The organism is Flavobacterium sp. IMCC34518 (genome assembly GCF_027111095.2).
Lineage (GTDB): Bacteria > Bacteroidota > Bacteroidia > Flavobacteriales > Flavobacteriaceae > Flavobacterium > Flavobacterium praedii.
The window spans coordinates 522,501-637,843 of the sequence record NZ_CP114284.2 but is presented as its reverse complement, the minus strand read 5'-3'; the positions used below and the strand labels follow the sequence as shown (position 1 = coordinate 637,843).

Genomic DNA, 115,343 nt, shown 5'->3' with positions numbered 1-115,343 from the left:
CTTTACTGGCTGCATATCCAAAAAGCCTGCAAATTAATCCTCTGTATTTGTAGTTAGAGCATCGACCATTTATACGGTCTATTGTTGAAAGGGATTGATATAAATGACAAAAAGAATTCGTTTTGGAATTAAGTTCTTCTAAAGTGACTTCGGCTTTACCATTTAAAAATAAATAAAAAGCCCATGGTAAGAATTCCAACGGTGAAGCGTCAATGTTTGGTTTTGAGCAGCATTGGCCACATCCATTATTGCATTGTAAATTAGTTTTAGATTTAAAAGTTGTTATTTCATTTTCAAGGCGTTCAAATAATTCTTCAACCAATTGAACTTTGTGTTCTATAGACATTATTTTTTATCGAATGTACGCTATTAAATGCCATTAAACTTCTAATATCGTTTTACTTGCTGTTTTTTTTTATTTTAAAGTTTGATAAAGGTAAATTAATTTAAGAAATAGATTCTTCGATTTTGGTATCAAAAGAAATAAGGATTATTAAACTGTAGGTTTTAAATTGAATTTAATTATAACTAATTGGTATACAGTTTAATTAATTGAATTATTTTAATAGACTTGTTTGTTTTTTAATTAAATTTACTCTCCCTTTATAGAAATAGCTTAATCTAAATTTTAAAATACTCTAAAAAATAAGCTATGAAAAAAATCGTATTTATTATAATTTGTGCTATTCTGCTTTTAAATTGTAAAAAAGAAGATGCTAAAGAAACGAGTAAAGTAGTTTCTATAACAGATTCTATTAAAAAACCTGCTGAATTTGCGGATCCTAAATATGCTGAAATCGGTAAAAAATCGCTAGTCGATATGGAGAAAGGTGACATGGATAGTTGGATGGATATTTATGCGGATAATGCTGTTTATGTATGGAACAGCGGAGATAGTTTGGTAGGGAAAGCTGCAATTGCTTCCTATTGGAAACAAAGAAGAGCCAATGTTATTGAGTCTATCTCTTTTAAAAACACCATTTGGTTGCCTATATTAGTCAATCAACCACAAAGTACTGAATACAAAGGAGTTTGGTTGTTGTCATGGTACAAAACAACGGCTAAATACAGAAATGGAAATGAAATGACGCAGTGGATTCATACGGATTATCATTTTGATTCTATTGATAAAGTAGATAGAGTGATACAATACATTGATAAAGCTTTGATAAATAAAGCTATGTCAAAGTAGGTTTTAATTGTTAATTGGTTGAAGAAAATAAAAAATGATGCTTATTTGTCGTTTTTTATTTTTTTTTTGGATGATATTTATACTGATTTTTTTAAGTGGATTTTGTTTGATAATTAACAAATGAATAGCTTTAACTATATTTCTATACCTTAAAACTAAAAACAATTCTTTACTTTTGTGCCAACCAATATTTCAATTATGTACAAGATTTTTATACGCCCTATTCTTTTTTGTTTTGATCCTGAAAAAGTGCATTATTTTACTTTTTCGTTAATTAGAATAGTATCAAAAATTCCTGGAATTCCTTCCCTTTTTAGATTTTTATATCAAGTTAACGACAAAAGATTAGAGACCGAAGTATTTGGTTTAAAGTTTAAAAATCCAGTGGGGTTAGCAGCTGGTTTTGATAAAGATGCTGTATTGTATAAAGAACTTTCTAATTTTGGTTTTGGTTTTATAGAAATTGGGACACTTACCCCAAAACCGCAACCAGGAAATGATAAAAAACGAATTTTCCGATTAGTGGAAGATTCGGCTATAATCAATAGAATGGGATTTAATAATGGTGGTGTTCTTGCAGCTGTAGAACAATTGAAAAAAAATAATGGTGTATTAATAGGTGGAAATATTGGAAAAAATAAAGTGACCTTAAACGAAGATGCTACTTCTGATTACGAGATTTGTTTTGATGCTTTATTTGATTATGTCGACTATTTTGTAGTCAATGTAAGTTCGCCTAATACGCCAAATCTTCGCGCATTACAAGAAAAAGAGCCGCTGACACAGTTATTGCAAACGCTGCAAAATAAAAACTTGTCTAGGCCAATACAAAAGCCAATATTACTAAAAATTGCTCCAGATTTAACAGATGAACAATTGCTTGATATTATCGATATTGTACAAGAAACCAAGATTGCGGGAGTAATAGCTACAAATACTACAATTTCGCGCAATGGTTTGAACTCTTTGAATCAAACTGAAACTGGAGGGTTGTCCGGTAAACCTTTAACATCTCGTTCAACAGAAGTGATTCGTTTTCTTTCCCAAAAAAGTAACAAGGCATTTCCAATTATAGGAGTAGGAGGAATACATTCTGCAGAAGATGCTTTAGAAAAATTGGAGGCAGGTGCCAGTCTTGTTCAATTGTATACAGGTTTTATTTATGAAGGCCCAGCATTGGTAAAAAAAATAAATAAAGCAATTTTATCAAATAAATAATAGAATAACGATTTTTCTTTCTTTGTAACTCAAAACCTTTTTTATACATTTGAAAGTTATGAAGACAATAAAAATTATCGAATGTCCACGTGATGCGATGCAAGGTATAAAAGCCTTCATTCCTACCGAAAAAAAGGTAACCTATATTCAGTCGTTATTGCGTGTAGGTTTTGATACCATCGATTTTGGTAGTTTTGTTTCGGCAAAAGCCATACCGCAAATGCAAGATACTGCAGCGGTTTTGGAACAACTTGATTTGTCTAAAACTCAGAGCAAGTTATTAGCTATTATTGCAAATCTACAAGGAGCAACTTTAGCTTCTCAGCATAAAGCTATTCAATATTTAGGTTTTCCTTTTTCGATTTCCGAAAATTTTCAAATGCGTAATACTCATAAAACGATTGCTGAATCCTTAGTAACTTTGGATGAAATTCTAAATCTTGCCGATAAAACGAATAAAGAAGTTGTAGCCTATCTTTCTATGGGTTTTGGGAATCCATATGGAGATCCTTGGAATGTTGAAATAGTAGCACAATGGACTGAAAAGTTGGCAGCAATGGGGGTGAAAATTTTATCACTTTCTGATACCGTAGGGAGTTCATCGCCGGAAGTAATTGAATATTTGTTCTCTAATTTAATTCCTCAATATTCACAAATAGAATTTGGAGCTCATCTTCATACAACACCAGACAAATGGTTGGAAAAAATTGATGCAGCTTATAAGGGAGGCTGTCGTCGATTTGATGGAGCAATTCAAGGTTTTGGAGGATGTCCTATGGCTACGGATAATTTAACAGGTAATATGCCTACGGAGAAATTATTGTCCTATTTTACGGTTCATAAAGAAAATACCAATTGCAGTCCCATGAGCTTTGAAAGTGCTTATAATGAAGCGTCGAAAATATTTGGGGAGTTTCATTGAAATTGGTAGAAATAAAAAGTACTAAAAATTAAATAATTCCAGAATTTTATCGTTTCTTTAAATAGAGATATTAAATGGTAAAAAACAGGGATTTTATAAAACTAGTATAATGATATGAAACACAGACTCAACATTAGGATTATTTTAATAATCATGCTGGCTTTTAGTGCTTTTTCATGCAGCAGTGATTTAAATTTTGATCAAGCAAATGATTTAACGGTACAACCAGTTTTTACTACAAATCTGGCCTATTTAGAAGCAAAAGCTTCCAATTTTGTTGTAAATGGTTCCGAACAACCTTTGTTTTCATATATTTCCAGTGTTGATTTTTTTAATTCTTCATTTGTTGAAAATGATTTGGTAAAAACAGATTTGTATTTTAGAATTAAAAACACAATATCCAGAGCTTATGCGCTGGATATTACTTTTTTGGATAAAAATAATGCTCCTATTTATACTATACCAACAATGAATATAGCAGCATCTACTGGTGCCGAAGAGTTGTTTGAAACAACCGAAACATTTACTCCTGCTAATGTTTCTGTTTTGAAAAATACTACAAAAATGATTTTTTCTATAAAAATGCTTCCCGGTCCACCATTATCAGCTACAAGTTCGGGTAGAATTGAATTTAGTTCAAGTATAACTGCTTATTTTGATGTAAAATGAGAAAAATAATAATCCTTTTATTTCTGTCAGTTTCTGTTTATTGTTCCTCTCAAAATAAAGAAATATTATATAATTTCACCCCTCAGCCTCAAAGTTTATTGACCAATCCTGGAGCGGATGTAAAATACAAATGGTTTTTTGGCGTGCCATTATTATCTGGAATTTCAGCAAATGTTGGTTCGACAGGGATTGATGCTTATAGTCTATTCGCAAATGACGGGGTTGATTTTTCTGAAAAAGTGAGGAATTTGGTGGCCTCAACAAGTAGAAAGGATTATATCACTACCAATCAACAATTAGAACTTTTTATGGCTGGCTTTAAAGTAGGTGGAGAAGATAGTAAAAGTTATGTTTCTTTTGGAATGTACCAAGAATTAGATTCATTTATTTATGTCCCTACAGATTTGGCTATTTTGTCTTTATATGGGAACAATGATTACATAGGAAAGTCTTTTAATTTAGGAGATTTAAGTGTGAAAGCCGATTTGTCAACTGTTTTTCATATTGGTTATAATAAACAGATAAACGACAAACTTATTCTTGGAATTCGAGGGAAAATTTATTCTAGTATTTTTAATGCTACATCAACTCATAATTCGGGTTATTTTGTTACTAAACAAGGTGCTAATTTAATTTATGATCAAACGATAAGATCCAATTTAGAACTTAATACCTCTGGAGCAGCCAAATATTTAGATGAAAATTATGATGGCGATTTAGGAAGCGATATAGCAGATGATGTAACTAAGAAAGCTTTTTTGGGAGGGAATTTAGGATTAGGTGTGGATTTAGGACTTACGTATTATCCTGAAAAAAATATTCAAATAACTGCAAGTCTAGTAGATATTGGTTATGTTAGCCATTCAAAAGAAGTAGTGGATTATACTTTTAAAGGGTATTATAATTTTAAAGGAGTACTTACTGAATTTAATTCAGATGGTACTATTGATAATGCTTACCAAGATTTTAAAGATGCGATCCCTTTGGATACAGTATATCATAAATACACCACTCAACGTCCTTTGAAATTTTACTCTTCCTTTCAATATTCTTTTGAGGAAGAAAGGCAAACGGAGTGTAATTGTGCAACCGATGAAGATTCGTGGTATAGGAGTGCAATTGGAGCGCAACTTTTTGCAATGACAACTCCTAGGGATCCAATGTTGGCTTTGACAGCTTACTATAGAAGAAGAATTTTGGAAGGATTGCAAATGAAAGCAACTTATACTATAGACTCATATTCTTACAGCAATATTGGCTTGGGGCTAACGACAAAAATTGGAGTTTTTAATTTTTATGTTTTGGCTGATAATCTATTGGCTTATAAGGATCTATCGAAGTCAAATGCTCTTGCTTTTCAAATTGGGTTTAATGTTATTTCTGGAGGTAGTAGGAAATAGTAATTAAGAATCGATTGTCGTATTAAACTCGAATACAGTTAGAACAATTTATTCAATTGGTTTCTAGTTGTGTTTAAAATCTAAAGAATAGGAGCAATCAATAATGCAAATTGTATTAAAAACGGTTATGCAGGCAAATAATTTTTCTTTTTTTTATACTAGGAGGCTTAGTTAATTATTGATAAACAGCGTTTTATTTAAGTAACTAAAACGCTGTTTATCAAAGTTATTTATTCGATTCCTTTATTTCTTTTGTAAAGTTTATAAATTTCTATCCAAAATACACTTATAAATGCTACAGAAATACACAATCCCGTTTGTAGTAGTTTGATAGTATCAAACATGAAAAAAGCCCTGAAAACAGGAATGAATAGTATTGATAATGTGATCAATAGGGTTAATCCGATAATCATTACAACCAAATTGTTTTTATATTTCATTGTGGTTAATACAGAATAGTAAAAAGAACGATTGGCTAATGTTAGAAAAATATTAGAAGCAATCAATGTTAGAAAAATATAGGTTCTGGTGGCATTTTCAGTATACTCCCATTTTACACAATATTGATACATAAATAATAGGCCAAGGGTGATGATTAGCCCTTGAATAATGCTGATTGTTATTTCTTTTAAATTGAAAAATGTTTTTGTAAAAGGGCGTGGTTTTTGTAACATTAAATTGTTCTCCATAGGTTCATTTTCATAAATAATGGAGCAAGTTGGTCCCATTATGATTTCAAGAAAAATAATATGTACTGGTGAAAAAATATTAGGATATATCCATCCCAAAACTAATGGGATAAAGACAATTAATATAATTGGAATATGGATAGAAATGATATAACGAATGGCTTTTTTTAGATTGATGTAAATTTTTCGACCCATGGCAATTGCGTCGGTCATTTTTCCGAAATCATCATCTATTAAGATTAAGTTTGCAGCTTGTTTGGCTATTTCGGTTCCTTTTTTACCCATTGCAATACCGATATGGGCTGATTTTAAAGCGGGGCCATCATTAACACCATCACCGGTCATCGCTACAATTTGACTATTTTCTTTTAATGCTTTTATAATTTTTAGTTTGGCTTCGGGAAACATTCTGGTAAAAATGTTAGTTTCCATTACTTTTTCTCTCAAAGTGGCATCATCCATCGTCATGAGTTCATCACCGTTTAAGGTTTTTTCTGGGTTTTTAAATCCAATCTGGTTGGCAATAGTTGCTGTAGTTAAAGCATTATCACCAGTTACAATTTTTACCTGAATTCCAGCTTTGTAAAAAGTTTCGAAAACCTCTTTTATATTGGCTTTTGGAGGATCATAAAAAGCAACTAGACCTTTAAAATCAAATGAAAATTCTTGCTGAGTTTTTGGATAATTGGATCCTGAATAATTGACAACACCTACCCCTAAAACACGATACCCTTTTTCGGCCATTGATTGCACTGCAGCTGAAATTTGATTGATCTGTTTTTCGGATAAAGCGGAACAAGCGATTAAAGCTTCTGGAGCTCCTTTGGCGGCAATGATTTTTTCTCCTGTTTTGTTTTCAAAAATATGGGTCATCATAGGAGGTGTTCCACTCAACGGATATTCATGTACCATTTGAAAATTTGGGCGTTCATCTATTATTTCCATATTGGTATATGCTTTGTGCAACGCTATTTCCATTGCATCAAAAGGAATAGGCTCACTGGACCACATAGATAGGCTTAATAATTCTTGTTCTTTTGAAGTTAATTGGGATTTTTTTCTGTTTACATTGGTGTTAAAATCGGCATTATAATTATCACTTAATAAATCTCCTTCTAATAAATACCATTGCGCAAGACTCATTTTGTTTTCGGTAATAGTCCCGGTTTTGTCTGTGCATATTACAGTAGCACTTCCCAAAGTTTCTACAGTTTTAGTTTGTTTGACAATAATCCCCATTTTCATTAATCGCCAAGCACCAAGCGCCATGAAAGTAGTAAATGCAACTGGAATTTCTTCGGGGATTATACTCATGGCTAAGGTTAGCGCTTTTAGAAGGCTGTCTAGAAGGAGTTTGGAATTGTAAAAATTAATGCCCCAAACAATTATAAATACGATTAATCCCAAAAGAGACATTTTGGTAACAAAATTTGAAATTTGTAATTGTAATGGTGTTTTTTCTTCAACGATATCTTCTAAACTTTTACCAATCTTACCTAACTGTGTTTGGCTTGCTATTGCGGTAACTTTGCAGATTGCTAATCCTGTATTGACAATTGTTCCTTGAAAAACTTGACAGTTTTCACTTTTTTCACTTTTGAAAACAGCTAAAGATTCTCCTGTAATTATTGATTCATTAACCGAAAAATCATTTGATTGGATTATAACTCCATCAGCTGGAATAAAAGTTCCTTCTTCACACTGAATATAATCTCCCAAAACAATCTCTTCGGAAGGGATTTCTATGAGTTCATTTTCCCTTATTACTTTGCTTTTTGGTTGTGTTAATTTGTGTAAAGCTTCGATGGCGTTTCTACTCTTAGATTCTTGGTAGAGTGAAATGGTAGAAACTAGTATGATTGCTACTGCCATAAATATTCCGTTGCTAAATTCGGAGGTGAAAAAATAAATGCTAGTAGCGGTTATTAGTAAAAGAAACATTGGTTCTTTGACCATATCTATAATGGAAGAAAGTATGTTGTTTTTCTTTTGGTGTTCAATAGAATTAGAACCATTTTTAATTCTGGATTTTTCAACTTCAATTTTGTTTAATCCTGAAATTGAGTGATTTGCTATTGTCATAAGTGTTAGGTGTAGTTATAAATAAAAATAGGTGTTGATGTTATTTTTAACTTGCAATTTAAAAATAAATTAGGGGAGTGAAGTGTTTTTTAGCTTAAGATTGTCTATATTTGCACGCAATTCAACTACAAATTGCAACATGAAAGCACATATCTCCAAGATTGTCGGTGAAGGTTTAACCTACGATGATGTATTATTAGTTCCCAATTACTCAAATGTTCTTCCGCGCGAAGTGAGTATTCAATCCAAATTTTCAAGAAATATCACATTAAATGTTCCTATTGTATCTGCTGCTATGGATACCGTTACCGAAAGTTCGATGGCAATTGCCATGGCACAAGAAGGAGGGATTGGTGTTTTGCATAAAAACATGACCATCGAACAACAAGCGGCCAAAGTTCGTAAAGTTAAACGTGCCGAGTCTGGTATGATTATCGATCCCGTGACTTTGCCAATGTCTTCAACAGTTACAGATGCTAAAGCTGTTATGAAAGAATACGGTATTGGTGGTATTCCAATTGTGGATGAGAATAAAATTCTAAAAGGAATTGTTACCAATAGAGATTTGCGTTTTGAAAAAAATGGGTCAAGACCTATTGTTGAAGTTATGACAAGTCAAAATCTGGTAACCGTTGCCGAAGGAACTTCATTAGAACAAGCTGAGGTAGTTTTACAAGGACATAAAATTGAAAAATTACCTGTTGTAAATGATAGAAACGAGTTGGTTGGTCTAATTACTTTTAGAGATATTACCAAATTAACTCAAAAGCCAAATGCGAATAAAGATAAGTTTGGTCGTTTGCGAGTAGCCGCTGCCCTAGGTGTTACTGCTGATGCTGTTGAAAGAGCTACTGCTTTGGTCAATGCAGGAGTTGATGCGGTAATTATTGATACTGCTCATGGACATACAAAAGGAGTGGTAGATGTTTTAAAATCAGTAAAAGCGAAATTTCCTAATTTAGATGTAATTGTTGGAAATATTGCAACTCCAGAAGCTGCTTTGTATTTAGTAGAAAATGGTGCAGATGGTGTAAAAGTTGGAATAGGACCTGGTTCTATTTGTACTACAAGAATTGTTGCAGGTGTTGGTTTTCCTCAGTTTTCTGCAGTTCTTGAAGTAGCCGCTGCTATAAAAGGTAGTGGAGTTCCTGTAATTGCAGATGGTGGTATTAGATATACTGGAGATATTCCTAAAGCGATTGCTGCTGGAGCTGATTGTGTAATGTTAGGTTCGTTGTTAGCCGGTACCATGGAATCTCCAGGAGAAACTATTATATTCGAAGGAAGAAAATTCAAATCATACAGAGGAATGGGTTCTGTTGAAGCGATGCAAGAGGGTTCAAAAGACCGTTATTTCCAAGATGTAGAAGATGATGTTAAAAAATTAGTTCCAGAAGGAATCGTAGGACGTGTACCATATAAAGGAGAGTTGAACGAAAGTATGCAACAATTTATTGGTGGTCTTCGTGCAGGAATGGGATATTGCGGTTCCAAAGATATTGCAACATTGCAGGATACGGGTCGTTTTGTTCGTATTACGGCAAGCGGAATCAACGAAAGTCATCCGCATAACGTGACTATTACAAAAGAAGCTCCGAATTATTCGAGATAAATTGGGCGAAAGCCTAAAAAAAAAGGTGTAAGATTCAGTTCTTGCACCTTTTTTGTTTTTAATTGGTATAAAGAAGTCTATGGGTTTAATCCAGATTCCGCAATAGGAAAAATTTCAAGAAGATGCGCAAAGGATTCGCAAAGTCGCACAAAGGGAAATCGAATTCTTTGAATGGAGCTTAAAAAACTTTGTGATTCTTCGCGAATTCTTCGTGTGACTCTGCGTAATAATATCTAATGCGGATTCTGGGTTTAATCATGAACCAAATCCGCCAGTAGTTTTTTATTGCCTACAATCCATAGAATATCGTCTTTTTCTAAAATCACATTTGATTCGGGATTTAGGGTACGGTTTCCTCTTTTTTCAATTCCAACAATCAAACCTTGTGTTTTTTCGCGTAGTTTAGATTCTTTAATGCTCTTGCCGTGGAATTCATGGTTTTTTAATTCGATCTGTCTTAAAACAATATCAGGTTCTGTAATTCCAGGAGAAACATCGATTTCATGTTGATCTAAATATTTTTTAAATTCTTGCACTTGAGCATCTGTTCCGATAACGCAAACTTCATCGCCAGGAAAAATACGTTCATTTGCATCAGGAATATGTATCATAACTTCTCCTCTTTTTATAGAAACCACATTAATGCCTAAGGACTCTCTAATTTGTAATTTTTTTAAAGTTTCGCCGGCAATATTCGATTCTGCCGCAATATCAAAAACTGCCATGTGTCCATCCCAAGGCGTCAAATCACTTCGGCTTCTTTTGGCTTTGCTTAACTCTCTATCGTTTAAGTTAGCAAGAAAATGGTTCTCAATTTTATGGTATTGAATATGGAGTTTCTTTTGAAAAATCAAATAAATCACTATTGAAATGACTAAAGTGATTAGTCCTATTATCGGTGAGAAAAAGATATTCAATAACAATCCAATGAAAAATATAGACAATAGAATTCGAATGAAAAAAAGCATTGTTAATGGGCCTCTTGATTTTCGATCTAGCATTAAGTGTTCTACTTCGTCAATTGCGACTCTTCTAAATGCAAGTGCCCATAAAAATGGAGAAACAATACCTAGTGTTATTAGTGCGCCTATAGCATTGCCAAAATGATAGTCGTGAACGATTGGCAATAGATATCGGGTAGAAAGTAAAATAACTGCCAATATAATTACTACAAGTATTGTCACCTGAATAATATAAGCATTAATTACGGATTGCCATAAACTTACTGTTTTTATTGCTTGAGTGCTCGCTGAATAGCGTTCGATACGTTTCGTCCATTTTCGAGGTAAGTGATGTGCTAAATATTCGGAGAAAGGGAGTGAATATTTTATCATAAAGGGAGTCGTAAAAACCGTAATGGCAGAAACGGCAACCACAATTGGGTATAAAAATGAGCCTGTTGCTTTCAAAGTCATTCCTAATGTAGCTATGATAAAAGAGAATTCACCTATTTGCGACAAACTCATTCCCGTTCGGATCGAATCTTTCAAAGGTTGTCCTGATAATATTGCACCAAAAGTTGAACTGATAGATTGTCCAAAAATAGTAACGAATGAAAGTATTAAAACGGGTAAAGCATGTTGAAATAAAGCATCTGGATCGATTAACATGCCGACCGATACAAAAAATACTGCCCCAAATAAATCTTTTACAGGTTTTACCAGATGTTCAATATGTTCGGCTTGTGTCGTTTCGGCAATAATTGAGCCCATAATAAATGCGCCAAGAGCAGGAGAAAAACCAACATTAGAGGCCAAAATCACCATCATTAAGCACAATGCCAATGATATGATTAGTAGCATTTCATCGGATAATAGATGTTTTGTTTTTTTTAGTAATGTAGGTACAATAAAAATTCCTCCCAAAAACCAAATTACCAAAAAGAACAAAAGTTTGAATACGGATTGAATGAGATCACTTCCGGAGAATTGGTTACTTACAGCAACAGTTGACAATAAAACCATCAATAGAATGGCGAGGATGTCTTGGACGATTAATGCTCCAATAACATTTCCGGCAAATTTTTGAGTTTTTACCCCAAGTTCTTCAAATGATTTTAAAATAATTGTGGTCGAAGAGATGGATAGAATAACTCCCAGAAAAATACTATCCATTTTAGGCCAATCCATCCATTGCCCAACGGCATAGCCCAAAACACACATGCTTATAATTTGAGTGCCGGCAGTTATAGTGGCGGTACCACCTACTTTCATTAATTTTTTAAAACTAAATTCTAATCCTAAACTAAACAATAAAAAGATGACACCAATTTCGGCCCATACTTCTACACTTTTAATCTCTTTGACCGAAGGGAAAAAATCAAAATGGTTGCCTGCTAGAAATCCCGCTATCAAATAACCTAAAACCAAGGGTTGCTTGAGTTTTTTAAATATTAAAACGGCAACAGCGGCAGTCATAAGGATTAATCCCAAATCACTGATTAAGGGTTCCAAGTGGCTTGCAGTTGTAGGTGCTTCAGTTAATATACTCATAAAGTGGAATTAAAATTTGTGAAAATAATTTTGACTAAAAATCATTTAGGGCTAATTTACGAAAAGTAAATTTTTTAGGGTTTGCTTTTTTTGTATAATCTGGGTTAATTGTATCCAAAAAAATAGCCATCTCAAGAGACGGCTATTAATTAAAATATTATTTAGGGTTTAAATTCCTAAGAAATTACTTGGAGTGATTTGCATCAATTCGGCTTTTATTGCATCCGAAACTTCAAGTGTAGCTATAAATCCGTGAATTGCTTTTTTGTCAATAGCTTCGTTTGTTCTTGTTAAACCTTTCAACGCTTCATAAGGATTCGGGTAGGCTTCGCGTCGTAAGATTGTTTGAATGGCTTCGGCTACAACGGCCCAGTTTTTTTCTAAATCTTCGTGAAACTTGGATTCGTTGAGTAATAATTTATTCAAACCTTTCAAAGTTGCTTCAAAAGCAATCAAAGTATGCCCCATAGGTACACCAATGTTTCTCAAAACGGTACTGTCTGTCAAATCACGTTGAAGTCTAGATAATGGTAATTTAGCCGATAGATGTTCAAAAACAGCATTGGCTATTCCTAAGTTTCCTTCAGAATTTTCAAAATCAATTGGATTTACTTTGTGAGGCATTGCAGATGAACCAATCTCTCCCGCTTTTATTTTTTGTTTAAAATATTCCATAGAAACATACGTCCAAATGTCTCGGTCCAAATCAATTATGATAGTATTAATTCTCTTTAATGCATCAAAAAAAGCAGCAAAATGGTCGTAATGTTCAATTTGTGTTGTTGGGAACGAATGGTGTAATCCTAAGTTGTCTTCAACGAATTGACGTCCAAATTGTTTCCAGTCAATTTGTGGATAAGCCACATGATGTGCATTGTAATTTCCGGTTGCTCCACCAAATTTAGCTGCAAATGGAATATTGAATAACAAGCGCATTTGCTCTTCTAGTCGTTCTACAAAAACGGCAATTTCTTTACCTAAACGAGTAGGCGAAGCCGGCTGCCCGTGTGTGCGTGCTAGCATTGGGATGTCTGCCCATTCTTGGCTTAATTCTTTTAATTTTGAAGTTAAAGAAATCAGCGATGGCATATATACTTTTTCGAAAGCGTCCTTTGTAGAAAGCGGAATCGCAGTATTGTTGATGTCTTGAGAAGTCAAACCAAAATGAATGAATTCTTTGTATTCAGATAAACCTAGTTTCTCAAAAGCGTCTTTGATGAAATACTCAACCGCTTTTACGTCGTGATTGGTTACTTTTTCAGTTTCTTTTATCCAAAGAGCATCTTCGGTAGAAAAGTTTTTATAGATAGCCCGTAAACTTTCAAATAAGTTAGGGTTGACATTTTTTAGTTGTGGCAAAGGCACTTCGCATAATGCAATGAAATATTCGATTTCAACTAATACACGGTATTTGATTAAGGCTTCTTCAGAGAAAAAAGGAGCAAGAGACATTGTCTTATTTCTATAGCGACCATCGATAGGTGATATAGCATTCAATTCGTTTAAAGTAGTCATTTTTTGTTGTTTTTTCGAAAGGCACAAATATAAAGAGAATTTAGGTATTAGAGTTCAGAATTTTAAGGTTTGACAAATAAAATAGTTATAAAAATGATGAAACTCAATATATTTTTTCAAATTGAGAAACAAAATTTTTCATTTTGGAAAAGATCTAAAAATAATAAAGTAGTGTTTTGTTTATTTAAGTTTAAATTATCTGTACCTTTGTTTAATAAAAATTGAATATTGATGAACAATGTAAAAAATATTTTCAGCATTAAAGATCTAGAAAATCTTTCTGGGGTGAAAGCGCATACCATTCGGATTTGGGAAAAAAGATACAATGTATTGCAGCCAATGCGAACAGATACCAATATACGTTTGTATTCTTTGCCTAGCTTGCAAAAACTTTTGAATATAACGTTGTTGCATGATTATGGATATAAAATATCCAAAATATCTACCTTTCCTGAAGATAAAATACCGGAATTGGTTCGCGGTATAATTTCTAATAAAAACTCTAAAAGTCATGCAATTACTGCCTTTAAAATGGCAATGATGAATTTTGATCAAGAACTTTTTTCAAATACTTACAATTGGTTGATGGAAGAAAAATCTTTTAAAGAGGTATTCAATCAAGTCTTTATTCCTTTGATGGAAGAGGTTGGATTATTGTGGCAAACAGGTACAATTACTCCAGCTCACGAACATTTTCTTAGCTGTTTGATCATAAAAAAAACACTTTTAAATACTGAAAAAATTGAAGGTTTAATTCCTGTTAATCAAGCCAAAGTATTTGTTTTGTCATTGCCGCTCAATGAGATTCATGAATTGGGTTTGATGTATTTGCATTATGAAATTGTACTCAAAGGCTATAAGGTTATCTATTTAGGTGAGAATATGCCAATTGATAATTTGAAAGAATTGAAAAAGCATTTTAATTCCATAATTTTTGTATCTTATCTGACGATTCAGCCTGAAAGAGTGGCTGTTGATGAGTTTGTTGCCACAATGACTGAAGAGCTGTTGGATGATTCAACGCAAATTTGGTTGATTGGTAGGATGACGGAATATATCAACCGCAGTGCCATATCAAATGATGTGAAAATTTTCAATTCGATTCCTGATTTAGTCGAAAAGATTTAATTTTTCTTGTTTAATCTTTTTATATATTTGACAAACAAATGAAAAAAACAATTTCTATAATAGGTTCCGGATTTTCGGCAATGGCTGCCGCTTGCTATTTGGCAAAAAGTGGACATAAAGTAACGGTGTTTGAAAAAAATGCTTCAATAGGAGGTAGAGCTAGGCAATTGAAAGCCGATGGTTTTACTTTTGATATGGGGCCTAGTTGGTATTGGATGCCCGATGTTTTTGAGCGTTTTTTTGCTGATTTTGGCAAAAAAACAACAGATTATTATGAGCTTATAAAACTTTCACCAGCATACAGGGTGTATTATGGAGTTGATGATTTTATTGCAATTGCAGATAATTTGCCTCAAATCGTTGCTGACTTTGAAGCTATCGAAGAAGGAAGTGGTCAAATCTTAAAAGATTTTATGGCAGAAGCCAAAAGCAATTATGATATTGCAATTAAAGAATTAGTGTATCGTCCTGGCGTTTCTCCATTAGAATTAGTAACGGTTGAAACAGCCAAAAAGATAGGTCAGTTTTTTAGTAACATTAGTAAAGATGTTCGAAGCAAATTCAAAAACGAACGGCTCATTCATATACTTGAGTTTCCTGTATTGTTTTTGGGTGCAAAACCTTCTGATACACCTTCGTTTTATAGTTTTATGAACTATGCCGATTTTGGTCTTGGTACATGGCATCCAAAAACAGGGATGTTTGATCTTGTTCGAGCTATGGAAAGTTTGGCCTTAGAACTAGGAGTGATTTTTGAAACCAATGCCAATATTGAAAAAATTAATGTAGAAAATAAAATGGCGCGTTCAATAGTGGTTAATGGAAAAAAAATACCATCTGATATTATTTTAAGTGGAGCCGATTACCATCATACCGAAACGTTATTGGATCAAGAGCATAGAATGTATTCTGAAGACTATTGGGATAGCAGAGTTTTTGCTCCATCTTCCTTGCTGTTTTATGTAGGTTTCAACAAAAAAATAAAAAACATTTCGCACCATGCTTTGTTTTTTGATGTCGATTTTGAACAGCATGCAAAAGATATTTATGATGAACCTCAATGGCCAAAAGAACCTTTGTTTTATGCCAATTTCCCATCAATTACAGATACAACAGCAGCTCCTGAAGGAATGGAATCTGGGTTTTTCTTAGTTCCATTGGCACCTGGAATTGTTGATAATGAGGACTTAAGAAATCAGTATTTTGATAAAATAATGGAGCGTTTCGAACTGTTAACACAACAAGAAATTAAAAATAGTATTATATTTAAACAATCATTTTGCAAAAATGATTTTGTTTCAGAATATAATTCTTACAAAGGAAATGCGTATGGAATGGCAAATACGCTGCTGCAAACCGCTTTTTTGAGGCCAAAATTGAAAAGTAAAAAAGTGAAAAATTTATATTTTACAGGACAATTAACTGTTCCAGGACCAGGTGTTCCTCCAGCATTAATTTCGGGAAAATTAGTGTCTGAATTAATTGATAAACAACTTTTAAAGCAATAGTATGAAGCAATTATTTGATGATGTATCCTTCAAGTGCAGTAAATTGGTAACCAAAAATTACAGCACTTCTTTTTCTATGGCGGTTTATATGTTGGCGCCCAGCATTCGGGATGCCATTTACAGCATCTATGGTTTTGTGCGTTTTGCCGATGAAATAGTAGATTCTTTTCATGGGTATGACAAAGAAAATCTAATCATTGATTTTGAAACCGAATATTACAAGGCGATGAAATATGGAATCAGTTTGAATCCAATTTTGAATTCCTTTCAACAGACTGTTAAAGAATACAATATTACTGATGACATGGTGCAATCATTTCTCAAAAGCATGAAACTCGATTTATTCAAATCCGATTATCAAAGTAAAGAGGAATATAATGAATACATTTATGGTTCTGCCGATGTTGTTGGTTTAATGTGTCTCAAAGTATTTGTCAAAGGAGATGAAACTAAATACAATCAGCTAAAAGACCAAGCCATGCGATTGGGTTCTGCTTTTCAAAAAGTAAATTTTCTTCGGGATTTGAAGGATGATAATTTGTTATTGAACCGAAATTATTTCCCGGGAGTCGATTTGAAATCCTTTGATGAAAATTCCAAAAAAGCAATCATTAAGGAAATTGAAGAAGATTTTGAAGAAGCTTTTCAAGGCATCATAAAATTACCTTTGGAAGCCAAGTTTGGAGTGTACACTGCCTATGTGTATTACAAAAAACTGCTCAAAAAATTAGCACACACTCCTTGTCACGAAATAGGGAATACTAGAATTCGGGTTTCTAATTATTCAAAAGCAGGATTATTGGCACAATCGTTCGTGTCCTACAAGTTGAAATTGGTATAAAAAGAAACATTAATTTTTAATTTAAAATAACACAATGATATCTTTTTTAATTTTTTTAAGCGTTTTTTTATTCATGGAATGTGTTACTTGGCTCACGCATAAGTACATTATGCATGGGCTCATGTGGTATTTTCACGAAGACCATCACCAACCCAAATATGCTCATACATTCGAACGGAATGACATATTTTTTGTGATTTTTGCCCTTCCAAGTATCATTCTTTTCTATTTTGGAGTGCAAGGCGGCATGAATTATCTTTTTTTTATCGCCCTCGGTATCACCACGTATGGATTTTGCTATTTTATGATTCACGATGTATTGATTCACCAACGATTCAAATGGTTCAAAAACACCAATAACAAGTATTTAATAGGCCTACGTAAAGCCCACAAAATACACCACAAACACCTCGGAAAAGAGCATGGCGAATGTTTCGGAATGTTATTTGTACCCTTCAAATACTATAAAATGTAAAAAATAATTGGGGCATGACCGCTAGAAAAAAGCGGTCGGGCTATCCGTTCCCGCTTTTTGGTATCGGGCAAGAAAAATGCCCAATACCAAAAGAGCTCCACTTCTATCCCTCATGCAAAAAACAGACTGCATATCAAGGAGTTTTTTTTATAAATTTCATTAGCCATTTGAAAAAATAGTAATTAGGAATGTCTAAAAAAACACCTATCAGGTTAAAAGAGACCTGTTAGGACACGTTAAATCCTAACCGTTTTTTTTAACCTGTTAGGTATCATTTTTATCAATTTATAAAGAAATGTAAAATTCATTACATAATAATCCAACACCAAAATGAAAGTATATAAAAAAGAAACCGTTCAACACGTCAATGCTACTCTTGAGGAATGTTGGTCATTTTTCTCCAGTCCCAGCAATTTGCAAAAAATTACTCCAGAAACCATGGGATTTCAAATCACTGATTTTGACAATCAATCCATGTATGCCGGACAAATTATCCAATACAAAGTGACCCCTCTTTTGGGTATAAAAATAAGTTGGACCACCGAAATCACACAAGTCAAAGACAAAGCGTATTTTATAGACGAACAACGTTTTGGTCCTTATAGTTTTTGGCACCACAAACACTTTTTTGAAGCAACACCAACCGGAGTAAAAATGACCGATGTGGTGCATTATGCATTGCCTTTAGGATTTCTGGGACGCATCATGAATACCTTACTAGTCAAAAACAAACTGAAAGAAATCTTTGATTACCGTTGTGTAAAAGTGGATCAGCTTTTTAATTCAAAATAATGTCAAAACAACAAGTATCCATTTTTTGGTTCCGACGCGATTTGCGTCTCGAGGATAATGTGGCATTGTATCATGCATTGCAATCTAAATATCCTGTAATTCCGTTATTTATTTTCGACACTGATATTTTGAGTAGCTTGCCCAAAAAGGATGCTCGAGTTGGTTTTATATTTGATTCGCTTCAAAAAATAAACACTCAACTTAATGCTTTTGGGAGTTCACTTTTGATCAAAAACGGAACTACAAAAGCGGTTTGGGAATCTCTTTTTGATGAATTTGACATTTTGGAAGTTTTCTACAATAAAGATTATGAACCCTATGCAATAAAGAGAGATTTATCAATTGATGCATTGGCTAAAGCAAATAAAACGCTTAGTTTTTCGTTCAAAGACCAAGTTATTTTTGAAGAACTCGAGATCACCAAAGCAGATGGTTTGCCGTATACCATTTATACACCCTACAAAAATAAATGGTTGGAAAAATACAAAACCATTGCACCGCTTGTGGAATACGATACTCAAAGTTATTACTCTAATTTCCTGAAAAGCAATTTTGATTTCCCCACTTTAGAACACATTGGTTTTGAGGAAAGTGAAATAAAAGTAGTTCCCTATAATCTCAAACAAATAAGTAATTACCACGAAACCAGAGATTTTCCTGCCATTGATAGCACTTCGTATTTGTCACCACATTTGCGTTTTGGTACGGTAAGTGTCCGAAAATTAGTGAATTGGGCAGTTCGGAAAAATGATGTTTTTTTGAGTGAATTGATTTGGCGGGAATTTTTTATGCAAATTCTGTTCAGCTTTCCCAAAGTCGTCAGCCATAATTTCAAATCGGCTTATGATGGGATCCAGTGGCGCAACAACGAAGAAGATTTCAAACGCTGGTGTACGGGAACCACGGGTTATCCGATGGTCGATGCAGGAATGCGTCAGCTCAACGCAACGGGCTATATGCACAATAGAGTGCGCATGGTGGTGGCGAGTTTTCTATGCAAACATTTATTGATCAATTGGCAGTGGGGCGAAGCCTATTTTGCCGAAAAGTTATTGGATTATGATTTGTCTGCCAATGTGGGCAACTGGCAATGGGCAGCAGGAACGGGTTGTGATGCAGCGCCTTATTTCAGGGTTTTTAATCCCGATATCCAACTCAAGAAATTTGACGAAAAAGGAATTTACATCCGCAAATGGATTCCCGAATTTGATTTGGGTTACAGACAGCCAATGGTAGAACATGCCTTTGGTAGAGACCGAGCTATTGCTACTTATAAAGCGGGAATTTTGAAGTGAATTAAAGCTAGAGGCAATTCAAAGCTGGAGCAATTGCAACTCATTTTTTTGGGTTATACTAAAATTTTAATGGCAATCTAAAAAAAAACTGGAAATAAAGTTTGTTGACTCCTAACCTTTGTCAAAGTTTAAAACTTTGACAAAGGTGCTAGACGAAATTATATGAATCTAAAATTTTCGATTTACCATTAATACCATTAGCACATATAAAATAGTCCAATCTACTTGTTCTTTTTCTCCAATACGTCCTCAAAAAATAATTCCGTAGCGAAGGCTATGCAATGATTTTTATCGTTGTCTTGAAAAAAAATAACTTCGCATCTTTGGACTATTTTATATCCACTAATGGTATAAAATTTCACCAAACCTTTTTTTGAAAATAAAATCATGTCATTTTCCTTGAAGGTGTTGTGTTCTGCGTGAGTGATGGGAGCTAGTTACCGAAGTAACGCGGACAGCACGACGCCGTTGAGCAAAGGGGCAAATAAGCGGTACTCTAGGTAAGCCCCTTTACTCAATGGGGTCACGCCCAAATGATTTTGAAAAGGCTTATTTTCAGCAAAAAAAAGAAGTTATCGGATCAATTTATTCAGCATTCCTTTGAAAATAAAACCGTGAAAAGGCAAAACAGAATACCAATACAATTTTCCCCAAATGCCTTCGGGTCTAAAAGTTGCCGATTGATACAAAGTGTTGTTGATGATTTTGAATTCGAGCCAAGCTTCGCCGGGTAGTTTCATTTCGGCATAGAGAATGAGTTTACCTTCGTCTTTGTTGGCGTATAAAACCCGCCAAAAGTCTAGTGCATCGCCAGCATGAATATCGTGTTTGTTGGTACGCCCTCTACGTGAACCAACACCTCCAAAAAGCTTATCGATAAATCCGCGTAAATCCCACAACCAATCACCGTAATACCAGCCCGTTTCACCACCAATGGACCAAATTTGGTTGATGGTAAAAGCTCGGTTCTGAATAACCATTTTTCTTCGGTCGATAAAACAGTTTTTCTTGGGCACTTTGAGATAATCACCAACATTCCCGATGAATTGACCGCTTATCATAGAATCTTTCCAACTCGAAATTATCGTGTCATTGTCTATTTTTACCAAGGCTTTGGAAAGTGCCATTTCATAAGGCATGGGAGTGCTATTCAAAATAGTGTTGATGCTGTTGTCTCGGCAAATCACTTCGACTTTCATACTGCTCACCAATGCAGATGCTAATTTATAGGAGGTTGAGGTTACAAAATACAACCAGTAAGAGGATAACTTGGGGGTCATCACGGGTATGGTGTAAATATATCTTTTGAGATGGATGGCTTTGGCAAAACCCAATAGCATTTCTTTGTAAGTAAGAATGTCGGGCCCACCGATGTCAAAGCTTTGGTTGTATGTCAATGGGTTTAAAAGTGATTTTGTCAAAAAATCCAAAACATCGGCAATGGCTATGGGTTGGCATTTGGTGTTCAGCCATTTTGGGGTAACCATTACCGGTAGTTTTTGAACCAAATCCCGAATAATTTCAAAGGAGGCACTTCCAGAACCTACAATAATTCCAGCTCTTAATGTAGTTGTTGCAAAAGTTCCAGTATTCAAAACCTGTTCTACTGCTTTTCGGGACGATAAATGTTTGGATAGCGATTTGTCGTTGACAATTCCGCTTAAATAAATAACTTGTTTGGCTTTTGTCTGATTGATTCTGTCAACAAAATTTTCAGCCGAAAGATGTTCTAATTCATCATAATTACTGGCCGATCCCGACATCGAATGAATTAAATAATAAGTGGCATCGATGTCATTGGGGATATTTTCTAAAGTTTCTTTTTTTAAGAAATCCACTTCAATGACTTTTACCTTTTTTTCAAATTCTTTTGGACAAAAAAAACGTTGCTTGTCTCGCACACAGCAAATAACGTCATGACCTTGTTCGACCAAAATCGGTAAAAGTCGCTTGCCTACATATCCAGTTGCACCTGTTAAAAGAATTTGCATGTTCTTACAATTTAAAACTTACGATTCCATAATCCATTTCAAAAACTTGTCCTGAAATGGATTTGGCATTTTCGGAGATTAAGTAATTCGCCATTTCGGCCACTTCAATGGGCTTTAAGTAACTTTTCATAGGGTGGCGTTCCATCATGTTTTCTTTCATGCGGTCGTTTCTAAGGATATTGGCCGAAAGCGAAGTTTCGGTAATAGTAGGAGCAATGGCATTAACTCGAACCACCGAGGCTAATTCGGCACCAAGGGATTTTACCAATCCTTCGATTCCTGCTTTTGCAGTAGCGATACTGGCGTGAAAAGGCATTCCTAATTTGGCCGCAACGGTACTAAATAATACGATCGAAGGATTGTTTCCTTTTTTTAGGGCGGGTAAATATTTCTGAATCGCTTTTACAGCACCAATTACGTTAATTTCAAAATCATTTCTAAAATCGTCCAGATTCAAACTCAAAATGGGTTTTAGTGTAATGGATCCCGGGCAATAAATAACAACATCAACGGATTCAATTTCGGGTAAATCATCTTCAAGAATCGAAATGGGGTAATGAATTAAGTTGGGGTGTGTGATGTCAGGAGCCGTTCGACTGATGTTATACACAATATTGTTTTGCAATTGTTGCAATAGGATAGCACTTCCAATTCCTTTGCTTCCGCCAATGATTACTATGTTTCGCATATTTTTATTAATTTATCTTTTTGCTATTTTATTGCCATTAATTTGTCTTTGTCTCGAACATTTGAAGCGACCTTCTTGAAAGTTTCTTAATTTCTCGTGTTTTGTTTTTCGGCCTTGCACGCGTTCGCGCCACATTTTGAAACTGGAGGGCTTCATTTCGGTACGCATGAGGTTGATGACTTCTTGTTCTTTTAAACCAAATTGGATCAAAATTGCATCAAAAGTGGTTCGGTCCTCCCAAGCCATTTCTATTATTCGGTCTATTTCTGTTGTGGTTAAGTTATTTTTAGAATTCATATCAATCGTTTGTATAGTATTTTTTATAATTTTAATCACTATCACCTACATCGGTCATGGTATGTAGTTTTAAAATCCTATTGTTTTCTTCTTTCACAAGAGGATTTTTTTTCATGTCCCACAAAAAATCACTAGCGTGTTTTCGAGTTCTGTCAATATTAACGATGGGTTTTGGATAATCTACACCTAAATCAAAATTGCAAAACTTTTGGTCCAAAAAAGTCATTTTTGATGGATTGTGTGCAAAAGGAATAGGAAGTTCTCTTAATTCCGGAACCCATTTTTTTATAAATTCTGCATTAGGATCGTGTTCTAAACTATTTTTTAAGGGATTGTAGATGCGCAACATATTGATTCCAGTTTCTCCTGCTTGCATTTGCAATTGCGGAAAATGAATCCCAGGTTCAAAATCCAAAAACATTTGGGATAAATGTTGGGTGGCTTCTTGCCATGGTTGCCAAAGATTATGGGTAAAAAAGGAAACGACCATAGCACGCATTCTAAAATTCAAATACCCCGTTTCGTTCAAGCATCGCATACAAGCATCTATTATTGGGAAACCTGTTTGCCCCATTTTCCAAGCATCAATAAAGGTATCATTTATTTTCTTTTTTAAAGTATGATAGCCTTTGTTAACGCTCTCAAATTCCATTATTTCTTCCATTTCAAATTTTTGTATAAAATGGGCTTGCCAGGTTAATCTGGAGACAAAGGAATCAATTTGTTTTTTGTCTGTACAAATGAATCTAAAATTGGCGGCTTGCTGCAATACTTGCCTTGAAGATAAATTGCCCCAAGCAATATAAGGAGATAAACGGCTGCAACTTTTTCTGGCTAACAATGGTTTTGAGATATTGCGACCGTAATCCAAATACCGATTGGCAAAAAAACTTTCTAAATATTTATTGGCCATTGAAGCCCCTCCTTTTTGAAAAATAGTATTTGGTATGGTTTCCAATGAAACGGTTTCAAAACTATTTTCTAAAATTTGAATGTTCTCAAGAGACAAGAAATTTTGGGAAGTCGCTTCAAAAGAAAATTGTTTGGAATTCATATAATCTTCCCAAAGTTTTACCCAGTTTTTTCTATTTTCTAAAGCTCTAAAAATGCCATTGTTGGTATTTTCTTTCCATTGGATGAAATTATTTTTGCAAAAGCGTTTAAACGATTTGTCTCTTTCATAAGTAATTTTGATACCTGTTTCCTGATGAGAAAATACAGTGTCAATTTTATAAATTTCTTGTATTGAATTGATAATTGAAATTACTTCTCCTGAAACGCTTAGGATTTTTGTGTTAAATGGCAGCAATTGTTGGTTGATGTCTTGAATGGATTGTTTGATAAAGTTCCAATGTCTCTCGCTATAATGGCCATCCTTTTGTAATGAATTTTCAAAAACATACAATAATAAGGACGGTGTTTTGGACTGAAGGGCATTAAATACAGCTTCGTTGTCTTGCAAACGAAGATCTCTTTTGAACCAAACGATATTGATATGACTTTTAGTAGTGCTCATTTTATTTGCTAATGATTTTGTTTCTCCTGCATTTTTCGCTACAATATTTTACGTCATCCCATTCTTTTTTCCATTTTTTGCGCCAGCTAAAAGGAAGTTTACATACCAAACAAATTTTTGACGGCAACTCAGATTTTTTCAAACCGTTATTCGTATTTTTTATATTGATTCACCACGATGTTGGCTTTTAAATCAAATAACAAATTGTACAGTCCAAAAAACGTACGATTCATGTAAATAAAATGTTTGGAACCTCTATTGCCATTCATTTTTCTTAAGTTGGTATCTTTTGAAAATCGTTCTCCGAGTTGGGCAATATTTCCAAAAAATTCCGGATCCGAAAAATCAAAGGTTTCTCCCTGAAAAGGCTGGGTGAAAAGAGACAATAGATCATAAAACATTTGGGTGAAATAGACAATTTCTTCTGCAGAATCATCAACTCTTAAAATTTCTAATTCAAAAAGTTTCTCATTGAACAATTTTGGATTGTCAAGTATTTTTGGATCTACCAATTCGAAATACGGTATATAAAAATCATTTGGAATCTTCTTCATACAACCAAAATCCAAAGCTACCAATTGATGATTATCGTTAACCAAAAAATTACCGGGATGCGGGTCAGCATGTACTTTTTTCAAAATATGAATTTGATACATGTAAAAATCCCATAACGCTTGTCCTAGCTGGTTTCCCAATTCTTGATTTTCGTTTTTGGCTGTAAATTCAGAAAGATGAATTCCAATCATCCAGTCCATTGTAATGATTTTTTCGGAGGAGAATTCAGGGTAATACTCCGGGAAAACTAAATGCTCAATTTTTTTGCAAGCAGCAACCACTTCACGACTTTGTTCGAGTTCGAGTATGTAATTGGTTTCTTCAATCAACTTGTCTTCCACTTCTTTAAAATACTTATCAGAGTCTTTTCCTTGCAGATTAAACATTCGAATAGCGATGGGTTTTACCAAAGCCAAATCCGAAGAAATACTATTGGCAACACCAGGATATTGAATTTTAACCGCCAGTTTTTTGCCGTTTTTCATGGCAATATGCACTTGACCAATACTGGCTGCATTTACTGAATTGGCATTGAATTCGTCAAAAATTTCATAAGGTGTTTTTCCTAAATTGGATTTGAAAGTTTTTAAAACCAATGGAGCTGAAAGAGGTGGAACTGAAAACTGTGACAACGAAAATTTCTCTACATACGCCTGAGGTAAGAAACTTTTATCCATACTAAGCATTTGAGCTACTTTGAGAGCACTTCCTTTTAAACTCTTTAGGCCATCATAAATGTCTTCGGCATTGTCTTCGTTGAGTTTGTCCCGAGTTAAATCAGAATTGACCATTTTTTCTCCATAATATTTCAAATAGTTCACACCTACTTTGGCACCCGTTTGCACTAGTTTTGAAGCTCTTTCAATTTTTGATGTTGGGATATAGTCTATTGTTTTCATTATTTGTTGTTTATTTTTTCTTTGAATATGAATTTTCCAAAATCAATTAAGCTATCAATTGGTGTAACATCTATTAATTCGAAGGAAACTTTTACCGATTTTTCGATATAGATATCCGTTTTTTCAAATGAAGGGGAAGAATCTTCCATCCAAAATTTTAAGGTTAATAAAAATTGAACCCAAAACGATTCGGTTAATACTTTTTCTTGGTATTGCTGCAATTTTTCAATTTTTATACGAAAATCATCTGTAATTATTTCCGAGATGTAGTCTTTGAATTTAGTTCTAAATTCTGTTAGCAACATTAAGTTTTTTAGTTGATTTTGATGTTGTTTCAAAGCCATAACCACATAACTTCTATTGGCAGTAATTAATTCAAAGAAAGTAAAGTAAAAACTCAAGAGTTTGGTTTTCATGTCGTAACTTTCGTAATTATCGTCTTTCTGCAACAACTCGATTGTTTTATCAAAAAATACATTAAATATTTCTTTTTCAATACTTTCCAGCGTACCAAAAAAAGTATAGAATTCAGCTTCTGTAAAACCATTCACTTTAGAAAAATGAAATACAGATTTTGGTTTTTCATTATGTTCTAAAGTATAGTTCATGTACATGGACACAATTAGGTCTTTGGATAAAGGGGATTTTTTAGTTGCCATTTTAGTTTTTTTTATTTGAGTATAAAGATATGTATGTTTAACGTATTATTAATAATGTTAAACAAAATATTAACTTATATTTGCATAGTCATAATTGATTACCCAAATTTATATCGTAATGAAAAAGAATGTATTAATAACGGGAGGTACTGGTTTTATTGGAAAAAAATTAACAAAATTGTTATTGGATAGCGATTATTCTGTTTCAATACTTACCAGAAACAGTAAACTAAATACTGAAGGAATTTCCTATTATGTTTGGGATGTTGCCTCTCAAAAAATTGATGAAGCTGCTGTACTCAATGCAGATTTTATAATTCATTTGGCGGGAGAGAATATAGCAGCCAAAAGATGGACAGATAAACGCAAGCAAGAAATAGTAGAGAGTAGAACTCAATCTGCTCAATTAATTGGTTCCGTTTTAAAAAAGCATAATAAAAAGGTAGAGGCATTTGTTTCGGCATCTGGAATTGGATATTATGGAGCCATTAATGGGCAAGGTATTTGTACCGAAAACACATTACCTGCCAATGATTTTATAGGTTCAGTTTGTCAAGAATGGGAGAAATCAGCTGATTTGATAAGTAATTTGGGAATTCGAACTGTAAAAATTCGAACTGGTTTAGTTTTGGGTAAAGAGGATGGAATTTTAAATAAATTGAACCCTCTTTTTAAACGTGGTTTAGGAAGTGCATTGGGTAGTGGCAAACAATACATGCCTTGGATTCATGTGTATGATTTGTGTATGATCTATCTTGAAGCTATAAAAAACAACAAAATGGTAGGCGCTTATAATGCCACCATAAATGATAGTACAACTAATTCTAAATTTTCCAAAACATTGTCAAATGCTTTTGGGTTTAAAATGTGGTTGCCAAAAGTCCCTGCTTTTTTGATACGATTGGGAATGGGAGAGATGGCCTGTATTGTTTTGACAGGAAGAAGGGTTTCTTCGGATAAAGTAAAAAGTTTAGGATTTCGATTTAAATTCAAAAATCTTACAGCAGCAATAAAAGATTGTTTAAAATAATAGGTGAATTTAGTTTACGATACAATCAATTCGGGTATTCACTTTTTTAGAAATTTTAGCAATTACAATACTCGGTATTTCGATGTTAAAGTCGTCTGTATTCAATGTAAATAGACTGGTTATTTGTATTCCAGTATTTGCTTTTCTTATTTTAGCATTTACAGCAATCAGTCTCGTTTGACCGTGGATAGTTAGTTTTCCTTTTATCAAAAAATCTTTTTCTTGTTCGGTTATAATATTCAAATCAAATTTTTCAATTATTCCCTTAAAGGTGGCCTTTGGATAGCGGTCACTTTCCATATAATTGCTATTAAAATGTTCTTTCATTAAATCCCTTTTAAATTCAAATTCTTTTATGTTTACAGTGAAGTTAATTTGAGATTTTTTAGGATATAATTCACATCCAACTGTTTCATTTTTGGCTTCGACAGCTTCAAATAAAGGTACCGATGCTTCAAAAGAGATGGTACATTTAGAAGTCGTTAATTTTTCTTGAGCAGTTGCAGTTGCAAAAATAAAAGTCAATACTAATAGAGTAATTTTTTTCATAATCGTTCTATTAAAGGTTCACTTCTAAAGTTACGATTTATAAATAACATTAGTCTTAAAATAACGCTAAAAAAAAATAGCCACATCATAAGTACTGGACTTTTGATGTTGGCTATTTTTTTAGAATCTAAGTTTCTAAGATTTTGTTGTGTGGACTCTTAATTAACTTACTAACCTAGTTCTGATTTAGAAACTTAGTATCTCAATAACTTAGAATCTTTTAAAAAAAAAGAGCTAATCTAAATTAATCTGTACATTGTATTTTTTAAGTGTTTCCATGGTTTCTTTGGATGTGTAATTAAACACCTCTTCATGCAAGTCTTTTTCTTTTTTCAACGCAATTTGTTTTAAAGCATTGCAAAATCGTTTTATGTCTTCAAAGTTTGATAATATTAAGCCAGGAACAGGTACACTATTACCTTCGTTATCTTTGGAAACCATCGTAAAATAAGAGGAGTTACAGTGTTTCTTTATTCCTGTTTGAATGTTTTCTGCTTCAACTCGAATACCAACAACCATAGAACTTTTTCCAACATAATTAACGGAGGCTTTCATGGTTACCAATTCGCCTACTTCAATTGGTTTTAGAAAATTAACAGTATCTACCGAAGCCGTTACGCAGTAGTTACCAGAAAATTTGGATCCGCAAGCAAAGGCTATTTGATCCAGTAATGATAAAATATATCCACCATGAATTTTACCGCTAAAATTGGTGTGCGAAGGCAGCATTAATACCGAAATACTGACATGGGATGAGGCAACAGTTTTGTATCTTTTTTCCATAGATTATTTTTGGTCAAAGGGTGATTTTTCTTTTTGTATCGTTTTAATAAAATATCGAGTCTCTCCCCACCAAGAAAAAGTTCGGTATTTTTCTACATAAGTGAGTTTGACATATTGTCCTTGAAGGTTTTTCATGGTTTCTATAACTTCTTTATCACTGTCTAAAATAGAAAATTTAAAAATTTGAGCACCAGAAATTCCTTGACTTAATTCTCCTTCCCAGGTTTTGATGATGACTCCTTTGTGACTTAATCGGATTAATTCTCCCGATCGAATGCCTTCACTAACGGGAACATAATAGATAAAGGCAAAATAACTTAGAAAACCAATGGTCAATAATGCTATTATGATAGCTAGAATTTTTTTCATATTTGAATTAATTTAAGAGTGAATTTTCGTCGATGTCGGCTCTTTTTAAAATACTTTCGGGTAGTGCTTTTTTGGCTTTGGCTCCCATTTTTTTAAGTTTTTCGACACTGGTGATAAGATTTCCTTTTCCTTCCACGAGTTTATTCATAGCAGCGCCATATTCAACTTTGCTTTCGTCAATTTTTTTGCCAATCTTGATTAAATCGGCCACAAAACCTTCAAATTTATCGTATAATGCACCCGCTTGACGCGCAATTTCAAAAGCATTTTCCTGTTGTTTTTGGTTGGCCCACATGCTATCAATTGTACGCAAAGTGGCCAATAGGGTAGAAGGAGTGACGATTACTATGTTTTTTTCGAATGCTTTATTGTACAAAGAGGTATCTTCATTGAGAGCTATCGCAAATGCAGGTTCCATCGGAATAAAAAGCAAAACAAAATCAGGACTTTCTATTTGGTACAAATCTTGGTAATTTTTGTTTCCCAACTGTTCTACATGAAGTTTTATCGAATTGACATGCTCTTTTAAATAACGTGTTTTTGCCGTTTCATCATCATCTTCATTAATGTATTTTTCATAAGCAGTTAATGAAACTTTAGAATCGACAACCATTTTTTTGCCATCGGGTAAATTGATCACAACGTCTGGAAATACACGATTTCCATCTTCGGTAATATGACTTTGTTGTACTTCGTATTCGCGTCCTTTTTCCAATCCCGATTTTTCGAGAACACGCTCCAGAACCAGTTCGCCCCAGTTTCCTTGCATTTTGCTATCGCCTTTTAGTGCTTTGGTCAAATTGATGGTCTCCTTACTCATTTGAATGTTCATTTCGCGTAGACCCAGTATTTGTTGGCGTAATGCAGCATGATAGTCAATGCTTTCTTTATGAGTATCTTCAACTTTCTTTTCGAATAACTGAATTTTATCTTGGAGTGGCGACAAGATATTTTTCATGTTTTCTTTGTTTTGCTCCGTAAACTTATTCGATTTTTCTTCTAATATTTTATTGGCAAGGTTCTCAAATTCTTTGGTGAATTTTTCTTGTAGTTTTTCAACTTCTTCTTTTTGTTCTTTGTTGCGTTCCCAAAGATTTTCAAAATCGACTTCTTTTTTTGAAAGTTGGATAGCAAGACTATCTTTCTCAATTCTAATCGTTTCTTTTTCGGTTTTTGAAAGTTCCAGTTGCTTTTCGGTTGCGTTTTTGTCTAATAAAAACTGTTCTTTTTGTTGAATAATCTGAGAATGTAGAGCAATTAATTTTTCTTCTAAGCTTACTTTTTCTGACTGAAAACGTGCCGAAAAAATAAGTTTACCCATAAATACACCAATTAAAAGTGCAATAACAAAAACCAATAATAAAGAGAGGATAGTAGACATAAAAATACATTTTAAAAAAAGTAAAAGTACGCATTAATACGTAGTACTTAATTTTTTAAATTGATATTTCACAATTATTTTAATTTCTTTTAAATAAAGTAAAACCTTTTTTTTTAAAACAACGCAACCTTTTTTCTATTTGCTAATCTTATCGTTATACTTAAACTTAATGAATTATGAATAAATATTTTTTACTACTGTTTGTTACTGTTGTTTTTTTTTCTTGTACAGATATGACAAATGATGCTGTCCAAAATTGTGGGGCAGTTTCCAATACTCCTTTCGAAAGTTTTTCGTATTGTGGCCTTTTGAAAGAAAATCCAAAACAATCATCCTTCGTGATTATAAACTCGAACGAAGATCTTTTGAAAATATTCAATACTTGCCCAACGGTTAATGTTGCTCTTCCAGATTTTACTCAAAAAAGAATTCTGGGCCTTTTTGCAGGACCAAAACCTACAGGAGGATTCGGAATAAAAATCCAATCCATTCAAGAAGATGACTGCCAAATTGTAGTGCAGTATTTTGAAACGGAGCCTAAAAAAGATGAAGTGGTAACAACCTTGTTGACTTACCCGTCCGATTATGTAGTGCTTCCAAAATCGAATAAACCAATTGCTTTTCAAAAGGTGTATAAAAATAATGATTATATAGTTATTGGGACTTATTATGGTCAATGCGTTGGAAATGAGTGTTTAACTTTTTTCAGGATGGATAGTCAAAAGGTACTTCGTTATCTGAATGTAACCTATGGTTTGTATGATTTTAATGAATTACGTTATAAATCATTGGCGTATAAAGATGATTTGGCCAGTTTTTATTCTAAAATTCCTGTAGAGATTAAAAATTTGAAAGGTCAGACTAAAACATTTGGATCACCAGACTCAGCTGACCAAGGTGGAGTATATTTTGAATTGCATCAAGGAGATGTTGTAACAAAGGTATTTTTGGATAATAATAATTCTGTAGATCAAAATGAAAACATTTTAGCTTTTAAGAAAATTATTCAGGACAAGATTGTTGAGTTGAAAGGTAAAATTTAAAAATCTGTTTTAATACGGTTTTCTTAGGATTGTAAAAATAAATGGTGATAATCAAAATCATAGTCGCTGTATAATCTTTAAACTATTTTGAAAATATGAAAAATTCAATTATAATTCTGTTCGTGATTTTTACTTTTTGCAGCTGTACTTCTGATTATAATGGAAAGGTCAAATGGAATAAAAAAGAGATTATGAACAGTTGGGCTTGGAAAATTTTTATTTTTACAGATTTAGGTGAAACGAAACCTCTTAAGAAAACCGTAAACAATTTTGACAAAACTAAAGAAGTTATGCCTATTTTTATTGAGGATGACTTTGCAAATTTTAATGCAGAAAATATTTTTCAAAACAATCAAAAAATTGCATTTAGAGATTCAATTGATAAAGAGAATCGAATAGCATTCAAAAGAAAAAAATAACTTTTTCAATCTTATTTCTTGAAAGAAAATTTAGAAACATATATTCGAAAGTGTGTCGAAAACGACCGGGAAGCACAGCTGAAAATTTATCAGCTGTTTTCTCCTGTTTTATATGGACTGTGTCTGAAGTATATGCGAAATGAAGACGATGCCAAAGATGTTTTTCAAGAAGCTTTTGTTATTGCTTTTCAAAAAATGGAGCAATTCAAATTTGAAGGAAGTTTTGAAGGTTGGATCAAGAGAATTTTTATCAATAAACTTTTGGAAACGCTCAAAAAAAGAAAAAAAGATGTTTTGTTTCTAGATGTTTTTGATACGGATATTATAGAAGAAGAGGAATTAGAATTAGTTCCCATCGAACAAAACAAGTTGTTAGAATACATACAAGAATTGCCAGATCAATACCGAATGGTTTTCAATTTATTTGTGTTTGAGAAAATGAAACATAAAGAAATTGCTAAGCTACTTGAAATTACCGAAGGCACATCAAAATCAAATTTGAATAGAGCCAAAGGTATTTTGAAAAAAAGAATTTTGATGGTCTTAAATTTTAAAATTGCATGAAAAATAAAAAAGCAAAATCTATTTTTTCTTCATTGGAAAACTACTCCAGTATTCCACCGCCTGAATTATGGGATAAAATAGAAACACAATTAGATAAGCCAAAAAAGAAAAAACGTGCTATCATCTGGTGGTCGATTGCGGCCAGTTTATTGGTTGGACTTGCCGTTTCTACTGCTTTGTATTTTAATTCCAATCAGCAAAATGATCTTGAATTAAATTTGGAAAATAATACTAATGAAGTTGTTTTACAAGACAATTCAAAGGAAAAATTGGATAAGAATAATAATAAGAGTTTACAAAATAGTAGTAATTCTAATAACAAAAGCGCTAAAAAAGAAAACAAAGAGAGTAGTGCTAAAGAAAAGGCTAAAGTCAGTTTAAATAAAAACCAAATACATTCCAATAATCAAATTGCCATAGTTTCCAATAATTCTTCTAAAACGGAAAAAGATTTAGGACTTAATAATTTGAATCAAAATGGTAAAGAAGATTCAAAATCTAATGCATTAGTTGTGAATCAAAATTTAACAGCAGCTGCCTTTAAATCAAAGCTATTAATTGAAAAATCTGTTCTAGTTATTAATTCAAAAAATAATACAAAAGTTGCTTTAAGAGATCAAAATAATACCATTTTAGTTTCGAATAGCAATAAAGAAATGGTAACAAATGAAGATGCAATTTCAAAATCAGAATTAGCAATTGATAAGTCTATCCATGTTAGTAATTCAAATAGGAATGCGAAAATAGTTGAAAACATCAGAAACACTACCGTTTCAAAATCAAATTTCAATAATTCAAAAGCAATAACAACAAATTCTAAAGATTCGCTAAATAAAATCAATTCAGAAGTGGCTCAATTAGAAAATGCTTTAGTACAATTGGATAAAGAAAAGACCAAAAAAACAAAAGAAAAGGTTTCTGAAACAATAGATAAATGGTCTCTTCAAGTGTTTGCTGGAGTGATGAGTTCTCAGAATTATAACAATCAAAAAGCATTGGGGAATACTGTGGCATCTCAACAAACTTCGGGTTACGGTGTAAAAACTAAGTATAAATTAAACAAAAAATGGGGGGTTAGTTCTGGTTTTGAAATAAATGAACTAGGTCAAAAAATCGATGGAGTTTCGTATTACAATCAACAAAGTTATTCAGGCTTGGTAATGGGTTCATTACCAATTGCAAGTGATGTCAATTTAACAAATTTATCCAAAAGTAATTATGAATTAGTTTCTATATCAAACAATGAAGGGTATTTGTTTGCTTCCAATTCGAATGCAGATACTGGTTTTGAGAAAGGAAATGTTAAGCAAAATTTAAAGTATTTCGAAATGCCTTTAGAAATTTCTTATGCTCTTTTGAACAGAAAGAAAGCAAATATCACTATGAATACGGGAGGTTTTGTTGGAAAGTTAATCTCCAATGATATTACATTGAATGGAAATTCTATAGGTGAAAATAATAATGTAAATGAATATGTGTATGGAACTTTGTTGAGCAGTACATTGCAATATGAAATCTATAAAAAAACCAAGTTTTTCATTGAACCGGGGATGAATTATTACATCAATCCATTAGAAAATCAATCTTTTAATCAATTTCAATGGATGCTTAATGTAGGTTTGAATGTTTCGTTTTAGTTGTGGTAATCGATTTTTCAAAAGTGTTTTATTGCCTGCAGATATAGTTTGAAATTAGAGGCTTTATTGTATTTCGTTTTGCGTTAAAGTAACCTTGTTGTAAATGCTTAAATAGACTAAATCGATTGTTGTGGTTGTTGCATTTTATAAAAACGAAATAATCTTTCGCTATAAATAAAAAATCCCATCTCGTTGTAAAAATAAACTGCCCTCAAGAGTAAGATACTTTTGAGGGCAGTTTTTTTGTAATCTATATGTCAGTATTATTGATTCATAAAGTGGCATTCTTTATCTAAATGTCTTTTTTTCTTTGGATCGTTAGGTATTTTCCCAGAACAGTCCGGAATACTTTCAAATGGATAATACTTTCCATTTATGTCTTTGATCTCTCCTCTTGTGGCATAACCATCTCCATCATCATCAAAATCTATGAAATTAGGAATTCCGTCTTCATCTGTATCATCTGGATTAGGAACACCTGTTGCAAAACTGTTCATGTATCTATCCCCATTTAAATCTTCCTGAAAAGAAGGAATGCCATCTAAATCGTGATCGTATCTCTTTAATGCATATAATTTTATGCTAAATACCAAAGGAGAATAAGCAGGGATTTTTGTTTGGCTACTGTTATAATATCCTAGACCAGAAGGAAGAATCATTACACCTACACCAAAATCATTGTAAGACACAGTCCCGTTTGTGTTAGAAGTAAGCCAACCTGTTTTAAATTGAGGAAAACCTTCTGACCAACCACGAATAACACCGGAACCTCCATCATGACTTGTACCGTCCAGGTTGAACAATGTTTGACCATTATTAGAGGAGTCAAAGACCGTTCCGTCCAATAATGTTCCTTTGTAACCTGCAAAAACACCATCAACATTACAAGGATATTCACCTCCAGAAACTGGCGTTCCTCCTTTTACACCTTCCCTAATGACAAGAGTGTATACTTTATACGTAATGGAATGTAGACTTACATTTCTACTTGTTAATCTTGGTAGGGTAGGGCTATTCAAATAAGAATATAAAGAGGGTTGAATAGCAGCATCTGTAATTTTCTTAATAGTAACATCTTGATCATCTGGAAAACCAGGATGATTTACTACTTCGCTAATATAATTTGTTTTTAAATAATCTTCTATGGCTACAATGTCTAAATTATATTGTTCAGCATAGGGTTTAGGTGGAGTTGCAACCGTATTATTATCATCTTTGTTACATGAACTTATTGAAATGACAGTAGCGATCAAAAAAATAAAATAAAACTTAATTTTGCTCATTATTTGGTGTAGTTTAAGTCGCAAATATACATTAATGATTTACTTTTGTAAAGTATTTAACTTCGTTTTTAGAAAATTCATGAGAATAGACAAATATTTATGGTGTGTTCGGTATTACAAGACCAGAAACATGGTAACCGAAGCGTGTAAAAAAAATCATATTACCGTAAATGGCCTCGTTGCCAAACCATCGAAAGAAGTTTTTCCTACCGATAGAATTACTTTTAGAAAAGACCAAATCACACAAATTATTACCGTACTTGATATTCCTGATAATCGAGTAGGGGCTAAACTTGTTGATATTTACAGGAAAAATGAAACGCCACTGGAAGCTTATGCACACTTAGAATTATTAAAATTATCTAAAGAGCATTATAGAAAAAACGGAACAGGAAGGCCTACCAAAAAAGACAGAAGAGATATTGATGAATTTGGAAATGAAATAATAGAAGAAGATGAAACAGACTAGTTTATTAGGCCTCCAATTTTAGAATTGGATTTAATAACTTAATTTCTTCTAACTTTTTTATCTTTGAAAAAAACAAAAATTATAATGCCATGAGTAAAAATATCATCCTAACGAATCAACAAATAGAGCATACTATCAAAAGAATTGCATATCAAATCTATGAAACTTTTGTAGATGATGATGAAATTGTAATTGCGGGTATTACTAGAAATGGTTTTGTTTTTGCTGAAAAAATCGCGCAATCATTAGCTTCTATTTCGCCTGCCAAGATTTCATTATGTGAGGTACACGTAGATAAACAGAATCCTCAATTGCCTATTACTACATCTTTGACAAAAGAACAGTACAGTAACAAAGGATTGATTCTTGTAGATGATGTGTTGAGTTCTGGAACTACATTAATATATGCTGTCAGACATTTTTTAGATGTTCCTTTAAAAAAGTTTAAAACAGCGGTACTTGTCGATAGAAATCACAAAAAATACCCTATTAAAGCCGATTTTAAAGGAATATCACTTTCTACTTCTCTTTTAGAACATGTAGATGTTGTTTTTGAAAAAAACGGTGAAAGCTACGCTACGTTAAGTTAGTAGATTTAATATGTCATTTACCGTTTCTTCAATGGTTTTATCATCCACGTTCACTTTATATTGAGCGTGGTTGTAATAAAAGCTTCTGTCAAACAGATGTTTTGCAATAAACTCTCGCATCTCTTCCTCATTTTTATCAGCAATAAGAGGTCTTTTGGCTTTATTTGATGCTAATCTTTTATATAAAGTATCAATAGAAGCTTTTAAGTAAATTGATGTCACAGGATCTCCTTTTAATAATTCATGATTATTGGCATAACAAGGAGTTCCTCCTCCTAAACCAATAATTAACTCCTCTGGAAGATTCAATAATTCGACAAAATAAGTGTGCTCTAATTTTCTAAAATAGATCTCTCCATGGTTCTCGAAAATTTGATTTATGGTCAAATTTGTTTTTTTTTCTATAAATTCATCCAAATCAACATACGGAATTTGAATCTTTCCTGATAGCTTATTGGCAATTGTCGACTTCCCGCAACCCATATACCCTAATAATATGATTTTTTTCATTTGAATAAGCCTCTACAAATTAAGGCGTTAAGATTATTTGATTAAAAAAGACAAATTTATAATAAAAATGCTTGGAAACTTCGAAAAAAAGTCCTTATATTTGCACCCGCATTCAAGGAAAGAATATGACTCGATAGCTCAGTTGGTAGAGCACATCACTTTTAATGATGGGGTCCTGGGTTCGAGCCCCAGTCGGGTCACAATTTTAGTGATCAACACATAATTTTCTTGAAGCATTGACTCGATAGCTCAGTTGGTAGAGCACATCACTTTTAATGATGGGGTCCTGGGTTCGAGCCCCAGTCGGGTCACAAAAGGTCGAGTAATTTATTACTTGACCTTTTTTTTTTAAAGGCCACGTGGAGAAACGGTAGACTTGCCAGCTTGAGGGGCTGGTGCTCGCAAGGGCGTGTGGGTTCAAATCCCACCGTGGTCACTAGATGGGACAAAGAAGAAATATTCTTCTTTGTCCCATTTTTATTTGGGTCTAAACTGTTATTAATTATAGGGTTAACATTTTTTTTCAGAATCTAGATACTTTTAATAATAATTTGAAGAGTACAATATTACTGGAATAAAAACGTTAATAGTCAAAAATACAGTGTGTTGTAAATTTGGTTCTGTCGAAAAAGTAGCCCATGAAAAATTTTGTAAAAACTTCATCTATTAAACTGATTTTATTTTTTTGTTTTGGCTTTTTGTTTTTAGGAATCACAAATGCCAATTCTCAGACTGTGCGTTATGATAGTGTAAGCAAACAAAAATACATACTTGTTGATGTTGACAAAACATACGAACGCATAGTCGATAAAGGATACGAATCCCTTGAATTGTTCGAATCGCTTGGCAATTATTATTATGAAAATAAAAATTTTAAAAAATCAAAGCTGTATTTCGACAAACTTTTCGTTAAATACAAACTTTCCCAAATTTCGAAAAAAAGTATTGAGCGATATCATAGTATAAGTAAATAACATTTTAAACAAGACTTTCAATAAGACTCAATTAACAGTAACCAAATTTCAGTTACTGTTTTTTTTTTTTTTTGTAAAAAAAAGCAATACCCAAAATCCTAATTTAAAACCTAGTGTAAAGTTTAAAAATAATAGTAACTTTCAGCTTCTTAATTGCAAAAATCACATTCAAATGATTACACTTATTATCAATAAAAAGAAATACAGTCTCGATGTAGATCCCGAAATGCCATTGCTTTGGGCTATTCGTGATAGTATTGGACTTACAGGAACTAAATTTGGATGCGGAATTGGTGCCTGTGGTGCTTGCAAAGTATTGATTGATAATGTGGCAACTTATTCATGTCTGACTCCTGTTTCAACCGTTATTGGGAAAAGCATAACTACTATTGAAGGGACCTCTGAAAATTTACAATTATTGCAAAAAGCGTGGGAAGAATTTAATGTTCCTCAATGCGGCTATTGCCAACCAGGGCAATTGATAACCGCTACTTCTTTACTTAATTCCAATACAAATCCATCGGATGCTGATATTGATGATTCGATGAGTGGAAATATTTGCCGTTGTGGAACGTACCAACGCATCAAAAATGCCATTAAGCATACTGTTTCACTTAAAAAACAACGATAGTCATGGGTGAAATTCAAAACATAAGTAGAAGAACTTTTATAAAAAATGTTGGATTAGCTTCAGGAGGGTTAATCTTAGCTTGTAATTATACTTTATTTTCTAATGAAACCGAAGATGGAAACATAGCCGAATTCAATCCCAATCTATTCGTTCAATTAAATTCGGATGGAAGTCTTTTTATAGTTTGCTCGCGATCCGAGATGGGGAATGGAGTACGAACTTCCATGACATCTATCGTTGCTGATGAAATGGAAGTTGATTGGAAAAGAGTCAAAGTAAAACAAGCTGTTGGAGATGCCAAATATGGGGATCAAAATACAGATGGTTCCAGAAGTGTAACTGATTTTTACGAAACCATGCGTACAATGGGGGCAATGACCCGAATGATGTTGATTACTGCTGCTGCAAAAACATGGCAAGTTCCTGAAAGTGAATGTACCGCCCAAAATCACTTTATTATTCATACTAGTGGAAAAAAAATAGGATTTGGAGAATTAGTAGATTTAGTAAAAACATTACCCGTTCCAACAAATATCACTTACAAAAAACCAAAAGATTTCAAATACATTGGCAAAACCCTAAAAAGTATCGACGTTAAAGAATTTTCAAACGGAAGTGCCATTTACGGTCTTGATAAACGCTTACCCAACATGAAAGTTGTGGCTATTGCCAGATGTCCCGTTACCTTTGGGACCGTCAAATCTTTTAACAAAACTGCTGCCATGAAAATTAGCGGTGTTGAGGATGTTATCGAAATTCCAAGAATCGAAAGACCTTTTGGACCTCTGGGAGGTGTTGCTGTAATCGCTTCGAATACTTGGGCTGCTTTTAAAGGAAAAGAAGCGCTCGAAATACAATGGAATTACAGCAAAAATGAAAGTTATGATTCGGATGCCTATAGAACCGAATTGACAGAAAGGGTACATAAATCGGGAAAGGTTGAAAAAGAAACGGGGGATATAAGTAAAGCTTTTAAGGAAGCAGCAAAAGTGGTTGAAAGTACTTTTCAATTACCACATCTAGCACATGCACCTATGGAGGTTCCTAATTCTGTGGCGTGGGTGCAAGGAGATACGTGCGAAGTTTGGGCTCCAACCCAATCTCCACAAACAGCAAGAGAAGAAGTATTTACATATTTAGGAACTACAATTGATAAAGTCACTATAAATGTAACGTTTCTTGGAGGTGGCTTTGGTCGTAAATCAAAACCAGATTATATTGTAGAAGCTGTCATGGTTTCTAAAGCAATTAATGCTCCAGTTCAAGTTGTTTGGACACGGGAAGATGACATAAAACATGGTTACTATCACACAGTGAGTTCTCAATATATGAAAGCATCGCTAGACAATCAAGGTAATGTTACCGGTTGGTTACACCGTTCTGCTTTTCCTTCGATTGCATCAACCTTTCAGCCTGGAACTGAATATCCTGCAGGTTGGGAAATTGCCACAGCTGCAGATGTTCCTTTTGATATAAAAAACATGAAAATTGAATCGGCAAAAGCTCCTGCAATGGTTCGAATTGGCTGGATGAGATCGGTAATCAATATTCTACACGGATTTTCTATCAATGTTTTTGCCGATGAATTGGCACATGCAGCCAAACAAGATCCTTTGGAATTCCGATTGAAATTAATTGGAGCGGATCGTATCGAAGACACTAAAGATCCTATTAAATACAATACGGCTCGCCTCAAAAATGTTTTAAAGAAGGCAGCCAAAAATGCCAACTGGGGAAGACCATTACCCAAAGGACATGCATACGGACTTGCGGTTCAATATAGTTTTTATTCCTACGTTGCCTCGGTAGTCGAAGTTTCTATGATTGATGATAAAGTAAAAGTTCATAACATTTATACGGTTATTGATTGCGGAACGGCTGTCAATAGAGATACCATAAAAGCCCAATTAGAAGGAGCTGCTATCTTTGGGATGTCATTAGCATACTACGGGAAAATTACGGCTAAGGATGGCGCTATCGAACAAAATAGCTATAGTGATTATCGAATGATTCGAATGAACGAAGCCCCCAAAGTGCATGTCGAAATTGTTGATAGCATCGAAAAACCAACTGGAGTAGGGGAGCCAGGTGTTCCTGTTATTGCACCTGCTATAATCAATGCGATATTTAAACTAACAGGAAAACGATATTACAATTTACCGTTAAGCGATTACGATCTAGTTTAATAGGCCTAACCAAAGCAATACTAAATCAATAAAATTAGCCACAGATTAAATCGATTTTCACAGATTCCTTTCTGACACTACAAAAATCTGTGAAATCTGTGAAATCTTTGGCAAAAAATACGGGATAAGTTTTGCGGACAATTCTATTGTTTAATTTAGTTATAAATAAAAAATCCTCAACGAATACCTATTCTTAATGAACAATTGGATTGAACTATTACACGATTTTAAAAGTAAAAAGAAACCCATTGCACTCGTTACTGTAACCAAAATTCTTGGTTCGGCTCCTTGCAGAGTAGCTTCTAAAATGATTGTTACCCTTCAAAAAGAAATCTATGGAACCATTGGCGGAGGAAAATTAGAATTTCAAGTAATTGATGAAGCGGTTCGTGCTATAAAAGAAAATAAAATTATCGAGTCCACTTATACTTTAGGCCCCGAATTTGAACAATGTTGCGGCGGAAAAGTAGAATTAATTATTGAACCCATGAATCAATCCCCAGAATTATACTTATTTGGCGCAGGTCATATAGGTGTTGCTATATGCAATGTTCTAAAAGACACTCCATTTTCTATTACACTTCTGGATACTCGAGAAAATTGGAAAGACACTATCGAAATTGATCAAACCGTTTCTTACAGTTCCGTTCCTTTCGACTTTTATAAACAAACTATAAATTGGGGATCCAATTGTTATGTGGTTATTTTGACGCACGATCATAAACTCGATTTTGAAATTACGGCTTTGGCTTTGCATCAACCAACCAAATACATTGGATTGATTGGCAGCAAAACCAAGAAAAACAAATTCAATAACTTACTGATAAATGAATTGAATTACAAAGCAGGTATTTCCTCGGTTCATTGCCCAATTGGGTTGGATTTGGGAGGTAATTCCCCTAAAGAAATCGCCATTAGTGTCGCCTCCGAATTATTGAAAGTCTATTATGGAAAATAATACCGTATTTGTATTGTTGGCTGGTGGAAAATCTGAACGAATGGGTATGGCAAAAGGCTTGCTACTATACAAGGAAAATTTTTGGATTTTGGAACAATTAAACCGTATTTCGGCTTCAACAATTACAGATGTTTTTATTGGACTTGGGCATAATTACGAAGAATATTTAAACAAAATCCCTTCGTTTTCAGAAGCGAAATCGCATTTTGTTCTTTATAAAAATTTAAAAATAAGAGTTGTAATAAATAAGAAACCAGAACAAGGTTCTTTCTCCACTCTTCAGACTGTTTTACAGCAAATACCCAAAAACAAATCAGTTCTGATTAGTCCTATTGATGTTCCAATATTAAATTCTAACGAACTACAAAATATTATCGAAGCTCAAAACCAAATTGTACTTCCCAATTTTGAACACAAAAATGGCCATCCTATAAAATTACATTCTGATTTTTGGAACCCTCTTCTTTTGCTAAATCCAACTGACCAAAACAGCCGATTGGATTTGGAAATCAAAAAAATAAACCCTTTCAAAATAACAAGAATAGCAGTAATCGATTCCTGTATTCTAAAAAATTTAAACACTCCAAACGATTGGATAGAGTTTACAAATTCTAATCAAAAATTACCATAAAAAAAGCGTCTCGAAATTAATCGAAACGCTTTTTTAAAATTAAATTCAAACCCAAATATAAATTAACCCAAATACTTTTCTGGTTTGAAGTTTTTCTCCCAAGGGTAAATAGGGTTAAGCTTTTTTCTCGCTAATGCGCTAAGGTCGGACGAATCACTTTGCGCCTTTGCGCCTTTGCGAGAGTTTTAATTTAAAATATATGCGAGAATTTCTGACGCTTATTAATGTATAAGCTTATTGGACTAAAATAGATGTAACTGTTATTACATCATGATTTTGCAAATTCAATCAAAGGTTCAATTTTATTTGCATCTGCCAATTTAATAGCCATTATATAATTTAATCTTGAATCCGTTTGATTTACTAAATTATTTCCTCCCCAAGAAAAGAAAGAACCAACAAATAATTTCTCCATTATTAAGTCTGCTATAAGTCTAGAATGCCTCCCATTACCATTTGCAAAACAATGGATACTTACCAATCTGTGTTTAAAACGAACTGCTATTTCTTCTTGTTGGTAAACATTATTATCAATCCAAAACAAGCAGTCATCTAATAGTATTCTTAATTCAGTAGCAATTAAATAACTTTTTACTCCAATATTTTTTTCTGATTTTCTAAATTCCCCTGCCCATTTCCAAACATCGCCATACATTTTCTTATGAAGTTCTTTTATGAATTTCTCTGAAAGCAATTGTTCTTTTTTCAATTTCCGACCAAATGTCCATTGAATTGCTTTCTCTATATTTTGTTGCTCAAACTCATTCAACTCTTCACGTATTGTAATGGATTTAATTAAAAGCCCATCTTTTTCGTCCTCATTGAGTTCTGTTTGACCTTGAATGTAGTTAATCTTTAATCCCATAAATACTTTGGCATTTCATTTTTAATCTCAACCGTTTTTTGGGCAATAGCTTTTTTGATGCGTTCCTCAGAATTTTGCTGGTCCTCCAACGTCATGGAATTATTTGTTCGCATTACAATTTCACGAGCAATTTCATTAGCTCTTTTCTCAATCATTTGTTCCAAACTTTCGTGTTTTGACACAAAACCGTAAACCAATTTCATATCCAAAGCACGAGCCACTTGCTGCAAAGAATTAATAGAAATAGTCCCATTTACCTCACGCTCTTCCATTTGTTTAATGTTTTGAGCGGTAAAATTCATTCTATTTCCCAATTGCCGCAATGACATTTTCAAGGCAGTCCGAAAAGTATTAATCCAACCTTTTGGTGGTATAATAACCGATTGAAGCGAACGAAAAGTAATTAATTTTCTATCCGTTTGATCTAATATTAATTGTTGCTTTGTATTTTTCATCAACCTATAGGTTTAAAGTATTACAACAAATTTAAACTTATAAATTTAAATATACAACATTTTTTTAAACCTTAAGATTGAAAAAAAATGAAGTGAGTATTGATATGCCATAAAAAAAGCGCTCCGAAATCAATCGAAACGCTTTTTTAAAATTAAATTCAAACCTATTTTTTTATCAATTCCTGCAAGGGTTTCAATTGTTCCAAATCTATTTTGGATTCTTGCAAAACCGAAATCATATTCATAATATTCGTTGGGTTCATATCTTTTCCTAAAACTCTCACGACAGCAAAACCAGCATCTTTTTTATTAGCAAAAAAGACAAATTCATTGATGTGATCGTCTGATCCTACATAACTTACAGAAGCTCCTTCTTTTCCAGAACCAAATTTCATTAATTGTTGATAAACGGTGTCTTTCAGAATCAAATTAACCTTGGCACGTTCTGTTTCAAATTGAGTTTTGTTATTAGCATTCAATTTAAAGGCTAAAACATTTATTTTGTCAAAAGAATGCAAGGCTTCCTTTTGGGCCACCGTTAATTTTGCTTTGTCAAGATTCAAAATGTTTGAGGAAATATCCAAGGCAATAAAGTCCTTGTTCTCTGTATTTTCTACAAAATATTTTTGCAAAGTAGGCTCCGAGTTGCAACTTCCCAAAATCAAACTGAGTAACAGTGTGATTAAAAATAATAGGATTCTCATTTTACTTTTTACCTTTTGTTGCTTTTTTCAAATCATCACCTCCAGGAATTCTCATTTTGTCTGTCAATACAGAGATTTCATTCAAATCAAAGTCTCCTGTCAATGACATCAAAACCGTATCTTCCTCTTTGCCACCTTCAATAAACATTAACAATTCTTTTATTTGGGTGTCTTTGGCTCCAGATTTTACCATGATTTTGATGTTTCTGCCTTTGTCATTCACACGCATCAATTCTTCCAAACCTGCAGTTTTAATGTATTTATCCGCTGTAGCTTTCATTTCGCCTTCAACACGGACACTTTGAGTAGTAAACACTTTCAAATTATCCAATTTCTTGATCAAGTTCATGTATTGTTGCGCCTCTTTATCCGAAGTGTCTACTTTTACTTTACTCATCAATTCGAACATTTTTTTATTTACAACTATTGACGTTACATCATCTTGTCCGTCAAATTTATCAAATGCTCCTTGTGCAAAAAACGGACTTGATACCAATACTACTACTAATGTGATTATTAACTTCTTCATTTTATTTTGATTTAATGATTATTTTTAAAATTTCAATTCAACTTACTCGGCTTGAATGCTCTAGAATCACTCTCGCTTTATTTTTTAATATTTTTATTTTCTTCAACTACTTTTTAAAATCTTTTGGGCGTGTCCCTGCGTAAAAACTTCGGGTCGGGCTGTACGTTCCCGCTTTTTTTGATCCCGTAAAAAAAAACGGTATCAAAAAAGAGCTCCACTGCCATCCCTCACGCAAGAACTTAATTGGTTAATCATGACATTTGTTCCTTTTATTCAACAAATACTTTTTCTTTGGTTACTTCATAAACTTTGATATATTGAATACTTTCTACACCTACATTTACATGAGTCGATAACATTGCCAATGCTTTTTGGGTAGCCTGTAAAGCCTCTTCTGGATTATCATAAGTTCCTAATTCCTTACTTTCTTTAGCAATATGCATATTGTTATAGGTGTACGTTCCAATTCCCAGTAACACAACAATAGATGCTGCTATTGCTAGCCAATTTATTTTTCGTTTTCTTGAAACAAAAAGCGGTTTTTTAGTAAGCTTTTGTGCTTTTGAAACTTCAAAATACCCAAATATGGCTTTGTATTGTTCTAAATGAGTCGCTACATTGGCTGATGAAAAATAGTTTTTCAACTCTGTTTCTTCTGCAATACTGGTTTCTCCTTCAAAGTATTTTTCTAAAAGTACTTCTATTTTATTGAACTCCATAACGATGTGTTTTTAACATGTATTCTCTAATTGTTTTTCTTGCTCTTGAAAGTGCTACGCGTACAGCAGTTTCATTCATTTCTAGTATTTTAGCGATTTCTTCAAATTCGCATTGCTCTACATCACGCAATTGTATTATTAACCGCTGTTGTTCAGGCAATTGGTTGATGTATTTTTCTACCCAATCCAAACTATCTGTATCTTCTACTTTTTTTTCTAAACTAGGTTCCCTGTCTGTAAAATTAGTATGCACAATTTTAAGATTACTGGCCCGTTTTGATTTTAATTGATCCAAACAATAATTTTTTGTCATTGTCATTGCCATTGCTTCAACACTGTTATATGAATCTAAGTTCTCATTTTTACTCCATAATTTCACCAAAATTTCTTGAGTAGCATCTTCTGCTTCCTCTGTGCTCACGAGTAATCGCTTTGCCAATCGAAAGAGCTTATCTTTGAATGGATTGATTAAATGCACAAATTCGTTTTGGTTCATAAAAATGGTTTCATTAACTCGGTTATACAATCAAGACGAGGCACAATTATATTTGTTACAAAAAAAATAAAATTAAACTAAAGTTAGTATTTTTGCGTTGTATACTTACAACCAAAACCAATATGAAGACAACTTTCAAAATTACGCTTTTAGCATTCATAGCTCTCATTACTTTTCAGAGTTGTGAAGACATGGATGATGTAGCACCACCAGCTTCATTAGAAGTGAATGATTTCATTTGGAAAGGTCTTAATTTATATTATTTGTGGCAAGCTGAGGTGCCAAATTTGGCCGACAAAAGATTTGCTAATCAATCGGAATTAAATACTTTTTTGAGTGGATATCCAAAACCGGAAACATTATTCCAAAGTTTGTTAAACAAGCCAGTAAGTTTATATCCTAAAAAAGGAGAAGCTGTTGACCGTTTCAGTTGGATTGTAAGTGATTATTTAGAACTGGAAGGGATGCTTCAAGGAACTACAAAAAATGATGGTATGGATTTTGGTCTCTACCTTAAATCTTCAAGTTCCGATGATATTTTTGGATACGTACGTTACATCATCCCCAATTCAGATGCGTCCAAAAAAGACATCAAACGTGGCGATATTTTTTATGGCGTTAATGGAGTACAATTGAACAGATCTAATTATATTTCTTTATTGTTAAATTCAGAAAGTTATACTTTAAATCTAGCGGATTATGATAGTGGAAAAATTACACCAAACGGAAAATCAGTTCAATTAACAAAAACGGAGCTTGCCGAGAATCCAATATTAGTAAATAATGTAATAGAAACAGGAGGTCACAAAATAGGATATTTAATGTACAATGGCTTTTATCCCAATTATGACATTCCACTTAATGATGCTTTTGGCACACTAAAATCGCAAGGTATAACGGACTTTGTTTTAGACCTCAGATACAATTCCGGTGGTTCTGTTCAATCTGCTACACGATTAGCGAGTATGATAACGGGACAATTTACAGACAAAGTATTTTCTAAACAACGTTGGAACGATAAGATCAATGCATTTTATGAGTCAGAAGATCCAGAAGCATTAAAAAATTTGTTTACAAACACTATTGATGGTATTCCTATAAACAGTTTAAACCGTAACAAAATATACATATTGACATCAAAAAGTACTGCTTCGGCTAGCGAGTTGGTGATAAATGGTTTGAAACCTTATATAGATGTGGTTCAAATTGGAGATAAAACAACAGGAAAAAATGTGGGATCAATTACCATTTATGATTCGCCAACTTTTGGTAAAACCAAACGTAATCCGAATCATCGATATGCGATGCAACCACTAGTTTTGAAAATAGTAAATGCAAATGATTTTGGGGATTATGTTAATGGCTTAGATCCCGATTATGTACTCCTAGAAAATGTTGCCAATATGGGTGTATTAGGTGCTATATCAGATCCATTATTGAGTACAGCCATTGGTAAAATTACAGGAACAGCCAAAATGATTAAAAAGAGTTCAGGTAAAATATTTCCTCATTTTGAAGATTCAAAATCAATAAATGGCGTACAAAATCAAATGTATATTGAAAAAGTGCCAGAAGGGCTTTTAAAATCTTTGGAATAAATAAAACAAATACTAAATAACTCAAAAAAGGCTTTCATCACTGAAAGCCTCTTTTTTTTTCAAAACTAAAACCTAAAAACTAGTCATTAAAATAAAAACCCGCTGGAATAACTCCAACTGTCAATGTTTTTTCTAATGTACCAATTGATGGTGCTGTTAACGCATAAACATATACTTTTCCATTATGTGTATAATCGCCTGCGTCACCCACATAAATATGGTTTCCATGAACTGCAAAACTATACACACCATAAACTCCTTGTGCTGTAGTACTAAATGCTGAAGTTGTTGGCAATGCAGTTGCTGAAGTACTCATTTTATAAATATCCGAATCGATAGTATAATACACATCGCTTCCATTCAATGCCAAATTCGATACATGTTTTGTAGCATCCGAATAGGTAATTGTACTTGCAACCTTATTGGTAGACAAATTCACTTTCACAATTTGACCCGCAGTTTCTACCAAAGGAGCCTTAACATAACTTGGATTACCAGAGCAAGCAACCCATAAAGTGCCATCTTTTACCTCCATACTTTCTGGGACATCGCCTACAGTAATAGTGTTAGAAACAGCATTTGTAGTTGCATCTATAACCGAAATTTTATTACCATAACTAAATCCTCCTTTATGAGCAACATATAATTTTCCTGAATTCGAAAGAATCTTCTCAGGCCCCTCTATAACAGGAATAGAACTAGCTACTTTATTTGTTGTTAAATCGATTACAACCACAAAATCATCGGTAGCAACGCTTCCGTCACCCCAATTGGTAACATATCCTTTGCCATTTGCAAAAGCAATATATCTTGGATTCTTCAATCCTGAATTAATGCTTCCAACACTTTTTAAAGTATAACGATTTACAATTTCTATTTTATTGCTTCCGTTCAAAACGATATAGGCCAACTCATTGTTAAAACCAACATCTTGTCCTGTATCTCCTAAAGTTATAGTAGGATTTACTACCGAAAAAATATCATTCTGCGCAATTGAAAAATCAGAAGAAACATAAGAAACTGAAGCATCGTTATTCAGGAATAATCCTTGATTTAAAATCAAAAGGCCATTATCATAACTTCCTAAAGGAATATCTTGTTTTGTGTCATCATCGGTACATGATGCAAAAAATATGGAAAAGATTAGCGTTGTTAAAACTAGTTTACTGAATTTCATTTTATTAAAATTTAAAGGTTAGGTTGATTATAAAATTTCTTCCTGGCATATAATGCTGAGAAATACTTTGGTAATTTTGATTAAAAAGGTTCAAAGCCTGAAAACCGATTTTGCAGGTATTTTTAGTTCCCAAATCGTAATAGACTCCCAAATTGGAAACCCAATATTCTTTGACTAAATGGTATTTTTGAGAAGGTGTTGTAACCGCTCCATTAAATAGAAACTGATAGGTTGCTGCTATTTTTTTGTACGAATAAGAAACATTCGAATTGAATTTATGATACGGAACATAAATCAGCTGTTCTCCTGTTGCTACATTTTTGGAAACGGTGTAGGCGTAACTGGCATTTAATGCAATATTATTTTTTCCATAAGAACTAGACCACCCAAAATTCGTTTCAGAACCATAACTATTGACACGATCTATATTTTCAGGCGACCAATTACTGCCATCCATAGGCGCCCAACGAATCAAGTCGCTTATTTTTATAAAATAAACTGTTTCGGACAAGGTGAATTTTTTATACGTAAAAACATTCCCAACCTCAGCTTGATAAGAACTCTCCGGTTTCAAATTGGGATTACCACCTGTTTCCCAATACAAATCATTGAAAGTTGGAATTCTAAAGTTTCTCGATAGATTGATTTTTAGATTATAAAAAGAATTGAACTTATAAGAGGAACCCAATGAAAATAAGAATGGACTATCATAATCTGAGCTTACTTCTTTCCTAAAGCCCAATTCATTTTGCCATTTTTCATTATACTTCTGAACCGCTTTTATAGCAATTGCCCCAATCTGTCTGGTGTTATCACCAAAACTAGTGCCAAAACCCTTGGTACGATTGTAATCTATAATTCCGTTCAGCTTTATGGATTCCGTCACTTTGTAACCCAAATCCATTTTTGCGATAAATGATTCCGATTTTCCAAAACTAAAATCATCGCTGTCGATATTCTCAAAATATTGATATTGTTCCGTGAGATAAGCCACTTTATAATTACTGCTGAAACGATCTTTGGTGGTTGAATATTCCAAAAGATTTCGACTAAAAGTGTTGACGTATTTTGTTTTCGAATCGGATTCTGAAATTAAAGAAAGATTTCGATCTGTGTTTGAACTCTGGCTATAAAAGGTAATAACCGAATTGGGATTAATTTTGTATCCTACATTGGCAAACAAATTGGTCGTAGCATATTGCCCATTTTCGTTTTTTCGTTGAATGCCATCCCAAGTATATTGGTTGATGTAGGGATAATCATTATCCGAGCTGTTTCTGGAAAATCCAACTTGAGTACTCCATTTTTTGTTGGAAAGCGTAATTTTATAATTGACACTAATGGTGTTGAAGCTACCATAGTCCAATCGCAAATCATTTTCGAATTTATTTTTAAAAACCAGATCATTGTTCAAATGAACGGTCCCGCCAATGGCACCGCTTCCATAACTCACACTTCCTCCACCGGCTTTGATACTTATCGAATTGAAATCGGGAGCAGTGAATGTGTTGAAATCGGCACTACCATTGAGTTGCGAATTGACATTTATTCCGTTCCAAATCACGGCTGTTTGCGAGGCTGTCGTTCCTCTAAAAGAAACGGTAGACAACATTCCGCGCCCGTATTCCTTGAAATACAACACACTGTTATAGTTTAGTAAACTGGAAAGAGAAGATTGATTTTTGTTAATAACCGAATCATTCAGCACTTGAATTGATTGGGATTTATTGTTTGAATACAATGTGCGGTCGGAAACTATAACTTCTTTTAAATTGGTTATAGAGTCATTTTGTGCCGAAATGAATTGGCACACTAACACGAAAAGGCTAAGTAATAGTTTTCTTAAAGTCATAATTTCTGAACCTTTTTTCCCGAAAGTTCGATATTAGTTAAGAAAAAAGGCAGGTCTCCTGGCTTGCGTCTTGTTGTTCACCTTCCCATTTTAGGTTACAAGTAAGAAGAATGAAGTATTTAACTTCTAACTTCTAATTTCTAACTTCGAAACAGTGGTTTGTAGATAACAACAAGCTTGATAGCTTACAGTTGCGGGAACAGCTTAGGTTTTAAACCTAATTCCCTTTTAATGTGTTTTCTCAAAAAGTAAAACACAACCTTAATTCGGGTGCAAATATAAAGTTAAAAAAATCAAAAAATCAAATTTAAATTAAAATCGATGTTTTTTAACATTCAAAATACTCTTAAACAATGAGTTACAAAATGGAGTTTAACTGTCAATTTTTGAAGCAAAGGCAAAGGGCATTTTTAGGAAGAATGGTTCCCGCTATACCCTATATCTTTTATGCTGAACCCCAGCATAAAAGGATATCGTTTCTATCGGGGCTAAAATAAAAATTTGGCATTTTTGTTATTATTTATGGTTCTACCCTCAATTGTGTGGATTTTATCAAAAAAAACTTCTACTAAAATAAAGTATTGAAAATAAAATAAACCATTAAGAAATTAAGATTCATTAAGGTTACAGGCTTAATGAATCTTAATTTCTTAATGGTTTAGAATTTTAAATTTAATCTTAAATTTAAAAACCCCCACAATTCTTGGTAGAAACTTATTTACAAATGGATTTTAGATTTTTATTTTAATTACCACCCCATAATCCAATTGTGTTTTAAAAGCTTCTTGCAAAGGAAGATTATTTATTTTGCACAAAATACTTCGGATAACTCCAGAATGTGCCACAATGATTAGCGGTTTGGTATGCATTTTTTCAGTTTCAGCATCCAAAAACTCTCGAACTCTATTGTCCAAATCTATAAACGATTCACCATTAGGAACTGTAACAGAAACAAAATCTTCCATCCAAGGGTCTAAAACTTCACGAGGAATGTCGTTCCAACTTTTTAATTCCCAATCCCCAAAATTCATTTCCATCAGTCTTGAATCTTGAATAACGGAATCGATTTGAGTATTTTCTTTGATGTGATTTGCTAAAAGGGCACAGCGTTGCAATGGGCTGGAATACAAAATAGCCTCTTGTGGTAATTGGTTCAGAATGGATTCAAAAACAACATCATAAGGCTCCCGAATTCCGACATCACTCTGACCATAACAGATTCCTTTTTCACAAACCGTTTCGGTATGACGAACTAAATAAACTTCCATATCGCTATAATTGACAGATAAAAAATAACTTCACATACTTGTTGCGTTGCTCCTAAGCAATCTCCCGTATAACCGTCAATCCATTTTTGAAAATAACGGGCAAGAAAAAACCGAGCAAGAAAAACGGGCACTAATACCAATAGCAATTGCCATTGAAAAAAAGACAAAATTACCAAAGGCAGCAATCCAAAAAAAGAGGCTCCTACTACTTCTTTCCAAGTGAAATTCTGAGCAATTGGCTTGCTTTTGCTCGATGCATCTTCTCTTGAATAGTGATGGGTGAATACTATAGAAATAGCAGCCAAGCGACTGATGGAATGAGCGGAGACAAAAAGTAAAAGATTGCAGATTGTAGATTGTAGATTAACGATTTCAGATGTTTGGATCAGGCTATAAAGAGCTTTAAATTTTAACAAAAATAGTAAAACCAGACCGATAGCCCCATAAGCACCAATTGCACTGTCTTTCATTATCAAAAGGATTTTCTCTTTGGTCCAACCGCCTCCAAAACCATCACAGACATCGGCAAAACCATCTTCGTGAAAAGCTCCTGTGGTTAGAATTCCTGCTATCATCGATAGTATCAAAGCAATTTCAACAGAAAACACAAATGATGCCAGATAGTAAATTCCAAAGCAAATTCCGCCAACGATCCAACCAATTAAAGGAAAATAGCGGGATGCTTTGTTTAAATAATCGGGATTGTGGTCGATGTTTTTGGGACATGGAATTCGGGTGTAAAACATCAAAGCGGTAAAAAATATATGTAACTGTTTCTTCATATTTATTTATTTTTTGCTGATACCAGCAGATTCAAAACTCGCCATTTCATTCAAAAATGTCACTGCTGATTGAATAATCGGAAACGCAACCGCACAACCTGTACCTTCTCCTAATCGCAAATCGAGCTGCAACAACGCACGAACATCCAAATAATCTAATATTTTTTGATGTCCTTGCTCTGCAGAGGAATGACAGAATATCGCATTTTCTTTTACCGATGGATTCATTTTATAAGCTATTAAAAAAGCAATTGAACAAATAAAACCGTCCACCAAAATGAGCATATTGTTTTCTTTGGCTTGTAGCATTCCGCCTACCATTTGCATAATTTCAAATCCGCCAAAGTAGGCTAACTTGCTTTGTAAATCATTTGAACCATTATAATTTTCCAGTGCTTTTTTGAGGATGTTTTGTTTCTGAAGTAGCTTTTCGTCAACAACTCCGGTTCCTTTACCCACACAATCTTCTATAGGGATTTCCAAAAGTACAGACATCAACACCGAAGCTGTAGACGTATTTCCAATTCCCATTTCGCCAAAACCAATGCAATTGCAACCTGTTTCAAAAATAGAATTTACAATTATTGCCCCTTTTGAAAAACACAAATCCAACTCGGTTTGACTCATTGCTGGACTTTGCAAAAATGACTGTGTTCCCTTCGCTATTTTCGCCGATACCAAATTGGCATTTGTTGGAAAATCATAATTTACTCCTGCGTCTACAATGGTTAACGCAATAGTATTCTGCTTACAAAACACATTGATCCCTGCTCCACCTTCCAGAAAATTAGTTACCATTTGTCGGGTCACATCCTGAGGATAAGCACTCACGCCATGATTGGCAATTCCGTGATCGGCAGCAAAAACGATTATATTGGGATTTGTTATTTGGGGTTCCAATGTTTGAAAAACTGTTCCAATTTGTTTTGCCAGACTTTCTAAAACTCCCAGAGAACCCGTTGGTTTGGTTTTGTTGTCTATTTTTTGTTGAAGAAGCCCCCTAACCCAGCCCCCCGACCCCCGAAGGGGGAGCACTGAGGAAACTTGGAGAATTTGTGAATTTAAAATTTGAGGTGAAATATTAGAATTTAGAGTAATATTACTTTCATTTAAAACCTTAATTTCTTCTATAAAAGGATTTTCTTGCTTTTGTTTCCAATTCAGTTGTTGCAACATGGGTTGGTTGTCGTAATTGGTAGCGGGTTTACCAATACAAAAATACCCCAGAGGTTCTATATTTTCTGGTAATCCCAAAAGCTGTTTGAATTGATAATAGTTTAGAATCGAAACCCAACCCATAGAATAGCCTTGTTCTGTCAATGAAAGCCAAATGTTTTGAGCGGCACAAACGGCACTAAATTTTATCGCTTCATTACTGCCGACAGTTCCAATAGTGAAATTATTCAAAACCGAACGGTCGTAACAAATCACCAATCCGAGTGGTGCTTCCTCAATCGCTTCCAATTTTAAAGATTTGTATTGTGCTTTTTGCCCTTCATCATCTGTTAAGTTTGCTGCCTTTATATCATAATCTAAAAATAAATCTTTTATCGCTTTTTTAATTTCCGCCGATTTGATCAGGTAATATTTGGTAGCATCCGTCAAACCCACAGAGGGTGCGAAATGTCCCGCTTGTAGTGCTTTTTGAATCACTTGATCTGGCACTTCGTCTGGAGTAAAATGACGGGTGTCGCGACGGGATTTTATGATTTCATCTAATGTCATTGTTGTATTCTGTGTTTGCGTTAGGGATAAAAGCGGCATCTCCCGATCTAGAAAAACAAGGCTTTTTTGCCGTAGTTTTTGTTAATCGGGAATATAGCGGATAGCCCGACCCTTGTGGTAACGCCCAAATTTATAAAATCTAACCTTTTATTTTTACTGGAATTCCGGACACCATTAACACAACAGTTTCGGCTTTTTGAGCAATGTATTGATTCATCCAACCTTGAAGTTCTGTAAATTTTCTGCCAATGTGTGTTTCGGCGTGAATACCCATTCCAATTTCGTTGGTTACAATAATAATCGTAGCATTTTCTTGTTGTGCAATGGCATCCAATTCGGCTTTGGCTTGTTCCAAACTTAAAGCAACATCATTTTTGGTGTCCACAAAAAAGTTGGTCAACCAAAGCGTCACGCAATCCACAATAGCGACTTTTCCGGAGAAATCAATTTCACTCAAATGCTTTTCCTTTTCTATGTTGACCCAACGTTCATCACGATCTTTTTGATGACGGTCAATGCGTTTCTGGAAATCTTCATCCCACTTTCTGGCTGTGGCCACGTACATTGGTTTTTCAGATAATTCTTTGGCTAAATTTTCGGCATAACTACTCTTTCCGGAGCGTTCTCCACCTGTAATTAGGTATATCATTTTTGTTTCCCTTTCTTTTGTGTTTTCAATGTGTTTTCAATATGTTTTATAAAATCATTTTCTATAGGAGACAATTCATTTTTTGTTAACTCTTTATATTTATCATATTCGGATTTGGCTTTATCCAATGCATCCTGATGACTTACTTTTCCGGAATGTTGTAGTATTTCCTGCCCTGTCATTTTCAAAAAATCATCCAAACGACCAATCCAATCCTTCATATACATTGGTTTTTGATTTAACGCCTGTAATTCTGCTAACTCCAGATAAGCCGTTACTGTTCTGTTCAAGATATTCAATTCTTGCTCGCTGAGGTAATTTTTAGCGATTTCTACCTCTTGAAAAGTTGGTTTTTCTCCTTTAAAATGAGTTAATCCTAGATTAGGCAATCTGGAATCAATCCTACTATAAATAACTTCGGCAGCAGTTTGTCCATGAGCAGCCCAATGCATTTTATTTTGTATCGTCTTGAAAAAAAGTTTTGATTCATCTGTATTTGCATTATAATCAATACTAGTTGCATAAATATCTAACACTTTTCTCCAAAACACTTTTTCAGAAGAACGAATGTCACGAATTCGAGCTAATAATTCATCAAAATAATTACCTCCACCAGCTTGCTTGAGTAATTCGTCATTCATTGTAAAACCTTTTACAATGTATTCTCGCAAACGTTGAGTCGCCCAAATACGAAATTGAGTTCCTCTATTCGACTTTACACGATAACCCACCGAAATGATTACGTCTAAATTGTAAAATTCTATATCTCTTTCAACTTGTCTGTTTCCTTCAATTTGAACTGTTCGGAAATTCCGAACAGTTGAATTAAAATCTAATTCACCTTCGCCAAAAACGTTTTTTATATGTTCGCTAATCGTGGATTTAGACTTTTGAAAAAGTTCAGATAGTTGCGCTTGAGTAAGCCAAACTGTTTCCTCAAGAAGACGCGTTTCAATCTTGGTAACTCCATCTTCAGTTTGGTAAATCAGTATATTGGATTGGTTTTCCATAGTGTTAGTTTTGTATTAATACGGACAATGCGTGCAATCGCTTTTGCAACAATATCCGCGTTTGAGATGAAACCAAGGTTTAAAAACATAGTTTCCGTCCTCAAAATAATAATCAATTCCTTCAATAATATTGGCGGTTTCGGGTAATAACGAAGCTTTATTTCCTATGGCGGTTTCTGGAGTTATTGTAGCCACAAATTCGTCTATTTTGTTTGAACAAGCCTTGGTAAAACAACTTGGGCAAAGACAATCTGCACTCTCCAAAGGGGCGAAAAGCGCAGGGAAATTATTGCACCAACATTTCTCTCCTTCCAATGTATCACCACAATTAAAAGGCATTTTACAAGCAGAACAATATTTCTCTTTTACAATATTCATTTGGTAAAGATAACGTTTGTCTTATTTTTTACTGTAAAAATTAAACAAGAAATTTATAAATTAATATACCTTTGCCGTTATTGTAAAAAATATATTATGCGATTTTCATTCTACAAAGTTCTTTTAGTCTGCATTCTCTTTTCTTTTATTGGATGCCAAAAAAATCAAAAAAAGGACACTCTAAATGATACCACTGCTTTAAATAGCATTCAATTTGCTAAAAATTTAGCCATCTATAAACAGGAAGGTTATACAGTAGTAACCGTAAAAAATCCTTGGCCGGATGCTGTTAAAAATTTTACTTATATTCTAAAAGAAAAAAACGGAATCGTTCCAGACAGCCTAAAAAAATATACTCAAATTCAAGTTCCATTGCAATCTATTGTTGTGACTTCGACCACCAATATTCCTTTTTTGGAAATGTTGGGCGTAGAAAAATCACTGATTGGATTTCCTCATACCGACTATGTTTCATCCGAAAAAACGAGAGCCTTAATCGATGCCGGTTCCGTTAAAAATGTAGGTCAAAACGAAAAACTCAATATCGAACAGCTTATTGAACTAGCGCCAGACCTCATCGTGACTTTTGGAATTGACAACAACAATCCCACTCTTGAGAATTTACAAAAAAGCGGTTTAAATGTACTCATCCAAGCGGATTGGATGGAGCAATCTCCACTTGGAAAAGCGGAATGGCTGAAATTGTACGGAGCATTATTTGGCAAAGAAAAAGAAGCAGATATTTTATTCGAGAATATTGTAAAAGAATACAACAACGCTCTCGCTTTGGTTGCCACCAAAAAACCAACATCGACTGTTTTGTATGGTTCAATGTACCAAGACCAATGGTTTGTAGCCAGAGGCAATAGCTGGGTCGCTCAATTTATGAGAGATGCCAAAGCCAATTATCTTTGGGCATCACTTGAAGGCACAGGGAGTCTTGGATTGTCTTTTGAAAATATATTAGATAAAGGAAAAACAGCTAATTTCTGGATTGCGACAGGTTCCTTCAAATCATTATCTGAATTGGAAAAAGCAAACCCACATTACAGTCAGTTTGATGCTTTTACAAACAAAACTATTTATACTTTTGAAGGAAAATTGGGAGCTACTGGGGGAACCGTTTTTTATGAATTATCACCATCCAGACCTGATTTGGTATTGAAAGATTACATCAAAATTTTTCATCCTGAATTGCTTCCCGATTATAATTTTACTTTTGCTCAAAAACTGAATTAAATACAAATTGAATAATCCAAAACGAAATACGATCTTATTCTCATTGCTTTTTTTAGGGCTCATTTTCCTGTTTTTTATCAATATCAGTTTGGGCTCAATTACTATTCCTTTCAAGGAAATTTACACGAGTTTGACAGGTGGTCAAGCCAGTAAATCGACTTGGGAATACATCATTATCAACTACCGTTTACCCAAAGCGATAACGGCAGTTTTGGTTGGAATGGGGTTGTCGATTAGCGGGCTTTTAATGCAAACTTTATTCCGAAATCCACTTGCTGGACCTTATGTTTTGGGACTCAGCTCAGGAGCGAGTTTGGGGGTAGCTTTTGTAATATTAGGAGCCAGTGTATTGCCTTCTTTTTTGAGTGTTATTTTATTGTCTCCCTACGGAATCGTTTTGGCATCTACGCTTGGCAGCACCACGGTTTTGTTATTGGTGTTATTGGTTTCGCAACAACTACGCGACACTATGGCTATTTTGATTGTTGGGCTGATGTTTGGCAGTTTTACCAGTGCCATTGTGGGCGTTCTTACCTATTTCAGTTCGGCGGAACAATTGCAGAAATTTACTTTTTGGTCAATGGGCAATTTGGGTAATTTGTCTTGGTCATCCATTCTTATTTTAACCATTTGCGTCCTGTTGGGATTATTCCTCAGCTTGCTCAGCATCAAACCTTTGAACGCACTACTCCTTGGTGAAAATTACGCCAAAAGTATGGGGTTGAATTTCAATAAAGCAAGACTTATTATCATCTTGGCAACGAGTATTTTGGCAGGAAGTATAACGGCTTATGCGGGGCCTATCGCTTTTATTGGATTAGCAGTTCCTCATATCGCCAAATTGGTTTTTCAAACGAGTAATCATACTATTTTATTCTGGAGTACTTTGCTATTTGGAGCGGCAATTATGTTGGTATGCGATGTGGTTTCTCAAATGCCTGGAATGGAAATGACCTTGCCAATCAATGCTATTACCTCGATATTAGGTGCTCCGGTGGTGATTTGGTTGTTGGTTCGAAAGAGGAGTTTTAAGTGATTATACTATTTTTAAACACATAGAGACATAGAATTTATAGTCGCTCGTTAGAGTTAATATAGTCGTTTTACTTTTCACATAGATGGATACTCCAAAAAAAGATTATCCCTTTTTATGATTTAGTATTTTACGGTCAAAGAGTTAGAAAAAATAATTTTCAATACAATCAACATATATTTAAAACAAAAACAGAATTAAATGATTACTCAAAAATATTTAGATGAATTAACATATGAAATAATTGGTTCTGCTATTGAAGTGCAAAAAATTATTGGTAAAGGATTACTTGAAAGCGTATATCATCAATGTATGATAGAAGAACTATCCCAGAGGAAAATAAATTTTCACACAGAGATGAATGTACCAATACTTTATAAAACTAAAGAGCTAACAACTAATTTTAGATGTGATTTATTCATTGAAAATTGTATAGTCGTAGAATTAAAATCTGTATTAGAAATGAATTCTATATTTGAAGCGCAACTTCTTACCTATATGCAACTTTTAAAGGCCCCTAAAGGAATAATCATAAATTTTAACTGTTATAATATTTTCAAAGAAGGACAAAAAACATTTGTAAATGATTTTTTTAAGCTTCTTCCAAAATAATAAATCTCTAGGTCCTTATGTGCTTATTTTTTTGTCTTTTAAATTAATTTATTTAAACACATAGAAATACAGAATTATACTACTGTAAATTAGATAATTAAAGAACAAATTTTTATACACATAGCACTATGAAAACTATCTTGAGCGAAGCGTCTTTCATTTTCTATATTAAATCTATGTTCCTATGTGTTTAATTCACTTTTCAATAAGTAAATAATTCATAATAAAGTATGACAACCAACATCCTAATAACACAAAATTTAAGTATTGGCTATTCCTCCAAAAAAGGAACTACAATCATTGCCGAAAACCTCAACTTGAACTTACAAGCAGGGAAACTGATTGCTTTGATTGGGGCAAATGGTATTGGAAAATCAACTTTATTACGAACTATTACCGGAATTCAAAAACCTTTGCAGGGAACTGTTTTGTTGAACGATAAAAAAATAAGCAGTTACGAACCTTTGGCACTAGCCCAAAACTTAAGTATGGTTTTGACTGAAAAATTGCCTCCGAGTAATTTAACCGTTTTTGAATTGGTAGCGCTGGGACGTCAACCATACACCAATTGGATTGGAACTTTATCGGATGCAGACATTCAAATTGTTCAAGAGGCAATTGAGTTGACGCAAATTGGTCACTTGTCCCAAAAAAAACATTACGAAATCAGTGACGGACAGTTGCAAAAGGTTTTGATTGCAAGAGCATTGGCACAAGACACTCCTTTAATTATTTTGGATGAACCTACTACTCATTTGGATTTATTACACAAAGTTTCGTTGCTTAAACTCTTAAAAAAACTGACTCACGAAACCGGAAAATGCATTTTATTTTCGACTCACGATATTGATATGGCCATACAATTGAGTGACGAAATGATTATTATGACTCCAGAGACGGTTGTTCAAGACGAACCTTGTAACTTAATTAGCAAAGGGAGTTTTAATACTTTATTCAAAGACGAACATATTGTTTTTGACAGTGAAAAAGGGAAGTTTGTTATTACCTAAAAATCCCCTAACCCCGGAGGGAAACTAATATCCTTGAAAAAAAAATAACCGCAAAGGGCGCAAAGATTTACGCAAGGGTCGCAAAAGCAACAAAATAACTTTATGTTTCTTTGTGGTAAAAAAATTAACCGCAAAGGGTGCATAGGTTTACGAAAGGAACACAAAGTATACTAGCTTATAAAAACTGAAACACTAACAACTGCAAACTGCCGACTAAAATTTAGCAACTGAAATCTGTCTCTTTGCTTCTCCAACCACAAAAGCAACCGAATTGGCAATATTAAAACTCCTGATTAATGGAGACATTGGGATTGTTAATTGATTATTAGAGTCGAACAAATCCAAAACAGCATCGCTCAATCCGACACTTTCTTTACCAAAAACCAACCAATCTCCGTCTTGGAATTGATTTTCCAAATACGATCTTTCGGCATGGGAACTCATCAGGAAAACTCTCGATTGGTCAGGGATTTGCGATATCCATTCGGCTACATTTAGATATTCTGTAACGTCAAGGTGTACCCAATAATCCAATCCGGAACGCTTTAGATTTTTATCATTTATCACAAATCCAAAAGGGTGAATTAAGTGCAAACGGCTTTCGGTGCCTACACACAAGCGACCAATATTTCCAGTATTATTAGGGATTTCGGGTTCTACGAGAACGATATTTAGCATAAAATAAGGTTAGAGGTTAGAAATTAGAGGTTAGAAATTAGAGGTTGGAAATTAGAGGTTAGAAATTAGAGGTTAGAAATTAGAGGTTGGAAGTTAGAGGTTGGAAGTTAGAGGTTGGAAGTGGCAGTTGGAAAAAAAGCATCAACTTCTTTGACTTCACCAGCTTGCAAATCATTCAAATATATATTTCCTATTCGTACACGTATTAATCGTAAGGTAGGGAAACCAACTGCTGCTGTCATTTTTCGCACTTGTCGAAACTTACCTTCATTGACCGTTATAGAAGCCCAAGAAGTGGGTCCGTGGCGTTCGTCCCTTATCTTTTTGCCCCTTACTCCAAAATTAGGAATTTCATTTACTATAAAAGCCTCGCAATGTTTGGTTGTGTATTTTGTACCATTAAAACCAATTTCTACACCATTTTTCAATTTTTCTATAGCTTCTTGAGTTATAATCCCATCGACTTGTACGTAATATTCTTTATCGACTTTTTTGCTTCGAATGATTTCACTCATTTTGCCATCGGTTGTCAACAATAGCAAACCTTCAGAATCTTCGTCTAAGCGACCTATTGCCATCGTTCCTGCAGGAAAATCATAGAGTTCTCCTAAAAGGCGTTTTTTTCTTTTTAACTCATAAATGAATTGGCTTAAAAATCCGTAGGGCTTATTAAGTAGAAAATGATGGTGCATATTTTTTTGTTTTTCAAAAGCAAATATAGTTGGTTATTAAGTTTTAAAAAAAAGATACCATTTAATAAAAACCTTCATTATGACATATTTTTCTTATTTCGTAACATCAAATGGCTTCATTGTAACATTTTAATTATAGTTCAATTATTCTTCAACTAACTTTGGTATAGGCAATTAAGGTGATGATAACTTGATTTACAGCCCTCTATATCTATTAAATAAAATATTAACCTATAAAAATAAAAAAATCATGGATGACGAATTAATAGGAGCTATTAAACTTTTTGCAGGCAATTTTGCACCTGTAGGCTATTTTACCTGTGAGGGGCAAACTTTAGCGGTCAATCAATACACCGCTTTATTTGCTATTCTGGGAACTACTTATGGTGGAAATGGAACAAACACATTCAAACTTCCCGACTTGCGAGGAGCATTTCCAACACAATGTACAAATATCTCTGGTTCGCATCCAGGAGGCACCTATACATTAGGACAAGTTGGAGGCTTACAAGCAACCCCAATTACAGCTGCGAATATGCCTCCTCATACGCATACAATAGTAAAAGGATCAGGATCGAACCTAACAGGTACAGTGTCAGTAAACACGGTACTACAAGCTAGCACAGGTGCGGGAGCTAATTCGACTCCTTCAGCAACCAATAATGTTTTGGGAAAAACAGTTGATACCAGTGGCGCTGGAGACCCTAATCTTTACACCAATGCCGCACCAAATCAAAATTTAATAGGAGTTACTTCAACGGTAAACAATACTTTGAATTTTGACCCAACAGGTTTGCAACTTACACCCTGGGGAACTGGACCAGCACCGTTGCCAACAGTGCCTCCTTTTGTTGCAATGCAATATATAATTTGTTGGCAGGGAATTTTTCCTTCAAGACCTTAATTAATAAATAAAAATGGACTATTGCAAAGTAGTCCATTTTTATTTTTATAACTTTGATAATAAATGTATTATGAAAATAAAATTACTATTAATCGGTTGTTTTTTTAGTCTAATATTTACTTTAAATGCTCAAACTACGTTATCACCTGGTGACATTGCTATTATTGGTTACAATAGAGGTGCAGTAGCGCCACAAGAGATGGCTATTGTTTCTCTAGTTAATATAGCTTCGGGAACTATTATCCGTATAACAGACTACGGTTATGATGAGGTTACAAGCACATTTGGTACCACTTCAACGGGTTTTGACTCAGAGGGTTCCATCGCTTGGACCACTACTTCTGCAATTCCAGCTGGAACAGTTATTAGATTTACCATCGCAGGAAACCCCGACGGAATACCAACTGTTACGGGCCTTACAGGTACAATAAGCATTACTGGATTTACAAGTTCGCTTGTGAATAATGTTATTCCCGTAAGTGGAAGTGGCGACAACTGGTTCGTTTATCAGGGTAGTAATCCTAAGTCTGTTAGTAGTTTCGTTTTTGGCTGGACTAATCCTTTTCCCTCAACCCATTTTGGTATTACTCAAAAAATAGGTGAATTTTTAGTTTCAGGATCGGGAACGCCCAGCAATACTAATTCTTATTTACCTCCTTCACTTACACTTGGAACAAACGCCATTGCTTTAAATATTAGTAATACTTTGGTAGTTGGTGGTCTCCATGGCGACAACAATATCTACACAGGTATAAAATCAGGTACAAAAGCAGCATTACTAAATGCAATTTGTGATAAAGCTAATTGGGATAGCAATGAGACTACAACTTATGACATCGGTCCAGGGGGAGCAAACTTCTCTGGAATTAATCCAATATTCACTGTAACAGATGCCAATAGTGCTCCAACCGATTTAGTACTTTCGGCTTCGTCCATTAACGAAAATGTGGCTTCCAATTCAACTGTCGGAACTTTGTCTGCTACAGATGCCGATGCCGCCAACACCTTTACGTACACGCTTGTTGCAGGTACAGGAAGCACGGACAACGCATCATTTAATATCAGCGGTTCGAATTTGAGAATTACTGCTAGTCCTGATTTTGAAACTAAATCTTCGTATTCGGTTCGAATAAGAACCACTGACCAAGGGGCATTGTTCTTTGAAAAAGCATTTACCATCACCATCAATAATGTTAATGAAACGCCAACAGATCTAGCACTTTCGGCTTCGTCCATTAACGAAAATGTGGCTTCCAATTCAACTGTCGGAACTTTGTCTGCTACAGATGTCGATGCTGCCAACACCTTTACGTACACGCTTGTTGCAGGTACAGGTAGCACGGACAATGCTTCTTTCAATATCAGCGGTGGAAACTTACAAATAACCTCTAGTCCTGATTTTGAAACTAAATCTTCGTATTCGGTTCGAATAAGAACCACTGATCAAGGGGCATTGTTCTTTGAAAAAGCATTTACTATCACCATCAATAATGTTAATGAAACGCCAACAGATCTAGCACTTTCGGCTTCGTCCATTAACGAAAATGTGGCTTCCAATTCAACTGTCGGAACTTTGTCTGCTACAGATGTCGATGCTGCCAACACCTTTACGTACACGCTTGTTGCAGGTACTGGAAGCACGGACAACGCTTCTTTCAATATCAGCGGTGGAAACTTACAAATCACCTCTAGCCCTGATTTTGAAACTAAATCTTCGTATTCGGTTCGAATAAGAACCACTGATCAAGGGGCATTGTTCTTTGAAAAAGCATTTACCATCACCATCAATAATGTTAATGAAACGCCAACAGATCTAGCACTTTCGGCTTCGTCCATTAACGAAAATGTGTCTTCCAATTCAACTGTCGGAACTTTGTCTGCTACAGATGCCGATGCCGCCAACACCTTTACTTACACGCTTGTTGCAGGTACAGGAAGTACGGACAACGCTTCTTTCAATATCAGCGGTGGAAACTTACAAATCACCTCTAGTCCTGATTTTGAAACTAAATCTTCGTATTCGGTTCGAATAAGAACCACTGATCAAGGGGCATTGTTCTTTGAAAAAGCATTTACCATCACCATCAATGACTTGAATGAAACGCCAACAGACATAGCACTTTCTGCTTCTGCGATTAATGAAAATGTGTCTTCCAATTCAATTGTGGGAACTTTGTCTGCTACAGATGTCGATGCCGCCAACACCTTTACGTACACGCTTGTTGCAGGTACTGGAAGCACGGACAACGCATCATTTAATATCAGCGGTTCGAATTTGAGAATTACTGCTAGTCCTGATTTTGAAACTAAATCTTCGTATTCGGTTCGAATAAGAACCACTGATCAAGGGTCATTGTTCTTTGAAAAAGCATTTACCATCACCATCAATAATGTTAATGAAACGCCAACAGACATAGCACTTTCGGCTTCGTCCATTAACGAAAATGTGGCTTCCAATTCAACTGTCGGAACTTTGTCTGCTACAGATGTCGATGCTGCCAACACCTTTACGTACACGCTTGTTGCAGGTACTGGAAGCACGGACAACGCTTCTTTCAATATCAGCGGTGGAAACTTACAAATCACCTCTAGCCCTGATTTTGAAACTAAATCTTCGTATTCGGTTCGAATAAGAACGACCGATCAAGGGGCATTATTCTTTGAAAAAGCATTTACCATCACCATCAATAATGTTAATGAAACGCCAACAGACATAGCACTTTCGGCTTCGTCCATTAACGAAAATGTGGCTTCCAATTCAACTGTCGGAACTTTGTCTGCTACAGATGTCGATGCCGCCAACACCTTTAATTACACGCTTGTTGCCGGTACAGGTAGCACGGACAATGCTTCTTTCAATATCAGCGGTGGAAACTTACGAATCACTTCCAGTCCTGATTTTGAAACCAAATCTTCTTATTCGGTTCGAATAAGAACGACCGATCAAGGGGCATTATTCTTTGAAAAAGCATTTACCATCACCATCAATGATGTTAATGAATCACCAACAGACATAGCACTTTCGGCTTCGTCCATTAACGAAAATGTGGCGGGTAATTCAACTGTCGGAACTTTGTCTGCTACAGATGCCGATGCCGCCAACACCTTTACGTACACGCTTGTTGCAGGTACAGGAAGCACGGACAACGCATCATTTAATATCAGCGGTTCGAATTTGAGAATTACTGCTAGTCCTGATTTTGAAACCAAATCTTCGTATTCGGTTCGTGTGAGTACTTCGGATGGAAGTTTAACTTTCGAAAAACAATTCACTATTACTATTAATGATGTAAATGAAACACCAACCGATATAGTGCTTTCGGCTTCTTCGATTAATGAAAATGTAATTGCCAATTCCACTGAGGGAACATTGTCTTCTATCGATCCTGATTCGGGAAGTTCATATACTTATTCCTTAGTAGCGGGAGCGGGTGATACCGATAATGTTTCGTTTTCTATTTCTGGAAATGATTTAACTATCAATTCGAGTCCTGATTTTGAATCCAAATCTTCGTATTCTGTTCTAATTCGCACAACAGATCAAGGCGGGCTGTTTTTTGAAAAAGCATTTACTATTGCTATTAATGATTTGTGTGATTTAGACAATACTGTAACACAGGTATCTGGAACTCTAACTGCAACTCAAACTGGTGCAAATTATCAATGGTATAAATGTTCTGATAATTCACCTATTGGAACTAATAGCAATACTTTTGCACCAACCCAAACTGGTGATTACAAAGTAGAAATAACAATTGGAGCTTGTATGGTAACATCAAACTGTATATCGGTAACAACTTTAGGAATTGAGAACTTTCAAACTAATTCTGGTATATTGATTTATCCAAATCCAAGTCAAGGAATTATCAATATAAAATCTATTTCAAACAGTGATTTTCAAGTTGTAAATATGTTAGGGCAAGTTCTAAAGACATTCAAAACGGAAGCGAATGTAACAACGACTATAGATTTACAAAACTTAAGTGAGAATATTTACTTCATTAAAGAAAATAATGATTCTAAAAATAAAACACACAAAATTTTAATAAAAAAATAGTTTGAAGAACTATCAAAAGATAGCTGTTCGGAAATTGATTTTCGGACAGCTTTTTTTGTAATTTATGTCAATTTAAACCTTGATATTCCCTGCTTTCAAAATATTTAAAAAAATGTGTGCAAAAAGTATATAATTCTTAAATTAAAAAACAACAACTCATTTCGCTAAAAAAAAATAGAAAGTGAAATTTTAAAAAAATATATAAAAAACTTACTATAACTTTTTGATTTCATAATATCCAGTTAATGTAAGCGGATGTAAATTTGTTTTCTAAAAACTCAATTTTTTAAACAAATGAAACACATCTACCCCAATCGTTTTTTAATGGCTTTTTTAATGCTATTTTGTTGCTTTTCTTTTTCACTTTTAGCACAAACACAACCAACACCACAAACTTTACCCTACACACAGGACTTTAGTACACTAGCAGCCAATGCAATTGCTTACCCATTAGGTTTTCAAGGATGGACAACAAGTATCGCCCCAGGTTCTTCCTATAATACCAATGCAACTATAGTGGCAGACAGAAGCTTAACCGCGAGTAGCACCGCAGCTACCAATAGTGGTAATGTTCATAATTATGATGGAAAAATAGGCTTTCAAAACTCTTCTTCTCTAGATTTAACTATAGGTCTTGCTTTAGAAACTACTGGAAAAACAGGAATAACTGTGCAATATGATGCTATGGTAATCCGTAATATGTATGATGGCACATCCAATACCCGCATATCAGAAATGGCTTTGCAATATAGAGTAGGTACAACTGCCGCTTTTACAACTCTTGCATCAACCGCCTATTTGAGCAATACCACCAAACAAATCACTGCAGTTACAACACCCGTGAATCCTCAAACTATAAAAGTTACATTACCTGTTGAATGCGAAAATCAAAGTATTGTTCAAATCAGGTGGATTTCTAAGCAAAATTCAGGATCAGGTGGTCGTCCTTCTTTTGCCATTGATAATATTAGTGTACAAAATGACATTATCGCTCCTATAAACATAACGGGCTTTCCAAAAATAGATAATGTACTTTCTAATGGATTTGACTTTTCAACTCAAATAAACGAAATAGGAAAAACATATTATGTTCTTTTGGCAGGAGGAAGTGCTAAACCAAGTGTTGCACAAATTAAAGCTGGTTTGGATGCTAACGGAAACTCCGCATTGCAAGCTGATGTGATTAACATTACTGATGCATCTTTAGTTTATACAAAAAATATTACTGGCCTTAATCTAAATACAAACTATACCCTTTACTCCATTGCTGAAGATACTTATGGAAATAGTCAAGCAGATAGCAATCAACTTGATGTTAGGACTGCCAATGTACTGGTTCCTTCAATAAACACAACAATCAGCTCCTTGGAATTAGGTTTTTCTGAGCAAAATTTTGATTCAAATACCCTAAGTTATCAAATACAAGCATCTAATCTTTCAAGTGGTGTAACTCTTACTTCAGCTGGAAATTTCACCATTTCGAAAGACGCAAATGCTAATTTTCAAACCTCATTAACTTTTGCTACAACAGATTTTGATGCTAATAATACACCAAGTGTTTATGTGCGTTTTACTCCCAACACAACTGGCAGTTTCACAGGACAAATAACGCACCAATCAACAGGAGCCTCGGATAAAATAGTTTCTTTGTCAGGTATTGGTATCTATCCTTATGTTCAAGATTTTAATGATGTAAATGTTTTATCAAACAGTGGCTGGACAGCTTACAGTGTAGCTGGAAATAATATTAAATGGACAAGTACTAGCAGCCGTTTTAACAGTTCACCAGCAGCAATCCAAATAAATGGTTATACCGAAGTTGGAGCCAGTAAGGATTGGTTAATCTCACCTAAATTGCGTTTAGATACCTTTTCTAAATTCCCAATTGTGTCATTTTACTCCCGTAAATTTTATGCTGGTTCTACTTTAAAATTAATGGTTTCTGTAGATTATGATGGAATAAGTAGCCCAGAAACTGCTACCTGGACACCACTAGAAGGAGATTTTCCAACCACAACAGGTGTTTTTAAACAATCCAATTACATTAATCTGGAAGGGTATAAAACAAACCATACCTATTTGGCTTGGGTTTATGAAACAATTACAAATGATTCAAATAATGCTGCAGAATGGACCATTGACGATATTAGCATTACCAATGAAACTACTTTTTTAGCTTCAAACCCCAATTTAAATTTTGGTGATACGGCTCCTAACACAACCTCTGTTAGTCAGTCTTTTGTGTTTAAAGCTGGAGGATATGGTGATGTTACAATTACAGCTCCTGCCGATTTTGAACTATCTGCAGACAATCTTACTTTTCAGTCTAATGTATTAGTTTCTGAAGCTGAAGCATTACTTGGCAAAACCATTTATGCTCGATTTACACCTTTGACTAAATCTTTAAGCCTATCGGGTACTTTGACGGTTGCTGCTACAGGGCTGAACCAACAAATAGGATCTTTTTCTGGTTCTTCTTGGCCAAAATCAGAAACTTTTGATATCGTTTCTTATAACCTAGAATTTTTTGGAAGTGATGTTAAAAACACAAGCAACGTTGAATTTGGCCCAACAGACGATGCTTTACAAATTGACAATGTTGCCAAAGTAATGAACAAATTAAATGCAGATGTTTACGTTGTTCAAGAAGTTTCAGACGAACCTTCACTGGATATTTTAATTCAAAAATTGAATATCAATGGTAAAACTTTTGACAAAACAATTTCACCTGCATGGTCGTATTCATTCAGTACACCAGATCCTAATTTTCCTCCACAAAAACTAGTGGTACTTTATAATACCCAAACTACAAAAGTTAAAAAATCAAGAGTGATGTTTACTGAATTATACGATAACATTCGTGCAGGAAACACAACTTTGGCTAATTATCCAGGTGGTAATAGTAGTAGCTTTTTTGCTTCAGGACGTTTGCCTTATATGGTTGAAATTGAAACTAATATAGCTGGAGTTAAGAAGAATATCAACATTATAGACATTCATGCCCGTGCCAACAGCGGAACTGACATCTCAAAATACAATATGAGAAAGTATGATGTCGAGTTCTTAAAAGACAGTTTGGATGTCAATTATCCGAATACCAATTTCATGATTTTAGGAGATTATAATGATGATGTAAAAGCTTCTGTAATTGCTGGAAATCCATCTTCATACCAAAAATTAGTAGAAGATACTGATCGCTATAGTGCATTGACTTTAGATATTAGCAAAGCGGGTTCTTATAGTTTTTTAAGCTCAGGAGGTTTTCTAGATCATATTATTACTTCGAATGAATTAAAAGAGGAGTATGTTCCAAATTCAATAGCCGTTTATGACCCGCGAATTGATATTTCAAACTATGTAAACACTACTTCCGATCACGGTCCAGTAATTGCTCGTTTTGAGTTAAAAAAATCAGAACAAACTATCGTATTTGATGCTTTTTCGCCAAAAACGTACGGTGATCTTCCGATTGAATTAACGTCAAATTCAACTTCCAACTTAGTCGTTTCTTTTAGTAGTTCCGATGAAACTGTAGTAAAAATAATTGACGGAAAGTTAAAAATTATAGGAGCTGGAACGGCTTCAATAACGGCTTCACAAACCGGAAATGACTTTTATTTAGCAGCTCAAAATGTTTCTCAAAGCATTACAATTAATAAAGCTCAGTTGACAATTAAAGCTGATAATAAAACAAAAAAATACAAAGAAGTAAATCCAGAATTGACAGCTTCCTATAATGGTTTTGTATATGAAGATACCGCTCAGTCGTTGACTGCTTTGCCTACAATAAGTACTCTAGCCGATGCTAATACTATTGCAGGTGAATATGCAATCACTATTGCCGATGCTATTTCGATAAACTATAGCATCACTTATGTAAATGGGAAATTGACTGTAGAAAAACTAAATGCTTTCCCAATAGTTAAACAAGCAATTGCAACACAATCGATCATCATTTCTAATCAAAAAGAATTCAATCTACTAGATGTATTTTCGGATGCTGATCTTGATGTATTAGCGTATTCCGTAGACATAGCTGACGGAACTATTGCTGATGTTTCCCTTTCTGGAACAACCTTAACAGTTTTAGCAAAAAAAGCAGGTTCAACGTTGATTACCGTTAGTGCCAATGATGGTTTTGGAGGTATCGTAAGCTCTTCATTTACGGCAAATATCAATTCCAATTTATCGACTATAGATTTTGATTTATCAAAAGGATTTTCAGCAATGGCCTATCCAAATCCTGCAAATGATTTTGTTAATATAGCTGTTAAATCAAATAGCGAAAATAATATTCAATTGAAACTTTACGATATAAACGGTAGATTAATAGGATCGCCTATTGAATTCAAAGGAGATTCGAATGATAACATCGTTAAAATACAAGTTGGTAATTTACAATCGGGCTTTTATTTTTACACTTTAAGTGTTGAAAATAAAGTAGTATTCAAAGACAAACTAATAATTAGATAAATAAAAAAATGTTAAGCCTTAACATGTTTGTCGGTTTTATTATTTTGAAAAGACAAGCAGAATTTTTTCGGTAGATAAAATATGTTTATCGAAAAAATATAGAAACTTAAATTTTTGCAAAAAAAAATCCCATCTCAGTTTATATGAGATGGGATTTTATATTTATAAGCAAAAATTATTTTCTTTTGATCACTCTTTCTACAGCCTCAACAATCGCTTGATTGTTCAATTTGTATTTTTCCATTAATTGTTCTGGAGTTCCAGATTCTCCAAAGCTATCATTAACAGCTACAAATTCTTGTGGAGCTGGTTGGTTTAATGCTAGTACTCTAGAAACACTTTCTCCAAGACCTCCAAGAATGTTATGCTCTTCGGCAGTAACGATACATTTGGTTTTTGCCAATGATTTTAGAATCGCTTCTTCATCTAGTGGTTTAATGGTGTGAATGTTGATTACTTCGGCAGAAATTCCTTTTGCTTCCAATGCTTCAGCGGCAATAAGAGCTTCCCAAACCAAATGTCCAGTAGCAACGATTGTTACATCAGTACCTTCGCTTAAAAGAATTGCTTTTCCAATTACGAATGGTTCATCAGCTGGCATGAAATTTGGCACAACTGGGCGTCCAAAACGTAAGTAAGCTGGACCATGATGATCCGCCAATGCTAAAGTAGCCGCTTTGGTTTGGTTGTAATCGCAAGTGTTGATCACAGTCATTCCAGGCAACATTTTCATTAATCCGATATCTTCCAAGATTTGGTGAGTAGCTCCGTCTTCTCCAAGTGTTAATCCTGCATGAGAAGCACAGATTTTTACATTTTTGTCTGAATAAGCAACAGATTGACGAATTTGATCGTAAACTCTTCCTGTAGAAAAGTTAGCAAAAGTTCCAGTGAATGGAATTTTTCCTCCAATAGTTAATCCAGCTGCAATTCCAATCATGTTTGCTTCTGCAATTCCAATTTGGAAAAAACGCTCTGGGTGATTTTTTTTAAAATCATCAAATTTTAATGATCCAATTAAATCGGCACAAAGAGCCACAACATTTTCATTCTTTTGACCCAATTCGGTCATTCCCGCTCCAAAACCCGAACGAGTATCTTTACTTCCTGTATTTGTATATTTTTTCATGTATTTTAAATTCAAAGATTTAAAAATTTAAAAATTGAAAGATTTTGAAGTCGAATTCAAAATTTACAATTCAAAATTTAAAATTATTTAATAATCTGCTAAAATGGATGTGTTTTGACCCAAAGCATTTTCTAGTTGTGCATCATTAGGCGCTTTTCCGTGCCAAGCATGACTGTACATCATAAAATCTACTCCATTACCCATTTCAGTATGCAATAATACACAAACTGGTTTTCCTTTTCCTGTTCTAGATTTAGCCTCTGTCATTCCAGCAATAATAGCCTCGATGTTGTTTCCTTCTTTTATTTCAAGAACGTCCCAATCAAATGCTTCAAATTTAGCTTTTAGGCTTCCCATACACAAAACTTCATCTGTAGTTCCGTCAATTTGTTTTCCGTTAAGGTCGATAGTCGCAATTACATTATCTACTTTCTTTGCAGAAGCATACATGATGGCTTCCCAGTTTTGACCTTCTTGTAGTTCACCATCACCGTGAAGTGTATAAACGATATGATTGTCACCGTTTAGTTTTTTTGCCTGAGCCGCACCAATTGCTACAGATAATCCTTGACCTAATGATCCAGAAGCAATACGTACTCCAGGTAAACTGTCATGGGTAGTTGGGTGTCCTTGTAATCTAGTGTTGATCAATCGGAAAGTCGCTAATTCCGATACTGGAAAATAGCCGCTTCTTGCCAAAACGCTGTAAAATACAGGCGAAATATGTCCGTTTGAAAGGAAGAAAACATCTTCTCCAATACCGTCCATGTCAAATCCTTCTTTACGATCCATTAGATTTTGGTACAAGGTTACAAGAAATTCTGCACATCCTAGAGAACCTCCTGGGTGACCTGAATTGACAGCATGAACCATTCGAAGAATATCTCTTCTTACTTGGATAGTTAAATCGTTTAATTGTTGTGTGTTAGGCTTCATTTTGTGTGTAAAAGTTAAACTGCTGCAAAAGTAATTTTTATTTTGCTGTAAGTCAAATGATTTTTAGAATACTTGACAAAGAAAAGAGTAGAAATGCCTAAAGCCTCATAAGAGGCTTTAGTTCTGCATTCAATTGTAATTTAAAATTGGATTGTAGGAATCAATATGATTTTTGATTTTATGGAATTGGATACTAAACAAGCAGCTTCCGATTTTTGTAAAACTCTTTCGGCTCTATCTTTATCAGATTCTTTTGTGATTATTAGTGTAGGTTCGAGGATTACTTCGGTTATTAAAAATTTACCGTCTATTTGTTCCAGTTTGCCTTTTGATTTACAATTAAAACTAATGAATTCTAATTTTGAATTTTCGGCAATAGCCAAAAAAGTAGTCATAAAGCAACTATTTACGGCAGCAGTCAATAAATGTTCTGGTGACCAAATGCCTTCTATTCCTTTTGGAAATTCTGGAGGAGTGGCCACTTCAATAGTTTGTTGGAGTTCCGGAGATGAAATTGCTCCTTTTCTATCGGCTATCCAATTTAGATCTACGTTATAATAGTGTGCTTCCATTTTTTTTAGATTTTATTTTTTAGGCTACTCCATCCACCACCATTATGGACATCAGTAAATCCATGGGTTTTTAAGATGCTTTTTGCTGATGCGCTTCGCATTCCAGAGGCACAACAGGTAATGATGGTTTTGTTTTTGTCTTTCAATTGAGTCAAATTGTTTTTTAAAACATCTACAGGAATGTTTATGGAACCTTTGATGTGTCCGCCGGCATATTCGCCTTTGCTTCTTACGTCAAGGATAATGGCACCTTTTTTGACAAGGTCGGCATAGTCTACAGTTGCTCCGAAACCGAATAATTTTTGAAGTGTCTTAATCATTTTATGTTTTATTTTATTTTATTTGGATTGATAATAGTTTACGTCTAGCCACGAACCGCCATTATAACAGTCAATTCCTTTTTGGGATAGATAATGTTGTGCTTGTCCGCTACGGTTTCCGGAGGCGCAACAAAGTACAAGAGGAGCTTTTAGGTTTTGAATTTCTTCCAATCGGTTTTGGATTTCGCCCAAAGGAATGTTGATAGAATCAGCAACATGGCCTCCCATAAATTCTTCATGAGTTCGCACATCTACGATAGTGCCTTTTTTTTCTTTGATTATATTTTCTAGTGTCATAGTTTAAAATTCTAATGATTTTTGATAAAGCAAAAGTACAACAGGAATTAAGGGTGTACAGTAACTTTTGTTACACAAGACTTTTTTGAATTACAAAAAAAAAGTCCCACCGAAGCAGGACTAAAGATTTTCATCTACGGCATATAGCCTTATTGTGATAAGATTAAAGATTAGAAATTTTAATCAGTTACAAATATATGTAAAAAAAACTTTAGTTTTTATGAGGAAAATCCTAAGGCAGATAATTATTTTCTCCTTAGATTTAAAAACTTTTAAAAATACAGATTGATATGGCAAAAATATTAGGATTAGATTTGGGGACTAACTCTATTGGGTGGGCATTAATTGATGATAAATTAAATAAAATTTTAGGCATAGGAAGTAGAATTTTTCCAATGGGTGTTGAAAATTTGGGCGATGGAGATAATGAAATGTCTAAAAATGCAAGCCGAACAGGAGCAAGAGGTGTTCGACGTCAATTCTTTAGAAGGAGATTAAGAAAGAAAGTATTGCTAAAATCACTTTCAGAAAGCAATATGTGTCGAATGGATGCGAAAGATTTTGAAGATTGGAAGAAAACCAAACAATTTCCATCTGAAAAATTAGCTACTTGGTTTGCAATGAATCCTTATGAATTGCGTCAAAAAGCATTGAGTGAGAAGTTGTCTTTAGAAGAGATTGGTAGAATATTTTACCATTTAATTCAAAGAAGAGGTTTTCTTAGTAATAGCAGAAAAGGAGGAAGCGATGACGGAGCAATTTTTAAAGGAAACGCTAAGGAAGGTAAAATAGGGATTGATGACACTCTAGAAAGTATTGAAGGTAAAACATTAGGTTCTTATTTGTATGAAATATATCCAAAAGAAAATCAACCTTTTCAAAATGGATTAGAAAGAATCAGAAATAGATACACAACCCGAAAAATGTATGTTGATGAATTTGAATTGATTTGGGATAAACAAGCACAATTTCATTCGGTTTTAAATGAGGATTTAAAAACAGTTTTTGGAGGAAGAAAATTAGATGGTTACAAAGAAGACGGGATTTTATTTCATCAACGACCTTTGCGTTCTCAAAAACATTTGGTAGGTAATTGTTCTTTTGAACCTACAAAGACTAAATGTCCAATAAGTGCAATTCCTGTTGAAATGTTTAGAATTTATCAATGGGTAAATACGATTGAATATAATGGAAAGAAAATATCTCAATTAGAAAAAGATAAACTGATTGAGCAATTACTTTTATCAGATAAAATTGAATTTAAAAAACTGCGTAAAGCGATTGGTAAAGAAAGTGCCGAATACAAATTCAATTATAAAGACGACGATAAAATTGTTGGTACACATACCATTTCTAATTTATCGAATAAAAAATTCTTTGGAAAAAAATGGTTTGATTTTACCGAAAAAGAGCAGGAAGATATTTGGCACGTTTTGTATTTTTTTGACAGTAAATCAAATCTTAAAGACTATGCTATTAAGAATTGGAATTTTAGCGAAGAACAAGCAATTGCAATTTCAAAGTTTAATGTAAAAGACGGTTATGCTAGTTTGAGCCGAAAAGCTATTGGCAATATATTACCTTTTCTACAACAAGGATATACGTATGATGTTGCGGTGGTCATGGGTGGAATAAAAAATACTTTTGGAGATAAATGGCAAAATGATACAGCAGAAAACAATCAAAAACAATTAGATTTAATTGATAATGTTGAAGGGATTGTTAGGTCTAAAATTTCAGGTGGGTTTATAGATACAATTAAAGATCTACTTCGAAAAGAATTTCAATTCAATGACAAACAATTAAAGAAACTCTATCATCATTCGGCTACAATTGATGTTGCTGAATTATTAGAAAAATTGCCAATTGGCAAAGATGCCGACAAGGAAATACAAGCCATTAGAAATCCAATTGTAATCACTGCTTTATTTGAGTTGCGAAAATTAGTCAATGAATTAATCGATGAACACGGAGAACTCGACGAGATAAAAGTAGAAATGGCTCGTGATTTGAAAATATCCATATCGCAACGAAATAAAATTCGTAGAGATCAAAAACGATTAGAACGAGAAAATGACAGGGTGAAAACCGAAGTAGAAAAATATACTAGAGTTTCACATGATAACATTTTGAAATTCAAGCTTTGGGAAGAGTGTAAACAAACGTGTCCTTATACAGGTGTGATAATTCCGATTGCTAAACTTTTTACAGGTGAAGTCCAGATAGAACATATTCATCCTTGGAGCCGTTCGTTAAACGATAGTTTCAATAATAAAACATTGTGTTATGCTGATGAAAACAGACGTAAAGGAGATAAAACACCTTTTGAATTTTACGGGAATGATGAGTTAGATTGGATTGCTCGTAAAGAACGAACATTAAAATTATTTTCGGATACCAAGGAACATCCAAACGCTTACCAAAAATTCAAACGATTTGTACAGCAAAAATTTGACGATGATTTTTCTTCAAGACAATTAAACGACACCCGATTTATAAGTAAAGAAGCTTCAGCCTATTTGACACAAATTTGCAAGAAAGTAAATGTTTCACCAGGTCAAATGACAGCCAACTTGCGTCAAAAATGGGGCTTGAATACCGTTTTGAACGATGAAAACGCTAAAACCCGAGAAGATCATCGTCACCATGCTATTGATGCTTTGGTTATGGCTTGCGGGAAAACAAGTTATTTGCAGGAATTGTCAAAATGGAATCGTTACAATAGAAACTACGATTTAAAAGATTTTCCAATGCCCTGGGAAACCTTCCGATTTGATGCAGAAAAAGCAGTAGATAAAATATTGATTTCGCATAAACGTATCTCTAATGATATTACTATTCGATACACTAAAGTAGAGAAAAATGGAAAAATACATATAAACAAAGGAGTTGCTGCGCGAGGACAATTGCATAAAGAAACTGTTTTTGGTAAAAGAAATTTTAATGGAGAAGAAGCATTTCACGTTAGAAAATCAATAGATAGTTTAACTACCGAAAAACAACTAGAAAAAGTAGTTGACGAAGCTATTAGAAAGTTAATTTATAAAAGAATTCAAGAATTAGGCGGATTTGTAAAAGGAGCTATTCCTGCAAACACTTTTTTTATTGTTGATGAAAATGGTTTGAAACAACCACAAATTTTCTTGCCTAATAAAAATGGTTCACCAGTTCCTATTTTGAAAGTAAGAATGAAAGAGAATATTGGCGGAGCAGAAAAGCTAAAAGACAATGTAAATCAATGGGTAAATCCTAGAAACAATCATCACGTACTTATTTATAAAGATGAAAAAGGAAATCTAAAAGAGGAAGTGGTTACTTTTTGGACAGTTGTAGAAAGAAAAAGCAAAGGGTTTCCAATGTATCAATTACCAGTTGAAGGGAAAGAAATAGTTACAGCTTTGCATATTAACGATATGTTTTTATTAGGTTTAAATGAAGATGAAATCAATTGGGAAAATCCAGATTATGATTTATTAAAAGAGCATTTGTATAGAGTGCAAAAAACTTCTCAAAATGATTATTCGTTTAGATATGCTTTAACTTCTAGTGTCAATAACAAGGAGGAAGAAAAAAGAATGGGAGTTAAGGGGATAATATCAAATAATGCTATAAAAGTAAAAATTTCAGTTTCAGGAAAACTTTCCAAAATGTAATTCTATTTTAAAAGTTTGGTGTAAATTTACACCAACTAAAATTATTGTTATGACACGACAAAGTATCACTTTAGCCAAGCAAAATGATGAATGGTTAAAAAAACAAGTTGCAGAAGAAGAATTTACTAGTAAAAGTGAAGCTGTTAATTATTTTATCAAGCAAGCACGTGAGCGAGATGAGTATGTTGAATTTGTGAGAATGAAGTTGGATATTGCTGAAAAAAGTGGTTTTGCAAAAAAGCAAACTAGAGAAGAAATGTTAGCAGAATTCAAAAGAAAATTAAATGTATAATTACGATTTAAACGAAAAAGCTAAAGAAGATTTGTTACGAATATACGAATATGGATTAGCTAGGTTTGGTTTAAATCAAGCAGATAAATACTTTGCAATGATGCACGATTGCTTCGATAAAATAGCCTCAAATCCTTTTCTATTTCCAGAAGCTTTTCGATATCGTAAAGGTTACAGATATTGTGTTTGCGGAGTTGATACCATTTTTTATAAAATCAATGGAAGTGAAATTGAAATTATGGCAATCATTGGCAGACAAAATTTTTAAAAAGTTCTTTGACATAAGTTTTTCATTGTCTTAAACATCTCAAACCACAACTGAAAGGTATGGCATCCGCCCAGCAGGGATGCAGTAGCTTTCAGTTGTGGTTTGATTAAAGATTAGAAAACACGATATTAATAAAGATGATTGTTCGTTATACAGATTAGTTGTGGTTTGATTAAAGATTAGAAAACACGATATTAAAAGTGATATTGACTTAACAGCACTTACAGTTGTGGTTTGATTAAAGATTAGAAAACACGATATTTAAGAATTTTTGTCGCTGTATTTTGTTCCTGTTGTGGTTTGATTAAAGATTAGAAAACACGATATTATATCTTTTTCTTTCAAATGAATCGATGTAGTTGTGGTTTGATTAAAGATTAGAAAACACGATATTTTTACATAAAAATGACCAGAAGTAATAGCAGTTGTGGTTTGATTAAAGATTAGAAAACACGATATTATATGATCTTTTCTTCTAAATAATCTTATAGTTGTGGTTTGATTAAAGATTAGAAAACACGATATTAATGAAACATGAGCACCATTGGGATTGGGAGTTGTGGTTTGATTAAAGATTAGAAAACACGATATTGTTTAGAAATAGATTTTGCAGTTCTCTTAAGTTGTGGTTTGATTAAAGATTAGAAAACACGATATTCCAACGGCCGCATCAATATATCCTTGAATCGTTGTGGTTTGATTAAAGATTAGAAAACACGATATTGTTATTACTATTGTGATGAATGCTTTTGTAGTTGTGGTTTGATTAAAGATTAGAAAACACGATATTCCGCCTGTACTTTTTGCCAAACCTTTTCGGGTTGTGGTTTGATTAAAGATTAGAAAACACGATATTACCCTTATAAAAATAAAGGTGACAAATGGAGTTGTGGTTTGATTAAAGATTAGAAAACACGATATTTCAGAAAGTTTTATGGTTTTATATCCAGCAGTTGTGGTTTGATTAAAGATTAGAAAACACGATATTTTTAATAGTTTTTAAAGATTCGCTTATTTCGTTGTGGTTTGATTAAAGATTAGAAAACACGATATTCTAAAATCATATTTATAAAGTCCATTTTCTGTTGTGGTTTGATTAAAGATTAGAAAACACGATATTGTGTATATTACTCTTACAAACATTTCATCCGTTGTGGTTTGATTAAAGATTAGAAAACACGATATTCTAGATTCACTACGCCTATTTGATTTTGTTGTTGTGGTTTGATTAAAGATTAGAAAACACGATATTAAATGTTTTAGTTTGTCCGTCAACGTTCTTGTTGTGGTTTGATTAAAGATTAGAAAACACGATATTAAAACTAATAAAATGAATGATAAACTTACAGTTGTGGTTTGATTAAAGATTAGAAAACACGATATTTTTACAACCATAAACAATAAACTCATGTGCGTTGTGGTTTGATTAAAGATTAGAAAACACGATATTAAAAAAGAATGGCAGCATTCATACAACGTAGTTGTGGTTTGATTAAAGATTAGAAAACACGATATTTTTTGGACCTGCTTGTTAAGTTCTTTTACCGTTGTGGTTTGATTAAAGATTAGAAAACACGATATTCAGATAATGTAGTTGGAAATCCATCTGATGTTGTGGTTTGATTAAAGATTAGAAAACACGATATTAACTTTGAGGAACTCTAGGATGTGTAACCGGTTGTGGTTTGATTAAAGATTAGAAAACACGATATTCTTTCAAAACCAAAAGAAATGTCCTGAATTGTTGTGGTTTGATTAAAGATTAGAAAACACGATATTAACTGAAAAATCGAGAAGTATGTGCAGGAGGTTGTGGTTTGATTAAAGATTAGAAAACACGATATTTATTATTTCGTCTGTTTGAGTAAAAGTATTGTTGTGGTTTGATTAAAGATTAGAAAACACGATATTCTGATTGAGCCTCATAAGCATCTAGTTCAGGTTGTGGTTTGATTAAAGATTAGAAAACACGATATTGAACCGTCTGGAGCTTCTTTTAAAGAAACAGTTGTGGTTTGATTAAAGATTAGAAAACACGATATTAAAAGAAAATAACCCAATATCAACCGATGCGTTGTGGTTTGATTAAAGATTAGAAAACACGATATTGATGGCATATTTAGTAATTCCCATTCATCAGTTGTGGTTTGATTAAAGATTAGAAAACACGATATTTAGCTTCTTCTTCTACTGCCTTAGTGTCTAGTTGTGGTTTGATTAAAGATTAGAAAACACGATATTCTAGTTTAAGAATTAAAATTTTATGAAGCGGTTGTGGTTTGATTAAAGATTAGAAAACACGATATTTTAAACGTTCAAATTCGCCAACTTGCGCGTGTTGTGGTTTGATTAAAGATTAGAAAACACGATATTAAGTTGCTGCTGCTGCTGGTGGTTTATTTGGTTGTGGTTTGATTAAAGATTAGAAAACACGATATTAATGAAATAAATAGAAATGAAGTATTACTAGTTGTGGTTTGATTAAAGATTAGAAAACACGATATTTTATTTTGCTATTACTCATGTTGTTGATGGGTTGTGGTTTGATTAAAGATTAGAAAACACGATATTTTATGAAGCGGAATCAAAAAATAAGTTGGTTGTGGTTTGATTAAAGATTAGAAAACACGATATTACTTAAAAAACACAAGTCCCACGTAACCTGTTGTGGTTTGATTAAAGATTAGAAAACACGATATTGTTAATCACCTCTCTTAAATCTGCGGACAGTTGTGGTTTGATTAAAGATTAGAAAACACGATATTTTACCTAAAAATCAATAAAAATGATGTTGTGTTGTGGTTTGATTAAAGATTAGAAAACACGATATTTCATTTATGCGCTTGGCGCAGGATTTGGAGGTTGTGGTTTGATTAAAGATTAGAAAACACGATATTTGCAAAGCATCTGGAAAGGCATTTGGCTTTGTTGTGGTTTGATTAAAGATTAGAAAACACGATATTGTATCTCTCTCTACACTGGAGATAAGGCTAGTTGTGGTTTGATTAAAGATTAGAAAACACGATATTAGTTGGCTTGTTACCTTCTGATATTCATGGTATTAAAAGTAAATATCGTATAAAAAAAGGCCTCTTTATTGGTTTGATAACCCAATATTGAGGCATTTTTTTGTTTCTACGATTAAAACAATTCCAATTGTGTGGGTTGAGGTGCTGAGGGAACTTCGGCTTTGCCCCAAAAATTTTGAATATTGCCAAATTGTTTGTCTGTTATTCGTAAAACGCTCACTTTGCCCAATGGAGGCAAAAGCTTATAAATTCTTTTTTCATGTACATCGGCACTTTCGCTGCTGGCGCAATGGCGTACATATACAGAGTATTGCATCATCGAGAATCCATCTTTGAGCAAGTTGTTACGAAAACCAGACGCATTTTTGCGGTCTTTTTTGGTTTCGGTTGGTAAATCAAAAAATACAAATAGCCACATAATTCGATAGGCATTTAGTTCCATAATTTTGGATATTTTATCTTTTTCCGTTCACCAGTATAGCATTGCTGTAAAGAGCTGGCTGTTTTTTGTAATGCCACCATCAACGGACTTTTTTCTTCCTTGAAATAAACGGTTCGTGTAAGAACTTGTAACAGCTCGGATTTGATTTTGGTGTTTAATTCCTGCTCGTCATAGGCTTGCATGATTTCAAAAACTTTTTCATCTACTAATGGACGGAAAGGTTCCATAATATCATCAGCAAGTGCAAAAGCATTGTATTTGCTTTTATGATGAATGCCAAGAGTATTTAGTAATCCACTTCCAGAAAGTGCCCTAGCGGTTGCAGCTCTTAAAATAGCATATCCATAATTCAGGAAATTATTTGGGTAATCACCAAAACGTTCTCTTTTGAAATTGATATCATAAGTGTCAAAAAAAGTTTTCCAATATTGCTGAGCTGCAACGCCTTCCATATTGGTAGTGTCTCCGCTTAGAACTTTGGAAGCGAGAAATTCAAATGAATTTTTATTTCCAGAAATAGTTTCTAATAAAATTCCCTGATTAGTGATTTTTTCGACAATAGTATGCTGCCATAGTTGCTTTTTTAGTGGCGCAGAAGCTTCTATTTGGTTTCTGAAAATTTCTTGCTGTATATGATGGCTGTTGAGGTTGAGGAACATTCCGTTGGGTAAATGATTTTTCGAACAAATAATTATAGCAGTATTATTTTCGACCAATAAATTCATAGCGGGAAGACTAAGGTAAATTTCCTGGTGGTCTAGTACTAAAATCCCAATATCTTCAATGGGAATTGTACTTTCTCTAATTTCTGATTTAATTACTAATTGTAAATTTTTAGCAGTAATGGAAGTTTTGTTTTCTATTAAAATGGATTTTTTTAGCATATTGAAGGATTTGTTGTTTTTTACGCCTCTAATTTAAAGATAATCAGTAATATAGTTGTTGTTTTTAAAAATGTTCTTGTTAGTCTGATTTGCGTGAAGGATAGAAGTGGAAATCCTTTTTTATCATGAAGCGATAGCGGAATGATAAAAAAGATTGGGAACGGATAGCCTGACCTTTAGGGCACGCCCAAAACAATCTGGTATAATTAAATTATCTAATTTTTAAATTATCTAATTGTCGAATTAACCTATCTTTGCGCACTGATAAAAAGCCTATATGAAGTTTGACTTATTAAAAACAGATCCGCAATCGAAAGCTCGTGCGGGAAGTATTACTACAGATCACGGTGTTATTGAAACGCCAATTTTTATGCCTGTTGGAACCGTAGCTTCGGTAAAAGGAGTGCATCAACGGGAATTGAAAGAGGAAATAAACCCTGATATTATTCTTGGAAATACCTATCATTTATACTTGCGTCCACAAACCGAAATTCTTGAAAAAGCGGGAGGATTGCATAAATTTATGAATTGGGATCGTAATATTTTGACCGATTCAGGAGGATATCAAGTGTATTCGTTATCTGCAAATAGAAAGATTAAAGAAGAAGGAGTGAAGTTTAAATCACATATTGATGGTTCGTATCATTTTTTTACACCAGAGAATGTGATGGAAATTCAACGTACCATTGGGGCCGATATCATAATGGCTTTTGATGAATGTACGCCTTATCCTTGTGATTTTCGTTATGCCCAACGCTCCATGCACATGACACACCGTTGGTTGGATCGTTGTATCAATCACTTGGAGAAAGTGCCTGTGAAATATGGTTATGAGCAAACTTTTTTTCCAATTGTTCAAGGAAGTACGTATAAAGATTTAAGACGTCAATCGGCTGAATATATTGCCAATTCGAACCAACAAGGAAATGCCATAGGCGGACTTTCGGTAGGAGAACCAGCCGAAGAAATGTACGCCATGACCGAAGTAGTCTGTGAAATCCTTCCCGAAGATAAACCTCGTTATTTGATGGGAGTTGGAACTCCTATTAATATACTGGAAAATATCGCGCTTGGAATTGATATGTTCGATTGTGTGATGCCTACACGTAATGCCAGAAATGGTATGTTGTTTACGGCAAATGGTACGATTAATATCAAAAATAAAAAATGGGAAGCCGATTTTTCTCCAATTGATGAAATGGGGCATACTTTTGTAGATATAGAATATACAAAGGCTTATTTACGTCATTTGTTTGCTGCCAATGAATATTTGGGAAAACAAATTGCTACGATACACAATCTGGGATTCTATATGTGGTTGGTTCGTGAAGCTAGAAAACATATCTTAGCAGGCGATTTTAAACCATGGAAAGAAATGATGGTGAAAAATATGAGCCAAAGATTGTAAAAGCCCCTAACCCCCGAAGGGGGAATTATTAATGGGTAAAAAAATATTGATATGATTAAAACGACATTTGACAAGTTCTCCCTTCGGGGGTTCGGGGGCTTGACAATAATAGACAAATACATTTTAAAAAGATATTTAGGCACTTTTGCAGTGATGCTTTTGTTATTTGCACCTATTGGAATGATTATTGACATATCGGAGAAAATCAATAAAATGATTGAGAATAAGGTGCCGGTTTTAAAAATCGCCATTTATTATTATCATTTTACGATTTATTTTATGAATAACCTTTTCCCGATATTCTTGTTTATATCCGTGATTTGGTTTACCTCAAAATTGGCAAATGACACCGAAATTATAGCCATTTTGAGTTCAGGAATTTCGTTTACACGTTTCATGAGGCCTTATATTATTGGTGCTTCAATTATATCTTTTATTGTTTTGCTTATGGGATTTTGGGTTATTCCTGTGTCCAGTGAAGGCTACAATAATTTCCGGTACACTTATCTCAGGAATAATGGAAAGGAATTGATGCGAGGAGATAATACTGATGTGTACAGACAAATTAGTGAAAAAGAGTTTATCTATGTGAACAGCTTTAATAATGAGTCAAAAATGGCTTTTAATTTTTCGTTGGAACACTTTGAAAAAGAAAAATTAGCATATAAAATTACAGCTAGCAGAATCAAGTGGAATCCAAAAGATAAAACGTATTCTTTGTATGATTATACCAAAAGAATTGTTGGTACAGAAGGTGATGTGATAGAAAAATCGCCTGAAAAAAAGATGAAATTTAATTTTGATTTGGAGGATTTGGCGCCTGTAGTTTACATTGCAGAAACTTTAAGTCTAGGCGATTTGAATTCATTTATCGACAAAGAAAGAAAACGAGGTTCCTCTAATATTAATGTGTATTTAGTTGTTTTGTATAAAAAATACAGTGTGCCAGTATCGGCATTTATATTGACCATTATTGCCGTTTCAGTTTCAGCTATGAAGAGAAGAGGAGGGATGGGTGCTAGTTTGGCTATAGGAATAGCTGTGGCATTTTCATTTGTTTTTATTGATAAAATATTTGGAGTATTAGCCGAAAAATCATCTTTTTCACCACTTTTAGCGGTTTGGTTACCTAACATAGTTTTTGGAATATTAGCTGTTTACTTATTACGAAATGCGAAACGATAATTTAAGAAGTTACCTAAGTTTACATTTTATTGTCTTTATCTGGGGTTTTACAGCTATTTTGGGGGCATTAATAACCATTCAATCAGAATTTTTGGTATGGTATCGAATGCTGTTCGCTGCCGTATTTTTATTTGCTTTTATTGGTTTTAAAAAGAAGTCATTAAAAGTTGTTCCCAAATCTTTGTTTCAGTTCATTATAGTTGGTCTTTTAATCGCTTTACATTGGATTTTCTTCTTTGAAGCTATAAAAGTTTCAACAGTTTCCATAACCTTGTCTGTTTTTTCTCTTGGAGCATTTTTTGCATCATTATTGGAACCTTTGTTTTATGGTCGAAAAGTACTCTGGTATGAAGTATTTTTTGGATTAATCATTATTGGGGGACTAGGATTGATTATGCAAGTAGAGATTAATTATTGGAACGGAATGCTTTTGGCATTGGTTTCGATACTTTTAGGTGTACTATTTACCTTGATGAACGGAAAGTTGATAGCAAATCATGATCCATCGGTAATTTCATTTTATGAATTTTTGGCCGGCTTTATTTTTATATCAATCTATTTTATATTTCATGGAGCGTTCACTAAGAGCTTTTTTGTATTGTCTCCAAAAAATTGGATTTTGATTTTAATTTTAGCCTCTATTTGTACCGCTTATGCTTTTACGGCTTCTGTAAAAGTAATGCGACAATTGTCTCCTTATACGGTAATGTTAACCACTAATTTAGAGCCTGTTTATGGCATTATTTTGGCATTTTTTATCATTGGAGGAAAAGAAAAAATGAGTACAGAATTTTATATTGGAGCAGTAGTTATTGTAATTACAGTGCTTTTAAATGGCGTTATAAAACATTATAGAAAAGAAGATCATCTGTAATTGTTTTTACTCGTAAAACATATTTTTTTCTTCTTGAATAAAAAATAAGGGTAAAACAATATTAAATTTTATATTTGCAGTTCCAAATCGAAAAATTAAAAACAAAAATAAATACGCACAAATCCTATGGAATATTTAGATTTTGAGCTTCCAATAAAAGAACTTGAAGAACAATTAGATAAATGTGTTGTTATTGGTTTAGAATCGGATGTTGATGTTACCAATACGTGTAAACAAATCAACAAAAAATTAGAAGATACCAAAAAACAAATTTATAAAAACTTAACTGCTTGGCAACGTGTACAGTTATCCAGACATCCAAGCAGACCTTATACTTTAGATCACATAAGAGGACTTTGCGGAGATACTTTTCTAGAGCTACATGGAGATAGAGGGTTTAAAGATGATAAAGCCATGATTGGTGGTTTGGGTAAAATTGGTGGGCAATCTTTTATGATTGTTGGTCAACAAAAAGGATTCAATACTAAGACACGTCAGTATAGAAATTTTGGTATGGCTAATCCAGAAGGATATAGAAAAGCATTGCGATTAATGAAAATGGCAGAGAAATTCGGTATTCCAGTTGTTACTTTAATTGATACTCCTGGTGCTTATCCAGGTTTAGAGGCTGAAGAACGTGGTCAAGGAGAAGCTATTGCAAGAAATATTTTTGAAATGGTACGATTAAAAGTACCTATTATAACAGTAATTGTTGGTGAAGGCGCTTCTGGTGGTGCATTAGGAATTGGTGTTGGAGATAGAGTTTATATGCTTGAAAACACCTGGTATTCTGTAATTTCACCGGAGTCTTGCTCTTCTATTTTATGGAAAAGTTGGGATTATAAAGAACAAGCGGCCGAAGCTTTGAAATTGACTTCTGCTGATATGAAAAAACAAAAATTAGTTGATGATATCATACCAGAACCTCTTGGTGGAGCTCATTATGATAGAGAGACTACTTTTACTACAGTGGAACAATATATTATGAAAGGATATAATGAACTCAAAGATTTATCAACAGAAGAATTAATCGCTCAAAGAATGGATAAATACTGTAAAATGGGGGAATATAAAGAATAGTATCTCATTTTCAATAACTTAATCCGAAGCCTTATAGTTTCGGATTTTTTTTTGGTTATAAACAAAAAACAAGTACTTATAAACAATTTTTAGTAATAACTCAATAGTGTTTTTTTTAGAATTTTAGTTACTTTCGCTATATGGAAAATTTCAAGAATATCAGCCCAATTAAGGTAGATAAAACAACAATAATTAATCTAGAAAAAGGAAAATTACCCCCACAAGCATTAGAATTAGAAGAGGCTGTGCTCGGGGCAATGATGATTGACAAAAAAGGAGTAGATGAGGTTATTGATATCCTACAACCGGATGCATTTTATAAAGATGCACACAAATATATTTTTGAAGCCATAGTTCAATTATTTACGGATACACAACCTATTGATTTATTGACCGTTTCGGCTCAATTAAGGAAAAATGCGAAATTGGATCTCGCTGGTGGAGATTTTTATTTAATTCAACTTACCCAAAAAATTTCTTCTTCGGCTCATATTGAATTTCATTCCAGAATTATACTGCAAAAATTTATTCAGCGAAGTTTGATCCGAATTTCGTCTGAAATTATCGAAGATTCTTATGACGAGACTGCTGATGTTTTTGATTTGTTGGACAAAGCAGAGTCTAAATTGTATGAAGTAACACAAGGAAATATTAAGCGAAGTTCTGAAACTGCTCAAAGTTTAGTATTACAAGCCAAAAAACGTATCGAAGAAATTGCTGGACAAGAAGGACTTTCTGGTGTAGCTACAGGTTTTGATAAATTAGATAAACTTACTTCAGGCTGGCAACCAAGTGACTTAATTATCATTGCAGCGAGACCTGCTATGGGAAAAACTGCTTTTGTATTATCTATGGCCAGAAATATTGCTATAGATTTTGGACATCCCGTAGCTTTGTTTTCACTAGAGATGGCATCAGTCCAATTGATAACCCGATTAATTTCTTCTGAAACTGGATTATCTTCTGAAAAGTTGCGTACTGGGAAATTAGAAAAACACGAGTGGGAGCAACTAAGTACAAAAGTTAAGAATTTAGAAAAAGCACCACTTTATATTGACGATACTCCTTCGTTATCTATTTTTGATTTAAGAGCAAAAGCCAGACGTTTGGTTTCGCAACACGGAATAAAAATCATTATTGTCGACTATTTGCAATTGATGACTGCTGGAGGAAACGGTAAAGGAGGAGGAAACAGAGAACAAGAGATTTCTACGATATCCCGAAATTTAAAAGCTTTGGCTAAGGAATTGAATGTTCCTGTAATTGCTCTATCTCAATTATCGCGTGCTGTTGAAACGCGTGGATCCAGTAAAAGACCATTGCTTTCGGATCTTCGTGAATCGGGTGCGATTGAACAAGATGCTGATATTGTTTCGTTTTTATACCGTCCGGAATATTACAAAATTGACGAATGGGATGATGACGAAGCCTCACCAACTGCTGGTCAAGCCGAAATTATGATAGCTAAACACCGAAATGGTGGAATCGAAAATGTTCGTTTGAAGTTTATTGGACACCTAGGACGATTTGATAATTTAGAGGATTATAGTGGAGGATATGATGATTTACCTTCGAGCATGAATCATGATGAAAGTTCCTTTATTACTAAAAATCTACCTTCGGCTAATGAGGCTTTTGGAAGTAATTTTAATAATCATGACGATGATGATGGGGATGTTCCATTTTAATTAAATATATTTATTTCAAAAAAATCTAACTTAGAAGAGATTGTCCCAAAAAAGGATAATCTCTTTTTTTTTAATTTAATTTTATATAAATCTGATATTCAGTTATTTAATGACTTTTATTCTGATCTGAAGTAATTTTTTTATTATGTTTGTTGTATTAAAAAATAATTTTTAAAATTATTAAGAAAATGGCTAAATATAATTATATTTGTCGTTTAAAGTTTTAAAAATCCGATAAAATGCATATATTTGGATTAAACAGGAGAATTTTAATTCATAAATATACAGGAGCTAACTTTATTTATTGTTTCAATAATAGGTTTATGAAATTATTTTAGTCATGCTTGTAATAAAATAAATATGGAAATGAAATTAGAATTAGATAATTTAGATATTTTTCTGAAAAATAGTCAATTGTCTGCTGTAATTCAAACACTTGAATCAGATAGAAAGCGTATAGCCCAAGAAATGCATGATGATATTTGTTCAAAATTAAATGTCATTTCCCTAAATTGCCATTTGCTAAAAATTCCAAACCTACCACAAAAGGATATTGAAGAAATTACCAAAAATATAATTGAATATACCTCAAAAGTATTAAACAGTTCAAAGAAAATATCACATAGCTTGCTTCCTCCTGTTTTAGAAAAATTTGGTCTTCATGCTGGTATTGAGGAATTGTGTTCTGAATGGAATGCTGAGTCGATAGTTAAAATAGAATATGTAAATAACCTTAAATTTGATTTTAATGAAAATAGAAATCATATTCATGTTTTTAGAATTTTGCAGGAGTTAATATCAAATTCAATTCAGCATGGATGCGCTTCTACAATTTCCATATTATTTGATGAAGTGAATGGAAAACAAACCTGTAGATATTCCGATAATGGTAAGGGTTTCAATTTAGATCAACTAAATAATAGTGAAGGAATTGGGATGAAAAATATTGCCAGTAGAATAGCTGTTTTGGATGGAAAGCTATCAATTGAGTCGAAAAAGGATAATGGAATTTTGGTCGTTTTTAATTTCTAGAGTATGATGAATAAAATTAAAATAGTTTTGGCCGATGATGAAATTTTATTTCGAAAAGGCATTTCTTTTTTATTGGATAGAGAAGAAAATATTGATGTTATTTTTGAAGCTTCTGATGGAGTTGAATTGATAGACTTTCTAAAAGGGAATAATCCAAAGCCTGATATTATAATCATGGATTTGAAAATGCCTTTGTTAAACGGTATTGAGGCTACAAAGATTATTCACAGAGACTTTTCGGATATAAAAATAATTGCTTTGACAAGTTATGATTCTAAATCATTTATTGCGAACATGATAGATGTTGGTGCCGTTTCTTATTTGGTTAAAAATGCAACTCCCCAAGAGTTATTTGAAACTATTAATGAAGTGGCAACCAAAGGTTTTTATTACTCCGATAGTGTTATGAATAGTATTCAAAATGATTTAATTACAAATAAAAAATCAAAAAGTAGTTTAGATGCTGGTTTTATAACTTCAAGAGAATTAGAAGTTTTGCAACTCATTTGTAAACAAAAAAGTACTGTTGAAATTGGAGAGAAATTATTTATTAGCCCAAGAACTGTTGAAGGTCATCGAAATAATTTGTTGCTAAAAACCGAATCAAAGAATATTGCTGGACTAGTAGTTTATGCCATTCAAAACGCAATAGTATCTTTAGATATTTAAAAGAATTTTATAAAAAAAGAGTACTTTGCAAGATTATAAAAGAGAAAAGAGATTCTTCCTATTATCTTTGCTTTAAAATAGTCTCAAAATGAAACGCAAAAGTCTACTTTTTTTAGTTGTTTTTCTACTATCTTTTTCGTCTAAGGCTTCCTTTATTTTGTTGCCAATGGATGAAACCACTCAGCAAAATCATCTAAAAGCCTACGGAATTACCTATTGGTGTTTGGCCAAAAATTATAAAGCCAGCTGGTTACTCAATTACCGTGGGGGTTCTTTTTTGTTGCCAGATACAGAGGATATTCGAAAAGAATGCCAAATACGTGGAGTGAGTTTTGAAATACTTTCGGATGCTGAAGAAACAGCAATTTTAAATGAAATTTCCAGCCCTTCCCAAAATATGGAAACTGTTATTTTGGAAAAAGCCCCCAAAGTTGCCGTTTATACTCCTAAAGGCAAACAACCTTGGGATGATGCTGTAACCTTGGTTTTGACTTATGCTGAAATCCCTTTTACACCTATATATGACGAAGAGGTTTTGAGTGATCAATTGCTGTTGTATGATTGGTTGCACTTGCATCATGAAGATTATACAGGACAATATGGTAAATTTTATGGAGCTTATAAAAATGTGCCTTGGTACATAGATCAAAAAAGAGAAGCCGAAGAATTAGCCAAAAAATTGGGCTACGAGAAAGTATCACAGGAGAAAGGGGCTGTAGCTAAAAAAATACGTGATTTCGTCATCGGAGGAGGTTTTTTGTTTGCCATGTGTTCTGCCACAGATAGTTTTGATATTGCTTTGGCTGCAGATGGAGTTGATATATGCGAATCTATGTTTGATGGAGATCCTAGCGAAGCTAATTATCAATCCAAGTTGAATTTTAATAGCACTTTTGCTTTCAAGAATTTTACTTTGGAACGCAGACCGGAGCAATATGAATTTTCGGATATTGATATGACATTAAAAAGAAAAATACCAATGGATAAAGATTATTTTACCTTGATGGAATTTTCGGCCAAATGGGATTTTATTCCAAGTATGTTATGTCAAAATCATACTCAGTTGGTCAAAGGATTTATGGGACAAACCACTGCTTTTGACTCGGAATTAGTAAAGTCAAATGTGTTGATTATGGGGGCTTGTGAAATCAACGGTGAAGCACGCTACATTCATGGTGAAAAAGGGAAAGGAATGTTCACCTTTTATGGAGGTCATGATCCCGAAGATTTTCAACACCAAGTTGGCGATCCCGCAACTGTCTTGGATTTGCATCCCAATTCTCCCGGTTATCGATTGATTTTGAATAATGTTCTGTTTCCCGCGGCTAGAAAGAAAAAACAGAAAACATAGAATATAAATTCAAATCTTCTAATTGCATTTCAGATTCTAAATTTTTTAACGCAGATTTACAAATTAAAAATCAAAACTTTATAACTGATCTCTGAATCTGCGGTTGGCTTTTTAATTCAATGAAAATTCAAACCAAATAGGAAGATGATCTGATATTTTTCGAGCTTCTTTTAAGGAAATAAATTTTTCATAAAACAAAATCACACCAGATTTTATGTAGTTTATGGAATTGGTTTTATAAAACATATTGTCAAATTCCGAAGCCAAACAATTTATGCCTTTGCATTTTGTCTTTAAAGATGTTTTTTGATTTTCTAAAATAGGAGCATAGCCCATTTTCTTCAAAGGAGTAAAAACCGAATGCGATTGCGGACAATTAAAATCTCCGACAAATATCAGGTTCAAAGTTGGATATTCTTGTGGCAAGAACTTGAAATATTTTATCTCAGTTTCGGGTTGTTTGCTTTTGGTTATGGCATGAAAAGTAGCAATCGTTATGGATTTTCCTTTTATTTCAAAAGTGGCAAAATAAGGTTCGCGATCTATTTCAAGATGGTACTTGTGTTCCAACCACGGTTTTCCTTTTAGTTTTAGGTTGCTGGTTTTCCAAAGAAAAGCATAACGTTCTGTTTTGTAAGCACTACTAGATGTGGGTTCGCTTATTCGATAATCCCATTTATTGCCTTTTCGATTGAGTTCATCGGCAAGCCTTGCCACTCCTTGTGCACCACCCTCTCCGGCGACCACTTCTTGTATGGTGACAATATCGTAGTCTTTTATAATATTGGCAATAAATGCAATCTCTTGATTTGATTTTGATTTGCCAAAGTTTTCCAGATTCCAGGAAAGAAGTTTGGTTTGGGAATAAAAGGAAGTGCAAAAAAGTAAAAAGAGAAGACAGAATATTTTGTTCATTGATTGGGATTAATCTCCAAATATAAAGATTGTAAAAAGAAATAGTGGTCTTCCCTCCTACAAAGTTTCAGGACTTTATTTTGCGCTTGTTTTGACTTAGTCTTCGCAGGAAACTTTGTTGTGAAGATGGATTATTCAATAAAATCAAGTGTTAATCAACTATATTAAAGAAAGAATAGTTTTGTTTTTCAATTTTAAAAATAGGATTAAGTGCTTGGTTTTATTGAATAATCAAGAGACACTAGATTTCAAATGCGGAATTAAGGTTTAAATTTTTTTGAATCTATATTTTAAAACACTCAGAAGGAAAGTCAGTAAAAAAGCGAATATTAAAGGAACACACGAAACTCTCCAATTGACAGAATCAAAATAATTGGCTATTCCCAAAATGAAGACACTTGTCATAAATCCGATGGATAGAATGATGCTGTTTAAATAATAAATATTTTTGGATAAATGTTTTAAAAATGAATTCACTTTGGGAGTTACAATTCCTAAGTTATTTTTCTTTTTGATATTATATTTTGAAACGGTAGGTTTAACAGAATTTTTTGTTTGCATTTGATTTGAAATATAGTTGCAAACATAAAATCTTTAGTAAAATCTTTTTTACGGAAAACCGTAAAAGGAATTGATTTTTTAAAACAGAATTCACGCTTTGAAAGGAAACGTTTCTAAACCAGTCCCAAGTCTTTTGCAATAGCCACAAGATGAGTGGGATTGTTTGCTTTGAAGTATATTTTGAGTTTATTGAGGCGTTTTTCGATCGTGCTTTTACTGTTTGGAGAAATTCCAGCTTCTTTAAAAGAGGCTTCCATATTTTCTTGAGTCACACCTATAGAAAGATATTTAATCAGTTGGATGTCATAATTATCTATTTCATTGACGGTTTTGTCCTGAAGTATATAGTTTAGTTCCGGTGACAAGTATTTTTGTTTGCCTTCATAAACAACTTCAATCGCTTTTTTAAGCTCAGGGATAGTGTTACGACCTTTCATGACAAAACCGTTGATGTTGTATTTGTCAAATAACGATTTTATACGATATGATTTGTCTTCGATAGAAAAGGCAATAATTTTTATTTCGGGAAATAATTGTTTTACTGCTGCTATTAATTCTTCGCCAGAGTTGAGCGTGTTTACTCTGTAATCAACTTTAAATGATAAATCAGATATCAACAACTCAAAAGGTTCATTGTCTTTGTAAGCTTTTTTGATTTTTAATAAAGCATCATCGCAGTATTTGGCAAATGCAATTTCTGGAACTTCAAGTTCTTCAAGCACTTTTACTGTTGCAATATCATTAAAATCGATGTCATCTACTATCAAAACTTTTTTGAACATAATCAGTAATTATTTGGTTATTGTTATTTTAGCTTTAAAACCTTTGGCAGTTTCGGAGTCAAAAGTAATAGTTCCATTGATGGTATGAATACGGTTTTCCACATTGGAGAGTCCATTTTTTAAAATTAAAGAATCTTTTATTCCAATTCCATTGTCTGAATAACTGATTTCAATGGATTTTTCATTCGATTCAAAACGGATAACAGCAAAAGAACACTGGCTGTGTTTTTTCATGTTAACCATCAGTTCCTGTATCACTCTGTGAATCGCAATTTTCGTTTCGGGCTGGATTTTTAACCAATTAATATCGCCATTATCTTTTATAATTATCTGGACTTGATTGTTGCTAAAACCAGATATCATTTGTTTTAGTTCTTCTTCAAACTTGGAACCCGTTTCTATTTTACTGTTTTCTCTCGAAATGTTTCGGGTTAGAGTGTATATTTTATCAAGATTACCTAGTAGCGTTTCTTTTTTTATCGGATTTTGTAAATCTTGGGTTTCTGCAAAAGCCATTGTTTGGTACACATCATTGGCTAATTCGTCATGCAGTTTTTTGGATATTCGAGTTTCACTATTATAAACAGCTTCTTGTTGTTCTTTTTTGCTTTTGTTTTTTAAATAATAGTACAAAGAAATAGAAAATAGAATCCCCGTAAATATGAAAAAATAAGCGATATAATTTCTGTTTTTATGTTGTTCCAGTTCCAAAGCATTTTCTGCTTTCTGGGCTTTTAGCACTAGGTTTTCGTTTTTTTCTTTGGTGGAATCGTACTTTATTTTAGCAAATTGATTTTTCGCTTTTTGTCTTGCTTGATTGAGGCTGTCATTGATTCGGAGGTAGTTTGTTGTGAATTTTTTGGATTGATTTCCAGGGCTATTTTGAATTAATAACTCTAGAGATTCCAAGCGGTCATTTACATTATTTACTTTGGTAGCCTTAGCATAGGATAATTGCGCATAATGATAGGATAAAACAGGATTGGTTTTATGGTAAAACTCAGATAAGTGGTAATAGGATGTTGTTATTGCAAAATCATCTTTTATTTGTTCTCTAATTTTTAAAGCTTGATTGATATAATCTAAGCCTTTTTGGTAGTTTCCAGTTTTGAAATACGAAAAGCCTAAATTGTCAAGAATGCGAGCATGATTTTCATCATTGTCTATGACTTCTTTTTTGGATAGTAAAGGAGTAAGAATAGGTATGGCAAGTTGATAATTTAGCTTTTCCATATAAACAACGGCAATATTGTTTTTAAGGATTGCTTTTGGTAATTCATCTTTGGATAAATTAAGAGCTAGATTGTAATAATAAATAGCATTATTATAATCAAAAAGATTTTTATAGTTATTGCCTAAAATATTATAAATAGCAACTTTGTATTGACCGTCTGTCGTTTTGTCGAAAAAAGGAATTACTTCGGTTGCAGTGGTTTCGCTACTGGCATAATCACCCTGTATTTGTTCTATTGTAGCCATCTTTAGTAATGAATAAATAATTTTTGCTTTATCATCAGATGGATTACAAGTTAATTTTGATTTATTATAATAAAAAAAAGCGCTGTTGTATTGTGAATTTGCAAAATATTTTTCGGCATAATCAATGTAGATTTGATATGTTGCATTTATTTTCTTTTCTTTAGGAATGGATTGTTTTTTGGAACAAGAACTTATTGCAAATAGCAATATTAGGAATAAATAAAAATTCGGGAAATATAACTTTTTTGCTATCATTTCCCGAAAATACTCAAATTAATTAAGATAGTAGAATATCTGAATTAATATTTTAAACCTTATGATTTAGGAGGTGAAGTAAGCGTTTGACTACTATATTAATCTATTGGTACATCAGCACTAACTTGTTGCTTTTGAGTTTTTGGAGTTCTCTCCACATCGTCATTGATGCAAGATTGCTTCTTTACACTTGTAATTATAAAACACGATACTATAAATATTCTTTTCATTTTATTGGATTTAAAAATTTGGTATAGGTTGGGCTGTTCGATTTAAAAGTCGAATCGTTGCCTGAATAGGAGAGCCATTAAAAAAGTTTGTTTTTTTGCTTGTGGGAAGTGTAGTGTGCTAAAACAGTTTAGTATTATTTATACTTCCCGAATAAACGTAATACACTGTTTAGTAATACTTTATTTAGAGCTAGTTTTGTATATTTGTTCTTATCGCAAAATAGAACAAGAACTAATTCTGAAGCAAAGGAATGTCGTTTCAGCTTAATGATTTCAATGAAATTCCGGTAATTCCCATGGTTTCCGTTTAATATTAAATAATTCCAGTAAATGATAGGAGTAAAATTACTTTCGATGAATAGAAGAGGGCTATTAGAACTCAATATGAAAAGAACAAAATTGAAGATGTTACTAGTATTTTGATGAATCCAAGTCCTACACAATTGCACAGTTTGTGTTTGATTTTCTTGGATGTATCTCTTTCTAATAATGGTGAAATAATTATAAAACTGATTTTCAGTTAAAAAGAGAGTGAGAGTTTGAGGAAGTCTATTGAAAAGGATGCTTTAAAGCAGCAGTAAAAGATTGTTTTATCAGATGATAAATGTTTTTGTAGCCTATTGTTTCTGCCGTTTTTTTAAATTTAAATGAATTTTTTAAATGAATTCATTTGCTGATAAAAATCATATTTATAAAGTAAAAGGAATGCTATTTTTATAGATTATTAACCGATTATTATTTGGATTAAAAAAATAATTTAACCAATTTTAATACAAATTTATCTTTAAATTTAAAACGTCTCTATTTTGAAAAATGCACTTAAAATTTTAGCTTTAGTATTACCCGTTTTGATGTTTAGTCAAACAACTCCAAAAAAAGTTATAAACGAACAAATACAAACCTGGGTTTCCATAAACACCGTTACAAAATTGAGTGAACATTGGGGAGTAGTTGCAGATGCCCATATTCGTGAAAATGAACTTTTTGATAGTAATAATTTTTATTTTTTAAGAGGTGGGGTAGCATATTTTCCCAATTCTTCAGTAACTTTAGTCACAGGTTATGCACATATGTGGTTAGCTCCTACAAAAGACGGTTGGTCCACATATGCTGACGAAAATAGAATCTATCAACAAGCACAATTGATTACAAAAGTTGGAAAGGTAAGTATACTCCAAAGACTGAGAAACGAACAACGTTGGCAAGAAAAAATAGTAAATGATGAACCAACCGGGAAGAATCGCTTTACGGATAGGGTTCGGTATTTGGCAAGTTTTACTATTCCAGTTTTTAGCAATAAAAAATTGCCTTCTTTGGTTTTGTCAGATGAAATATTAATACATTTTGGGAAAGAAGTAGTTTATAATACGTTTGATCAAAACCGTTTGTTTATCGGAATTAGACAAAATATCAATTCAAAATTAAGTTATGACTTTGGATACATGAATGTGTATCAACAAAAATATTCCGGTTATCAGTACGATATGAATCATACGTTGCGTTTGTTTTTTTATCTGAATTCCGTAATAAAACATAGTGCTCCAAAAACTCCAGAGCATCATTCGGGCGACGAATAATGAAGTTGTTACTGTAGCTAATTTGTATTGCGGATGTTGTATTTTTATACTAAAATAAAATTTTAGAAATTATTTTTAGTACTTTTTTTATTGTGGGGATTTTAAAAGCTTTTGTTAGTTAAGGTTTAAAGATTTTAAGTTGAATTAATTAAGGAACAATTTATAAAACAACATACAATGGAAGACATTACAGGCTATTCGTTATTGCGCAATCCAAGATTTAATAAAGGAACTGCTTTTACACTAGAAGAAAGAGAGCGATATGGTTTGCAAGGATTGCTACCAGAAGCAGTTGAGACCATTGACACGCAAATAATGCGGGTACAAGAACAGCTTGAAAACTTTGAAAAACCGATAAACAAATACGTTTTTCTGATGCAATTATTAGAAAACAATGAAACTTTGTTTTTTAAAACAGTAACAAGTGAACCTGCAAAATTTCTTCCTTTAGTATATACACCAACAGTTGGAGAAGCTTGTCAAAAATTTGGACAAGTAGCTCGAAGACCCAGAGGCTTATATATTTCGATTACGCAAAAAAACCACATTAAAGAAATACTTAAAAATTGGCCCGAAAAAGATGTCCGATTTACCGTCGTAACAGATGGCGGTCGTATTCTAGGACTAGGTGATTTAGGTATTTTTGGTTTAGGTATTCCAATTGGAAAACTAATATTATACACCAGTTGTGGAGGAGTTCCTCCAGAATGTACATTACCTATTGTATTGGATGTAGGGACTAATAATGTAGAATTTCTTAATGACCCATTGTACCCTGGATTAAAATGTAAAAGAATTAGAGGAAAAGAGTTTGATGATTTTGTGGCTGAATTTGTTCAAGCTATGAATGAAGTTTTTCCAAAAGTGTGCATTCAATGGGAGGATTTTCCAGGTGTTGATGCCATTCGTATTCTAAATACCTATAAAGAAAAAGTTTGTACTTTTAATGATGATATACAAGGAACGGCTGCTATAGCGACTGCTGGATTTATTTCTATAAGTAGGTTAATGGATAAAACGTTTAAAGAACAACGCTTTTTATTTTTGGGAGCAGGAGCTGCTGCTTTTGGTATAGCAGATATGTTGGTCAAAAAGTTTCAAAGGGATGGTTTGACTAGAGACGAGGCTTTAAGTCAAATTTGGATGTTTGATGTTAATGGTTTATTGGTGAAAAGCCGTACAGATTTAGCTGAACATCAACTTCAGTTTGCTCATAGTGCAGATGCTTGTAGTGATTTTGCTGAAGCAATTTTAAAAGTTCGTCCCACAGCAATTGTAGGGGTTAGTACTGTTGGGGGAGCTTTTAATCAACAGGTTATAGAAAATATGTGTTTAGTAAATGAGAGACCAATAATTTTTCCATATTCAAATCCAACTTCTCATTCTGAATGTACTGCTGAAGAAGCTTATTTTTGGAGCAAAGGAAAAGCGATTTTTGCTAGCGGTAGCCCATTTGCTCCAGTAAAGTATAAAGATAAAATTTTTACACCCGGACAAGGAAATAATGTCTTTATTTTTCCAGCTTTGGGCCTTGCAATTTTTGCCACAGAACTCAAAAGAGTTACAGACGATTTATTATTAACTGCCGCAGAAGCTGTGGCGGAACAAGTGACTTTTGCTGATTTTGAAAAAGGATTAATTTATCCAAATGTGGCAGATATTTTGAAAGTATCTGTTAAAGTTGCCGAAAAAGTAGCTGAAGAAATTTTTAAATCTGGTTTGGCTGGAGTCGAAACTCCTTCAAGTATTAGTGATTTTATAAATAGTAAAATGTATGTTCCAAGATATAAATAACCAGTACTCATTGTTTAAAATCACATAAAGGAGTGTTATGGTGTTTTTCTATTCAATTTGAATTATTAAAAAAAAACAACGTTTTTAGATAGTCCTATTTGTTTAAACAGTAACTTTAATGTTAATTTAAAATAGAGCCCCCTTTTTTAGATAGTATATGTTTGTTGAATTTTGTTATTAATTTATTACTTAGTAATGGAAAAATTAGCTCATATTTTACAAGAATATCCTGAATTGGTGGTTTTTTTAACTTTAGCGTTGGGATTTATATTTGGACACATCAAGATTGTTACTATCAAAATTGGTGTTGTCCTTGGAACATTATTAGCAGGAGTTTTAATAAGTCAATTGGATATCACAGTTCCTTCGATTGTAAAAGTCATTTTTTTTGATCTTTTCCTTTTTGCTATTGTGTTTGAAGTAGGGCCAAAATCTTATCAAAGGCTAAAGAAAAATGCTTTTCATAAGTTAATTCTTATTTTAGTTATTTGTGTTTCTTGTTTGTTCCTATCTTTTGGAACATCCAAAGTTTTGAATTATGATATAGTCACTGCAGCTGGGCTTCTTGCTGGCGCATTCTCAGAAACTGAACTTATTGGTACAGCCGCAAAAGCTATAAATAAACTCCCTGGTGAATATATTGAAATGTCTCGTTTTATAAATAATATACCTGTTTTCTATCAAATAGGTATAATTTCATTTGTCTTTTTTTTTAACTTCAATCGCTCCAAAATTATTGAAGATAAAATTATTGGAAGAAAGAGCGGAATACTTTCAATCCCTGAATGGCAAAACCGAACAGGGACTCGGGTTCAATTTTGGTTTTAATGATGAGTTAATTTTGTGTTATTTATATTTAAACACGAAGTAATATTTATTAAATTTTAATTACAAAAAATAAATATAACTTTTAAAATTACAATTATACGGTATAATTTATTATTTTTATCGAAATTAAAGTCATATAAAAAAATAAAAACGTAATTATGGAAGCAACAAGAAAAGAACATGATTTTCTAGGTGAATTAGAGATACCTAATCATTTGTATTACGGTATACAAACCTTTAGAGCAGTAGAAAATTTTAATATCACGGGGATTCCAATCTCAAAAGAGCCATTGTTTATAAAAGCGCTGGGGTATGTGAAAAAAGCTGCAGCTCTAGCCAATAAGGATTGCGGGGCTATTGATGCTAAAATTGCCGAAGCAATATGTTATGGTAGTGATCAGGTCATTGCTGGTAAATTTGACCAAGAATTTGTTAGTGATTTAATTCAAGGTGGTGCTGGTACTTCCGTAAATATGAATGCTAATGAAGTAATTGCCAATATTGGATTGGAATATTTAGGTCACAAAAAAGGAGAATATAAATTTTTACATCCAAACAATCATGTAAACTGTTCACAATCTACTAATGATGCTTATCCTTCAGCTTTTAGAATTGCACTATATCTAAAAATGGATTCTTTTATTAGTAGTTTAGAAAATCTAGAAGTTGCTTTTGCAGCCAAAGGAAATGAATTTAACAAGGTTTTAAAAATGGGACGAACTCAATTGCAAGATGCAGTTCCAATGACTTTAGGACAAGAATTTCATTCCTATGCCACAACTATTGGAGAAGATATCAAACGATTGCGAGACGCACAAAGTCTAGTATTAGAAATCAATATGGGAGCGACAGCTATTGGCACTAGAGTAAATGCACCTGAGAAATATCCAGAAATTTGTGTGAATTATTTAGCCAAAGAAGCAGGTATTCCTTTGACATTATCTCCAGATCTTATTGAAGCCACTGTAGATACGGGAGCGTATGTTCAAATTATGGGAACTATGAAAAGAACAGCAGTAAAAGTTTCAAAAATTTGTAACGATTTGAGGCTATTAAGTTCAGGACCACGTACAGGATTCAATGAAATCAACTTGCCAGCGCGTCAACCAGGTTCTTCAATTATGCCAGGTAAAGTCAACCCTGTAATTCCTGAGGTGGTCAATCAAACCTGTTTTTATGTTATTGGACAAGATTTAACTGTCACTATGGCGGCTGAAGCGGGTCAATTGCAACTTAATGTTATGGAACCTGTTATTGCTTTCGCTATGTTTACTTCACTGGATTATTTGACAAAAGCCATACAGACTTTGATCGATAAATGTATAAATGGAATTACTGCAAATGAGCAACATTGTTATAATTTAGTGATGAATAGTATTGGAATTGTAACGCAATTAAACCCAATTTTAGGATACGAAGAAAGTGCCAGCATCGCAGGTGAAGCTCTGAAAACAGGTAAAAGTGTACATCAAATTGCGGTTTTAGAGCGAAAACTAATAACTCAAGAAAAATGGAATGAAGTTTATTCTATTGAAAATTTAATCAATCCTAGGTTTATTACTTCTTAAGTATAATTTATAAAATATATTTTTTAAACTTAAATTTAGATATCATGAAAAAAGCAATTTTGATATTTTTAATTTCTTTTTCAGTTTTACATGTTCAAGCTCAAGATAAATCAGCTAAAACTTCTCCAAGAATAATAATTTTAGCTACAGGTGGAACTATTGCTGGTTCTGGGGAATCAGCAACTAAAGCGGCTTATACAGCTGGGAAAGTACCTATTGATGATTTGTTAAGTGCAGTGCCACAAATACATAATTATGGAAAGATTACTGGTGAACAAGTAGCATCAATTGGAAGCCAAGATATGAATGTGGTTACTTGGCTGAAGTTATCAAATCGAATCAATCAAATATTTAAGGAAAATTTAGCAGATGCTGTTGTAGTGACTCATGGAACTGATACTCAAGAGGAAACTGCTTATTTTTTAGACTTGACTATAATGTCAGACAAACCAGTGGTAATAGTTGGTGCAATGAGGCCTTCTACAGCAATGAGTCAAGATGGAAATAGAAATTTATTGGATGCTGTAATGGTTGCTGCAAGTCCTAGAAGTCAAGGTAAAGGTGTTGTTGTTGCTATGAATGAGAAAATATTTGATCCTAGAGATGTTACGAAATCAAGTTCTACCAATTTAGAAACTTTTCTATCTCGTAATTATGGTCCTATTGGGTTGATTTATGATGGTAAAGTAAATTACTATTATCAATCCTTAAGAAATCCTTCAAAAAAGTTTGATGTCTCAAAATTGACAACATTACCTCAAGTAGAGATTGTTTATGGTTATGCAGATGCAAGCCCTCTTACTGTAACATGTTTGTCAAACTCACCTATAAAAGGTCTCGTCTATGCAGGAATGGGAAATGGAAATTTTAATGAACCAGTTGGAAAAGCTTTAGCGGAAGCTTCTAAAAAAGGAATTTTGGTTTGTCGATCCAATAGAACAGGATCTGGAAGAACAACTTTGGAAAATGAAGTAGATGATGCAGGCCTCGGATTTGTTGTTGCAGATGATTTAAGCGCACAAAAAGCTAGAGTCTTATTAATGTTATCGTTAACTGAAACATCAGACAAAATCAAAATTCAACAAAATTTCTTTGAATATTAATTTTAAATAGATTTCCTTTTTTAATCTAAATAATCCTGTTATGATTTGGTTTGAATTTGCTATTCTTATTGGAATGATTCTTATTGGATCTCAAATGAAAGGTATAGGTTTGGGGGTAATGGGGATGGTAGGTTTGTTTATTTTTCTATTTGTATTCAAAATGAAACCTACTGATCCACCTCTAGATGTCATGTTAATTATTATGGCAATAGTGACGACCGCTGCAACCTTACAAGCGTCTGGGGGATTAGATTATTTGGTAAATCTAGCCGAAAAAATAATTAGAAGTAATCCATCAAATATCACATTTATTGCGCCATTTACGGTGTACTTTTTATGTTTATTTGCGGGAACGGCACATATTGTTTATTCTTTATTACCAATTATTGCTGAGGTTTCTGCAAAGAAAAGAATTCGCCCAGAACGTCCTTTAAGTGTTTCTGTTATTGCATCTCATCTCGCTTTAACAGGTAGTCCAATGAGTGCAGCTACTGCTGCATTAGTAGTGATTTTGGGGTACTCAGGTGCGTTAATTGATGTTATGATGATTTGTATTCCTTCTTGTATTATTGGTTTGCTTATTGGTTGCTTTTCTATTTTTAAAAAAGGATTGGAACTAAATGATGATCCTTTTTTTATTGAAAAAATGAAAGATCCTAATTTTGCAAAAAGTATGGAATTTGATACTGTTGGAAATAATATTCCTTTAAAAACAGGTGCCAAAACTTCAGTTTTAATTTTTGCTTTTGCAATTATTTTAATTGTTATTGCAGGAGCTTTTCCAAGTATAGTTCCTAGTTTTGAGCCTGGTGTCAAATCGCTTGCTGTTACCGCTAACGGTTCTTTATCCATGGTAACGATTATAAGTGTAATAACACTTACGGCCTCTGCGGCAATGATGCTAATTACTAAAACGAGTACTGCTGAAGTTACCAAAGCCAGCTTGTTTACCTCTATGGCTTCTGCTGTGGTTTCCGTATTTGGTGTAGTTTGGATGAGTTCTACTTTTATGCACACTAATAATGATATCATTCAAGATGCTTTGAAAGGAATTGTTTCAACTCACCCTTGGACATTTGCAATAGCAGTCTTTGTAATGGGGGTATTGATGTTTAGTCAGGCAGCAACAACTAAAACAATGATGCCACTGGGTATTGCATTGGGCTTGCCTCCAACAGCTTTAATTGCTATTTTCCCAGCAGTAAATAGCGATTTTGTTTTACCGGGTTATCCTACTTTATTGGCCGCTATAAACTTTGATAGAACCGGAAGTACAAAAATAGGAAAACTTGTTGTTAATCATAGTTTCTTAGCGCCTGGAATAGTAGCAATTGGTATCGCTATAGCATTGGGATTCTTGCTTGGCTCAATTATTTTATAAAACCTTAAATAAAAAAATATGAAAAAATATTTTATGTACGCTATAATGTTTTTTTTACCAAGTAATGTAATAGGGCAGGATGATACTAATGGCCAAATGGAAAAACAAACAAATGAAGGAAATCAGTTTGAAACAGATTCAATTAAATCACTTTTTTTTGTTTCCAAAGAATCGTTATTTAGCGATACCGATGTGATTTTTAATACTCGTTTCGCTTTTGATAGTAATTTTTTAGATGGAAATCATGTTCTTTCAAGTTTTAATGTTAATCAATTTAGATTTGAAATTAAAGGAAAGATTCATGATAAAGTATATTTTAGATTCCGTAATAGATATAATAGAGAGCCTATACCTGGAAATCTTGATAATATAAGCAGAGCAGTTGATATAGCTTTCGTTACAATAGATTTATCTCCAACTACCAATTTCACTCTTGGCAAGTTATGTGCAGATTGGGGTGGCTGGGAATTTGATTTAAATCCAATTGATATTTTAGCCTATAATGATATTATTGAAAATTCTGATAATTTTTTGGTTGGTGCTGGTATAGCACATACTTTTGAAGATAAAAAAAATTCGATTTCTTTTCAAATTTTAAATTCTCGAACCAAAACGTATGAAGAACAATATGGCGCATCTTCACCTCCTAACTTAAAGCCTTCAGAATTTCCTTTAGCTGCTGTGGTAAACTGGAGAAGTAGTTTCTTTAATGGAAAAATTGAAACGACCTATAGTTATAGTTTTTTCAATGAAGCACAAGGAGCACATATGAATTATATTGCACTCGGAAATAAATTTAAAGCTAGAAATTTTCTCTTGTATTATGATTTTCAATACAGTATTGAAGGATTAGATCGAAAAGGAATTATTTCAGGAATTATTGATAGTAAATACCAATATGCCGCCCAAAAAGCAGTTTACATGGGCAATTGGATTAGGGCAGAGTATTTGGTGACCCCAAAAATTAATTTGCTTTTGACCCTTATGTCAAATAAACATTATTGGAATGATAATCCAGATCCAAATGGTAGTTCAAAATTGTCAAATAGCTACGGGATTATTCCAACGATTCAATATTCACCTTTTAAAAATTTCAATATGAACTTTTATTTAGGATATGTAGCTAGAAAATTCAACTATTCTAGCTATGCAGAAAAAGCCTTTGATGTGAAAGATTATAATACTGGTTTGTTGAGTTTCGGTATTATAGCGCCTTTTTTAGTTTTGTAATTATACAATTTTCAAATAAAATCAAAAAACCCATTCGCTTGAACGAATGGGTTTTTTTTAAGTAAGTAATCCTAAATTGAGTTTATAAAACGTTTATTTTACTTTATTAAGTACTGCTTTGAAAGCTTCTGGGTGATTCATTGCTAAATCTGCAAGAACTTTACGGTTCAATTCGATTCCGTTAGCTTTTACTTTACCCATGAATTGAGAATAAGACATTCCTTCCAATCTAGCTCCAGCGTTAATACGTTGAATCCATAATGCACGGAAATTTCTTTTATTCACTTTTCTGTCACGGTAAGCGTAGCACATTGCTTTCTCTACCGCATTCTTAGCAACTGTCCAAACGTTTTTACGTCTACCAAAGAAACCTTTGGCTTGCTTCATTATTTTTTTTCTTCTTGCTCTTTTTGCAACTGAATTTACCGATCTTGGCATAATTTTATTGTTTTTTTGTAGCAGGCGTCCTGAATTGAATCAAAGGAACTTAATGGCCATACTCCAAGGTTATTGAAATTGTTTTTAACCCAAAGAATTTAATTTTTTAGGATTCAAGTCTTAATTGCTTAATTCTCAAATCTTAATACTAATTATATAATTCTTAATTGTTGTTTGATGCTTTTCATATCTGTTGAGTGAACTAGCGCTGAGTGAGTCAAAGCTAATTTACGTTTTTTAGATTTTTTAGTCAAGATGTGACTTTTAAAAGCATGCTTTCTCTTAATCTTTCCAGAACCAGTAACTTTAAAACGTTTCTTGGCGCTAGATTTGGTTTTCATTTTAGGCATTTTTTCCTAGTGTTTTAATTTATTCTTACTTACTTATTTTTTATTCAGTTTGCATGTCACAGTGAGTAACTGAAAACTGAGACTTCAAACTGATTACTTCTTTTTCTTAGGAGCAATAAACATAATCATTCTCTTTCCTTCAAGAACGGGCATAGCTTCTACTTTACCAAATTCTTCTAGGTCAGTTGCCAATCTTAATAATAAGATTTGCCCTTGATCTTTATAGATAATAGAACGCCCCTTAAAGAATACAAAAGCTTTTAATTTAGCTCCTTCTTTTAGGAATTTTTCAGCATTCTTTCTCTTAAATTCGTAATCATGCTCATCAGTTTGAGGACCAAAACGTATTTCTTTTACTACCACTTGAGTAGATTTGGCTTTCAGTACCTTATCACGTTTCTTTTGTTCGTAAACAAATTTCTTGTAATCCATGATTTTACAAACTGGCGGCTCTGCGTTTGGTGAAATCTCAACTAAATCCAATTCAAATTGGTCAGCTAATCTTAAAGCTTCTGCAAGTTTAAAAACTCCAGGCTCTATGTTTTCACCCACAAGTCTTACTTCTTGTACACCACGAATAAGATTATTTATTCTGTGTGCATCCTTTTTTTCTACGCGAGGTTGATAACCTCTGTTGCTTCTTATTGCTATGACTTTATAATTTAAGTTAAACTGTAAATACTTTTAATGTTTTTTTGATTTCCTCGTCAACAATTGAAGCAAATTCCTCTATTGTAACGCTGATATTGCCTTTTCCTTCTTGACCATGACGACGGATAGAAATGGTGCCATTTTTCTCTTCTTCCTCACCTACGATCAGCATGAATGGGATCTTCTGCATTTCTGCATCTCTAATTTTCTTCCCTATCGTCTCGCTTCTGTTGTCAATTAGGGCGCGAATTTCGTGATTTTCTAGCAGATTTAAAACTTTTTTAGCATAATTTTCATATTTCTCACTCAAAGACAGTATAATTGCCTGCTCAGGCATTAACCAAAGAGGGAAATTTCCTGCTGTGTGTTCCAATAAAATGGCAATGAATCGTTCCATTGATCCAAATGGAGCTCTGTGAATCATCACAGGTCTATGTAATTCATTGTCAGATCCTTTATAAGTTAGTTCAAAACGCTCTGGTAAATTGTAATCCACCTGTATCGTTCCTAGTTGCCATTGTCTGCCTAATGCGTCCTTTACCATGAAATCCAATTTAGGACCGTAGAAAGCAGCTTCTCCGTATTCGACAACGGTATTCAATCCTTTGTCGGCAGCCGCATTTATAATTGCATTTTCTGCTTTTTCCCAGTTTTCATCAGAACCAATGTATTTATCTCTGTTTTCTTTGTCTCTTAAAGAAATTTGGGCAGTAAAGTCTTCAAAACCTAATGAACCAAATACATAAAGCACCAAGTCAATTACTTTTTTAAACTCTTCGTCCAATTGTTCCGGAGTACAAAAAATATGAGCATCATCCTGAGTAAACCCACGTACACGAGTTAATCCATGTAATTCACCGCTTTGTTCGTATCTGTAAACTGTACCAAATTCAGCATATCGCTTTGGTAAATCTTTGTAGGACCAAGGTCTTACATTGTAGATTTCACAGTGATGAGGACAATTCATCGGTTTCAATAGAAATTCTTCCCCTTCGGCAGGAGTACTTATAGGCTGAAAACTGTCTGCTCCATATTTCGCATAGTGACCAGAAGTAACATACAGTTCTTTTTGGCCAATATGTGGAGTAACCACTTGTTCGTAACCCCCTTTTTTCTGTGCTTTTTTCAAAAACTGCTCCAATCGATCTCTCAAAGCAGCTCCTTTTGGCAACCATAATGGTAAACCTGCTCCCACTTTTTGTGAAAAAGCAAACAATTCTAATTCCTTTCCTAGTTTTCTGTGATCACGTCGTTTCGCTTCTTCCAGTAATTCTAAGTATTCAGTTAAATCTTTTTGTTTAGGGAAAGAGGTGCCGTAAACACGAGTCAACTGTTTGTTTTTCTCGTCACCTCTCCAGTAAGCGCCGGCAACACTCATCACTTTCATTGCTTTGATAATTCCAGTATTAGGAATATGACCTCCACGACACAAATCGGTAAAAGTAGAATGATCACAAAAAGTGATTGTTCCGTCTTCTAGATTAGAGATTAATTCTGTTTTATAAATATTGTCTTTGTATATTTCTAATGCTTCTGCTTTAGAAACAGGACGTAATTTAAATTCGTGTTTTCCTCTTGAAATTTCAAGAACGCGGTCTTCAATTTTCTTAAAATCAGCATCAGAGATCTTTTGATCTCCAAAATCCACATCATAATAAAATCCGTTCGAAATTGCAGGTCCAAGAGTCAATTGTATTCCTGGATACATCTCCTCAAGTACTTGCGCCATAACATGCGAAGTCGAATGCCAAAAAGCTTTCTTGCCATCAGCATCATTCCAAGTGTATAATGTAAGACTGCCGTCGGTCGTCAGTGGTGTTGATGTTTCAATAGTTGTACCATTAAAAGAGGCCGAAATCACATTTCTGGCAAATCCTTCACTGATGCTTTTCGCAACATCCATCGGAGTTACTCCAAGAGCAAACTCTCTAACTGACCCGTCGGGCAAAGTAATCTTAATCATTGTTTTTTATATTTTAAGAATGCAAATATAAAGCATTAACAAAACACATACAATAGATATATAAGGTTTGTTCTGTATATAAGAATAAAATCCAATTAATATTATAATTCAAAAAATAGGGAGCTTAAACCTGCTATCCGCTTCAATCTTATAAGCCGAACACCGGCTCATAAGGATTTCCACTACTATCAGGGCTCATATCTTTGACTATGTTAAAAATATGAAATGTATCTTTGAAATACAACAATTGATAAGCAAAACGAAATGGCCAAATTCTATCGGGGCGAAATACATCTTTTGATGATATTGTAGACATTAGGTTAATCCATTTCGTTTTTATTACATTTCGAGTCACAATAGTACTTAAAGACCAGAATTTAATTTGGATCTTGTATAAAAAATGAGCAAAGATTTATGTAATATTTTGTTTATTGATTCTAAATCAAAGAGTTATGAATTTAAAGTATTCTGTTGGATTAGACGTTTCAAGCAAAAAAATTAATGCTTGTATTAGTGTTATTGATGAAAAACAAAAGGTAACTGTAAAGTCAAGTACCATTATTTCTAACACATTAAAAGGATTTTCTTCTTTGGAAGAGTGGATTTTAAAGCATAAAAAGGAAACTATTCCTGTGGTAATTTGCATGGAAGCTACAGGGATTTATCATGAGAATTGTGCTTATTGTTTGTTTGGGAAAGGATTTGATGTTTCTATAATTTTGCCTAATAAAGCAAAAAAATATTTGGAAGCTATTGGGCTCAAATCAAAAAATGACAGCATTGATGCCAAAGGATTATCACAAATGGGAGCCGAACAGTGCTTAGATTTATGGCAACCAATGGGATCCTTTTTCTATGAATTACGATTGTTGACAAGGCAACATCAAAATGTTACCGAATTGAAAACGGTTTTAAAAAACCAATTAGATGCGTTGAGTTTTGCAATGCACCATTTGGATTCAGTTACAAATCAATTAGAGCAAACCATAATTTTATTTGAGACACAGCTCAAAGAGTTGGACAAAGAAATAAAGATTCATTTGAAATCTAATAAAGAAGTTTATGACAAGACTGAAAATATATTGAAAATGAAAGGATTAGGAATTTTAACATTGAGTACTATTTTGGCTGAAACCAACGGTTTTACATTATTTACGAATTACAAACAGTTAGTGTCTTATGCGGGTTATGACGTAGTTGAAGCACAATCAGGAAAGCGTGTTGGTAAAACCAAAATATCAAAAAGAGGGAATTCAAGAATAAGACGCGCCTTACATATGCCGTCATTGGTAGTTATTCAATGCAAAGTTAAACCCTTCAAAGATTTATATGATAGAACCTATGAAAAACATGGAATAAAAATGAAAAGTTATGTGGCGGTTCAAAAAAAGATACTGACAATGATTTATCATTTATGGAAAAAGAATGAAGCTTACGATGCTATTTATCAGCTAAATATCCAAGAAGAGGAGCAAAAGTTGACCTCTCGGGCAATTGGCTTCGAAGAAGACACAATAGCAAAAAATAGCCCCAACATAAAAATTGAGGCTACACAAGGTAAACATCCAGTGAATAATCGCAAGAAGCTTCCTCTCGGTGTAACAAATATATAAAAATTAACCAAAATAAATTAGGTATTGAAGATAGTACCTAGGACATCTGTTTTCATGAGATCGTATTCATGTAAAAAAAACAACACCTTATATGTAGGTAAAGAAGAAACAAAGAAAATCCACGCCTTCGCATTAGCGAATCCGTCAAATCCGCTTCCCACCGCGCCTAATTATATTGAGTTAAGCTTTGTTTTTCTAGCCAAGACGCCAAGGCGCCAAGTTTAGAACTGTTTTCTTTGCGCCTTCGCGCCTTTGCGAGAACTGTGTTTGTTAATAGGACACAGCTATACAGAGCTAGAAAAACCACATTATATTAAGGAAGGGAATTAAAATCCGCGCTCATCTGCGGTTTCGCATTAGCGAATCAATAAAATCCGCGTCCCACCGCGCCGAATTAGATTAAGTTAAGCTTTGTTTTTCTCGCCAAGATGCCAAGGCGACAAGTTTAGAACTTTTTTCTTTGCGCCTTCGCGCCTTTGCGAGACCTATATTTTATAATAAGATACAGCTATAAAAGCCCCACTATATAAAGGAGGGAATAAAAATCCGCGCTCCTCCGCGCCTTCGCATTAGCGAATCAATAAAATCCGCGTCCCACCGCGCCGAATTAGATTAAGTTAAGCTTTGTTTTTCTTGCCAAGACGCCAAGGCGCCAAGTTTAGATCTGTTTTCTTTGCGCCTTCGCGCCTTTGCGAGACCTATATTTTATAATAAGATACAGCTATAAAAGCCCCACTATATAAAGGAAGGAATAAAAATCCGCGCTCCTCCGCGCCTTCGCATTAGCGAATCCGTCAAATCCGCGTCCCACCGCGCCGAATTAGATTGAGTTAAGCTTTGTTTTTCTAGCCAAGATGCCAAGGTGACAAGTTTAGAACTTTTTTCTTTGCGCCTTCGCGCCTTTGCGAGAACTGTATTTATCAATAGGACACAGCAATACAGAGCTAGAAAAACCACATTATATTAAGGAAGGGAATAAAAATCCGCGCTCCTCCGTGCCTTCGCATTAGCGAATCCGTTAAATCCGCGTCCCAAAGAGCGATAAATGTCCATTAGTAAAACCCAGTCCATATCTCGAGAGAATACAACCAGGAACAAGGAGTAGTACTAACAAGCCGTAAAAAGGGCAATACATCTGGTATTAATCCCTTCTTAAAAGGCACAAAAAGTAATAAAACCGTAAAAAGGGCCTAAAATTTTCAGTAAGAACGATGGATTTGATAAAAAAGGGGTTGTATAAAGCACAATATACCAATAGATTAAAAAATAAATCAAAAAAACCTCAAAAAAGTCATTGTTTAAAGGGATAAAGGGTCTACTTTTGCACCCGCAACAGCGACTAAGTTCTTTAATCCCGATAGCTATCGGGAGACAAGTAATAAAAATCACAAAGAAGATTTATTTTCAAAAAAGATTAAAAAAAGCTTGTGGGAATTAAAAAAGTATGTTACTTTTGCACCCCGCTAAACGCGCAACGTTCCTTGAGAGGCTGATAAGAAAAGAGAAGAAACTGAGAAAAATATTTTTCAAAAAAACTTCAAAAAGTTCTTGCCAGTTACAAAAAGAATTGTTAGTTTTGCACCCGCTTTGAGAGACAACGAAAAGCGGATTAAACGATAAGAATACGTTCCTAGACATATTGAATTGACAGCCGTTTTAACATAGATGTTAGAACAAAAGAATAAGAGTAATAGAATCGAAAGATTTGAGAATAGACCACTAGAATTGGAGTCGCATAATAATAGCTTAAGCAATTAAGCGTACAATATACGATGAAGAGTTTGATCCTGGCTCAGGATGAACGCTAGCGGCAGGCTTAACACATGCAAGTCGAGGGGTATAGTTCTTCGGAATTAGAGACCGGCGCACGGGTGCGTAACGCGTATGCAATCTACCTTTTACAGAGGGATAGCCCAGAGAAATTTGGATTAATACCTCATAGTATAGTACAACCGCATGGTTGAACTATTAAAGTCACAACGGTAAAAGATGAGCATGCGTCCCATTAGCTAGTTGGTAAGGTAACGGCTTACCAAGGCTACGATGGGTAGGGGTCCTGAGAGGGAGATCCCCCACACTGGTACTGAGACACGGACCAGACTCCTACGGGAGGCAGCAGTGAGGAATATTGGACAATGGGCGCAAGCCTGATCCAGCCATGCCGCGTGCAGGATGACGGTCCTATGGATTGTAAACTGCTTTTGCACAGGAAGAAACAACGCTACGTGTAGCGTCTTGACGGTACTGTGAGAATAAGGATCGGCTAACTCCGTGCCAGCAGCCGCGGTAATACGGAGGATCCAAGCGTTATCCGGAATCATTGGGTTTAAAGGGTCCGTAGGCGGTTTAGTAAGTCAGTGGTGAAAGCCCATCGCTCAACGGTGGAACGGCCATTGATACTGCTAGACTTGAATTATTAGGAAGTAACTAGAATATGTAGTGTAGCGGTGAAATGCTTAGAGATTACATGGAATACCAATTGCGAAGGCAGGTTACTACTAATGGATTGACGCTGATGGACGAAAGCGTGGGTAGCGAACAGGATTAGATACCCTGGTAGTCCACGCCGTAAACGATGGATACTAGCTGTTGGGAGCGATCTCAGTGGCTAAGCGAAAGTGATAAGTATCCCACCTGGGGAGTACGTTCGCAAGAATGAAACTCAAAGGAATTGACGGGGGCCCGCACAAGCGGTGGAGCATGTGGTTTAATTCGATGATACGCGAGGAACCTTACCAAGGCTTAAATGTAGATTGACCGGTTTGGAAACAGACTTTTCGCAAGACAATTTACAAGGTGCTGCATGGTTGTCGTCAGCTCGTGCCGTGAGGTGTCAGGTTAAGTCCTATAACGAGCGCAACCCCTGTTGTTAGTTGCCAGCGAGTCATGTCGGGAACTCTAACGAGACTGCCAGTGCAAACTGTGAGGAAGGTGGGGATGACGTCAAATCATCACGGCCCTTACGCCTTGGGCTACACACGTGCTACAATGGCCGGTACAGAGAGCAGCCACTGGGTGACCAGGAGCGAATCTACAAAACCGGTCACAGTTCGGATCGGAGTCTGCAACTCGACTCCGTGAAGCTGGAATCGCTAGTAATCGGATATCAGCCATGATCCGGTGAATACGTTCCCGGGCCTTGTACACACCGCCCGTCAAGCCATGGAAGCTGGGGGTGCCTGAAGTCGGTGACCGCAAGGAGCTGCCTAGGGTAAAACTGGTAACTAGGGCTAAGTCGTAACAAGGTAGCCGTACCGGAAGGTGCGGCTGGAACACCTCCTTTCTAGAGCTTTAGTGTTAGTTGAAAGACACGCTAAAGAAAGAAGACGAAGAGACTATTGGTTACAGATTTAAGGTTATATTACTCTTGCTGTTAATTTAAAAAAATAATTGAAAGATTTAAAATTTTAAAAATTTAAAGATTAAAAAATTCGCAAGAATGGTTCAATCTTTAAATCATTTAATCTTTAAATCAAAGAAAAAAGAGTGTCTCGTAGCTCAGCTGGTTAGAGTACTACACTGATAATGTAGGGGTCGACAGTTCGAGTCTGTCCGAGACAACAAAATAATTATTAATTGTAAATTGATAATTATAAATTGAAAAGACGTTCATAGAAACAGATTGAAAGGAAATTCTAGGGTTGAAAGATTACGAATTACAACAATTCATAATTCATAATTCACAATTCATAATTAAATTGGGGGATTAGCTCAGCTGGCTAGAGCGCCTGCCTTGCACGCAGGAGGTCAACGGTTCGACTCCGTTATTCTCCACTATTGTAGTGAATAGTAAAGAGTGAATGGTAATTAGTTTAGGCTAATCACTACTCACTAAAAACGACTCACTTAGAAAAAAGTTCATTGACATATTGAGATAAGAAATAATAAAAAGTAGAAAGCAGTTTTACTAATTATTTAGTAAAACGAAACAAAACGGCATTCTTAAATGAATGTTGGTACAATAAGCAAAATAAGGGCGTATGGGGGATGCCTTGGCTCTCAGAGGCGATGAAAGGCGTGATAAGCTGCGAAAAGTTACGGGGAGCAGCACACATGCATTGATCCGTAAATACCTGAATGGGGCAACCCACTATGTTGAAGACATAGTACACCGATAGGTGGGCAAACCCGCTGAACTGAAACATCTAAGTAGGCGGAGGAGAAGAAAA

At 33.8% G+C, this 115,343-nt stretch carries 100 protein-coding genes, 5 tRNA genes, 2 rRNA genes, 1 CRISPR repeat array and 1 riboswitch (2 of these 109 cut by a window edge); of the genes, 58 read left to right on the top strand and 49 right to left on the bottom strand.

Annotated elements, in window-relative coordinates:
• Window positions 1-346, bottom strand: the 5' portion of a protein-coding gene (locus OZP06_RS02690) for a YkgJ family cysteine cluster protein (protein ID WP_269223571.1). It extends 263 nt beyond the left edge of the window; only the first 346 of its 609 coding nucleotides appear in the window; it begins with the start codon at window positions 344-346; its stop codon lies off the left edge, out of view.
• Between the two features lie 306 nt (window positions 347-652).
• Here OZP06_RS02690 and OZP06_RS02685 point away from each other — a divergent pair, with 306 nt between their 5' ends.
• From OZP06_RS02685 to OZP06_RS02665, 5 genes are all read left to right on the top strand, one after another.
• On the top strand, window positions 653-1,192 hold the full coding sequence (locus OZP06_RS02685) for a nuclear transport factor 2 family protein (RefSeq protein WP_269223570.1): 540 nt from the start codon (window positions 653-655) through the stop codon (window positions 1,190-1,192).
• Window positions 1,193-1,390: 198 nt separating this feature from the next.
• A complete protein-coding gene (locus OZP06_RS02680; protein WP_281239047.1) occupies window positions 1,391-2,410 on the top strand; it encodes a quinone-dependent dihydroorotate dehydrogenase in 1,020 nt (339 codons plus the stop codon).
• Window positions 2,411-2,468: 58 nt separating this feature from the next.
• Complete coding sequence (locus OZP06_RS02675) at window positions 2,469-3,332, top strand: hydroxymethylglutaryl-CoA lyase (protein WP_269223568.1); 864 nt, start codon at window positions 2,469-2,471, stop codon at window positions 3,330-3,332.
• Between the two features lie 114 nt (window positions 3,333-3,446).
• The gene (locus OZP06_RS02670; RefSeq protein ID WP_269223567.1) at window positions 3,447-4,001 is read left to right on the top strand and encodes a hypothetical protein; all 555 of its coding nucleotides are present in this window, start codon (window positions 3,447-3,449) and stop codon (window positions 3,999-4,001) included.
• A complete protein-coding gene (locus OZP06_RS02665) occupies window positions 3,998-5,401 on the top strand; it encodes a DUF5723 family protein (RefSeq protein ID WP_269223566.1) in 1,404 nt (467 codons plus the stop codon). The genes OZP06_RS02670 and OZP06_RS02665 overlap by 4 nt, the downstream gene beginning before the upstream one ends.
• Before the next feature lie 230 nt (window positions 5,402-5,631).
• On the opposite strand, the gene OZP06_RS02660 is transcribed toward OZP06_RS02665, so the two are convergent.
• On the bottom strand, window positions 5,632-8,172 hold the full coding sequence (locus OZP06_RS02660; protein WP_281324197.1) for a cation-translocating P-type ATPase: 2,541 nt from the start codon (window positions 8,170-8,172) through the stop codon (window positions 5,632-5,634).
• A gap of 139 nt (window positions 8,173-8,311) precedes the next feature.
• On the opposite strand from OZP06_RS02660, the gene guaB reads away from it, so the two are divergent.
• Window positions 8,312-9,784: an IMP dehydrogenase gene (guaB, locus tag OZP06_RS02655; protein ID WP_269223565.1), complete on the top strand. Its 1,473-nt coding sequence runs from the start codon at window positions 8,312-8,314 to the stop codon at window positions 9,782-9,784.
• A gap of 251 nt (window positions 9,785-10,035) precedes the next feature.
• On the opposite strand, the gene OZP06_RS02650 is transcribed toward guaB, so the two are convergent.
• Window positions 10,036-12,276: a cation:proton antiporter gene (locus OZP06_RS02650; protein WP_281324196.1), complete on the bottom strand. Its 2,241-nt coding sequence runs from the start codon at window positions 12,274-12,276 to the stop codon at window positions 10,036-10,038.
• A gap of 168 nt (window positions 12,277-12,444) precedes the next feature.
• Window positions 12,445-13,791, bottom strand: coding sequence for an adenylosuccinate lyase (gene purB, locus OZP06_RS02645; protein ID WP_269223564.1), 1,347 nt, complete (start codon window positions 13,789-13,791; stop codon window positions 12,445-12,447).
• Window positions 13,792-14,022: 231 nt separating this feature from the next.
• On the opposite strand from purB, the gene OZP06_RS02640 reads away from it, so the two are divergent.
• The 6 genes from OZP06_RS02640 (at window position 14,023) to OZP06_RS02615 (ending at window position 19,830) form a co-directional block, all read left to right on the top strand.
• Window positions 14,023-14,919, top strand: coding sequence for a MerR family transcriptional regulator (locus tag OZP06_RS02640; protein ID WP_281239055.1), 897 nt, complete (start codon window positions 14,023-14,025; stop codon window positions 14,917-14,919).
• A gap of 38 nt (window positions 14,920-14,957) precedes the next feature.
• Window positions 14,958-16,427: a phytoene desaturase family protein gene (gene crtI / locus OZP06_RS02635; protein ID WP_269223563.1), complete on the top strand. Its 1,470-nt coding sequence runs from the start codon at window positions 14,958-14,960 to the stop codon at window positions 16,425-16,427.
• Window position 16,428: 1 nt separating this feature from the next.
• Window positions 16,429-17,268 carry a phytoene/squalene synthase family protein gene (locus OZP06_RS02630; protein ID WP_281324195.1) on the top strand — a complete coding sequence of 280 codons (840 nt, stop codon included), beginning with the start codon at window positions 16,429-16,431 and terminating at the stop codon, window positions 17,266-17,268.
• A gap of 34 nt (window positions 17,269-17,302) precedes the next feature.
• A complete protein-coding gene (locus tag OZP06_RS02625) occupies window positions 17,303-17,743 on the top strand; it encodes a sterol desaturase family protein (protein ID WP_281239058.1) in 441 nt (146 codons plus the stop codon).
• A gap of 330 nt (window positions 17,744-18,073) precedes the next feature.
• On the top strand, window positions 18,074-18,535 hold the full coding sequence (locus OZP06_RS02620; RefSeq protein WP_281324194.1) for an SRPBCC family protein: 462 nt from the start codon (window positions 18,074-18,076) through the stop codon (window positions 18,533-18,535).
• Window positions 18,535-19,830: a deoxyribodipyrimidine photo-lyase gene (locus OZP06_RS02615; RefSeq protein WP_269223562.1), complete on the top strand. Its 1,296-nt coding sequence runs from the start codon at window positions 18,535-18,537 to the stop codon at window positions 19,828-19,830. The genes OZP06_RS02620 and OZP06_RS02615 overlap by 1 nt, the downstream gene beginning before the upstream one ends.
• Window positions 19,831-20,402: 572 nt before the next feature.
• Here the strand turns inward: OZP06_RS02615 and OZP06_RS02610 are convergent.
• From OZP06_RS02610 to OZP06_RS02580, 7 genes are read right to left on the bottom strand one after another with little or no spacing between them, the layout of a single operon-like run.
• Window positions 20,403-21,821: an SDR family oxidoreductase gene (locus OZP06_RS02610; RefSeq protein WP_281324193.1), complete on the bottom strand. Its 1,419-nt coding sequence runs from the start codon at window positions 21,819-21,821 to the stop codon at window positions 20,403-20,405.
• A 4-nt stretch (window positions 21,822-21,825) separates the two neighbouring features.
• Window positions 21,826-22,509 (bottom strand): SDR family oxidoreductase, encoded by a 684-nt coding sequence (locus OZP06_RS02605; protein WP_269223561.1) that lies wholly within the window; start codon window positions 22,507-22,509, stop codon window positions 21,826-21,828.
• A gap of 12 nt (window positions 22,510-22,521) precedes the next feature.
• Window positions 22,522-22,806 (bottom strand): TIGR03643 family protein, encoded by a 285-nt coding sequence (locus OZP06_RS02600; RefSeq protein ID WP_269223560.1) that lies wholly within the window; start codon window positions 22,804-22,806, stop codon window positions 22,522-22,524.
• 31 nt (window positions 22,807-22,837) lie between these two features.
• Window positions 22,838-24,322: an FAD-binding domain-containing protein gene (locus tag OZP06_RS02595; protein ID WP_269223559.1), complete on the bottom strand. Its 1,485-nt coding sequence runs from the start codon at window positions 24,320-24,322 to the stop codon at window positions 22,838-22,840.
• A gap of 1 nt (window position 24,323) precedes the next feature.
• Window positions 24,324-24,464, bottom strand: coding sequence for a DUF2256 domain-containing protein (locus OZP06_RS02590; RefSeq protein ID WP_269223558.1), 141 nt, complete (start codon window positions 24,462-24,464; stop codon window positions 24,324-24,326).
• 4 nt (window positions 24,465-24,468) lie between these two features.
• On the bottom strand, window positions 24,469-25,776 hold the full coding sequence (locus tag OZP06_RS02585; protein ID WP_269223557.1) for an AarF/UbiB family protein: 1,308 nt from the start codon (window positions 25,774-25,776) through the stop codon (window positions 24,469-24,471).
• Window positions 25,776-26,435 (bottom strand): TetR family transcriptional regulator C-terminal domain-containing protein, encoded by a 660-nt coding sequence (locus OZP06_RS02580; protein WP_269223556.1) that lies wholly within the window; start codon window positions 26,433-26,435, stop codon window positions 25,776-25,778. The genes OZP06_RS02585 and OZP06_RS02580 overlap by 1 nt, the downstream gene beginning before the upstream one ends.
• 118 nt (window positions 26,436-26,553) lie before the next feature.
• Here OZP06_RS02580 and OZP06_RS02575 point away from each other — a divergent pair, with 118 nt between their 5' ends.
• Window positions 26,554-27,465, top strand: a complete 912-nt coding sequence (locus OZP06_RS02575) for a TIGR01777 family oxidoreductase (protein WP_269223555.1) — start codon at window positions 26,554-26,556, stop codon at window positions 27,463-27,465.
• Window positions 27,466-27,474: 9 nt separating this feature from the next.
• On the opposite strand, the gene OZP06_RS02570 is transcribed toward OZP06_RS02575, so the two are convergent.
• The 4 genes from OZP06_RS02570 to rmuC all read right to left on the bottom strand — a co-directional run bounded on the left by OZP06_RS02570 (window position 27,475) and on the right by rmuC (window position 30,547).
• Window positions 27,475-28,014, bottom strand: a complete 540-nt coding sequence (locus OZP06_RS02570; RefSeq protein WP_269223554.1) for a YceI family protein — start codon at window positions 28,012-28,014, stop codon at window positions 27,475-27,477.
• Between the two features lie 234 nt (window positions 28,015-28,248).
• Complete coding sequence (locus OZP06_RS02565) at window positions 28,249-28,797, bottom strand: acyl-CoA thioesterase (RefSeq protein ID WP_269223553.1); 549 nt, start codon at window positions 28,795-28,797, stop codon at window positions 28,249-28,251.
• A 3-nt stretch (window positions 28,798-28,800) separates the two neighbouring features.
• Window positions 28,801-29,166 carry a 6-phosphogluconate dehydrogenase gene (locus tag OZP06_RS02560; protein WP_269223552.1) on the bottom strand — a complete coding sequence of 122 codons (366 nt, stop codon included), beginning with the start codon at window positions 29,164-29,166 and terminating at the stop codon, window positions 28,801-28,803.
• A 7-nt stretch (window positions 29,167-29,173) separates the two neighbouring features.
• Window positions 29,174-30,547 (bottom strand): DNA recombination protein RmuC, encoded by a 1,374-nt coding sequence (rmuC, locus tag OZP06_RS02555; RefSeq protein ID WP_269223551.1) that lies wholly within the window; start codon window positions 30,545-30,547, stop codon window positions 29,174-29,176.
• Between the two features lie 176 nt (window positions 30,548-30,723).
• Here rmuC and OZP06_RS02550 point away from each other — a divergent pair, with 176 nt between their 5' ends.
• The 4 genes from OZP06_RS02550 (at window position 30,724) to OZP06_RS02535 (ending at window position 34,210) form a co-directional block, all read left to right on the top strand.
• On the top strand, window positions 30,724-31,590 hold the full coding sequence (locus OZP06_RS02550; RefSeq protein ID WP_281324192.1) for a protease complex subunit PrcB family protein: 867 nt from the start codon (window positions 30,724-30,726) through the stop codon (window positions 31,588-31,590).
• A 95-nt stretch (window positions 31,591-31,685) separates the two neighbouring features.
• Complete coding sequence (locus OZP06_RS02545) at window positions 31,686-32,009, top strand: hypothetical protein (protein ID WP_269223549.1); 324 nt, start codon at window positions 31,686-31,688, stop codon at window positions 32,007-32,009.
• Between the two features lie 18 nt (window positions 32,010-32,027).
• Window positions 32,028-32,573: a sigma-70 family RNA polymerase sigma factor gene (locus OZP06_RS02540; RefSeq protein ID WP_281239069.1), complete on the top strand. Its 546-nt coding sequence runs from the start codon at window positions 32,028-32,030 to the stop codon at window positions 32,571-32,573.
• Complete coding sequence (locus tag OZP06_RS02535) at window positions 32,570-34,210, top strand: hypothetical protein (protein ID WP_269223547.1); 1,641 nt, start codon at window positions 32,570-32,572, stop codon at window positions 34,208-34,210. The genes OZP06_RS02540 and OZP06_RS02535 overlap by 4 nt, the downstream gene beginning before the upstream one ends.
• 263 nt (window positions 34,211-34,473) lie before the next feature.
• Here OZP06_RS02535 and OZP06_RS02530 read toward each other — a convergent pair whose 3' ends face one another.
• Window positions 34,474-35,493 (bottom strand): FKBP-type peptidyl-prolyl cis-trans isomerase, encoded by a 1,020-nt coding sequence (locus OZP06_RS02530; protein WP_281324191.1) that lies wholly within the window; start codon window positions 35,491-35,493, stop codon window positions 34,474-34,476.
• A 79-nt stretch (window positions 35,494-35,572) separates the two neighbouring features.
• Between OZP06_RS02530 and OZP06_RS02525 the strand changes: the two genes are divergently transcribed.
• On the top strand, window positions 35,573-35,962 hold the full coding sequence (locus OZP06_RS02525; RefSeq protein ID WP_269223545.1) for a S4 domain-containing protein: 390 nt from the start codon (window positions 35,573-35,575) through the stop codon (window positions 35,960-35,962).
• Window positions 35,963-36,051: 89 nt separating this feature from the next.
• Window positions 36,052-36,552 carry a phosphoribosyltransferase family protein gene (locus OZP06_RS02520; protein ID WP_269223544.1) on the top strand — a complete coding sequence of 167 codons (501 nt, stop codon included), beginning with the start codon at window positions 36,052-36,054 and terminating at the stop codon, window positions 36,550-36,552.
• On the opposite strand, the gene OZP06_RS02515 is transcribed toward OZP06_RS02520, so the two are convergent.
• On the bottom strand, window positions 36,544-37,062 hold the full coding sequence (locus OZP06_RS02515; RefSeq protein ID WP_281324190.1) for a shikimate kinase: 519 nt from the start codon (window positions 37,060-37,062) through the stop codon (window positions 36,544-36,546). The two genes, OZP06_RS02520 and OZP06_RS02515, sit on opposite strands and share 9 nt — an antisense overlap.
• A 127-nt stretch (window positions 37,063-37,189) precedes the next feature.
• Here OZP06_RS02515 and OZP06_RS02510 point away from each other — a divergent pair.
• From OZP06_RS02510 to OZP06_RS02475, 8 genes are all read left to right on the top strand, one after another.
• A tRNA-Lys gene (locus tag OZP06_RS02510) sits at window positions 37,190-37,262 on the top strand.
• Between the two features lie 38 nt (window positions 37,263-37,300).
• A tRNA-Lys gene (locus tag OZP06_RS02505) sits at window positions 37,301-37,373 on the top strand.
• 42 nt (window positions 37,374-37,415) lie between these two features.
• Window positions 37,416-37,498 (top strand) — tRNA-Leu (locus OZP06_RS02500).
• A gap of 202 nt (window positions 37,499-37,700) precedes the next feature.
• On the top strand, window positions 37,701-38,036 hold the full coding sequence (locus OZP06_RS02495) for a hypothetical protein (protein WP_269223543.1): 336 nt from the start codon (window positions 37,701-37,703) through the stop codon (window positions 38,034-38,036).
• A 172-nt stretch (window positions 38,037-38,208) separates the two neighbouring features.
• The gene (locus tag OZP06_RS02490; protein ID WP_269223542.1) at window positions 38,209-38,667 is read left to right on the top strand and encodes a (2Fe-2S)-binding protein; all 459 of its coding nucleotides are present in this window, start codon (window positions 38,209-38,211) and stop codon (window positions 38,665-38,667) included.
• A gap of 2 nt (window positions 38,668-38,669) precedes the next feature.
• Entirely contained in the window at window positions 38,670-40,853 is a 2,184-nt protein-coding gene (locus tag OZP06_RS02485; RefSeq protein ID WP_269223541.1) for a molybdopterin cofactor-binding domain-containing protein, read from the top strand.
• A 196-nt stretch (window positions 40,854-41,049) separates the two neighbouring features.
• A complete protein-coding gene (gene xdhC, locus OZP06_RS02480) occupies window positions 41,050-41,811 on the top strand; it encodes a xanthine dehydrogenase accessory protein XdhC (protein ID WP_269223540.1) in 762 nt (253 codons plus the stop codon).
• A complete protein-coding gene (locus OZP06_RS02475) occupies window positions 41,801-42,442 on the top strand; it encodes an NTP transferase domain-containing protein (protein WP_269223539.1) in 642 nt (213 codons plus the stop codon). Before xdhC ends, OZP06_RS02475 begins: the two co-directional genes overlap by 11 nt.
• 268 nt (window positions 42,443-42,710) lie before the next feature.
• On the opposite strand, the gene OZP06_RS02470 is transcribed toward OZP06_RS02475, so the two are convergent.
• The 6 genes from OZP06_RS02470 to OZP06_RS02445 all read right to left on the bottom strand — a co-directional run bounded on the left by OZP06_RS02470 (window position 42,711) and on the right by OZP06_RS02445 (window position 46,210).
• Window positions 42,711-43,307 carry a mobile mystery protein B gene (locus OZP06_RS02470; RefSeq protein WP_269223538.1) on the bottom strand — a complete coding sequence of 199 codons (597 nt, stop codon included), beginning with the start codon at window positions 43,305-43,307 and terminating at the stop codon, window positions 42,711-42,713.
• Window positions 43,298-43,762 (bottom strand): mobile mystery protein A, encoded by a 465-nt coding sequence (locus OZP06_RS02465; protein ID WP_269223537.1) that lies wholly within the window; start codon window positions 43,760-43,762, stop codon window positions 43,298-43,300. Before OZP06_RS02465 ends, OZP06_RS02470 begins: the two co-directional genes overlap by 10 nt.
• Window positions 43,763-43,926: 164 nt before the next feature.
• Complete coding sequence (locus tag OZP06_RS02460) at window positions 43,927-44,466, bottom strand: DUF4252 domain-containing protein (RefSeq protein WP_269223536.1); 540 nt, start codon at window positions 44,464-44,466, stop codon at window positions 43,927-43,929.
• A gap of 1 nt (window position 44,467) precedes the next feature.
• Window positions 44,468-44,995, bottom strand: coding sequence for a DUF4252 domain-containing protein (locus tag OZP06_RS02455; RefSeq protein ID WP_281324189.1), 528 nt, complete (start codon window positions 44,993-44,995; stop codon window positions 44,468-44,470).
• 269 nt (window positions 44,996-45,264) lie between these two features.
• Entirely contained in the window at window positions 45,265-45,714 is a 450-nt protein-coding gene (locus OZP06_RS02450; RefSeq protein ID WP_269223535.1) for a hypothetical protein, read from the bottom strand.
• Window positions 45,701-46,210, bottom strand: coding sequence for a sigma-70 family RNA polymerase sigma factor (locus tag OZP06_RS02445; protein ID WP_281239084.1), 510 nt, complete (start codon window positions 46,208-46,210; stop codon window positions 45,701-45,703). Before OZP06_RS02445 ends, OZP06_RS02450 begins: the two co-directional genes overlap by 14 nt.
• Before the next feature lie 122 nt (window positions 46,211-46,332).
• On the opposite strand from OZP06_RS02445, the gene OZP06_RS02440 reads away from it, so the two are divergent.
• Window positions 46,333-47,808, top strand: a complete 1,476-nt coding sequence (locus OZP06_RS02440) for a S41 family peptidase (RefSeq protein ID WP_269223534.1) — start codon at window positions 46,333-46,335, stop codon at window positions 47,806-47,808.
• 79 nt (window positions 47,809-47,887) lie between these two features.
• Here the strand turns inward: OZP06_RS02440 and OZP06_RS02435 are convergent, their stop codons facing one another.
• The 8 genes from OZP06_RS02435 to OZP06_RS02400 form a co-directional block, all read right to left on the bottom strand.
• Window positions 47,888-48,985, bottom strand: a complete 1,098-nt coding sequence (locus OZP06_RS02435; RefSeq protein WP_269223533.1) for a DUF5074 domain-containing protein — start codon at window positions 48,983-48,985, stop codon at window positions 47,888-47,890.
• Between the two features lie 4 nt (window positions 48,986-48,989).
• Window positions 48,990-50,837: a TonB-dependent receptor gene (locus OZP06_RS02430; protein WP_269223532.1), complete on the bottom strand. Its 1,848-nt coding sequence runs from the start codon at window positions 50,835-50,837 to the stop codon at window positions 48,990-48,992.
• A 30-nt stretch (window positions 50,838-50,867) separates the two neighbouring features.
• Window positions 50,868-51,116: riboswitch (cobalamin riboswitch) on the bottom strand.
• A gap of 452 nt (window positions 51,117-51,568) precedes the next feature.
• Window positions 51,569-52,105 carry an alpha-ribazole phosphatase gene (gene cobC, locus OZP06_RS02425; protein ID WP_269223531.1) on the bottom strand — a complete coding sequence of 179 codons (537 nt, stop codon included), beginning with the start codon at window positions 52,103-52,105 and terminating at the stop codon, window positions 51,569-51,571.
• Window positions 52,090-52,887 carry an adenosylcobinamide-GDP ribazoletransferase gene (locus OZP06_RS02420; protein WP_281324188.1) on the bottom strand — a complete coding sequence of 266 codons (798 nt, stop codon included), beginning with the start codon at window positions 52,885-52,887 and terminating at the stop codon, window positions 52,090-52,092. Before OZP06_RS02420 ends, cobC begins: the two co-directional genes overlap by 16 nt.
• A 6-nt stretch (window positions 52,888-52,893) precedes the next feature.
• Window positions 52,894-54,612, bottom strand: coding sequence for a nicotinate-nucleotide--dimethylbenzimidazole phosphoribosyltransferase (gene cobT, locus OZP06_RS02415; protein WP_281324187.1), 1,719 nt, complete (start codon window positions 54,610-54,612; stop codon window positions 52,894-52,896).
• 139 nt (window positions 54,613-54,751) lie between these two features.
• Entirely contained in the window at window positions 54,752-55,261 is a 510-nt protein-coding gene (gene cobU, locus OZP06_RS02410) for a bifunctional adenosylcobinamide kinase/adenosylcobinamide-phosphate guanylyltransferase (RefSeq protein ID WP_269223528.1), read from the bottom strand.
• Entirely contained in the window at window positions 55,258-56,271 is a 1,014-nt protein-coding gene (locus OZP06_RS02405) for a virulence RhuM family protein (RefSeq protein ID WP_281324186.1), read from the bottom strand. Before OZP06_RS02405 ends, cobU begins: the two co-directional genes overlap by 4 nt.
• Before the next feature lie 15 nt (window positions 56,272-56,286).
• Entirely contained in the window at window positions 56,287-56,649 is a 363-nt protein-coding gene (locus tag OZP06_RS02400) for a DUF5522 domain-containing protein (protein ID WP_269223527.1), read from the bottom strand.
• A gap of 96 nt (window positions 56,650-56,745) precedes the next feature.
• On the opposite strand from OZP06_RS02400, the gene OZP06_RS02395 reads away from it, so the two are divergent.
• The 4 genes from OZP06_RS02395 to OZP06_RS02380 all read left to right on the top strand — a co-directional run bounded on the left by OZP06_RS02395 (window position 56,746) and on the right by OZP06_RS02380 (window position 60,543).
• Entirely contained in the window at window positions 56,746-57,888 is a 1,143-nt protein-coding gene (locus OZP06_RS02395) for an ABC transporter substrate-binding protein (protein ID WP_269223526.1), read from the top strand.
• A 7-nt stretch (window positions 57,889-57,895) separates the two neighbouring features.
• Window positions 57,896-58,924: an iron ABC transporter permease gene (locus tag OZP06_RS02390; protein ID WP_269223525.1), complete on the top strand. Its 1,029-nt coding sequence runs from the start codon at window positions 57,896-57,898 to the stop codon at window positions 58,922-58,924.
• A 198-nt stretch (window positions 58,925-59,122) separates the two neighbouring features.
• Window positions 59,123-59,533, top strand: coding sequence for a GxxExxY protein (locus OZP06_RS02385; RefSeq protein ID WP_269223524.1), 411 nt, complete (start codon window positions 59,123-59,125; stop codon window positions 59,531-59,533).
• A 230-nt stretch (window positions 59,534-59,763) separates the two neighbouring features.
• The gene (locus OZP06_RS02380; RefSeq protein WP_281324185.1) at window positions 59,764-60,543 is read left to right on the top strand and encodes an ABC transporter ATP-binding protein; all 780 of its coding nucleotides are present in this window, start codon (window positions 59,764-59,766) and stop codon (window positions 60,541-60,543) included.
• Between the two features lie 213 nt (window positions 60,544-60,756).
• On the opposite strand, the gene OZP06_RS02375 is transcribed toward OZP06_RS02380, so the two are convergent.
• Together OZP06_RS02375 and OZP06_RS02370 are read right to left on the bottom strand one after the other, a co-directional pair.
• The gene (locus tag OZP06_RS02375) at window positions 60,757-61,221 is read right to left on the bottom strand and encodes a tRNA (cytidine(34)-2'-O)-methyltransferase (RefSeq protein ID WP_269223523.1); all 465 of its coding nucleotides are present in this window, start codon (window positions 61,219-61,221) and stop codon (window positions 60,757-60,759) included.
• 107 nt (window positions 61,222-61,328) lie between these two features.
• Window positions 61,329-61,913, bottom strand: a complete 585-nt coding sequence (locus tag OZP06_RS02370) for a pseudouridine synthase (protein WP_281324184.1) — start codon at window positions 61,911-61,913, stop codon at window positions 61,329-61,331.
• Between the two features lie 250 nt (window positions 61,914-62,163).
• Here OZP06_RS02370 and OZP06_RS02365 point away from each other — a divergent pair, with 250 nt between their 5' ends.
• The 3 genes from OZP06_RS02365 (at window position 62,164) to OZP06_RS02355 (ending at window position 71,347) form a co-directional block, all read left to right on the top strand.
• Window positions 62,164-62,817 carry a tail fiber protein gene (locus tag OZP06_RS02365; protein WP_269223521.1) on the top strand — a complete coding sequence of 218 codons (654 nt, stop codon included), beginning with the start codon at window positions 62,164-62,166 and terminating at the stop codon, window positions 62,815-62,817.
• A gap of 70 nt (window positions 62,818-62,887) precedes the next feature.
• Complete coding sequence (locus OZP06_RS02360) at window positions 62,888-66,874, top strand: T9SS type A sorting domain-containing protein (protein ID WP_269223520.1); 3,987 nt, start codon at window positions 62,888-62,890, stop codon at window positions 66,872-66,874.
• 294 nt (window positions 66,875-67,168) lie between these two features.
• Window positions 67,169-71,347, top strand: coding sequence for an MBG domain-containing protein (locus tag OZP06_RS02355; protein ID WP_269223519.1), 4,179 nt, complete (start codon window positions 67,169-67,171; stop codon window positions 71,345-71,347).
• 175 nt (window positions 71,348-71,522) lie between these two features.
• Here OZP06_RS02355 and OZP06_RS02350 read toward each other — a convergent pair whose 3' ends face one another.
• From OZP06_RS02350 to OZP06_RS02330, 5 genes are all read right to left on the bottom strand, one after another.
• Window positions 71,523-72,476 carry a transketolase C-terminal domain-containing protein gene (locus OZP06_RS02350; RefSeq protein ID WP_281324183.1) on the bottom strand — a complete coding sequence of 318 codons (954 nt, stop codon included), beginning with the start codon at window positions 72,474-72,476 and terminating at the stop codon, window positions 71,523-71,525.
• Between the two features lie 87 nt (window positions 72,477-72,563).
• Window positions 72,564-73,412: a transketolase gene (locus tag OZP06_RS02345; protein WP_269223518.1), complete on the bottom strand. Its 849-nt coding sequence runs from the start codon at window positions 73,410-73,412 to the stop codon at window positions 72,564-72,566.
• 140 nt (window positions 73,413-73,552) lie between these two features.
• Window positions 73,553-73,984, bottom strand: coding sequence for an OsmC family protein (locus tag OZP06_RS02340; protein WP_269223517.1), 432 nt, complete (start codon window positions 73,982-73,984; stop codon window positions 73,553-73,555).
• 5 nt (window positions 73,985-73,989) lie between these two features.
• Window positions 73,990-74,304, bottom strand: coding sequence for a rhodanese-like domain-containing protein (locus OZP06_RS02335; protein WP_269223516.1), 315 nt, complete (start codon window positions 74,302-74,304; stop codon window positions 73,990-73,992).
• An 18-nt stretch (window positions 74,305-74,322) separates the two neighbouring features.
• Window positions 74,323-74,601 (bottom strand): rhodanese-like domain-containing protein, encoded by a 279-nt coding sequence (locus OZP06_RS02330; RefSeq protein WP_281239104.1) that lies wholly within the window; start codon window positions 74,599-74,601, stop codon window positions 74,323-74,325.
• A 290-nt stretch (window positions 74,602-74,891) separates the two neighbouring features.
• On the opposite strand from OZP06_RS02330, the gene cas9 reads away from it, so the two are divergent.
• From cas9 to OZP06_RS02315, 3 genes are read left to right on the top strand one after another with little or no spacing between them, the layout of a single operon-like run.
• Window positions 74,892-78,254 carry a type II CRISPR RNA-guided endonuclease Cas9 gene (gene cas9, locus OZP06_RS02325; protein ID WP_269223514.1) on the top strand — a complete coding sequence of 1,121 codons (3,363 nt, stop codon included), beginning with the start codon at window positions 74,892-74,894 and terminating at the stop codon, window positions 78,252-78,254.
• 49 nt (window positions 78,255-78,303) lie between these two features.
• On the top strand, window positions 78,304-78,546 hold the full coding sequence (locus OZP06_RS02320; RefSeq protein ID WP_269223513.1) for a CopG family transcriptional regulator: 243 nt from the start codon (window positions 78,304-78,306) through the stop codon (window positions 78,544-78,546).
• On the top strand, window positions 78,539-78,814 hold the full coding sequence (locus OZP06_RS02315; RefSeq protein ID WP_269223512.1) for a type II toxin-antitoxin system RelE/ParE family toxin: 276 nt from the start codon (window positions 78,539-78,541) through the stop codon (window positions 78,812-78,814). The genes OZP06_RS02320 and OZP06_RS02315 overlap by 8 nt, the downstream gene beginning before the upstream one ends.
• 94 nt (window positions 78,815-78,908) lie before the next feature.
• Window positions 78,909-81,843: a CRISPR direct-repeat array (repeat unit 36 nt; unit sequence GTTGTGGTTTGATTAAAGATTAGAAAACACGATATT).
• 112 nt (window positions 81,844-81,955) lie between these two features.
• Here the strand turns inward: OZP06_RS02315 and cas2 are convergent.
• On the bottom strand, window positions 81,956-82,285 hold the full coding sequence (gene cas2 / locus OZP06_RS02310; RefSeq protein ID WP_269223511.1) for a CRISPR-associated endonuclease Cas2: 330 nt from the start codon (window positions 82,283-82,285) through the stop codon (window positions 81,956-81,958).
• Window positions 82,276-83,169 carry a type II CRISPR-associated endonuclease Cas1 gene (gene cas1, locus OZP06_RS02305; protein ID WP_269223510.1) on the bottom strand — a complete coding sequence of 298 codons (894 nt, stop codon included), beginning with the start codon at window positions 83,167-83,169 and terminating at the stop codon, window positions 82,276-82,278. Before cas1 ends, cas2 begins: the two co-directional genes overlap by 10 nt.
• A 277-nt stretch (window positions 83,170-83,446) precedes the next feature.
• Here cas1 and tgt point away from each other — a divergent pair, with 277 nt between their 5' ends.
• From tgt to OZP06_RS02265, 8 genes are all read left to right on the top strand, one after another.
• Entirely contained in the window at window positions 83,447-84,577 is a 1,131-nt protein-coding gene (gene tgt / locus OZP06_RS02300) for a tRNA guanosine(34) transglycosylase Tgt (RefSeq protein ID WP_269223509.1), read from the top strand.
• Window positions 84,578-84,628: 51 nt separating this feature from the next.
• Window positions 84,629-85,762 carry an LptF/LptG family permease gene (locus OZP06_RS02295; protein WP_281324182.1) on the top strand — a complete coding sequence of 378 codons (1,134 nt, stop codon included), beginning with the start codon at window positions 84,629-84,631 and terminating at the stop codon, window positions 85,760-85,762.
• Window positions 85,749-86,636: a DMT family transporter gene (locus tag OZP06_RS02290; RefSeq protein WP_269223508.1), complete on the top strand. Its 888-nt coding sequence runs from the start codon at window positions 85,749-85,751 to the stop codon at window positions 86,634-86,636. The genes OZP06_RS02295 and OZP06_RS02290 overlap by 14 nt, the downstream gene beginning before the upstream one ends.
• Window positions 86,637-86,762: 126 nt before the next feature.
• Entirely contained in the window at window positions 86,763-87,716 is a 954-nt protein-coding gene (locus OZP06_RS02285) for an acetyl-CoA carboxylase carboxyltransferase subunit alpha (RefSeq protein WP_281239116.1), read from the top strand.
• A 140-nt stretch (window positions 87,717-87,856) separates the two neighbouring features.
• Complete coding sequence (gene dnaB, locus OZP06_RS02280) at window positions 87,857-89,404, top strand: replicative DNA helicase (RefSeq protein WP_269223507.1); 1,548 nt, start codon at window positions 87,857-87,859, stop codon at window positions 89,402-89,404.
• 366 nt (window positions 89,405-89,770) lie between these two features.
• Window positions 89,771-90,436, top strand: a complete 666-nt coding sequence (locus OZP06_RS02275) for an ATP-binding protein (RefSeq protein ID WP_269223506.1) — start codon at window positions 89,771-89,773, stop codon at window positions 90,434-90,436.
• 3 nt (window positions 90,437-90,439) lie between these two features.
• The gene (locus OZP06_RS02270; protein WP_269223505.1) at window positions 90,440-91,105 is read left to right on the top strand and encodes a response regulator transcription factor; all 666 of its coding nucleotides are present in this window, start codon (window positions 90,440-90,442) and stop codon (window positions 91,103-91,105) included.
• Window positions 91,106-91,193: 88 nt separating this feature from the next.
• Window positions 91,194-92,456 (top strand): asparagine synthetase B, encoded by a 1,263-nt coding sequence (locus OZP06_RS02265; RefSeq protein ID WP_281324181.1) that lies wholly within the window; start codon window positions 91,194-91,196, stop codon window positions 92,454-92,456.
• 111 nt (window positions 92,457-92,567) lie between these two features.
• On the opposite strand, the gene OZP06_RS02260 is transcribed toward OZP06_RS02265, so the two are convergent.
• The 4 genes from OZP06_RS02260 to OZP06_RS02245 all read right to left on the bottom strand — a co-directional run bounded on the left by OZP06_RS02260 (window position 92,568) and on the right by OZP06_RS02245 (window position 96,400).
• A complete protein-coding gene (locus OZP06_RS02260; protein WP_269223503.1) occupies window positions 92,568-93,371 on the bottom strand; it encodes an endonuclease/exonuclease/phosphatase family protein in 804 nt (267 codons plus the stop codon).
• 267 nt (window positions 93,372-93,638) lie between these two features.
• Window positions 93,639-93,932: a hypothetical protein gene (locus OZP06_RS02255; RefSeq protein WP_269223502.1), complete on the bottom strand. Its 294-nt coding sequence runs from the start codon at window positions 93,930-93,932 to the stop codon at window positions 93,639-93,641.
• Between the two features lie 113 nt (window positions 93,933-94,045).
• Entirely contained in the window at window positions 94,046-94,714 is a 669-nt protein-coding gene (locus OZP06_RS02250; RefSeq protein WP_281324180.1) for a response regulator, read from the bottom strand.
• 9 nt (window positions 94,715-94,723) lie between these two features.
• Entirely contained in the window at window positions 94,724-96,400 is a 1,677-nt protein-coding gene (locus OZP06_RS02245) for a tetratricopeptide repeat protein (RefSeq protein WP_281324179.1), read from the bottom strand.
• A gap of 1,084 nt (window positions 96,401-97,484) precedes the next feature.
• Here OZP06_RS02245 and OZP06_RS02240 point away from each other — a divergent pair.
• The 7 genes from OZP06_RS02240 to OZP06_RS02210 all read left to right on the top strand — a co-directional run bounded on the left by OZP06_RS02240 (window position 97,485) and on the right by OZP06_RS02210 (window position 106,159).
• Window positions 97,485-98,255: a DUF2490 domain-containing protein gene (locus OZP06_RS02240; protein WP_269223498.1), complete on the top strand. Its 771-nt coding sequence runs from the start codon at window positions 97,485-97,487 to the stop codon at window positions 98,253-98,255.
• Window positions 98,256-98,432: 177 nt separating this feature from the next.
• Window positions 98,433-100,049: an NAD-dependent malic enzyme gene (locus tag OZP06_RS02235; RefSeq protein ID WP_269223497.1), complete on the top strand. Its 1,617-nt coding sequence runs from the start codon at window positions 98,433-98,435 to the stop codon at window positions 100,047-100,049.
• A 195-nt stretch (window positions 100,050-100,244) separates the two neighbouring features.
• Entirely contained in the window at window positions 100,245-100,877 is a 633-nt protein-coding gene (locus OZP06_RS02230; protein ID WP_281324178.1) for a hypothetical protein, read from the top strand.
• Between the two features lie 158 nt (window positions 100,878-101,035).
• Window positions 101,036-102,445: an aspartate ammonia-lyase gene (gene aspA / locus OZP06_RS02225; protein WP_269223494.1), complete on the top strand. Its 1,410-nt coding sequence runs from the start codon at window positions 101,036-101,038 to the stop codon at window positions 102,443-102,445.
• A 44-nt stretch (window positions 102,446-102,489) separates the two neighbouring features.
• Window positions 102,490-103,548 (top strand): type II asparaginase, encoded by a 1,059-nt coding sequence (locus tag OZP06_RS02220; protein ID WP_269223493.1) that lies wholly within the window; start codon window positions 102,490-102,492, stop codon window positions 103,546-103,548.
• 40 nt (window positions 103,549-103,588) lie between these two features.
• Window positions 103,589-104,929, top strand: a complete 1,341-nt coding sequence (locus OZP06_RS02215) for an anaerobic C4-dicarboxylate transporter (RefSeq protein ID WP_269223492.1) — start codon at window positions 103,589-103,591, stop codon at window positions 104,927-104,929.
• 18 nt (window positions 104,930-104,947) lie between these two features.
• Complete coding sequence (locus tag OZP06_RS02210; RefSeq protein ID WP_281324177.1) at window positions 104,948-106,159, top strand: porin; 1,212 nt, start codon at window positions 104,948-104,950, stop codon at window positions 106,157-106,159.
• A 93-nt stretch (window positions 106,160-106,252) separates the two neighbouring features.
• Here the strand turns inward: OZP06_RS02210 and rplT are convergent, their stop codons facing one another.
• The 5 genes from rplT to OZP06_RS02185 all read right to left on the bottom strand — a co-directional run bounded on the left by rplT (window position 106,253) and on the right by OZP06_RS02185 (window position 109,877).
• The gene (gene rplT / locus OZP06_RS02205; protein ID WP_035633036.1) at window positions 106,253-106,597 is read right to left on the bottom strand and encodes a 50S ribosomal protein L20; all 345 of its coding nucleotides are present in this window, start codon (window positions 106,595-106,597) and stop codon (window positions 106,253-106,255) included.
• A 152-nt stretch (window positions 106,598-106,749) separates the two neighbouring features.
• Window positions 106,750-106,947 (bottom strand): 50S ribosomal protein L35, encoded by a 198-nt coding sequence (gene rpmI, locus OZP06_RS02200; protein ID WP_007810722.1) that lies wholly within the window; start codon window positions 106,945-106,947, stop codon window positions 106,750-106,752.
• Between the two features lie 93 nt (window positions 106,948-107,040).
• Complete coding sequence (gene infC / locus OZP06_RS02195) at window positions 107,041-107,538, bottom strand: translation initiation factor IF-3 (RefSeq protein WP_217875830.1); 498 nt, start codon at window positions 107,536-107,538, stop codon at window positions 107,041-107,043.
• A gap of 76 nt (window positions 107,539-107,614) precedes the next feature.
• Complete coding sequence (gene thrS / locus OZP06_RS02190; protein ID WP_281239131.1) at window positions 107,615-109,561, bottom strand: threonine--tRNA ligase; 1,947 nt, start codon at window positions 109,559-109,561, stop codon at window positions 107,615-107,617.
• 148 nt (window positions 109,562-109,709) lie between these two features.
• Window positions 109,710-109,877, bottom strand: coding sequence for a hypothetical protein (locus OZP06_RS02185; protein ID WP_269223489.1), 168 nt, complete (start codon window positions 109,875-109,877; stop codon window positions 109,710-109,712).
• Between the two features lie 136 nt (window positions 109,878-110,013).
• Here OZP06_RS02185 and OZP06_RS02180 point away from each other — a divergent pair, with 136 nt between their 5' ends.
• The 5 genes from OZP06_RS02180 to OZP06_RS02160 all read left to right on the top strand — a co-directional run.
• The gene (locus tag OZP06_RS02180; protein WP_269222240.1) at window positions 110,014-111,174 is read left to right on the top strand and encodes an IS110 family transposase; all 1,161 of its coding nucleotides are present in this window, start codon (window positions 110,014-110,016) and stop codon (window positions 111,172-111,174) included.
• A gap of 1,769 nt (window positions 111,175-112,943) precedes the next feature.
• Window positions 112,944-114,457: ribosomal RNA gene (locus OZP06_RS02175) — 16S ribosomal RNA — on the top strand.
• 204 nt (window positions 114,458-114,661) lie between these two features.
• A tRNA-Ile gene (locus OZP06_RS02170) sits at window positions 114,662-114,735 on the top strand.
• 139 nt (window positions 114,736-114,874) lie between these two features.
• Window positions 114,875-114,948, top strand: a tRNA-Ala gene (locus tag OZP06_RS02165).
• A gap of 185 nt (window positions 114,949-115,133) precedes the next feature.
• Window positions 115,134-115,343 (top strand): 23S ribosomal RNA (locus tag OZP06_RS02160) (it continues 2,679 nt past the right edge of the window).
• The 16S and 23S rRNA genes sit together here with 2 tRNA genes alongside, the layout of an rRNA operon.

Excerpts from the sequence above, each read along its gene's own strand:
- OZP06_RS02685 (WP_269223570.1), top strand. The coding sequence starts at position 653 with ATGAAAAAAATCGTATTTATTATAATTTGTGCTATTCTGCTTTTAAAT.
- OZP06_RS02530 (WP_281324191.1), bottom strand. The coding sequence starts at position 35,493 with ATGAGCAAAATTAAGTTTTATTTTATTTTTTTGATCGCTACTGTCATT.
- OZP06_RS02455 (WP_281324189.1), bottom strand. The coding sequence starts at position 44,995 with ATGAAGAAGTTAATAATCACATTAGTAGTAGTATTGGTATCAAGTCCG.
- OZP06_RS02365 (WP_269223521.1), top strand. The coding sequence starts at position 62,164 with ATGGATGACGAATTAATAGGAGCTATTAAACTTTTTGCAGGCAATTTT.
- OZP06_RS02215 (WP_269223492.1), top strand. The coding sequence starts at position 103,589 with ATGATTTGGTTTGAATTTGCTATTCTTATTGGAATGATTCTTATTGGA.
- OZP06_RS02220 (WP_269223493.1), top strand. The coding sequence starts at position 102,490 with ATGAAAAAAGCAATTTTGATATTTTTAATTTCTTTTTCAGTTTTACAT.
- OZP06_RS02400 (WP_269223527.1), bottom strand. The coding sequence starts at position 56,649 with ATGAATATTGTAAAAGAGAAATATTGTTCTGCTTGTAAAATGCCTTTT.
- OZP06_RS02180 (WP_269222240.1), top strand. The coding sequence starts at position 110,014 with ATGAATTTAAAGTATTCTGTTGGATTAGACGTTTCAAGCAAAAAAATT.
- purB (WP_269223564.1), bottom strand. The coding sequence starts at position 13,791 with ATGACTACTTTAAACGAATTGAATGCTATATCACCTATCGATGGTCGC.
- OZP06_RS02235 (WP_269223497.1), top strand. The coding sequence starts at position 98,433 with ATGGAAGACATTACAGGCTATTCGTTATTGCGCAATCCAAGATTTAAT.
- OZP06_RS02630 (WP_281324195.1), top strand. The coding sequence starts at position 16,429 with ATGAAGCAATTATTTGATGATGTATCCTTCAAGTGCAGTAAATTGGTA.
- OZP06_RS02395 (WP_269223526.1), top strand. The coding sequence starts at position 56,746 with ATGCGATTTTCATTCTACAAAGTTCTTTTAGTCTGCATTCTCTTTTCT.
- OZP06_RS02355 (WP_269223519.1), top strand. The coding sequence starts at position 67,169 with ATGAAACACATCTACCCCAATCGTTTTTTAATGGCTTTTTTAATGCTA.
- OZP06_RS02570 (WP_269223554.1), bottom strand. The coding sequence starts at position 28,014 with ATGAAAAAAATTACTCTATTAGTATTGACTTTTATTTTTGCAACTGCA.
- rmuC (WP_269223551.1), bottom strand. The coding sequence starts at position 30,547 with ATGTCTACTATCCTCTCTTTATTATTGGTTTTTGTTATTGCACTTTTA.
- OZP06_RS02475 (WP_269223539.1), top strand. The coding sequence starts at position 41,801 with ATGGAAAATAATACCGTATTTGTATTGTTGGCTGGTGGAAAATCTGAA.
- dnaB (WP_269223507.1), top strand. The coding sequence starts at position 87,857 with ATGGAAAATTTCAAGAATATCAGCCCAATTAAGGTAGATAAAACAACA.
- OZP06_RS02430 (WP_269223532.1), bottom strand. The coding sequence starts at position 50,837 with ATGACTTTAAGAAAACTATTACTTAGCCTTTTCGTGTTAGTGTGCCAA.
- OZP06_RS02610 (WP_281324193.1), bottom strand. The coding sequence starts at position 21,821 with ATGCAAATTCTTTTAACAGGTGCAACTGGATATGTAGGCAAGCGACTT.
- OZP06_RS02620 (WP_281324194.1), top strand. The coding sequence starts at position 18,074 with ATGAAAGTATATAAAAAAGAAACCGTTCAACACGTCAATGCTACTCTT.
- aspA (WP_269223494.1), top strand. The coding sequence starts at position 101,036 with ATGGAAGCAACAAGAAAAGAACATGATTTTCTAGGTGAATTAGAGATA.
- cas9 (WP_269223514.1), top strand. The coding sequence starts at position 74,892 with ATGGCAAAAATATTAGGATTAGATTTGGGGACTAACTCTATTGGGTGG.
- OZP06_RS02260 (WP_269223503.1), bottom strand. The coding sequence starts at position 93,371 with ATGAACAAAATATTCTGTCTTCTCTTTTTACTTTTTTGCACTTCCTTT.
- OZP06_RS02360 (WP_269223520.1), top strand. The coding sequence starts at position 62,888 with ATGAAAATAAAATTACTATTAATCGGTTGTTTTTTTAGTCTAATATTT.
- OZP06_RS02580 (WP_269223556.1), bottom strand. The coding sequence starts at position 26,435 with ATGGCAACTAAAAAATCCCCTTTATCCAAAGACCTAATTGTGTCCATG.
- cas2 (WP_269223511.1), bottom strand. The coding sequence starts at position 82,285 with ATGGAACTAAATGCCTATCGAATTATGTGGCTATTTGTATTTTTTGAT.
- OZP06_RS02255 (WP_269223502.1), bottom strand. The coding sequence starts at position 93,932 with ATGCAAACAAAAAATTCTGTTAAACCTACCGTTTCAAAATATAATATC.
- OZP06_RS02285 (WP_281239116.1), top strand. The coding sequence starts at position 86,763 with ATGGAATATTTAGATTTTGAGCTTCCAATAAAAGAACTTGAAGAACAA.
- OZP06_RS02550 (WP_281324192.1), top strand. The coding sequence starts at position 30,724 with ATGAATAAATATTTTTTACTACTGTTTGTTACTGTTGTTTTTTTTTCT.
- OZP06_RS02330 (WP_281239104.1), bottom strand. The coding sequence starts at position 74,601 with ATGACACTAGAAAATATAATCAAAGAAAAAAAAGGCACTATCGTAGAT.
- OZP06_RS02435 (WP_269223533.1), bottom strand. The coding sequence starts at position 48,985 with ATGAAATTCAGTAAACTAGTTTTAACAACGCTAATCTTTTCCATATTT.
- OZP06_RS02615 (WP_269223562.1), top strand. The coding sequence starts at position 18,535 with ATGTCAAAACAACAAGTATCCATTTTTTGGTTCCGACGCGATTTGCGT.
- OZP06_RS02650 (WP_281324196.1), bottom strand. The coding sequence starts at position 12,276 with ATGAGTATATTAACTGAAGCACCTACAACTGCAAGCCACTTGGAACCC.
- OZP06_RS02375 (WP_269223523.1), bottom strand. The coding sequence starts at position 61,221 with ATGCTAAATATCGTTCTCGTAGAACCCGAAATCCCTAATAATACTGGA.
- OZP06_RS02660 (WP_281324197.1), bottom strand. The coding sequence starts at position 8,172 with ATGACAATAGCAAATCACTCAATTTCAGGATTAAACAAAATTGAAGTT.
- thrS (WP_281239131.1), bottom strand. The coding sequence starts at position 109,561 with ATGATTAAGATTACTTTGCCCGACGGGTCAGTTAGAGAGTTTGCTCTT.
- OZP06_RS02565 (WP_269223553.1), bottom strand. The coding sequence starts at position 28,797 with ATGGAAAAAAGATACAAAACTGTTGCCTCATCCCATGTCAGTATTTCG.
- OZP06_RS02345 (WP_269223518.1), bottom strand. The coding sequence starts at position 73,412 with ATGAAGCCTAACACACAACAATTAAACGATTTAACTATCCAAGTAAGA.
- OZP06_RS02250 (WP_281324180.1), bottom strand. The coding sequence starts at position 94,714 with ATGTTCAAAAAAGTTTTGATAGTAGATGACATCGATTTTAATGATATT.
- OZP06_RS02585 (WP_269223557.1), bottom strand. The coding sequence starts at position 25,776 with ATGAAAACAATAGACTATATCCCAACATCAAAAATTGAAAGAGCTTCA.
- OZP06_RS02290 (WP_269223508.1), top strand. The coding sequence starts at position 85,749 with ATGCGAAACGATAATTTAAGAAGTTACCTAAGTTTACATTTTATTGTC.
- OZP06_RS02315 (WP_269223512.1), top strand. The coding sequence starts at position 78,539 with ATGTATAATTACGATTTAAACGAAAAAGCTAAAGAAGATTTGTTACGA.
- OZP06_RS02210 (WP_281324177.1), top strand. The coding sequence starts at position 104,948 with ATGAAAAAATATTTTATGTACGCTATAATGTTTTTTTTACCAAGTAAT.
- OZP06_RS02465 (WP_269223537.1), bottom strand. The coding sequence starts at position 43,762 with ATGAAAAATACAAAGCAACAATTAATATTAGATCAAACGGATAGAAAA.
- OZP06_RS02450 (WP_269223535.1), bottom strand. The coding sequence starts at position 45,714 with ATGGAGTTCAATAAAATAGAAGTACTTTTAGAAAAATACTTTGAAGGA.
- cobU (WP_269223528.1), bottom strand. The coding sequence starts at position 55,261 with ATGATATACCTAATTACAGGTGGAGAACGCTCCGGAAAGAGTAGTTAT.
- OZP06_RS02340 (WP_269223517.1), bottom strand. The coding sequence starts at position 73,984 with ATGGAAGCACACTATTATAACGTAGATCTAAATTGGATAGCCGATAGA.
- cas1 (WP_269223510.1), bottom strand. The coding sequence starts at position 83,169 with ATGCTAAAAAAATCCATTTTAATAGAAAACAAAACTTCCATTACTGCT.
- OZP06_RS02515 (WP_281324190.1), bottom strand. The coding sequence starts at position 37,062 with ATGAAAAAAATCATATTATTAGGGTATATGGGTTGCGGGAAGTCGACA.
- OZP06_RS02420 (WP_281324188.1), bottom strand. The coding sequence starts at position 52,887 with ATGAAGAAACAGTTACATATATTTTTTACCGCTTTGATGTTTTACACC.
- OZP06_RS02270 (WP_269223505.1), top strand. The coding sequence starts at position 90,440 with ATGATGAATAAAATTAAAATAGTTTTGGCCGATGATGAAATTTTATTT.
- OZP06_RS02370 (WP_281324184.1), bottom strand. The coding sequence starts at position 61,913 with ATGCACCATCATTTTCTACTTAATAAGCCCTACGGATTTTTAAGCCAA.
- OZP06_RS02640 (WP_281239055.1), top strand. The coding sequence starts at position 14,023 with ATGAACAATGTAAAAAATATTTTCAGCATTAAAGATCTAGAAAATCTT.
- OZP06_RS02680 (WP_281239047.1), top strand. The coding sequence starts at position 1,391 with ATGTACAAGATTTTTATACGCCCTATTCTTTTTTGTTTTGATCCTGAA.
- OZP06_RS02625 (WP_281239058.1), top strand. The coding sequence starts at position 17,303 with ATGATATCTTTTTTAATTTTTTTAAGCGTTTTTTTATTCATGGAATGT.
- OZP06_RS02675 (WP_269223568.1), top strand. The coding sequence starts at position 2,469 with ATGAAGACAATAAAAATTATCGAATGTCCACGTGATGCGATGCAAGGT.
- OZP06_RS02665 (WP_269223566.1), top strand. The coding sequence starts at position 3,998 with ATGAGAAAAATAATAATCCTTTTATTTCTGTCAGTTTCTGTTTATTGT.
- guaB (WP_269223565.1), top strand. The coding sequence starts at position 8,312 with ATGAAAGCACATATCTCCAAGATTGTCGGTGAAGGTTTAACCTACGAT.
- rpmI (WP_007810722.1), bottom strand. The coding sequence starts at position 106,947 with ATGCCTAAAATGAAAACCAAATCTAGCGCCAAGAAACGTTTTAAAGTT.
- OZP06_RS02275 (WP_269223506.1), top strand. The coding sequence starts at position 89,771 with ATGAAATTAGAATTAGATAATTTAGATATTTTTCTGAAAAATAGTCAA.
- xdhC (WP_269223540.1), top strand. The coding sequence starts at position 41,050 with ATGAACAATTGGATTGAACTATTACACGATTTTAAAAGTAAAAAGAAA.
- OZP06_RS02600 (WP_269223560.1), bottom strand. The coding sequence starts at position 22,806 with ATGAATTCTAAAAATAACTTAACCACAACAGAAATAGACCGAATAATA.
- OZP06_RS02335 (WP_269223516.1), bottom strand. The coding sequence starts at position 74,304 with ATGATTAAGACACTTCAAAAATTATTCGGTTTCGGAGCAACTGTAGAC.
- OZP06_RS02495 (WP_269223543.1), top strand. The coding sequence starts at position 37,701 with ATGAAAAATTTTGTAAAAACTTCATCTATTAAACTGATTTTATTTTTT.
- OZP06_RS02525 (WP_269223545.1), top strand. The coding sequence starts at position 35,573 with ATGAGAATAGACAAATATTTATGGTGTGTTCGGTATTACAAGACCAGA.
- cobC (WP_269223531.1), bottom strand. The coding sequence starts at position 52,105 with ATGGAAGTTTATTTAGTTCGTCATACCGAAACGGTTTGTGAAAAAGGA.
- OZP06_RS02490 (WP_269223542.1), top strand. The coding sequence starts at position 38,209 with ATGATTACACTTATTATCAATAAAAAGAAATACAGTCTCGATGTAGAT.
- OZP06_RS02605 (WP_269223561.1), bottom strand. The coding sequence starts at position 22,509 with ATGCGAAACATAGTAATCATTGGCGGAAGCAAAGGAATTGGAAGTGCT.
- OZP06_RS02440 (WP_269223534.1), top strand. The coding sequence starts at position 46,333 with ATGAAGACAACTTTCAAAATTACGCTTTTAGCATTCATAGCTCTCATT.
- OZP06_RS02520 (WP_269223544.1), top strand. The coding sequence starts at position 36,052 with ATGAGTAAAAATATCATCCTAACGAATCAACAAATAGAGCATACTATC.
- OZP06_RS02595 (WP_269223559.1), bottom strand. The coding sequence starts at position 24,322 with ATGAGCACTACTAAAAGTCATATCAATATCGTTTGGTTCAAAAGAGAT.
- OZP06_RS02320 (WP_269223513.1), top strand. The coding sequence starts at position 78,304 with ATGACACGACAAAGTATCACTTTAGCCAAGCAAAATGATGAATGGTTA.
- OZP06_RS02230 (WP_281324178.1), top strand. The coding sequence starts at position 100,245 with ATGGAAAAATTAGCTCATATTTTACAAGAATATCCTGAATTGGTGGTT.
- rplT (WP_035633036.1), bottom strand. The coding sequence starts at position 106,597 with ATGCCAAGATCGGTAAATTCAGTTGCAAAAAGAGCAAGAAGAAAAAAA.
- OZP06_RS02405 (WP_281324186.1), bottom strand. The coding sequence starts at position 56,271 with ATGGAAAACCAATCCAATATACTGATTTACCAAACTGAAGATGGAGTT.
- cobT (WP_281324187.1), bottom strand. The coding sequence starts at position 54,612 with ATGACATTAGATGAAATCATAAAATCCCGTCGCGACACCCGTCATTTT.
- OZP06_RS02445 (WP_281239084.1), bottom strand. The coding sequence starts at position 46,210 with ATGAACCAAAACGAATTTGTGCATTTAATCAATCCATTCAAAGATAAG.
- OZP06_RS02380 (WP_281324185.1), top strand. The coding sequence starts at position 59,764 with ATGACAACCAACATCCTAATAACACAAAATTTAAGTATTGGCTATTCC.
- OZP06_RS02535 (WP_269223547.1), top strand. The coding sequence starts at position 32,570 with ATGAAAAATAAAAAAGCAAAATCTATTTTTTCTTCATTGGAAAACTAC.
- OZP06_RS02485 (WP_269223541.1), top strand. The coding sequence starts at position 38,670 with ATGGGTGAAATTCAAAACATAAGTAGAAGAACTTTTATAAAAAATGTT.
- OZP06_RS02350 (WP_281324183.1), bottom strand. The coding sequence starts at position 72,476 with ATGAAAAAATATACAAATACAGGAAGTAAAGATACTCGTTCGGGTTTT.
- OZP06_RS02470 (WP_269223538.1), bottom strand. The coding sequence starts at position 43,307 with ATGGGATTAAAGATTAACTACATTCAAGGTCAAACAGAACTCAATGAG.
- OZP06_RS02295 (WP_281324182.1), top strand. The coding sequence starts at position 84,629 with ATGATTAAAACGACATTTGACAAGTTCTCCCTTCGGGGGTTCGGGGGC.
- crtI (WP_269223563.1), top strand. The coding sequence starts at position 14,958 with ATGAAAAAAACAATTTCTATAATAGGTTCCGGATTTTCGGCAATGGCT.
- OZP06_RS02670 (WP_269223567.1), top strand. The coding sequence starts at position 3,447 with ATGAAACACAGACTCAACATTAGGATTATTTTAATAATCATGCTGGCT.
- tgt (WP_269223509.1), top strand. The coding sequence starts at position 83,447 with ATGAAGTTTGACTTATTAAAAACAGATCCGCAATCGAAAGCTCGTGCG.
- OZP06_RS02560 (WP_269223552.1), bottom strand. The coding sequence starts at position 29,166 with ATGAAAAAAATTCTAGCTATCATAATAGCATTATTGACCATTGGTTTT.
- OZP06_RS02460 (WP_269223536.1), bottom strand. The coding sequence starts at position 44,466 with ATGAGAATCCTATTATTTTTAATCACACTGTTACTCAGTTTGATTTTG.
- OZP06_RS02545 (WP_269223549.1), top strand. The coding sequence starts at position 31,686 with ATGAAAAATTCAATTATAATTCTGTTCGTGATTTTTACTTTTTGCAGC.
- OZP06_RS02385 (WP_269223524.1), top strand. The coding sequence starts at position 59,123 with ATGATTACTCAAAAATATTTAGATGAATTAACATATGAAATAATTGGT.
- OZP06_RS02575 (WP_269223555.1), top strand. The coding sequence starts at position 26,554 with ATGAAAAAGAATGTATTAATAACGGGAGGTACTGGTTTTATTGGAAAA.
- OZP06_RS02265 (WP_281324181.1), top strand. The coding sequence starts at position 91,194 with ATGAAACGCAAAAGTCTACTTTTTTTAGTTGTTTTTCTACTATCTTTT.
- OZP06_RS02185 (WP_269223489.1), bottom strand. The coding sequence starts at position 109,877 with ATGTCTACAATATCATCAAAAGATGTATTTCGCCCCGATAGAATTTGG.